At 36.0% G+C, this 109,693-nt stretch carries 85 protein-coding genes (2 of these 85 cut by a window edge); 29 read left to right on the top strand and 56 right to left on the bottom strand.

Annotation, left to right across the window (positions count from 1 at the left end; translation table 11 throughout):
• From P177_RS15415 to tamL, 13 genes are all read right to left on the bottom strand, one after another.
• On the bottom strand, nt 1–193 hold the start of the coding sequence (locus P177_RS15415) for a YpdA family putative bacillithiol disulfide reductase (protein ID WP_036156167.1). Its footprint begins 785 nt before the window's first position; only the first 193 of its 978 coding nucleotides appear in the window; its start codon is at nt 191–193; its stop codon lies beyond the left edge, outside the window.
• Nucleotides 190–840 (bottom strand): ribulose-phosphate 3-epimerase, encoded by a 651-nt coding sequence (rpe, locus tag P177_RS15410; protein WP_036156165.1) that lies wholly within the window; start codon nt 838–840, stop codon nt 190–192. The genes P177_RS15415 and rpe overlap by 4 nt, the downstream gene beginning before the upstream one ends.
• Nucleotides 841–923: 83 nt before the next feature.
• Complete coding sequence (locus P177_RS15405) at nt 924–4,034, bottom strand: VPS10 domain-containing protein (protein ID WP_036156163.1); 3,111 nt, start codon at nt 4,032–4,034, stop codon at nt 924–926.
• 271 nt (nt 4,035–4,305) lie between these two features.
• Nucleotides 4,306–4,758 (bottom strand): tRNA (cytidine(34)-2'-O)-methyltransferase, encoded by a 453-nt coding sequence (locus tag P177_RS15400; RefSeq protein ID WP_036156161.1) that lies wholly within the window; start codon nt 4,756–4,758, stop codon nt 4,306–4,308.
• Entirely contained in the window at nt 4,758–4,982 is a 225-nt protein-coding gene (locus P177_RS15395) for a VF530 family protein (protein ID WP_036156159.1), read from the bottom strand. The genes P177_RS15400 and P177_RS15395 overlap by 1 nt, the downstream gene beginning before the upstream one ends.
• Before the next feature lie 29 nt (nt 4,983–5,011).
• Nucleotides 5,012–6,994, bottom strand: a complete 1,983-nt coding sequence (gene pulA, locus P177_RS15390; protein ID WP_084684711.1) for a type I pullulanase — start codon at nt 6,992–6,994, stop codon at nt 5,012–5,014.
• A 253-nt stretch (nt 6,995–7,247) separates the two neighbouring features.
• Nucleotides 7,248–8,111: a sigma-70 family RNA polymerase sigma factor gene (locus tag P177_RS15385; protein WP_036156158.1), complete on the bottom strand. Its 864-nt coding sequence runs from the start codon at nt 8,109–8,111 to the stop codon at nt 7,248–7,250.
• A gap of 160 nt (nt 8,112–8,271) precedes the next feature.
• Nucleotides 8,272–10,488, bottom strand: a complete 2,217-nt coding sequence (locus P177_RS15380; RefSeq protein WP_036156157.1) for a polyribonucleotide nucleotidyltransferase — start codon at nt 10,486–10,488, stop codon at nt 8,272–8,274.
• Nucleotides 10,489–10,694: 206 nt separating this feature from the next.
• Complete coding sequence (rpsO, locus tag P177_RS15375) at nt 10,695–10,964, bottom strand: 30S ribosomal protein S15 (protein WP_036156156.1); 270 nt, start codon at nt 10,962–10,964, stop codon at nt 10,695–10,697.
• A 106-nt stretch (nt 10,965–11,070) separates the two neighbouring features.
• Entirely contained in the window at nt 11,071–11,556 is a 486-nt protein-coding gene (locus P177_RS15370; protein ID WP_051941867.1) for a hypothetical protein, read from the bottom strand.
• Entirely contained in the window at nt 11,553–12,428 is an 876-nt protein-coding gene (gene accD, locus P177_RS15365) for an acetyl-CoA carboxylase, carboxyltransferase subunit beta (RefSeq protein ID WP_036158588.1), read from the bottom strand. The genes P177_RS15370 and accD overlap by 4 nt, the downstream gene beginning before the upstream one ends.
• Nucleotides 12,429–12,457: 29 nt before the next feature.
• Nucleotides 12,458–13,525 carry a class II fructose-bisphosphate aldolase gene (fbaA, locus tag P177_RS15360; protein ID WP_036156155.1) on the bottom strand — a complete coding sequence of 356 codons (1,068 nt, stop codon included), beginning with the start codon at nt 13,523–13,525 and terminating at the stop codon, nt 12,458–12,460.
• Between the two features lie 60 nt (nt 13,526–13,585).
• A complete protein-coding gene (gene tamL, locus P177_RS15355) occupies nt 13,586–16,150 on the bottom strand; it encodes a translocation and assembly module lipoprotein TamL (RefSeq protein WP_245233052.1) in 2,565 nt (854 codons plus the stop codon).
• A gap of 54 nt (nt 16,151–16,204) precedes the next feature.
• Between tamL and P177_RS15350 the strand changes: the two genes are divergently transcribed.
• Complete coding sequence (locus tag P177_RS15350; RefSeq protein ID WP_036156153.1) at nt 16,205–16,924, top strand: TrmH family RNA methyltransferase; 720 nt, start codon at nt 16,205–16,207, stop codon at nt 16,922–16,924.
• A 208-nt stretch (nt 16,925–17,132) separates the two neighbouring features.
• On the opposite strand, the gene porT is transcribed toward P177_RS15350, so the two are convergent.
• Entirely contained in the window at nt 17,133–17,825 is a 693-nt protein-coding gene (porT, locus tag P177_RS15345) for a type IX secretion/gliding motility protein PorT/SprT (RefSeq protein ID WP_036156152.1), read from the bottom strand.
• A 61-nt stretch (nt 17,826–17,886) separates the two neighbouring features.
• Nucleotides 17,887–18,618 (bottom strand): bifunctional demethylmenaquinone methyltransferase/2-methoxy-6-polyprenyl-1,4-benzoquinol methylase UbiE, encoded by a 732-nt coding sequence (ubiE, locus tag P177_RS15340; protein ID WP_036156151.1) that lies wholly within the window; start codon nt 18,616–18,618, stop codon nt 17,887–17,889.
• Nucleotides 18,619–18,848: 230 nt separating this feature from the next.
• On the opposite strand from ubiE, the gene trkA reads away from it, so the two are divergent.
• Both trkA and P177_RS15330 read left to right on the top strand, forming a co-directional pair.
• Nucleotides 18,849–20,198, top strand: a complete 1,350-nt coding sequence (gene trkA, locus P177_RS15335) for a Trk system potassium transporter TrkA (RefSeq protein ID WP_036156150.1) — start codon at nt 18,849–18,851, stop codon at nt 20,196–20,198.
• A gap of 1 nt (nt 20,199) precedes the next feature.
• Nucleotides 20,200–21,693, top strand: coding sequence for a TrkH family potassium uptake protein (locus P177_RS15330; RefSeq protein ID WP_036156149.1), 1,494 nt, complete (start codon nt 20,200–20,202; stop codon nt 21,691–21,693).
• A gap of 80 nt (nt 21,694–21,773) precedes the next feature.
• Here the strand turns inward: P177_RS15330 and P177_RS15325 are convergent, their stop codons facing one another.
• On the bottom strand, nt 21,774–22,964 hold the full coding sequence (locus P177_RS15325; protein WP_036156148.1) for a pyridoxal phosphate-dependent aminotransferase: 1,191 nt from the start codon (nt 22,962–22,964) through the stop codon (nt 21,774–21,776).
• A gap of 15 nt (nt 22,965–22,979) precedes the next feature.
• Complete coding sequence (locus P177_RS15320; protein WP_036156147.1) at nt 22,980–24,080, bottom strand: fatty acid desaturase family protein; 1,101 nt, start codon at nt 24,078–24,080, stop codon at nt 22,980–22,982.
• A gap of 120 nt (nt 24,081–24,200) precedes the next feature.
• Here P177_RS15320 and rsmG point away from each other — a divergent pair, with 120 nt between their 5' ends.
• Nucleotides 24,201–24,836, top strand: coding sequence for a 16S rRNA (guanine(527)-N(7))-methyltransferase RsmG (rsmG, locus tag P177_RS15315; protein WP_036156145.1), 636 nt, complete (start codon nt 24,201–24,203; stop codon nt 24,834–24,836).
• Nucleotides 24,837–25,141: 305 nt separating this feature from the next.
• On the opposite strand, the gene P177_RS15310 is transcribed toward rsmG, so the two are convergent.
• From P177_RS15310 to P177_RS15290, 5 genes are all read right to left on the bottom strand, one after another.
• Nucleotides 25,142–25,654, bottom strand: coding sequence for a DinB family protein (locus P177_RS15310; protein WP_036156143.1), 513 nt, complete (start codon nt 25,652–25,654; stop codon nt 25,142–25,144).
• Nucleotides 25,655–25,768: 114 nt separating this feature from the next.
• Nucleotides 25,769–27,397, bottom strand: a complete 1,629-nt coding sequence (gene pruA / locus P177_RS15305) for an L-glutamate gamma-semialdehyde dehydrogenase (protein WP_036156141.1) — start codon at nt 27,395–27,397, stop codon at nt 25,769–25,771.
• 81 nt (nt 27,398–27,478) lie between these two features.
• Entirely contained in the window at nt 27,479–27,865 is a 387-nt protein-coding gene (apaG, locus tag P177_RS15300) for a Co2+/Mg2+ efflux protein ApaG (RefSeq protein ID WP_036158586.1), read from the bottom strand.
• A 5-nt stretch (nt 27,866–27,870) separates the two neighbouring features.
• Nucleotides 27,871–28,995, bottom strand: coding sequence for a DUF3667 domain-containing protein (locus P177_RS15295; protein ID WP_036156139.1), 1,125 nt, complete (start codon nt 28,993–28,995; stop codon nt 27,871–27,873).
• A 26-nt stretch (nt 28,996–29,021) separates the two neighbouring features.
• On the bottom strand, nt 29,022–30,263 hold the full coding sequence (locus tag P177_RS15290; RefSeq protein ID WP_036156137.1) for a type IX secretion system plug protein: 1,242 nt from the start codon (nt 30,261–30,263) through the stop codon (nt 29,022–29,024).
• A gap of 152 nt (nt 30,264–30,415) precedes the next feature.
• On the opposite strand from P177_RS15290, the gene P177_RS15285 reads away from it, so the two are divergent.
• The 8 genes from P177_RS15285 (at nt 30,416) to P177_RS15250 (ending at nt 37,996) form a co-directional block, all read left to right on the top strand.
• Nucleotides 30,416–31,765, top strand: a complete 1,350-nt coding sequence (locus P177_RS15285) for a Na(+)-translocating NADH-quinone reductase subunit A (RefSeq protein WP_036156135.1) — start codon at nt 30,416–30,418, stop codon at nt 31,763–31,765.
• Between the two features lie 3 nt (nt 31,766–31,768).
• Nucleotides 31,769–33,052, top strand: coding sequence for an NADH:ubiquinone reductase (Na(+)-transporting) subunit B (locus P177_RS15280; RefSeq protein WP_036156133.1), 1,284 nt, complete (start codon nt 31,769–31,771; stop codon nt 33,050–33,052).
• 2 nt (nt 33,053–33,054) lie between these two features.
• Nucleotides 33,055–33,807 (top strand): Na(+)-translocating NADH-quinone reductase subunit C, encoded by a 753-nt coding sequence (locus P177_RS15275; RefSeq protein WP_036156131.1) that lies wholly within the window; start codon nt 33,055–33,057, stop codon nt 33,805–33,807.
• Nucleotide 33,808: 1 nt separating this feature from the next.
• Nucleotides 33,809–34,456: an NADH:ubiquinone reductase (Na(+)-transporting) subunit D gene (locus P177_RS15270; protein WP_036156129.1), complete on the top strand. Its 648-nt coding sequence runs from the start codon at nt 33,809–33,811 to the stop codon at nt 34,454–34,456.
• Between the two features lie 20 nt (nt 34,457–34,476).
• On the top strand, nt 34,477–35,238 hold the full coding sequence (nqrE, locus tag P177_RS15265; protein ID WP_036156127.1) for an NADH:ubiquinone reductase (Na(+)-transporting) subunit E: 762 nt from the start codon (nt 34,477–34,479) through the stop codon (nt 35,236–35,238).
• A gap of 2 nt (nt 35,239–35,240) precedes the next feature.
• On the top strand, nt 35,241–36,548 hold the full coding sequence (nqrF, locus tag P177_RS15260; protein WP_036156124.1) for an NADH:ubiquinone reductase (Na(+)-transporting) subunit F: 1,308 nt from the start codon (nt 35,241–35,243) through the stop codon (nt 36,546–36,548).
• Between the two features lie 75 nt (nt 36,549–36,623).
• On the top strand, nt 36,624–36,986 hold the full coding sequence (locus P177_RS15255; protein WP_036156123.1) for a hypothetical protein: 363 nt from the start codon (nt 36,624–36,626) through the stop codon (nt 36,984–36,986).
• Nucleotides 36,983–37,996 carry an FAD:protein FMN transferase gene (locus P177_RS15250; RefSeq protein WP_036156121.1) on the top strand — a complete coding sequence of 338 codons (1,014 nt, stop codon included), beginning with the start codon at nt 36,983–36,985 and terminating at the stop codon, nt 37,994–37,996. The genes P177_RS15255 and P177_RS15250 overlap by 4 nt, the downstream gene beginning before the upstream one ends.
• Here P177_RS15250 and P177_RS15245 read toward each other — a convergent pair whose 3' ends face one another.
• Genes P177_RS15245 through gpmI form a run of 3 tightly spaced genes read right to left on the bottom strand, consistent with a single transcriptional unit; the run spans nt 37,997 to nt 41,137 of the window.
• Entirely contained in the window at nt 37,997–38,761 is a 765-nt protein-coding gene (locus P177_RS15245) for a class I SAM-dependent methyltransferase (protein ID WP_036156119.1), read from the bottom strand.
• A 9-nt stretch (nt 38,762–38,770) separates the two neighbouring features.
• Nucleotides 38,771–39,589: a type I methionyl aminopeptidase gene (gene map / locus P177_RS15240; protein ID WP_036156117.1), complete on the bottom strand. Its 819-nt coding sequence runs from the start codon at nt 39,587–39,589 to the stop codon at nt 38,771–38,773.
• Nucleotides 39,590–39,619: 30 nt separating this feature from the next.
• On the bottom strand, nt 39,620–41,137 hold the full coding sequence (gpmI, locus tag P177_RS15235; protein WP_036156115.1) for a 2,3-bisphosphoglycerate-independent phosphoglycerate mutase: 1,518 nt from the start codon (nt 41,135–41,137) through the stop codon (nt 39,620–39,622).
• A 223-nt stretch (nt 41,138–41,360) separates the two neighbouring features.
• Between gpmI and P177_RS15230 the strand changes: the two genes are divergently transcribed.
• Together P177_RS15230 and P177_RS15225 are read left to right on the top strand one after the other, a co-directional pair.
• A complete protein-coding gene (locus P177_RS15230; protein ID WP_036156112.1) occupies nt 41,361–41,756 on the top strand; it encodes an ankyrin repeat domain-containing protein in 396 nt (131 codons plus the stop codon).
• Between the two features lie 197 nt (nt 41,757–41,953).
• Complete coding sequence (locus P177_RS15225; RefSeq protein WP_036156110.1) at nt 41,954–42,340, top strand: ankyrin repeat domain-containing protein; 387 nt, start codon at nt 41,954–41,956, stop codon at nt 42,338–42,340.
• A 105-nt stretch (nt 42,341–42,445) separates the two neighbouring features.
• Here the strand turns inward: P177_RS15225 and P177_RS20525 are convergent, their stop codons facing one another.
• From P177_RS20525 to P177_RS15190, 8 genes are all read right to left on the bottom strand, one after another.
• Entirely contained in the window at nt 42,446–42,613 is a 168-nt protein-coding gene (locus P177_RS20525) for a DUF6747 family protein (protein WP_316930793.1), read from the bottom strand.
• 135 nt (nt 42,614–42,748) lie between these two features.
• Nucleotides 42,749–43,519 (bottom strand): M48 family metalloprotease, encoded by a 771-nt coding sequence (locus P177_RS15220; RefSeq protein WP_036156108.1) that lies wholly within the window; start codon nt 43,517–43,519, stop codon nt 42,749–42,751.
• A 39-nt stretch (nt 43,520–43,558) separates the two neighbouring features.
• The gene (locus P177_RS15215) at nt 43,559–44,293 is read right to left on the bottom strand and encodes a M15 family metallopeptidase (RefSeq protein ID WP_036156106.1); all 735 of its coding nucleotides are present in this window, start codon (nt 44,291–44,293) and stop codon (nt 43,559–43,561) included.
• Between the two features lie 129 nt (nt 44,294–44,422).
• Nucleotides 44,423–45,604: a gliding motility-associated C-terminal domain-containing protein gene (locus P177_RS15210; RefSeq protein WP_036156104.1), complete on the bottom strand. Its 1,182-nt coding sequence runs from the start codon at nt 45,602–45,604 to the stop codon at nt 44,423–44,425.
• A gap of 4 nt (nt 45,605–45,608) precedes the next feature.
• The gene (locus tag P177_RS15205) at nt 45,609–46,262 is read right to left on the bottom strand and encodes a hypothetical protein (RefSeq protein WP_036156103.1); all 654 of its coding nucleotides are present in this window, start codon (nt 46,260–46,262) and stop codon (nt 45,609–45,611) included.
• 4 nt (nt 46,263–46,266) lie between these two features.
• The gene (locus tag P177_RS15200; protein ID WP_036156101.1) at nt 46,267–51,342 is read right to left on the bottom strand and encodes a beta strand repeat-containing protein; all 5,076 of its coding nucleotides are present in this window, start codon (nt 51,340–51,342) and stop codon (nt 46,267–46,269) included.
• A gap of 239 nt (nt 51,343–51,581) precedes the next feature.
• On the bottom strand, nt 51,582–52,745 hold the full coding sequence (locus P177_RS15195; RefSeq protein ID WP_036156100.1) for a gliding motility-associated C-terminal domain-containing protein: 1,164 nt from the start codon (nt 52,743–52,745) through the stop codon (nt 51,582–51,584).
• A gap of 2 nt (nt 52,746–52,747) precedes the next feature.
• The gene (locus tag P177_RS15190; RefSeq protein ID WP_036156097.1) at nt 52,748–56,314 is read right to left on the bottom strand and encodes a beta strand repeat-containing protein; all 3,567 of its coding nucleotides are present in this window, start codon (nt 56,312–56,314) and stop codon (nt 52,748–52,750) included.
• Between the two features lie 293 nt (nt 56,315–56,607).
• On the opposite strand from P177_RS15190, the gene P177_RS15185 reads away from it, so the two are divergent.
• From P177_RS15185 to P177_RS19935, 6 genes are all read left to right on the top strand, one after another.
• Nucleotides 56,608–57,351, top strand: coding sequence for a peptidase associated/transthyretin-like domain-containing protein (locus P177_RS15185; protein WP_036156095.1), 744 nt, complete (start codon nt 56,608–56,610; stop codon nt 57,349–57,351).
• The gene (locus P177_RS15180) at nt 57,341–58,114 is read left to right on the top strand and encodes a peptidase associated/transthyretin-like domain-containing protein (protein WP_036156093.1); all 774 of its coding nucleotides are present in this window, start codon (nt 57,341–57,343) and stop codon (nt 58,112–58,114) included. The genes P177_RS15185 and P177_RS15180 overlap by 11 nt, the downstream gene beginning before the upstream one ends.
• Nucleotides 58,115–58,165: 51 nt before the next feature.
• Nucleotides 58,166–58,672, top strand: a complete 507-nt coding sequence (locus P177_RS15175) for a DUF6702 family protein (protein ID WP_036158583.1) — start codon at nt 58,166–58,168, stop codon at nt 58,670–58,672.
• Nucleotides 58,673–58,729: 57 nt separating this feature from the next.
• Nucleotides 58,730–61,042 carry a M1 family metallopeptidase gene (locus P177_RS15170; protein WP_036156091.1) on the top strand — a complete coding sequence of 771 codons (2,313 nt, stop codon included), beginning with the start codon at nt 58,730–58,732 and terminating at the stop codon, nt 61,040–61,042.
• Between the two features lie 92 nt (nt 61,043–61,134).
• A complete protein-coding gene (locus tag P177_RS15165; protein WP_209435196.1) occupies nt 61,135–61,464 on the top strand; it encodes a twin-arginine translocase TatA/TatE family subunit in 330 nt (109 codons plus the stop codon).
• Between the two features lie 6 nt (nt 61,465–61,470).
• Entirely contained in the window at nt 61,471–62,046 is a 576-nt protein-coding gene (locus P177_RS19935; RefSeq protein WP_084684710.1) for a phosphatase PAP2 family protein, read from the top strand.
• On the opposite strand, the gene P177_RS15155 is transcribed toward P177_RS19935, so the two are convergent.
• Nucleotides 62,009–62,650: an O-methyltransferase gene (locus tag P177_RS15155; RefSeq protein ID WP_036156084.1), complete on the bottom strand. Its 642-nt coding sequence runs from the start codon at nt 62,648–62,650 to the stop codon at nt 62,009–62,011. The two genes, P177_RS19935 and P177_RS15155, sit on opposite strands and share 38 nt — an antisense overlap.
• Before the next feature lie 64 nt (nt 62,651–62,714).
• Here P177_RS15155 and P177_RS15150 point away from each other — a divergent pair, with 64 nt between their 5' ends.
• From P177_RS15150 to P177_RS15140, 3 genes are all read left to right on the top strand, one after another.
• Complete coding sequence (locus tag P177_RS15150) at nt 62,715–63,185, top strand: GNAT family N-acetyltransferase (RefSeq protein WP_036156082.1); 471 nt, start codon at nt 62,715–62,717, stop codon at nt 63,183–63,185.
• A 65-nt stretch (nt 63,186–63,250) separates the two neighbouring features.
• Nucleotides 63,251–64,519, top strand: a complete 1,269-nt coding sequence (gene kynU / locus P177_RS15145; RefSeq protein ID WP_036156080.1) for a kynureninase — start codon at nt 63,251–63,253, stop codon at nt 64,517–64,519.
• A 113-nt stretch (nt 64,520–64,632) separates the two neighbouring features.
• A complete protein-coding gene (locus tag P177_RS15140; protein WP_036156078.1) occupies nt 64,633–65,781 on the top strand; it encodes an MFS transporter in 1,149 nt (382 codons plus the stop codon).
• 209 nt (nt 65,782–65,990) lie between these two features.
• Here P177_RS15140 and P177_RS15135 read toward each other — a convergent pair whose 3' ends face one another.
• Nucleotides 65,991–66,956 (bottom strand): peptidase associated/transthyretin-like domain-containing protein, encoded by a 966-nt coding sequence (locus tag P177_RS15135; RefSeq protein WP_036156076.1) that lies wholly within the window; start codon nt 66,954–66,956, stop codon nt 65,991–65,993.
• Nucleotides 66,957–66,999: 43 nt separating this feature from the next.
• On the bottom strand, nt 67,000–67,680 hold the full coding sequence (locus tag P177_RS15130) for a hypothetical protein (protein ID WP_036156073.1): 681 nt from the start codon (nt 67,678–67,680) through the stop codon (nt 67,000–67,002).
• A gap of 78 nt (nt 67,681–67,758) precedes the next feature.
• Here P177_RS15130 and P177_RS15125 point away from each other — a divergent pair, with 78 nt between their 5' ends.
• From P177_RS15125 to P177_RS15110, 4 genes are all read left to right on the top strand, one after another.
• Nucleotides 67,759–68,385 (top strand): RNA polymerase sigma factor, encoded by a 627-nt coding sequence (locus tag P177_RS15125; RefSeq protein WP_245233051.1) that lies wholly within the window; start codon nt 67,759–67,761, stop codon nt 68,383–68,385.
• The gene (locus tag P177_RS15120; protein ID WP_036156071.1) at nt 68,385–68,576 is read left to right on the top strand and encodes a hypothetical protein; all 192 of its coding nucleotides are present in this window, start codon (nt 68,385–68,387) and stop codon (nt 68,574–68,576) included. The genes P177_RS15125 and P177_RS15120 overlap by 1 nt, the downstream gene beginning before the upstream one ends.
• Nucleotides 68,577–68,596: 20 nt before the next feature.
• A complete protein-coding gene (locus P177_RS15115) occupies nt 68,597–69,430 on the top strand; it encodes a mechanosensitive ion channel family protein (protein ID WP_036156069.1) in 834 nt (277 codons plus the stop codon).
• A 118-nt stretch (nt 69,431–69,548) separates the two neighbouring features.
• Complete coding sequence (locus P177_RS15110; RefSeq protein WP_036156068.1) at nt 69,549–70,097, top strand: ClpP family protease; 549 nt, start codon at nt 69,549–69,551, stop codon at nt 70,095–70,097.
• Between the two features lie 75 nt (nt 70,098–70,172).
• On the opposite strand, the gene P177_RS15105 is transcribed toward P177_RS15110, so the two are convergent.
• The 9 genes from P177_RS15105 to P177_RS15075 all read right to left on the bottom strand — a co-directional run bounded on the left by P177_RS15105 (nt 70,173) and on the right by P177_RS15075 (nt 97,798).
• Nucleotides 70,173–72,119, bottom strand: coding sequence for an OmpA family protein (locus P177_RS15105; protein ID WP_036156066.1), 1,947 nt, complete (start codon nt 72,117–72,119; stop codon nt 70,173–70,175).
• Between the two features lie 18 nt (nt 72,120–72,137).
• The gene (locus tag P177_RS15100) at nt 72,138–73,040 is read right to left on the bottom strand and encodes a PorP/SprF family type IX secretion system membrane protein (protein WP_036156064.1); all 903 of its coding nucleotides are present in this window, start codon (nt 73,038–73,040) and stop codon (nt 72,138–72,140) included.
• A 288-nt stretch (nt 73,041–73,328) separates the two neighbouring features.
• Entirely contained in the window at nt 73,329–78,734 is a 5,406-nt protein-coding gene (locus P177_RS15095) for a Calx-beta domain-containing protein (RefSeq protein WP_167333118.1), read from the bottom strand.
• Nucleotides 78,735–79,321: 587 nt separating this feature from the next.
• A complete protein-coding gene (locus tag P177_RS20130; RefSeq protein ID WP_157486590.1) occupies nt 79,322–93,163 on the bottom strand; it encodes a Calx-beta domain-containing protein in 13,842 nt (4,613 codons plus the stop codon).
• Nucleotides 93,163–93,444: a hypothetical protein gene (locus tag P177_RS20125; RefSeq protein ID WP_157486582.1), complete on the bottom strand. Its 282-nt coding sequence runs from the start codon at nt 93,442–93,444 to the stop codon at nt 93,163–93,165. Before P177_RS20125 ends, P177_RS20130 begins: the two co-directional genes overlap by 1 nt.
• A 715-nt stretch (nt 93,445–94,159) precedes the next feature.
• A complete protein-coding gene (locus tag P177_RS15085) occupies nt 94,160–95,692 on the bottom strand; it encodes a cryptochrome/photolyase family protein (RefSeq protein ID WP_209435195.1) in 1,533 nt (510 codons plus the stop codon).
• Between the two features lie 27 nt (nt 95,693–95,719).
• Nucleotides 95,720–97,015, bottom strand: coding sequence for a DASH family cryptochrome (locus tag P177_RS15080; protein ID WP_036156055.1), 1,296 nt, complete (start codon nt 97,013–97,015; stop codon nt 95,720–95,722).
• Nucleotides 97,008–97,163: a DUF2256 domain-containing protein gene (locus tag P177_RS19860; protein WP_084684708.1), complete on the bottom strand. Its 156-nt coding sequence runs from the start codon at nt 97,161–97,163 to the stop codon at nt 97,008–97,010. The genes P177_RS15080 and P177_RS19860 overlap by 8 nt, the downstream gene beginning before the upstream one ends.
• A gap of 2 nt (nt 97,164–97,165) precedes the next feature.
• Nucleotides 97,166–97,798: a flavin reductase family protein gene (locus tag P177_RS15075; protein ID WP_036158577.1), complete on the bottom strand. Its 633-nt coding sequence runs from the start codon at nt 97,796–97,798 to the stop codon at nt 97,166–97,168.
• 153 nt (nt 97,799–97,951) lie between these two features.
• Here P177_RS15075 and P177_RS15070 point away from each other — a divergent pair, with 153 nt between their 5' ends.
• A complete protein-coding gene (locus tag P177_RS15070) occupies nt 97,952–99,295 on the top strand; it encodes an FAD-dependent oxidoreductase (RefSeq protein WP_036156053.1) in 1,344 nt (447 codons plus the stop codon).
• Here the strand turns inward: P177_RS15070 and P177_RS15065 are convergent, their stop codons facing one another.
• From P177_RS15065 to P177_RS15055, 3 genes are all read right to left on the bottom strand, one after another.
• The gene (locus P177_RS15065) at nt 99,296–99,709 is read right to left on the bottom strand and encodes a DUF4174 domain-containing protein (RefSeq protein WP_167333117.1); all 414 of its coding nucleotides are present in this window, start codon (nt 99,707–99,709) and stop codon (nt 99,296–99,298) included.
• Nucleotides 99,710–99,779: 70 nt separating this feature from the next.
• Complete coding sequence (locus tag P177_RS15060; protein WP_036156050.1) at nt 99,780–100,559, bottom strand: zinc ribbon domain-containing protein; 780 nt, start codon at nt 100,557–100,559, stop codon at nt 99,780–99,782.
• Nucleotide 100,560: 1 nt separating this feature from the next.
• Nucleotides 100,561–101,655: a Nif3-like dinuclear metal center hexameric protein gene (locus tag P177_RS15055; protein WP_036156048.1), complete on the bottom strand. Its 1,095-nt coding sequence runs from the start codon at nt 101,653–101,655 to the stop codon at nt 100,561–100,563.
• A 50-nt stretch (nt 101,656–101,705) separates the two neighbouring features.
• On the opposite strand from P177_RS15055, the gene lpxK reads away from it, so the two are divergent.
• Nucleotides 101,706–102,707: a tetraacyldisaccharide 4'-kinase gene (gene lpxK / locus P177_RS15050; protein WP_036156046.1), complete on the top strand. Its 1,002-nt coding sequence runs from the start codon at nt 101,706–101,708 to the stop codon at nt 102,705–102,707.
• Here the strand turns inward: lpxK and P177_RS15045 are convergent.
• The 8 genes from P177_RS15045 to murB all read right to left on the bottom strand — a co-directional run.
• On the bottom strand, nt 102,688–104,907 hold the full coding sequence (locus P177_RS15045; protein WP_036156043.1) for a hybrid sensor histidine kinase/response regulator: 2,220 nt from the start codon (nt 104,905–104,907) through the stop codon (nt 102,688–102,690). The genes lpxK and P177_RS15045 overlap by 20 nt on opposite strands.
• Nucleotides 104,904–105,914, bottom strand: coding sequence for a type I glyceraldehyde-3-phosphate dehydrogenase (gene gap / locus P177_RS15040; protein ID WP_036156042.1), 1,011 nt, complete (start codon nt 105,912–105,914; stop codon nt 104,904–104,906). Before gap ends, P177_RS15045 begins: the two co-directional genes overlap by 4 nt.
• 101 nt (nt 105,915–106,015) lie before the next feature.
• Nucleotides 106,016–106,891, bottom strand: a complete 876-nt coding sequence (gene lipA / locus P177_RS15035; protein WP_036156039.1) for a lipoyl synthase — start codon at nt 106,889–106,891, stop codon at nt 106,016–106,018.
• A gap of 109 nt (nt 106,892–107,000) precedes the next feature.
• Complete coding sequence (locus tag P177_RS15030; protein ID WP_036156037.1) at nt 107,001–107,558, bottom strand: RNA polymerase sigma factor; 558 nt, start codon at nt 107,556–107,558, stop codon at nt 107,001–107,003.
• Nucleotides 107,559–107,601: 43 nt separating this feature from the next.
• Entirely contained in the window at nt 107,602–107,805 is a 204-nt protein-coding gene (locus tag P177_RS15025; RefSeq protein ID WP_036156035.1) for a hypothetical protein, read from the bottom strand.
• Between the two features lie 74 nt (nt 107,806–107,879).
• Nucleotides 107,880–108,638 carry an anti-sigma factor domain-containing protein gene (locus tag P177_RS15020; protein WP_036156033.1) on the bottom strand — a complete coding sequence of 253 codons (759 nt, stop codon included), beginning with the start codon at nt 108,636–108,638 and terminating at the stop codon, nt 107,880–107,882.
• Nucleotides 108,635–109,198 (bottom strand): RNA polymerase sigma factor, encoded by a 564-nt coding sequence (locus tag P177_RS15015; protein WP_036156031.1) that lies wholly within the window; start codon nt 109,196–109,198, stop codon nt 108,635–108,637. Before P177_RS15015 ends, P177_RS15020 begins: the two co-directional genes overlap by 4 nt.
• A gap of 205 nt (nt 109,199–109,403) precedes the next feature.
• Nucleotides 109,404–109,693, bottom strand: partial view of a UDP-N-acetylmuramate dehydrogenase gene (gene murB / locus P177_RS15010; RefSeq protein ID WP_036156029.1) — the final stretch only. Its footprint extends 727 nt past the window's final position; 290 of the gene's 1,017 nt are visible here — the last part of the coding sequence; its start codon lies off the right edge, out of view; its stop codon occupies nt 109,404–109,406.

Raw genomic sequence — 109,693 nt, 5'->3', positions numbered from 1 at the left:
AAGGAATCTCGTCAATTTCCAATTTTTCAGATGAAGAGAAAAATTGCATATTACTAGGGTAGTGAAAAAGAGAATTCACGATAGGCCCTTTTTCGATGATAAGATAAGAGAGTCCGTTTTTCTTTGCTTTTAATCCACATGCAATACCAATAGGTCCTCCACCAACAATTACAATATCAAATTCCGTTTTCATCCCTTTAATTCTTTTATGGTGGCGGTTGGGTCTTCACTTTTGAATACAAAACTACCTGCAACTAATATATCTGCACCGGCATCCACTAATTGTTTTGAATTTGCAGAAGTTACCCCACCATCAATTTCAATTAATGCAGATGATTTTTTTCTGGTAATCAATTCCTTTGCCTTTTTTATTTTTTCATAAGTATTATCGATAAACGATTGTCCGCCAAAACCTGGGTTAACACTCATGATTAGTACTAAATCTATATCTTGAATAATATCTTCTAATAGCATTACATTGGTATGAGGGTTCAGGGCAACACCTGCTTTCATCCCTAAAGCTTTAATAGCTTGTATGGTTCTGTGTAAATGGGTGCAAGCTTCGTAATGTACGGTTAAGATATGAGCGCCTAAATTTGCAAACTCCTCTAGATATCTGTCTGGGTCTACAATCATTAAATGTACGTCTAAAGGCTTAGTGGCATATTTATGTATTGCTTTGACCACAGGCATACCGTAAGATATATTTGGCACGAAAACTCCGTCCATAACATCGATATGGTGATATGTTGCTTCACTGGCGTTCACCATTTCTACATCGTGTTGTAGATTTCCAAAGTCTGCTGCTAAAAGTGATGGCGCTATACTTGCCTTTTTCATGATATATAACCTTTGTAATTCAATACAAAAATACGGATTTGTATTTCGTTCAACAGTCGTTTTTAAATTAGCTTTAACTCTATTTAATCAATTTTACTTCCACCATATTTAGTGAGTATGGGATTAATTTTTGACTTGTATTGCTTAATAATAGTATTCAACTTGTTCAATTCAACATCTAGTTCTGCCGATAATTCTTTGTAAACTTTGTAAGCTCCGCTTGTAGGTTTTGCTTCACCTGATTCTACACTTCTTCTTAATGATGCTAATCTATTATTTAGTTTTATTGGAAAGTTTAATGGGTCCTGACCTGATTGATTTTTCACTTGATATAGACTTTCCTCGACTTCGGTTAACTCGTTTAAGAAAGGGGTGATGTTCTTATCGTAGTCATCAATAGCATCTTTTGCATCACCAAGGGTCTTTTTAATTTCTCTAATCTTAATAACTGCTTCATTGGCAGCCGAAGTTTTACCCATTATTTTGTTGGATAACTCAAATTGTTCATCTAAATCTTCTTTGGTAATCCCTTTAAGATTTGGATCCATTTTTATTTCAAACGCATATGTTTTTTCATAATCCCCTGATTTCATTTTTACTTTATAAGTCCCTAAAGGAGCTTTTGGTCCGCGTGCAGGTCTTGCACTCCAAATGATCATTCCTTCAAAAGTAGTAGCACCTTGATACCTCATGTCCCAAGTAAAATTGTTTATTCCTTTTGCTGTGGTAGGTTTTGTAGACCCTCCTTTGAACCAATAAGGTATGTTAGGGTCAACTTCATATTTAGGTTTACTACCGGTAAACGTATTTATGAGTTTATCATTAGTGTCAAAAATTTCAAAGGTGATGGTGTCTTTTTCTTCCTTTAAATAATATTGAATAGAAGCATTGGTCAATCCTCTTAAAGCATTGGTTGGTTTAAAAAGTACGGCTTCTTGATTTTCCATTTCAGAAGTATACTGTCTTAAGGGTTGAATATCATCAAGAATCCAAAACCCTCTACCGTGGGTTCCTAAAACGACATCATTATCTTTTATGACTAAATCCCTAACTGGAGTATCGGGTAATTCCAATTGAAGACTTTGCCATAATTCCCCGTCGTTCATTGAAAAATATACTCCGTGTTCAGTTGCTAAAAATAGAAGTCCTTCTCTAACAGGGTCTTCGCGAACCGCTCTTGCAAAGTGCCCATCTTCTATTCCGTTAATAATTTTTGTCCAAGTTTTTCCATAATCATGTGTCTTAAAAACATAAGGTTGTCTATCATCTACTTGGTATCTATTTGCTGCAACGTATAATGTTCCTGGATTGTGAATAGATTCATCAATAATACTAACTCTAGAGAATTTTGGTAATTCTTTAGGAGTAATGTCTGACCAATTTTTACCGCCATCTCTAGTAATGTGAATTTTACCATCGTCTGAACCTGCCCATATAGTATTAATGTCGTGATTGGATGGAGCAAGAGCAAAAACCGTAGCGTAAATTTCAGGTCCGTTCATATCCATGGTAATAATACCACCCGTTTTACCTAAGGTTGATGGGTCTGCATAGGTTAAATCTGGACTGATTTTCTCCCAAGATTGTCCATCATCCGTAGTTTTCCAAACATGCTGTGAACACGTGTACATTACATTTTCATCTTTTGGTGCAAACATGATAGGAAACGTCCACTGCCAACGTTCAGGTAATGCGCTAGCAGGCTCGCCCGAGAAAAATCGCGGATATACCTGTATGTCTCTAGATTGACCATTACTTCTGTCATATTGTGTCAATAATGCGCCTTGACTACCTGCATAAAATATGTCTAAATTGGTTGGGTGCTGGGTAATCCAACCACTTTCACCACCACCAACAGCGTATGCCCAACCATCACCTTGGCCTCTTGCTTGCATATGCTCCCAACCATCGCTTGGTACGGCAATGGTACTGTTGTCTTGTTGTGCACCTGCCACATGGTAAGGTACATCGTTAGTGGTCATTACATGGTACAACTGTGTTGTTGTGTAGTCTTCTTCTGTCCAAGATTTTCCGCCGTTTAAACTAACAACGCCACCGCCATCATTAGAAGAAATCATTCGGTTAGGATTATTAGGGTCTATCCAAAGATCATGATTGTCTCCGTGAGGTACCTTAATTTTTGTATCAAATGTTTCGCCACCGTCTGTAGATTTCCAAAAGTTTACATTGAGTCCGTAAACTATATCTTTATTCAACGGGTCGGCATAAATTCTAGAATAGTAAAAAGCACGTTGTCTAAGTTTACGCTCATCATTTGTTCTTTTCCAAGTTTTACCCGCATCGTCTGAACGAAAAACTCCACCTTCATTAGCTTCGACAATTGCCCAAACGCGATTAGAATCTGCCGGAGAAACGGTTACTCCAATTTTTCCTAATGGACCTTCTGGCATACCTGGATTTTTTGAAAGATCTGTCCATGTTTCACCAGCATCTGTAGACTTCCATAGTTTACAATCTGGACCGCCGCCCCACATTTTCCAAGCCTTACGCTGCACTTGCCAAGTACTGGCATATAATACATTTGGGTTATTGCGGTCAATGATCAAATCTACGGCACCAGCCTTATTACTCACATAAAGTGTTTTGTTCCATGTATTACCACCGTCAGTACTTTTAAAAACACCACGTTCTTCATTATCGCCATATGGGTGACCTAATGCGGCGACATATACAATATCAGGATTTGTGGGATGAATTCTAATTCTAGAAACCGCCTGAGTTTCTTCTAGTCCTAAATGCTTCCATGTTTCACCGGCATCAATAGATTTGTATACGCCATCACCTTGCGTTATACTACCACGTAATTGTACTTCGCCCATACCGATGTATACGATATCAGGATTTGTTTCAGCTACCGCTACAGCGCCAACAGAAGAGCTGGTTATTTGACCATCTGTAACTGGTTTCCACTCATTACCGCCATCAATAGTTTTCCATAATCCACCACCAGTTGCACCAAAATAATATTCATTGGGTCTACTAGGGCTGCCGGCAGAACCTAAAGAACGCCCACCACGTACAGGTCCAATATTACGCCATTCTAAATTGTCATAAAAAGCTTTGTTGATTGTTGTTTGCGAGCTGGTTTTTTTCTTTTTCTTTTTTTGTGCGTGTAAAGAGCTGCAAATAAAAATAAAAGATAAAATAAAAAGGAGAGATGATTTTGAGTTCATTGTAGTCGTTGTTTGTTTGGTAGATTGATTTATTACTAGCTTGAAAATAATAATTTAATCTGCCAATAATAAGCGATAGGAAAATTTTAACGAGGATAGTACTCATTTAATATGGTAAGCTTATTAAATGATGGTTGTCTTAAGAATACTCTTAGAATACACTAATTATTTTGCTATTTCCATAGTTATGAAATGTAGCTGTCAGCAAACAGCGAATAAATAATATGACTATAGAATTACTACGACAAAATAATTAAGAAGGTAATAGCTGCTATTCTATTTGTCTTAAACCTTCGTAAATTGAAATTGCAACTGCATTGGCTAAATTAAGACTGCGGATATGTTCACTGTATAAGGGAATTTTTACCGCTTTATCCTCATTGACATTTAAAATAGATTTTGGCAAGCCAACAGATTCTTTGCCAAAGACTAAAAACATATCTTCCTCAAAATCAATTTCCCAATGATTTTTAGTTGCGCTGGCAGAAAAGAAAATCATTTTCTTTTCTTTATTCTGCTCAAAGAATGCATCAACATTCTCGTACATAATTACATTTAAATGCTGCCAGTAATCAAGCCCTGCCCTTTTTAAGCGTTTGTCTGTAAGTTCAAACCCGAAAGGTTTTACCAAGTGTAGAGTAGAACCTGTGCCAAGTGCAAGTCTACCAATATTTCCTGTGTTGTTGGGAATTTCCGGTTCTATAAGTACAATATTAAATCCCATTATTTTTTAAAAGATTGAAGGTATAAATGTTCCACTTTTTCACGTGCCCATGGTGTTCTACGTAAAAACTTCAAACTAGATTTTATGGAAGGATTACTCTTAAAACAGTTTATATTGACCTGACCGGCTAAATCTTCCCATGAATACTTTTCTGTAAGTTCTTCTAGAATAGTTGCCAATTTTACACCGTGAAGGGGATTATTGGGTTGAGAATCTGAGCTCATGATAGTTTTTTATTTAGTAGGAATTACTTTTATTTTTGAAAAGCAATGTACATTGATAGTGCTGGAACCTTAATATGGTCTTTCAAAAAAGTTGAACCTTCAAAATCAAAGGTACTACCAGAAACCGCTTCTTGCCAAATTCCTTCTATTTTATAATCTATTATTTCGTTGGATGCATTGTATATGACTAAAATTTTCTCCCAGCTATCGGCATTTGCATTGTCTTTCAAAGTAAATGAAACCAGCGAATCATCAGTCTTTTGAAATATTAGGTGTTTACGAACATCTGAGCCTGTGGTCATATAAAAAGCCGGATGTTCTTTTCTAAGTTTAATTAGATTTTTATAGTATTCAAAAACCTCCTTATGTTCATATTTCCTGTTCCAATTTATTTGGTTAATACTATCAGGTAAATTGTATGAATTGTGTTCGCCATTTTTTGTACGAAGTATTTCTGAACCGGCATGTAAAAATGGAGTTCCCTGTGATGTAAGAACAATGGCATTTGCCAATTTATCCATAGCAATTAAGGTCTTAGGATCTGTATTGGGTCTTGAGATTTTTAGTTTGTCAAAAAGCGTATGATTGTCATGACAAGAAACGTAGTTTACAGATTGCCAAGGTTCGTTAGCCCAGGGAGCTTCAGAATAGTTTACACTGTTATAATTAATTTGAGGATGTTGAATAGCACCTACAATCCCAAATTTTATTGATTCTTCCGTTTTTACAGCTCCACTCACAAAACCTAAGCTTTCATCTTCAAAAACGGAACCTTTTAATCCGTCGCGTAAGTCATCACTAAAGGCAGCAAAGTTTGGAATTTGTTGCATGTGTTTTTTGAGCGTTCTTTTTTCTTCGGGTAATGGGGAATCTTTGGCAGTCCATCCTTCGCCATATAATAGTGCGTCTGGATTTATTTTTAAAATTTCCTCAGCAATGATGTTCATGGTTTCAATGTCATGTATGCCCATAAGATCAAAACGAAACCCATCAATATGATATTCTTTAGTCCAGTGTAAAACAGATTCAATCATGAATTTGCGCATCATTGGGCGCTCAGAGGCAGTTTCGTTACCACAAGCAGCAGCATCTGAATACGAGCCATCTTCCCAATGTCTGTAATAATAATTTGACACTTCTTGATTAAAGTTAGATTCATCCGTTTTGCCGGTATGGTTATAGGAAACGTCCATAATAACACCTATGCCATTAGCATGAAAAGTTTGAACCATTTGTTTAAATTCTTTAATACGAACTTCTGCATTAAAAGGATCAGTAGAAAAGGAACCTTCAGGAACATTATAGTTTTGAGGGTCGTAACCCCAATTAAATTGCGGGGTGTTTAAGTTGGCTTCGTCAATGGAATAATGGTCGAAAGAAGGTAAAAGATGTACATGAGTAATGCCCAATTCCTTTAAGTGGTCTATGCCCGTAGTAATTTGGTTAGGGCTTTTAGTTCCGGTTTCAACTAGGCCTAGATAGGTTCCTGGCATAGAAGACCCAGATTGGGGATGAATTGTCATATCTCTAATATGAAGCTCGTAGATAATAGCTTCGTTTTGGTAATTGACTGCTGGGGAGATATCACTTTGCCAATTCTTAGGGTTGGTTTTTTCCATATCAATAACCATAGCTCTATTTCCGTTTACTCCAACAGCTTGTGCGTAAATTCCTGGAGTTTCATTTAGCCATTTGTTATCTGATTTAACTTGAAAAGTATAGTAAATTCTGTTTAAATCGCCATCAACGTTAATTTTCCAAATACCCTCGTCTTCCTTGTTTAGGGAATATTTTGCATATGATTTAGAGTTGTTTCCGGTTCTATAGAGTCTTAAGATAACTTCTTCTGACTTAGGGGACCAAAGTTTAAATAAAGTTGATTTTTGACTGTATTGCGCCCATAAATTTTCTTTAACAGGAGTAGGGTAGCTGCCAAAATCAGTATTATTTTTATGGTGATTACAAGAATTAAAGCACATGAAAACTATTGAAATTAGTAGTGTGTATTTCATTGAAATGGTAATGATGCTCTAAGATAAGGAAAGAAATTTTGGGGGTAATTGTTGTTTAGGGTTAGCTAAGTAAATAATAATGAAACTATTATAAATGAAAAAACTCCGGTAATCAGCCGGAGTTTATTCATCAATCAAAAAACGAACAGTCATGATAAACTGTTGTTACCGTTAAAATTACAATTAATATGCCATATTACCAATTTAGGGAATATTTAACGTGTAATTTTTATAGCTTGAACGCTAAGAGTTTTTAACCCAAATACGTTTTTAATATTTTACTTCTAGAAGTATGCTTTAAACGTCTAATTGCTTTTTCTTTAATTTGACGAACTCTTTCTCTGGTAAGATCAAAAGTTTCACCAATTTCTTCTAAGGTCATAGAATGTTGGTTAGCAAGACCAAAGTATAAACGAATTACATCTGCCTCACGTGGCGTTAATGTTTCTAAAGCACGCTCAATTTCTGTACGTAAAGACTCATGTAACAATTCTCTATCTGGATTAGGAGATTCACCACTACGAAGTACATCATAAAGGTTAGAATCTTCACCGTCAATAAGAGGCGCATCCATAGATACGTGTCTACCTGAGTTTTTCAATGATTGTTTTACGTCATCAACAGTCATGTCCAATTCTTTTGCAATTTCTTCAGGAGAAGGCATTCTTTCATGCGCTTGCTCAAGGAAAGCAAAAGTTTTATTAATCTTGTTGATAGAACCAATTTTGTTCAAAGGCAAACGAACGATACGAGATTGTTCTGCCAATGCTTGTAATATAGATTGACGGATCCACCATACGGCGTAGGAGATAAATTTAAATCCCCGCGTTTCGTCAAAACGCTGTGCAGCTTTGATTAGTCCAAGGTTACCCTCGTTAATCAAATCTGGCAAAGTAAGGCCTTGGTTTTGGTACTGCTTCGCAACTGAAACCACGAATCTGAGGTTGGCTTTGGTGAGTTTTTCAAGAGCGATCTGGTCGCCTGCCTTGATACGTTGTGCCAACTCTACTTCTTCATCAGCGGTAATCAAGTCTACTTTTCCAATTTCTTGTAAGTACTTGTCCAAAGATGCGGTCTCTCTATTGGTGACCTGTTTTGTAATCTTAAGCTGTCTCATTAAAATAAATTAAGTTCAGTTTGCATAGACTGCATATACTTATACGTAAAAAACTTCCGAATGTTACAATTCAATCAAAAAAAGTTCATTTTTCCGTTGAACTACATAAAAAAAGCCTCGACTGATTAGTCGAGGCTTTAAGAATTACCTTACAAAAGAATTAATCTCTTCTTGGTTTTCTATCGCGATTACGATCGTTTCCACGACGGTCATCTCTTCTTTTATCATCACGTGGTGGTCTTTCAACAAAACCTTCTGGTTTTGGTAAAAGTGCTTTACGAGAAACTTTTTCTTTACGAGTACGCTTATCTATACCGAAATACTTAACGTCAAATACATCGCCCATGTTAACAACATCAGCTACATTTTCTGTACGTTCCCAAGCTAGTTCACTTACGTGTAATAATACTTCATTACCAGGAGCATCCATATATTCTACAACTGCACCGAAATCAAGCATCTTAATAACTTTTACTTCGTAAACGCTACCAACTTCTGGCTTGAACAAGATAGAATCTATTTTTGCCATTACAGCATCTATACCTTTTCTACCAACACCTAATATTTCAACAATACCTTCTTCAGTAACTGGATCTTCGTTTATAACGATAGTTGTCTCAGTTTCTTTCTGCATTTCTTGAATCACTTTTCCTCCAGGACCAATTAATGCACCAATGAATTCATTAGGAACACGTCTAGATACCATTGTAGGAGCGTGATCTTTAACATCTTCGTTAGGTGTAGAAATAGTTTCGGTAATTTTCCCTAAGATATGTAAACGACCTTCGCGAGCTTGTTTTAAAGCATTAACAAGAATCTCATAAGAAAGACCTTTTACTTTAATATCCATTTGGCAAGCCGTAATACCGTCTGCAGTACCTGTTACTTTAAAATCCATATCACCTAAGTGATCTTCATCACCTAAGATATCTGATAATACAGCATACTTTCCAGAATCTGCATCAGAAATTAATCCCATTGCAATACCTGATACTGGTTTTTTCAATTGAACCCCAGCATCCATCATTGCCATAGTACCAGCACAAACAGTAGCCATAGAAGAAGAACCGTTAGATTCTAAAATCTCAGAAACTACACGTACTGTGTAAGGACAATCTTCAGGAACCATTCCTTTCAATGCACGTTGAGCCAAGTTACCGTGACCAACTTCTCTACGAGATGTTCCACGAATAGGTCTTGCTTCACCAGTTGAAAAAGGAGGGAAGTTATAGTGTAAATAGAAACGCTCTTCACCTTCGTAAGATGGCATATCTATTTGGTTTGCTTCTCTACTAGTACCTAAAGTAACTGTAGCTAAAGCTTGAGTTTCTCCACGAGTAAAGATAGAAGAACCGTGTGTAGATGGTAAATAGTTTACCTCACACCAAATTGGTCTGATCTCATCAGTCTTACGACCATCTAATCTTAAACCCTCGTTCAATGTTAAGTCACGTACAGCGGCTTTTTCAGCTTTACTGTAGTATTTAGAAATTAATCCGCCAAAATCAGCTTGCTCTTCTTCAGAGAAAGAAGCTTTGATTTCTTCTTTGATTTCGCCAAAAGCAGCGCTACGCTCATGTTTTGCAGAACCTGCTTGAGCAACAGCGTATACTTTATCATAAGCCATGTCATGAATTTTCTTAGCTAAATCAGCATCTTCACGTTCTGGCTCGTACTCACGTACATCTTTTTTACCGAAAGCTTTCGCTAAAGCTTCTTGAGCAGCACATTGAACCTTAATAGCTTCATGAGCAAACTTAATAGCTTCGGTCATTTCTTCTTCAGAAATCTCATCCATCTCACCTTCAACCATCATTACAGAATCAGCAGAAGCACCGATCATCATATCAATGTCAGACTCTAATAATTGAGCACGAGTTGGGTTGATAACGAATTCACCGTTTACACGACCAACTCTAGCTTCAGAGATAGCACATTCAAAAGGGAAATCTGATAATTGAATAGCGGCAGAAGCAGCTAAACCTGCCATTGCATCTGGCATAACGTCTTCATCATGAGACATTAACTGAATCATCACTTGAGTTTCTGAGTGATAATCTTTAGGGAATAACGGACGTAAAACACGATCCACTAAACGCATGGTTAAAACTTCACCGTCACTAGGTCTTGCTTCTCTTTTGAAGAAACCACCTGGGTAACGACCTGCAGCAGCAAATTTTTCACGGTAATCTACCGTTAGTGGAAGAAAGTCCACATCACTTTGTTTGTAGTTGGAAACAACTGTACATAATAACATACATTTTCCTGATTGAACAACAACAGAGCCATGTGCCTGTTTTGCCAATTTTCCTGTTTCGATAGAAATTTCTCTACCGTCACCAAGGTCTATGACCTCTTTAAATACTTTTGGAATCATAAAATTCGATTAAAATTTGCATCATGCAAATTTGTTAAACAATGGTCTTTCCGACTGAAATTTCTCTGGTCGGAGTTGTTGTGTTGTTGTGTTGACCAATGAAAAACCGTGTGTAGCTTTTTGTTCTCCTTTGCCAAATATTTGGCTTAAACTCCTAAGGCGGGAGTATTAAAAAAGGGGATAGCTAGCTATCCCCTTTTGCAATATTATTTTCTAATACCAAGCTCTTTAATTAGCTCTCTGTATTTTACAATATCATTTTTAATCATGTAATCAAGAAGACTTCTTCTTTTACCCACGAGCTTTACTAATGAACGCTCTGTGTTGTAATCTTTATGGTTCTTTTTCAAGTGACCAGTTAAGTGATTAATTCTGTGTGTAAACAAAGCAATTTGTCCTTCTGTAGAACCAGTGTTTGTTTCACTACCGCCGTGTTTTTTGAAAATTTCGGCTTTTACTTCTTTTGATAAATACATTCCAATATTATTTTAAATGATTTTTATGTACGTGATTGATTTTCAATCAAGCCGCAAAGGTAAGATATTTTTTGAAATGTTTATTTTAAATTTTAATAATTTAAAATCAAAAAGCACAACCATTTGGTAATGGTTCTACGTTTTCTAGTTCTTTGGCAAATTCAATATCCAATTCATAAGAAGAAAAGCCGGTGTCAATAGAACCTTTAAGTGCTGCATTTGAATAACTTGTAGTATTCATGTGTACTCTAATATATACTTCTGTGGTACTTTCTAAGGGAATGTTGCTTCCTGATCTTGTAAACGGTTGTTCATCTACATGACTATGTGCCAAGACTCTTCTATATATAAGATTACCTTCTAAATCTATAATTTCCCACCAGTCGGCATACTGATCACATCCTGTATCGGGACTTGAAACTGTAGTATTGATAGTGTATGCATTTGGTTCTCCTGATATGCTTACTTGGGTAACTTGTGCATTAGAATTAAAAATGCTCGCCGAATCTGATTCTTCGACGAGCACTTTTTCTTTATCTGTAGAACAGCATAAAAACCAAAAAGATAGTATAGTGAATACTAATGATTTCACGCTGTTGCTTTTTCTGCTCTTACGGGGTTGTTCTGAATTAAGTCGATATATAGGTTCACTTTTTTCTTTAAATCTCTTCTATGTGAAATGAAATCTAAAAAGCCGTGTTCCAATAAAAACTCAGATGATTGAAAACCTTCGGGCAAATCTTTACCAGTAGTATCTTTTACGATTCTAGGACCGGCAAAACCTATCAATGCTCCTGGCTCTGCAATATTAATATCGCCAAGCATAGCATAAGAAGCCGTAGTACCACCCGTTGTTGGGTCGGTACATAAAGAGATGTATGGTAAACCAGCTTCAGATAACTGAGCTAATTTAGCTGATGTTTTTGCAAGTTGCATTAATGAAAGCGCTGCCTCCATCATACGAGCTCCACCAGATTTAGAAATCATCATAAATGGTGTTTTCTTTTTAATGGCGTAGTCTATACCACGTGCAATTTTTTCACCAACGACACTACCCATAGAGCCGCCAATGAATTTAAAATCCATACAGCAGATTACGATGTCTTTACCGTAAGACTTTCCGTATCCTGTTCTCACAGCATCTTTAAGTCCAGTTTTTTTCTGCGCCGCTTTTAAGCGTTCACTGTATTTCTTAGTATCCTCAAATTTTAAAGGATCTTTAGAACTAAGGTTTGCATCAAGTTCAGTAAACTTATTGTTATCGAACAAAATTTCAAAATACTCTTTACTGCCTATTCTTACGTGATAATCATCTTCAGGACTTACATAAAAGTTCTTTGCAAGATCGTCAGACTCTACTATTTTACCTGTTGGTGATTTATACCAAAGTCCTTTAGGTGTGTCTTTCTTTTCCTCTGTAGAGGTTTGAATACCTTTTTCTTTTCTTTTAAACCAAGCCGTCATATCATCCATTTTTTGGTTATCCAATAAGGTTATAGTGTATCAACATTGTTTAAGTCTTCAAAGGCTTTTTTCAAACGCTCTATGAAAGAGGTTTCACCTTTTCTCAACCAAACTCTTGGGTCGTAGAATTTCTTGTTAGGTTCGTCAGCACCTTTAGGGTTGCCAATTTGTGCTTGCAAGTAGTCTTTATTATCTTGAATATAGTCACGAACACCTGCTAAGAAAGCATATTGTAAATCGGTATCAATATTCATTTTTATAACTCCGTAGCTAATACCTTCTCTGATCTCTTCAACTGTAGATCCAGAACCACCATGGAATACGAAATCTATATGGTTGTGCTCAACACCATATTTCTTAGAAATATATTCTTGAGAGTTTAAAAGGATTTTTGGAGTCAATTTAACGTTACCTGGCTTGTAAACACCGTGTACGTTACCAAATGCAGCAGCGATAGTGAATTTAGGGCTAACTTTAGAAAGCTCTTCATAAGCGTATGCTACTTCTTCTGGTTGCGTGTATAATTTAGAATCATCTACATCAGAATTATCAACACCATCTTCTTCACCACCAGTAATACCTAGTTCAATTTCTAGCGTCATGTTCATTTTGCTCATGCGCTCTAAGTATCCTTTACATATTTCAATATTCTCTTCTAAAGGCTCTTCAGAAAGATCGATCATATGCGAGCTGAATAAAGATTTTCCTGTTTCAGCGAAATGTTTTTCACTAGCATCTAAAAGACCATCTATCCAAGGCAATAATTTTTTTGCACAGTGATCTGTATGAAGAATAACTGTTGCACCATAAGCTTCTGCTAGTTGGTGAACATGTTTGGCTCCGGCAACAGCACCTAGTATGGCTGCTTTTTGCCCATCGTTAGAAAGACCTTTACCAGCATTGAACTGTGCTCCACCGTTAGAAAATTGAATGATAACAGGAGCGTTTAAACTTGCAGCTGTCTCTAAAACACCATTAATGGTATCTGAACCTATAACGTTTACTGCAGGTAATGCGAACCCTTTTTCTTTTGCGTAGTTGAAGATTGCTTGAACTTCATCTCCGGTTGCAACTCCCGGTTTAATATTGTGAGCCATAATTATGTTGTTGTTTGTTTCTTAAAAAAATGAAAAACAAAAGTAATAAAACAATTATATTTAAAAGGGATAGTTGATACCTATTTGCAACACGGAGTTCGCAAAATTATAATCTCTAAACCATCTTTTAGACTGAATTTCAGCAGGGTTATAAGTTTTGAAGCCCAAATCTAGTCTAAATAGGAAGTAGGTAAAATCGTATCTTAAACCAATACCCGTTCCTAAGGCAATATCCTTTAAAGAACTAAATCCGTCAAAAGTAGCATCTGGATCTTCTACATTATCCAGCACGTTCCATATGTTTCCTGCATCTGCAAATATGGCTCCGTTAATATCACCCGCTACCGGAAATCTGTATTCTAGGTTTAAGGCCAATTTTAAATTCGCTTCGTTAAAATCGTTAATTGCAGAAGTGCTTCCTGGTCCTAATGAGTATGGGAACCAAGCTCTGTTGTCATTTGATCCACCACCAAAATAACTACGAACAAATGGAATGTTATCAGAATTACCGTAAGGAATGGCAATACCGAAGAATGCTCTTGCAGCTAATACATTAGAACGTTTTAGGTCCCAGTATTTTACGTATTCAAACTCATTTTTAATGTATTGTGAAAATGGTACTCCAAATACCAATAACTGATCATCGTCATTTTTGTTGAATGGTATAAAAGAAGAGAAAGCCGATAAAACATTACCTGCACCTTCAATTTTCCAACGGAATTGATAAAAAGAATTGTCTATAGGTCCGGTTCTATTTGTTTTGTTGAATGTGTAATTAGATGCGAATATTAAATTATTCTCGGTTAGTCTAATTCTTCTTTCTTCAATAGTGTTTACATCATCAAAATCGTCACTTGAAGAAGATACATCACCATCTAAGATTGCATTTGTAAATCCGGTTGTGCCTGAAGGAATTATTAAGTTAAGTTCATCATCATCGTCACCAGTTTCAAAGAATGATGCCAATTCTGGATACAATGTAGCATCTTCATAAGAGTCTGCGATGTCATCTAAAAGTTCATAGGTATTAGTATAAACATTATAGAATCTACTACTATTTACATTTCTTACAAACTGAATGTTCAATAACTCAACATCATGATTTACAAAATCACTAGGTACCCAGTTGTAGCCTAAAACGGTATTGAAAGTTTGTTTGTCCAGACCTATATTGTTTTGGAAATTAGTACCAATGGCAATTCTTGTTTTTGGTAAGGTATAGTTTGGTATTATTCTAGAGGTATTTATAAACGGAAACCAAATTCGGGGAAAATCTAAGGTAATGTCACCACCAAATTCAGAGAAGTAATTTGCTTCAAATGTATTACTGCTAAGAAGACCGTATGATCCATTTGCAGAGATACTTAAGTTTTCTGCACCTTTGAAAATATTTCTTATAAGTAGGGTAGTGCCCAAACCAACACCTAGTCTACGTAAGTTAGAACGACTAACTTCAAAGTTAGTACCAAGAGAATACTTTGTTTTGGGAGCGAGGTAAATGTTTGTGTTCACCTTATTGTCAACAGAATCAGCTTCAAATATGATATTTGGATATTTGAATACGTTCAGGGCATTTAACTGTCTAGATGTTCTAATTTTATCTACATCTCTATAGATACTGTCTTTTTTGAAAAAGATGGCATTAGCCAAGGTTTTTGGCTTAATATCAAAATTATTGGAGTAATGAATAGTGTAATCTTGGTAGTCTATAGTGTACAGTGAATCTTGTGAATTTGTAGAAAGGTAGTCTGTGTAAATATGTATTTTATTGATTTTTTCTACTTTATATGCAGAGGTGGTCACTTCATTTTCTCCTCTAGTTTTTAAATCGCCAATATTTAAAGTGATGTTCATTTGCTGATCATCAGCAGCTTTAATGGTATCTCTTAAAATATCGAAGGTAATAGAGCTTTCTTGAAAATTACGAATTCCACTATTTCTAAAAATACCTGTTAATCGTTCACGCTCACCATTAAAATTACTTAGGTCAAACTGTTGCCCTTCTTTTATTAATGATTCTGCAGAGTTTAAAAAGTATAAGGAGTCTATTGCTCTAGATGAAATATTATTACCAAGCGAATCGATTATATACGGGTCGCCAAGTTCAATATGATAATTTACCTTGGCTTTTTTACGTCTCGCGCTATCAATTTCGTACGAAGTGTTATTTGTAAAATATCCTTTACTTTGATAGTATGCACTGAGTTTTGCTAAGCTTAATCGGGTTTTTGTAGTGTCTAAGATGGTTGGTTCTTCGCCAATATCCTTTAACCAATTACTAAGTCCTTTTACTATAAATGATTCGCCCAAGCGTTCCACTTGTTTTTCTGAAAGTAGTTTGTCAAGTCTCTTTTTTCTATTCTCTTTTCTGTATAGCCATGCATTGTAAGAAGAATCTGGATTTTCTTTTGCAAGGTTGTATAAATTAAGTCTAAGAGGGTAGCCTAATACGGTAGAATTGGATTTTTGGTAGATGAGACTTTCCAATTCTTCATTGTTTACTTTAACAGAATCGGCATATACGGCGTTTTTAATTACCAAGTATTCATCATCCTCAACTTTCTTTAGCGAGTTACAGGATAACAAGACTATTGCCAGTAGGGATAATAAGCTTAATTTAGCCATGTTGTTTTTGGAGCAAAGTGCCATCCTCATAGAAATCAAAAATACATTATTTGAATGGTTGTCAAAAGTGAATTGAAACTTATCAAAAGTCTACAGCAAAAAAAGTGCCGAAATGAGCACGGACTATTTGTTGTAGAAGGAAAAAAGACTATTGAAGAAGTAGTGAATTCTGACATAAAAGTCTATAAGCTTTTTGCAGTTGATCCTAATGGGTTAGATGTGGATGATCTACACGTTGATAAAGTAACAGCTAGGGAGCTTAGTCAAATGAGTAGCCTAAAGAACCCGAATGGATATCTTGGAGTGTTCTACATTCCAAAACCAACCGAAAAAATAACTTCTGATTGGGTTTTGGTGTTAGATGGAGTACAGGACCCGGGTAATTTAGGAACTATAATAAGGCTTTGCGATTGGTTTGGTATCAGTGATATTGTATGTTCTACGGATACTGTAGATTGCTTTAATTCAAAAGTATTACAAGCTACTATGGGGTCAATCACTAGAATAAATATTCAATATTTATCTCTTGATGCATTCTTAACTTCAACCCAGTTACCTGTTTTTGGAACTTTTATGGATGGTGATAATGTAAATTCAACGAAGTTACCTACAAAGGGAATAATGATTATGGGTAATGAAGGAAAAGGAGTTTCTGAAGCTGTCGCAAAACATTGTACCGATAGATTGGCAATCCCTCAATTTGGAGATGTGACTACGGAAAGTTTAAACGTAGCATCTGCAACTGCTATTTTATTACATGAAATTAGAAAATAGTTGAGCGTTGTAACCGGAAAATTTTATTTTTTGCTAATTGCTAATTGCTAATTGCTAATTGCTAATTGCTAATTGCTAATTGCTAATTGCTAATTGCTAATTGCTAATTGCTAATTGCTAATTGCTAATTGCTAATTGCTAATTGCTAATTGCTAATTGCTAATTGCTAATTGCTAATTGCTAATTGCTAATTGCTAATTGCTAATTGCTATTCAAAAGTGAAGTTGATAAAAATTCCTCGGGTTTTTAACGATTCTATGTTTCCTGTCCAAGGGCTGTTAGGGTCGTTGTCTGGAACTAGCTCATCGGTAATGGCAAAAACACCACGAATAGAAGGGGTGAATTTGAAATACTCTAAATAGAAATCTATACCAAAGCCAAGTTCGTAATTGTATGACCACTTTTTCATTCTAAAAGTACCAGAACTATTGTCGTCAGGACTTTCTTCGTTGCTTCCTAAGTTAAGTCCGGTAGATACCCCACCTAAAAGAAAAGGCTTAAAATTGCCATATCTTCTAGTACTTGCTTTAAGTAATAAGGGGAAATTAATATAAGTAGATTTTACTTCTCGTATGGCGTCACGTTCATCATCAAAGCCCGGGAAACCCATTAATCTAGATCCGTAGTGTAAACCTGGTTCAAAACGAACATCTAAGAATTCATTAAGTCTAACCTCCCCAATTAATCCAACATTAAATCCAAAGCTTTTGCTAACCAAAATATCTTGGGCATTTTCTTTATATTCTATTTTAAAATCATATTGGTTTAAACCAAGGAAGTAACCCCAGTTTAAGAGTTTCTTATCTTCGTTTTGTTTATTCAATATGGGACTTTCGTTGAATTGAGCACTTACTAAATTCGTAATCAACAACGCTAGGGGTATAAAAAACCACTTCTTCATATATCCTGGTTTACGATTGTAAAACGTCAATAATATATTGTGAGTATGCTAATCTGAAAGATTAACCTTTTTTCGCAACATAAATTGATGCAACCCCAAATGTTTGAGGTTTATTCGTTACATCTATAAACCCAATTTCGCGTAAAATATTGTTGAAGTTTTCACCATGTGGAAAAACAGAAGCCGATTCGCTCAAATACCCGTATGCCGAATTATCTTTTGAAAATAATTTTCCAATTAAAGGAAGAATATTTTTAGTGTAAAAATTGTAACCTTGTTTGTATGGGGTTTTGGTAGGTACAGAAGTTTCTAATACGACTAGAGTTCCGTTTGGTTTTAAAACACGTAAAATTTCTGCCATACCGGTATTCAGCGTTTCAAAATTTCGTACTCCAAAAGATACCGTGACCGCATCAAATGAGTTGTCTTCAAAAGTAAGTTTCTCACTATCACCTACCACCATTTCTATAGTGCTGTCCAATTTCTTGTCCGTAACCTTTTCTTTACCAACAGCTAACATACCTGGAGAGATATCTAGACCTACAATTTTTTTGGCGCCTGTTTTAACAAGGGCAATAGCTAAATCTCCAGTACCGGTAGCAATGTCTAAAATGGATTGGGGTTGTTCTTTTTTTAAGATTTCAACCACTTTTTTGCGCCATTTAATGTCTATTCCAAAAGAAATTACACGGTTTAGTCCATCGTAATTTTTAGAAATAGTATCGAACATTTGAGTAACCTGTTCTTTCTTTCCTAATTCAGAATCTTTGTACGGAGTAACTTTTTGGGGCATTTTATAGCTATTTTTTTGGCAAATATACAATATAGCGAATGCTTAATTACTTTTTAGCCAGTTAGGTTGGTAATTGATAGGTTAAAGAATTGAAAACAAAGATTAAACTAATTTAATTATGTAATTTTGTGCCATAATAAATGCTATTGTTTTTCAAGACTACTTTTAAGTATATGTAATAGTTAAGAGAAGAATATTGGTGCTTGATGTTTAGCGGTCTAATAAAATAAATGAAGATTATAATTGCTGGTGCTGGGGAAGTAGGCTTTCATTTAGCCAAATTACTCTCTTATGAATCACAGGATATTACTTTGATTGATTCTAAAAAAGAAAGTCTTGCTTATGCAGATAATCATCTAGATATACGAGTATTAAAAGGTGATGCAACTTCTATTGCAATATTGAATGATGCTCAGGTAAAAGATTCAGATTTGGTTATCGCGGTAACTTCTTCTGAAACTACCAACTTAACGCTTTGCATGTTGGCTAAGCAGTTAGGTTGTAAGCGAACTATTGCCAGAATATCAAATACCGAGTTTATAAAAAATAAAGATCTTTTAAGATTTTCAGACTTAGGTATAGATGAATTGATATCTCCAGAAGCTTTAGCGGCAACTGAAATTCAGATGCTGTTAAATAAATCTGCTTTTAACGACACCTACGAATTTGAAGAAGGTGAGTTAATAATGGTAGGTGTTTCTTTGCTTAAATCTGCTCCGTTTGTTGGTAAACAAGTAAAGGAAGCTGCCAAAATTTTTCCTGAACTACACTTCATGCCAATTGCTTTACAGCGAACAGGAACTCAATATACCGTAATACCTAGGGGAGATACGCTTTTTAAAGAAGGCGATCAAGTGTATTTTATTACTGTGAAAGAAGGGGTAGATGAACTTTACAAATTAACAGGAAAGAAAAAGGCAGAAATTAAGAATGTAATGATTCTTGGTGGTAGTAAAGTAGGTTATAAAACCGCTAGGGATCTTTGTGCCAATAAATTCAATGTAAAGTTAATTGAGAAGAACAAAGAGAAAGCTTTTGACCTTGCGGACGAATTACCAAATGCACTTGTTATTAATGGTGATGGTAGAAATGTTGAGTTGCTAGATGAAGAGAGTTTAGAATCTATGGATGCCTTTATTGCGGTAACCGGAAATTCTGAAACCAACATTATGTCATGTTTAGTGGCAAAGTCAAAGTATATTAAAAAGACAATTGCCCTAGTAGAGAATATGGATTATTTTCAGCTATCACATTCCATAGGTATTGATACGTTGATCAATAAAAAGCTTCTTGCTGCCAATAATATATTCAGACATATACGTAAAGGTGAAGTAGTTGCCTTAATGCGTTTGAACAATTTGAATGCAGAAATATTAGAGTTTATCGTAAAAAGAAATTCTAAGGTAACAGGAGCAACTATACGAGAATTAGACTTCCCTAAAGCAGCTACAATTGGCGGAGTTGTAAGAGATGGGCAAGGTCATATTGCACTTGGTGGATTTAAAATACAAGAAGGTGATAGGGTAGTAGTTTGTTGTTTGCCTTCAGAGATACCTAAAATAGAACGAATGTTCCTTTAAGATGCGGCTTAATTTAAGAATCATAATTCATATAATGGGGCTTCTATTGCTATGCAACGGAGGCTTTATGCTTTTGGCGGCTGTTGTCAGTGGTATATACCAAGATGGAGCTACATTAAGCATTGCACTTGCATCTATAACCACTATGTTCGTAGGGGTTTTTATGATGTACTATACTAGAGGTCATAAAAAAGAAGTAAAACCGAAAGAAGGTTATATCATTGTAACTTTCGGGTGGATCGTAATGTCTATTTCTGGTATGTTGCCTTACTTGTTTTCTGGTGCATTGCCCACTGTTACTAACGCTTTTTTTGAAACCATATCCGGCTATACGACAACGGGTGCTTCTATTATGGATGATATAGAAGCAATGCCAGAAGGTATCTTGTTTTGGCGTAGCTTAACCCATTGGATTGGCGGTATGGGTATTATTGTTTTGGCGATTGCCATATTGCCCTTGTTGGGAATAGGAGGGATGCAGTTGTTTTCTGCGGAAGCACCAGGACCTACGGGAGATAAATTACATCCAAGAATTACCGATACGGCAAAACGACTATGGTTGATTTACTTTGGTTATACTGTTGCTGAAACTATTCTGCTTCAAGTTGCGGGAATGTCATTTTTTGATGCTATAAATCACGCAATGGCAACATTGTCCACGGGTGGTTTTTCAACTAAAAATGCGAGTGTGGCTTACTATAATGACCAGCCGATGATTCAATATATCATCATATTTTTTATGTTTTTGGCAGGTAGTAACTTTGTATTAAGTTATTTTGCTTTCAAAGGAAAAGTACAAAAAGTAATACAAGATGAGGAGTTTAAATATTATTCCGGTTTTGTAATTGTATTTACCATTATAGTAGCATTGGTAGTTTATTTTCAGGCAAATATCACTGAGCTTACTCCTGGTTACCCTATGGTCTTGGGTAAGGCGGAAAGTGCATTTAGGCATTCCCTATTTCAAATAATTTCGGTGATAACTACAACCGGATTTGTAAGTGCTGATTTTACGCAATGGACACCTTTCTTAACCGTGTTTTTCTTCGGATTGTTCTTCTTAGGAGGTTCGGCAGGATCAACGGCAGGTGGTATCAAAGTAATGCGTCACTTATTGATTATCAAAAATGGTGTATTGGAGTTTAAGCGAACATTGCATACGAATGCCATTATACCTGTACGATATAATAACAAGACCGTAAAGGAGAAAATAGTTTATAATATTATTGGGTTCTTTGTGCTATACATGCTGCTATTTATAATAGGGGCTTTGGTGTTGGGCTTTTTAGGGTTAGACTTTGAATCTGCCATAGGTGGTGCGGCATCATCTTTAGGTAATGTTGGTCCTGCGTTGGGGAGTTTGAACCCTGTGAGCAATTTTAATAGTCTACCGGCTCTGGCAAAATGGTGGTGTGGATTTTTAATGTTAGCAGGTAGGTTAGAGTTATTTACCGTACTTATATTGCTGACACCGTATTTCTGGAAAAGAACTTAAATGTGGTAAAAGTATCTAGCATAAAAAAAGTCCCATCATTTGATGGGACTTTTTTTTATGCTCTTAAAAGATGCTGAGGTTTATTTCAACGCTTCTTTTATTCTTGATATAGCTTCTTTAATTTCTTTTACTGATGCTGCGTAAGAAATACGAATACAGTTTCCGTTACCAAAGGCATCACCAGTTACGGTGGCTACATTGGCAGCTTCTAAGATATACATGGAAAAATCTGAAGCATTATTAATTGTAGTGCCATTGTATGTTTTATCAAAATAAGCGGTTACATCTGGGTATACATAAAAAGCACCTTCAGGCTCATTACATTTAAAACCTTCAATTTCGTTCAACAGACCTAAAATTAGTTTACGTCTTTCTTTAAATTCGTCTACCATGTATTGGATACGGTCTGGTGATTCCTCTAAAGCGGTAATAACGGCACGCTGAGCAATACAGTTTGCACCACTTGTCACTTGACCTTGTAGCTTGTTTGTTGCACGTGCAATATATGCAGGAGCACCAATGTAACCAATACGCCATCCGGTCATTGCAAATGCTTTTGCAACTCCGTTTACGGTAACGGTGCGATCGTACATATCTTCAAATTCCGCCATTGAAGCATGTGTGGTAACGCCATAATTAATATGCTCGTATATCTCATCACTTACTACAATAATTTGAGGATGGTTCTTAAGAACATCCGCAAGTGCACGTAATTCCTCTTTGCTGTAAATAGATCCACTTGGGTTGCAAGGAGAACTATACCATAACATCTTTGTTTTAGGTGTAATTGCTGCCTCTAACTGTTCAGGAGTCATTTTAAAATCGTTCTCCAAAGAAGTAGAAACTTCAACTGGCACACCATCTGCTAATTTTACAATATCGCTATAGCTTACCCAGTAAGGGCATGGCAATATAACTTCGTCACCTGGGTTCAAAATAACTTGGGCAACATTATATAGAGCCTGCTTAGCTCCTGTAGAAACAACTATTTGAGAAGGTTCATAACTAAGGTTGTTATCTCTCTTGAATTTAGTGATAATTGCCTTTTTGAGCTCTACATAGCCATCAACGGGAGTATAGGAATTATAATCATCATTTACTGCTTGTATTGCGGCATCCTTAATATAATCTGGAGTGTTGAAGTCCGGTTCCCCTAAACTCAAACCAATAATATCTTTTCCTTGTGCTCTTAATTCACGGGCCTTAGCGGCCATTTCCAAAGTAGCTGACGGTGTAACGCTGTTAATTCTGTCCGAAAGTTGATTGCTCATGGTTGCTTTAAATTTCTAGTATTGTAATGAAGGCTCCTTGCCTAATTCTTTTAAATGTTTAAAGTGCGAAATTATAGCTTTTCTAGTAGTTTTGTACTCGTGATATGGTAAATTAAATTCTTGTGCTGTTTGTTTCACAATTTTCGAAATATTTGTGTAATGTACGTGGCTTATGTTAGGAAATATGTGGTGTTCAACTTGGTGATTTAATCCACCGGTAAACCAATTAACAATCTTGTTCTTAGTCCCAAAATTAACCGTGGTAAATAGTTGGTGAATTGCCCAAGTATTTTTCATTGTACCGGATTCATCTGGTAAAGGAGTGTCTGCGTCATCTACAATATGTGCCAATTGAAAAACAACACTTAAGATTACCCCGGCAACATAATGCATTAGAAAGAATCCTATTAATATTTTCCACCATGCGATGTCTAAAATTAACATTGGCAATACGATCCAAATGGTAATGTAAAGTAATTTTGTAATTATTAAGGTGCTCCAGTTCATAGTGGCGCTAGGTAATTTACCATAAGATAATTTGCGTTTCATATAACGGTACATCTGTTGAAAATCTGTTGTAATTGCCCAGTTGAACGTTAGAAGACCGTAAAGGAAAACAGAATAAAAATGTTGAAATCTATGGTGTTTTTTCCATTCCGCATGTTTAGAAAAACGTAATATTCTGCCCGCTTCCATATCTTCATCATGTTCGTGAATATTCGTATATGTATGGTGAAGTACATTGTGCTGTACTTGCCAGTTATATACGTTACCAGCAAGGATGTAAATGCTGCTACCCATTAGTTTGTTAACCCACTTCTTGTTAGAATATGCGCCATGGTTACCGTCATGCATAACGTTCATGCCAACACCTGCCATACCAATACCCATAACAATGGTTAAAAGAATATTGGCCCAATTAGGTAGTCCTAAGGTCAGTATTAAAAAATAAGGAGCAAGAAAAAGCGCAAACATAACTACAGTTTTTAAGTGTAATTTCCAGTTGCCTGTTTTCTTTAATTTGTTTGTTTTAAAATAATCGTTAACTCTACTGTTCAAAGTTTTAAAAAACTTTGCAGAATCTGTTCTAGGGAAACGAATGATATTTTGTTCCATAATTCGGTAATCTTTTACTTAATAAAATGTAATTGAATCTATAATAGTTTGATAGCTTAATTAAAAGCTAAATCTTTGCACAAGTGAATATACTAATTAAATCTATTTACAAATATACGGATGACTGCTGAAATCATATTTGAAAATTTTCCCAATTTATCTGAGAAACAGAAAGAAAGCTTTGAAAGATTAGAGGAATTATATAAAGATTGGAACCAAAAAATTAATGTGGTTTCAAGAAAGGACATAGATGAACTTTACTTAAGACATGTATTGCATTCTTTGGGAATAGCAAAATTTATAGAATTCAAAGATGGTTCATCTATCCTTGATGTCGGTACTGGAGGAGGGTTTCCTGGTATTCCTTTAGCAATTTTATTTCCTGAAGTTCATTTTACGCTGGTAGACTCTATTGGTAAAAAGATAAAAGTAGTAAACGAGGTAGTTGAAGGTTTGCAACTAACAAATGTTACTACCATAAACGCTAGGGTTGAAGAGATACCGGGTAAATTCGATTTTATCGTCAGTAGAGCGGTGGCAGCTATGCCAACTTTTGTACACTGGATAAAAGGAAAAATTAAAAAGGAATCTCAACACCCTATTCGCAATGGAATCTTGTATTTAAAAGGAGGTGATTTAAACGAGGAATTAAAAGACTATAGAACGGCTGAAATATATAATTTGACCGATTATTTTAAAGAAGATTTCTTTGAGACAAAGAAAATGGTCTATTTACCGTTAAAGTTTAAAGGGTAAGCGTAAATCTTTTAAAGAAGAAAAGAACTGTAGTAAGCCTTCTTGTATTTGCGGGCAAACTCTTTTAAATAATTCCAAGAATAAATCTGAATACAGGTAATATGTAATTTAATACTGTCGATAGTCATAAGCAATTGATTTTAAATGAGGTACAAAGTTCGGTAAATCACACTGAGTTTACAATTAATTAACGTTAAATTTACATTGGTATTGTATTCAATAGGTGTTAATGTTTTCTAAAAAAATATAAAAAAAATGCCCGTCAACATGTAGTTGATGGGCATTTTTTACAGGTGTTAAACAGTTTATTCACTCCATGGTGGTACCACGTCATTGCTTCTTGCATAAGCAATTAACTGACCTTTGTGTTCCCCGTTATGCTCCATGATGGCAAGTAGTCCGCCTAATTTATTAGATTTCATAAAACCAAAATCAACTTCTTCGTCTAAAGTGCCATCTTCTACTTTAGTGATGTTTTCAAGAACAAATTCATTCGATTTTTTCAAGGCTGCGATAATATTTTCTTTACCGGTGATTTTATTTAATCCCATTACATCTACATCCTCAGGTGGGGCAAAGCCTAATTTAGAAGCTAAAAAATAATTACCACCCGCAACATGTAGCAAAGCTTCGCCCACGGAACTGATGCCTTCTGATGGTCTCCAATCATATTTATCTTCAGGGAAAGCTTCGGCCAGTTGTATTACTTGAGATTGGTTGCCGGTTAATACAGCTTTAATGCTGTTTTGTGTTAAACCATCTTGTGCATAAGAAAAGCAGCCTGTAAATAAGAATACTGCGAGTAATAACTTTTTCATAATTAGTGTGTTAAGGTTGTTAAAAGTAATTTGTAATACTTGTAATTTAAGCTAAAAGTAGCGCTATATCAAAAAAAAGGCTGAATTTACATTCAGCCTTTAAAGTTGCTTTTTTTATCCTAAAAACGGATACCTGTAATCTACAGGGGTAACAAAAGTCTCTTTGATCAATCTTGGAGAAACCCAACGTAAAAGGTTTTGAGCTGATCCAGCCTTATCGTTTGTTCCAGATGCTCTTGCTCCACCAAATGGTTGTTGGCCAACAACGGCACCTGTAGGTTTGTCGTTAATATAGAAGTTACCTGCACAGTTTTGTAATGCTTTTGTAGCTTCATCAATAGCATATCTATCCTGTGAAAGTACAGCGCCAGTAAGTGCGTACTCAGAAGTGCCATCAATTAATTGTAATGTTTCGCTCCAATCTTTATCATCGTAAACATAAATTGTAACTACAGGACCGAATAATTCAGTTTCCATAGTAGTGTATTTAGGATCTGTTGTTAAGATAACCGTTGGTTCAATGAAGTACCCTTTAGATTTGTCAAAAGAACCACCTGCATATATTTCGGCATTTTCATCTTCTTTAGCCTGCGTAATGTACTTCGCCAATTTGTCAAAAGAACCTTCGTGAATAACAGCGGTAATAAAGTTGCTCATATCTTCAGGTGAGCCTGGTTTGTTGAAAGATGCAATATCAGCTTTAACAAATTCTAGAATCTCTTTAGAAGTAGATTTTGGTAAATATACTCTTGAGGCAGCACTACATTTTTGACCTTGAAATTCAAATGCACCTCTAGAAATAGCCGTTGCTACTTGTTTAGGGTTAGCGGTAGGGTGTGCTAGAATAAAATCTTTGCCACCAGTTTCACCAACTATTTTCGGGTATGTTTTGTAGGTGTGTATGTTGTTTCCTATCTGTTTCCAAAGTTCTTTGAAAACATGTGTTGAACCCGTAAAGTGTAGTCCGGCAAAGTCAGGGCTGCTTAGTACAGTATCAGTAATCATAACTGGATCACCATAAACAACATTGATAACTCCGTCAGGTAAACCTGCTTCTTTGAAAATATCAACAATAACTTTTGCAGAGAAAATTTGAGAATCACTAGGTTTCCATACGACAACGTTACCCATCATAGCTGCACTTGCAGGAAGGTTACCGGCTATGGCTGTAAAGTTAAATGGGGTAATAGCGTATACAAATCCTTCTAGTGGACGATATTCCACTCTGTTCCAAATACCTTCGGCAGAATCTGGCTGCTCTTCATAAATTTGAGACATGTATTCTACGTTAAAACGTAAAAAATCAATGAGCTCACATGCGGCATCTATTTCCGCTTGGTGAATATTTTTAGATTGTGCGATCATAGTGGCCGCGTTAATCTTTGCACGGTAAGGTCCGGCAATTAACTCAGCTGCTTTCAAGAAAATTGCAGCACGCTGCTCCCAAGTTAAATTGGCCCATGCATCTCTTGATGCTAAGCTATTATCAATAGCAGACTGTACATTTTCTTTGTTTGCAGTGTGGTAAGTACCAACAATGTGCTTGTGGTCGTGTGGTGGGGACATTGGCTTGGTGTTGCCAGTGCGTACCTCTTCAGAGCCAATGTACATAGGTACATCTATCTTGTCGTTGAAATATGCTTTGTATTGTTCCAAAACCGCTTCTCTTTCTGGTGAACCAGGAGCATAGCTTTTAATTGGCTCATTAATAGCTGTAGGAACTTGAAAAAATCCTTTACCCATTGTCAAAATTTTTAAATTAAATTGTTGACCAAAGGTACTAAAAGGGTGTAGGACTAAAAACTAATAAAAGATTAAAAGGAATTAATTAAGTGCGAAGGGTGCGCTAAATTTAAAGGTTGGGATGTAAACCCTAAATTTTTGAGCATTGTTCATGATTACCATATTGTAATGACCTTTCATGGCACCAATAGGAGAAGTAAGTAAACAACCGGAATTATAGGTGTGTGATTCACCTGGTTGAATAACCGGTTTTTTGCCGATAACGCCTTCGCCATCTAAAGTTTCCATGTCATTTAGAGAGTCATATATTTTCCAATGACGAGAAGTTAGTTGAACGGCATCTTTGCTTTGGTTCTCAATGGTAATGGTATACCCAAATGCATAATGCATTTTGTAGTTTTTGAAGAATGTGCCTTCAAAAGTTGTTTGTACCGATATTTTTATGCCTTTAGTAACTTGTGTTATCATCATATTTAATAGGTAAATACGCTCTGTGCTATTAATATGGTTATAGCTATAATCCCTAAGATAAAAAATATTGCATTTAGGAAAAAATACTTTATAACCGTTTTAACTCTTCTTTGTTGATAGAAATTGCGCATTGCTTTGTAAAGATAAATTGCGAATATGAGAATAAACAATCCTTCGCTTCTAAAACCGAACACTGCGTTGAGCAAATTGCTAACAATGAGCAAGATAAAAAATAATGACTGATTGTGAAAGCTAAAGATTAAATGATCGGTATAAGTGTATTTTTTTCTGATATAGACCATCCAAATGAAGAAAGAAAAGAACGGGAGAAAGAAAAATGTGGTGAATGGTAGTTTCGAAATCAATGAGCTTAAAAATGAACCAGGCCGCTTATCTATTTCAATAATACTTGTAGCTAAATTAAATGCCATCTCATTTTCATTACCAGATGGTATGTTGAATTTGGTAGTTCCCTGTTCAAAGTAGTAGATGGTGTCGTTTCTTATAATGGTATTGAAAAAATCGACTTTTTCAATAAATCGCCCTGCTAGACCGCCAGTATCTATTTTTTTAAAATGCAATTCAGGGTCAGATAGTATGGTAGAATCTTTTTCGTTGATTCTATTTTTAATGAAGCTATTGATATTAAAAGAATCTAATTGTGCACGTGCGAGCTTTCTTTCTTCTTCATTTTCAAATTCTATTTTGTTGAATTCGTTATTCAGATCAAAAACAGGATTTTTATTAATTGATCCGAACTTATTAAATGATTCGAATTCATTATTGAAGCTTATAATTAAAAAATAGATTATTGCTAAGCTTAACAGAAAGCGAAAAGGGTTGGTGTAAGACAGTCGTCTACCAGAGATGTATTCTTTGGTTATTTTTCCTGGTTTTAATAAAAGAGCCGTTAATGTTCTCCATAATTTAGAGTCATAGGAGAAGTAATTTGCAAGAAATTCTTCAAAAAAATCTAAAAGAGTAAGTTTCTTTGTGCTGTTTGCTTGAGAGCAATTTGGGCAGTATTTATCACTCAACTCTAGCGGGTGTCCGCAGTTAAGGCAATCTGCTCCTCGGTATTTTAATTTAAATCTACCTGATGGTTGAGTGGTTGGTTTGTTTTCCATAACTGATGAAAAACGTAAAGATACAGCTAGTTGGTGATATTTCTAGAATTGGCAGATCCAATACCGATAATACTGTCGTACATGTCTCCAAAGTTTCGGTAATATACCAGTACCAAGTAGGTGTTTTCGGTAAAATGAAAGTTCCCTCCAACGCCGTTTAATTTAATATTATCACCGCTTTTAACAGCGTATTTGTAATTGTAAAATCCTTGTTTCATTTTTAGGGTAGCCTCTAACATCCCATTTTTTTCATTGTAGACCATCTTATTTTCATTGGTTAGTGCGTAGTTGTTGAATTTCCCAAAAATATAAACATCATCAAGGGCAATGAATTCAGTGTAGGGTAGGCTAAAATAAACATTGGTGTATTCAGCTTCTCTAGAGGCATTGTCACCTTGTAAGGTTCTAACGACATAATCACCATTTATGTCAGGGAAATAAGTGTAAGGCTTGTCGTTTCTGAAATCGTCAGAAAACAAGTAATGGTTATATAGGTCGGTCAAGTCAATACTTGAAATTTGTGAACTTGGGGCTCTAAGGTCGCTAGTGTCAAAAAGTAGATATTCGTTACCGCCGTAAAATGCTGTTTCTTGGTCATATTTATAAACCAGTTCATCGCCCATGGTGTATTGCGGTGGTACATTGGTTATTGCGGTTGGCCAATAATGATTTTGAAGAATGGCTACTTTTACTTCTTTCTTTGGGTTTATTAATCTTAACGAGCCAGAAGTAATACTGAATTGAACTACTTGTTTTTCATTGATAAAATTAAAATCTCTAGAACGTTTTACTTCCGTGGCTACAGAAACAATGTCTTTGTAAACTACAAACCTTCGTGAAAACTGCAGTTCGTTGTAGCTATTGTAAATTTCTAAAACATAATTACCGCTAACTTTTAGTCTAACATTGTCGTTGGGTATAGTCAGTTGATAATTAGAATATGACTGTAAAGTGCTATAACTGTTTTCGTAATCTGTGATGCGCTGGTTATCAACACCGTCTAAGTACTGGGATTTTAAAAGAGAAGAAGGTGTCCAATCATAATCGCAATGAACTACCTTATAATAGTAGTCTTGCTCATTGGCTAAAACGTCATCGAACTCAAGATAAATAGGTTCTCCTATTTTAATTACGGGAAATTGATCTTCTGTAGGTCCTTTGAAAACAATGGATTTTATGTTTTCTGGCGGATTTATCTCTGTCTGAACTTGTGCAACTAAATTTTGTAAAAATAATAGACAAATAAAATGTTTGAAGAAAATGCGCATTATACCCCGTTTTTTTAAGTAAAGGTAAACAAAAAGGGTGCCTAAAAAATATACCTCGTTCTATTGTCTAATTTATGGGACAATAATTATGAAAACGAACTTTTTGTACTTAAATTTGCTCAAATTTTGATAACCTAAAGGTCTAAACGCACATGTCAAAAGACATTCGAATTAAGAAAGGGCTCAACATTAATCTGGTGGGCGCCGCAGAACAGACTACTTCAAAAGCTGTTTTAAGTAATGTTTACGCAATACAGTTAAGTGATTTTCACGGAATTACCCCAAAAATGATGGTAAAGCAAGGCGCCGAAGTTAAAGCGGGCGAGCCTTTGTTCTATAACAAAAACATGGAAAGTATGGTTTTTGTTTCGCCAGTGAGCGGTGAGCTTATAGAAATTGAAAGAGGGGATAGAAGACGTATTTTGACCTTAAAGATATTGGCAGATAAAACACAAGAGGCATTTTCAGGTGCTGCTTTAGATGTAGAGAATGCATCAAAAGAAGAGCTGAAAGCTACGTTGTTGAAAAGTGGCTGTTGGCCATTTATTAAGCAAAGGCCTTATGATGTAATCGCAAACCCAGATACTACACCGAAATCAATTTTCATTTCAGGATATTCAAGTGGTCCTTTGCAGGCAGACTTGGATTATGTGTTGCAGGGAAAGGAAAAGGAGTTGCAGACAGCAATTACTGCATTGGGTAAGTTAACGCCTGGTAAGGTACATGTTTCTGTTGGTTCTGGTAGTTCGCCTTTGTCATCAATGAATGGTGTAGAGGTGCATAATGTGTCAGGTCCGCATCCTGCAGGTTTGGTAGGTACGCAAATCAATAAGTTGGATCCTATTAATAAAGGAGAGTTGGTTTGGACGGTAACGCCTCAAGATTTAATTATTATAGGTGAATATTTATTGACAGGTAAATTCAATGCAGAGCGTACTATAGCTCTTGCAGGTTCATCGGTAAAGGCGCCTAAATATTATACTACTAAAATTGGTTCCGAAATTTCTACTTTCTTATACGCAAGTGGCGTTAATGAAGAGAATTTTAGAGTAATCAATGGTGATGTGCTTACAGGTTCTAAAAGTAAGCCAGACGGTTATTTAGGATACTATAATAATACGGTAACAGTAATTCCAGAAGGAGACGATTATGAGTTGTTTGGATGGAATAAACCGGTTTTCAATAAGATTTCGGCAACCAGGGCATTGACTTTCTCTTGGATGCAACCAAATAAAAAATATGATTTAGATACCAATACCAATGGTGAGCATAGGGCTTTCGTGGTAACGGGACAATATGAAAAAGTTTTTCCGATGGATATTTTTCCAATGCAGCTTTTAAAGGCTTGTATGGTTAAGGATTTGGATGAAATGGAGCAATTAGGTTTGTATGAAGTGGCTCCAGAAGATTTTTCGTTAACTGAGTTTATATGTATTTCTAAACAGCCACACCAGAAGATTATTCGTGAGGGGTTAGATTTATTGCAAAAAGAAATAGGATAAGAAATGAGTTTAAAAAGCAAATTACACGAACTTAAACTGAAGTATCAGGGTAAGAAAATGGCTCCTGCCTTTAATGCCTTTCATACTTTTTTGTTTTCGCCAGATGAAACTACGCATGCAGGTGGTACACATGTAAAATCTGCAGATGATTTAAAGCGTACGATGAACACGGTAATAATGGCACTGGTACCGGTGTTGATATTTTCTATGTTCAATGCAGGTTATCAACACTATTCTGCAATAAACGGATTTCCGGCAGATTTTTCTTTAATGAACGATTTCCTTACTTGGGATAATTTCTGGATCGGTATTATTAAGGTATTGCCGTTGGTTGTTGTTTCTTATGCAGTGGGTCTTATCGTTGAATTTATTTTTGCGGTAATAAAAGGGCATGAAGTAGAAGAAGGTTACTTGGTAACTGGTATGTTGGTGCCGTTAATAGTTCCTGTTGATACGCCACTATGGATGTTATCGGTAGCAGTAGTTTTCGGAGTTGTTATCGGTAAAGAAGTTTTTGGAGGTACGGGAATGAATATTCTAAATCCTGCCTTAACAATTAGAGCATTCTTGTTTTTCGCTTATCCTACTTGGATGAGTGGTGATAAAGTATGGGTTTACGGAGCAAGAGAAAGATCAGAAGAAATTTTAGCAGGTGCAACTAACGTTGATGCATTTTCAGGAGAAACCATATTAGGATTCTTAGCGCAGAATAAAGGTGCTGAAATGTCGTACTCGGTTTCTGATATGTTCTTCGGTTTTATACCTGGTTCAGTTGGTGAAACATCGGCATTCTTAATTCTTTTAGGAGGATTATTCTTGATATTCACTAAAATCGCTAGTTGGAGAATTATGCTAAGTGCTGTTATTGGTTCTTTGGTGATGGGCTTAATCTTCAATCAAGTAGTGGAATTTGGATGGATTGCAGAATCTAGTAAGTTTTACGGTTTAATGAGTTTCGATTTCTGGAAACATTTAATAGTAGGTGGTTTAGCATTTGGTATTGTATATATGGCTACCGACCCTGTAACTGGTTCACAAACAAATAAGGGGAAATGGTATTATGGTTTCTTTATTGGGTTTATCTCGGTAATGATTCGTGTATTCAACCCTGCGTACCCAGAGGGTGTTTTCTTAGCAATATTGTTAATGAATGTATTCGCACCAACAATTGATCACTACGTGGTTAGGGGCAATATTAAGAATAGAATGAACAGATTAAAGAATGCTACTATCTATCCTAAAGATTCAGATGGTAAAGCAGAAGAACTTAAAGCTGAAACAGTTTAATTATGGCACTAAAGACAGATAGTAACGTTTATACAGTAGTTTTTGCTGCTGTTATGGTTGTGGTAGTTGGGTCAATACTTGCGTTTTTGGCTTCATTTTTAAGCCCTAACATCAAAGAGAATGAACGTTTTGAGAAGCAGCAAAACATTCTTTACGCAATGGGTGTTAATGAAAATGGAGATGATACGGGTAGTGTTAACTTTATTCCAACAGATGTTGTTGAAAATGAGTTTGCAAGTTATATCAAAGAGCAATTGGTTATACAGGGTGATAAAATCACTGAAGATAACGAGGCTTATTTAATTGATTTAAAAAAGCAATTAGCTGCTATGAAAAAGGGTGAGGATTATAAATTACCCGTATTCATTGGAGAAAAAGAAGGTGAGAAGTTTTACATCGTTCCTATGTACGGTAAAGGTCTTTGGGATGCTATTTGGGGTTTTATCGCCTTAGATGATACAATGACTGTTCAAGGTGTATATTTTGATCACAAAGGGGAAACCCCAGGTTTAGGTGCCAATATTAAAATGCGTTATTTCATGGACGATTTTAAAGGTGAGACCATTCTTGATGGTACCAAATATGCTGGTATCTCTGTTGCTAAGGGTAACAATGATCCATTGAACAAAACAAAAGATGATAATGAAGTAGATGCCTTAGCTGGTGCTACCATTACCGGTAACGGTGTTTCTGCTATGATCAGCGAAACTGTCAAATTATACAAACCTTATTTAGAAACAATTAGAGTAAAGTAATATGGCACTACTATCAAAAAAAGATACAAATCTTATTACGGATCCATTAGCGGACAATAACCCAATTACTATTCAGGTATTAGGTATTTGTTCTGCATTGGCAATTACAGCAGAGTTGAAAGCATCTTTGGTGATGGCAATTTCTGTAATGTTCGTTTTAGGAGCGGGTAACGTGGTAATCTCTTTAATGAGAAACATTATTCCTTCCAAAATTAGAATTATCGTTCAACTTATTGTTGTTGCTACCTTGGTAATTATTGTGGATCAGGTACTAAAAGCTTTTGCTTATGAATTAAGTAAAACCTTAGCGGTATTTGTTGGTCTTATTATTACGAACTGCATTATTATGGGTCGTTTTGAGGCATTTGCATTGGCAAATGGACCATGGCGTTCATTTTTAGACGGTATTGGTAACTCTTTAGGTTACGGTGTAATCTTAATAATAGTCGGTTTCTTTAGGGAATTATTAGGTTCTGGTACCTTATTCGGTATACCTGTATTGGGGGATCCAATCGAGAAAACAGGTCTATATGCTACCGGTTATGAGAATAACGGTTTTATGATTATACCGCCTGCGGCATTGATTGTAGTAGGTATTATCATTTGGGTACAACGTTCAAGAAATCCTGCACTTGTAGAAGAGAATTAAACGACATTTAAGAAGAAATTATGTTAGAACATGTAGAATTATTTTTTAAGTCCATCTTTATCGATAACATGGTATTTGCCGTGTTCTTGGGGATGTGTTCTTATTTAGCGGTATCCAAGAAAGTGGCTACTGCAGTTGGTTTAGGTGCTGCTGTAATATTCGTATTGGCGGTTACAGTACCTATGAACTGGTTGTTAGATAAATATTTGTTGCAAGATGGTGCATTAGTTTGGCTAGGTCCTGAATATGCAGATTACAACCTTAGCTTTCTATCCTTTATCCTATTCATTGCTACCATTGCAACAATGGTACAACTGGTAGAGATTGTGGTAGAGAAATTTTCACCTTCTTTATATAACTCATTGGGTATTTTCTTGCCTTTGATTGCGGTAAACTGTGCAATTCTTGGTGGATCATTATTCATGCAGGCAAGAGAAATTGAAACTTTTGGTTTGGCTTTTAACTACGGTGTAAGTTCTGGTATTGGTTGGTTCTTGGCAATTTTGGCGATTGCCGCCATTCGTGAGAAAATTAGATATAGTAATGTTCCTGCTCCTTTAAGAGGTTTGGGTATTACATTTATCATTACCGGTCTTATGGGAATTGGCTTTCAGAGTTTTGGTGGTATGTTAACCGGTGGCGGTGATGATGCTGAAGAAGCTAATGAGCAGGTTAATCAGGTTCAGCCAGAAATGATAACTCCTGTTAAAGAAGAGGTAGTAGTAGATAAGAACGAAGAAATAGACGAAAAAGTTATTTCTTATAACGACGTAAACAAATAATTATGATTTTAGCTGCAAGTACTGGCGGAACAATACTAATAACTGTTGTCGCATTTCTAATACTGTTGATGGTGTTAGTAGCATTGCTTCTGTTTACCAAGCAAAAATTATCTCCATCAGGTCCTGTGACCATTACGATAAATGGAGAAAAGAAAATTGAAGTTGCATCTGGTGGATCTTTGCTATCTACCTTAGGTAACCAAAAAGTGTTTTTACCATCTGCCTGTGGTGGTGGTGGAACATGTATTCAATGTGAGTGTCACGTACTTTCTGGTGGAGGTGAAGCACTACCAACTGAAACACCGCATTTCTCTAAAAAAGAATTAAACCATGGTGCTCGTTTAGCCTGTCAAGTTAAGGTGAAGCAAGACATGGAGATTACCATTCCAGAAGAGGTATTTGGTATTAAAAAATGGCCTGCAAAAGTGGTGCGTAACTATAACGTAGCATCTTTTATTAAAGAGTTTGTAGTTGAGATTCCTGAGGATATGGGCTACAAAGCTGGTGGTTATATTCAAATTGAAATTCCTGAGTGTGAGGTTAAATATGCTGATATTGATATTACAGCACACCCAGAGGAACATGAGACTCCGGATAAGTTCCAAGCTGAGTGGGATAAATTCAACCTGTGGCCTTTAACAATGAAGAATCCTGAAACGGTTGAAAGAGCGTATTCAATGGCTTCTTTCCCTGCTGAAGGTAGAGAGATTATGTTGAATGTACGTATAGCTACGCCGCCATGGGATCGTGCTAAGAATGGTTGGATGGATGTTAACCCTGGTGTTGCGTCATCTTACATTTTTAACCTAAAGCCTGGTGACGATTGTACTATTTCTGGACCTTACGGTGAATTCTTCATTAATGAGTCTGATTCAGAAATGCTTTACGTAGGTGGTGGTGCAGGTATGGCGCCAATGCGTTCGCACTTATATCACTTGTTCAAAACATTAAAGACCGATAGAAAAGTAACATACTGGTATGGTGGTCGTTCTAAAAGAGAATTATTCTATTTAGATCATTTCTATAAGTTAGAAGAAGAGTTTCCAAATTTCAAATTCTACTTGGCACTTTCAGAGCCACAAGAAGAGGATAATTGGAAAGTAAAAGAGAATATAGATGCTCCTGGAGATGGTTTCGTTGGGTTTATACACAATTGTGTAATTGATAACTATTTAAGCCTTCATGAGTCTCCAGAAGATATTGAACTTTATTTCTGTGGACCTCCATTAATGAACAAAGCTGTTCAGAAGATGGGTGAGGATTTCGGTATCCCAGATGAGCATATACGTTTTGATGACTTTGGAGGATAATCTTTTAAGTCTTTAAGTAAATAGTATAAAAACCGATATGTAATGTATCGGTTTTTTTATAAAAAAGATATTTAAATGCATGTACTAACAGAACAAGAACTTCATAATTTAGCCATGAATATTGTTGGAAAACAATTGGAAGAAGCGGGATTTGAATTTTTAGCCGTTAATAGTGAATTGCGTAAGAATCCACAATTTGTGTGCACTAAGGACAAAAAGATGCGCTTTGTTGTGGTAAAGGCTATTGAATACCCTGGTGACCCAAAGGATATGGACTTCTTTATGTCTGACCTTAAAAAAATGAAGGATCATGCCATTAAATTTGAAGCTACGACATTTTATGCAGGGGTAGGTTTAGTTAATGCTACAGACCATAATTTACCGGTTTATTTAGATGAAGAATATATTGTTGATTATGATGGTTTAGTTGAGATATGAAAAAATGTATTTTAGTAACAGCGCTTGTTATAGGATTGTTTCAATCTTGCAAGCAGAATAATGAGGTCGGTGTTCGCAATCAAAACACTGGAGGGGCATTAGGTACTTCTTATAGTATTATTTCTATTACACCTGAAGAGATGGATTTACAACAAGAGATTGACTCTGTATTTGCTGTAATTAATCAATCTTTATCTACATATATACCAGAGTCCGATATTTCCAGAATTAATAAAGGAGATAGTTCTATTGTTGTAGATGCTATGTTCAAAGAAGTTTTTGAGCTTTCAAAAACTATTCATCATGAGACTGATGGTTTTTTTGATCCTACGGTAGGTACCTTGGTAAATGCTTGGGGTTTTGGACCAGGACAAAAAATTTCAATGGATAGCTTGAAAATAGATAGTTTATTGAATTATGTAGGTTTAGATAAAATTAAGTTGGATGAGGAAAATCACATTATAAAGACCAATCCTAATATTTATATGGATTTTAATGCCATTGCAAAGGGGTATGCAATTGATAGGTTAGCGGCTATGTTAGATGCTAAAGATATTGAGAATTACCTTATAGAAGTAGGTGGTGAATTGGTTGCAAAAGGTAAAAATACCATTAAAGATAAGTTTTGGACAGTTGGTATTGATGATCCTGAAATGGAAGGGAGTAGAGCTACCAAAATACTAATTCATTTAGAGGATAGGGCTTTAGCTTCTTCAGGAAATTATAGAAAATTCAGAATAGATGAAGAAACGGGTAAAAAGTATGTACATACTGTAAATCCGAAAACTGGATATACCCAACAATCACATACGCTTGCGGTTACTATTTTGGCAGCTAATTGCGCTACGGCAGATGCCTATGCTACTTCATTTATGGCGATGGATTTAGATGAGGCATTTAAAATTGTTAATGGTAATGATAGTTTAGAGGCGTATATCATTTATTTAGATGAGAAAGGGGAAACACAAGAATTCTTAACCAAAGGATTTAAAACTGTTGTAATAGAATAACTATTTTTTTACTACCGGAATAATTTCTCCCGGAGCCAACCGATATCTATCTATTTTTTCTTGGCTCATAATTTTTGTAAAATCTATTTCTTCTACGGTAAAACCTATATCTCTTAATTTATCAAAGTAATCTCTTCCGTAAATACGAACGTGGTCATATTGACCAAATATTTTAGCGCGTTCCACTTTGTCGGTAATACTATCGTCTTCAAATGTTTCGGATCTATTTAAATCTTGTGGAATTTGAAAAATACCCCAACCACCAGGTTTTAGAATTCTATATAATTCAGACATTGCTTTTGTATCGTCTGGTATATGCTCTAAAACATGATTACATAGAATTACATCGAACATGTTATCTTCAAATGGCAGGTTGCAAATATCGGCCTTTACGTCTGCCAACGGTGAATTAAGGTCTGTGGTAACATAATTCAGGTTTTTTAGCTTCCTGAATCTTTTATAAAACGCTTGTTCAGGTGCAAAATGTAAAACATGCAAAGGGGCGGTAAAAAAGTCAGTCTCCTCTTTCAGGAATAACCACAGTAAACGATGACGTTCTAAAGATAGGGTAGAAGGAGAAAGTACATTTTCTCTCGGACTTTCATATCCATAAGGTAAAAAGCTACGAAAAGTATTGCCGTCAATAGGGTCTTCATATGTATTGCCTCGGTAATATGCTTTAAAAAAAGGCTTTACCAAATAGCTAAGGGAAATTAATACAGGCCTTGGAACAAGGTTAAGAAAAAATTTAAAAATTTTCTTCATCTGTATTTCCTAACTTTTCATGGTAGATGAAGTAAACTCGTCTTCCTCATCACTTACAATCCCTAAAGCGTCATAAATGTATTTAAAGGTAGAAAGTAATTCGGGTTTTCCGTTTACTATAGCAACATCATGTTCAAAATGAGCGCTAGGTTTACCATCTGCCGTAAGAATTGTCCAGCCATCTTTAAGTTGTTTAATGCTCTTTGTTCCCATGTTTGTCATAGGTTCAATAGCAACGGTCATTCCCTCAACAAATTTCTTTCCTCTGCCACGTCTGCCATAATTTGGCATTTCTGGACCTTCGTGCATTTTTCTGCCAAGACCATGACCTACTAATTCTCGTACCACACCATAACCGTGATCTTCAGTGAATTTTTGGATAGCATACCCAACATCGCCAACGCGGTTTCCTACTTTAAATTCTCGTATACCAACATACAACGATTTTTTAGTGACCTCAAGTAGTTTTTCAATTTCAGGACTAACTTCTCCTACCTTAAAAGTATAAGCGTGATCTCCGTAAAACTCATTTTTTAAAGCTCCACAGTCAATGGAAATTATATCGCCCTCAACTAAAGGTGTGTTATTTGGAATTCCATGTACCACTTGAGCGTTTGGGCTCATGCATAAAGAGTTTGGAAAATCGTACAAACCCAAAAATCCCGGTACGGCACCGTGATCACGAATAAAGGTTTCAGCCAAAGTATCTAGCTGAAGTGTAGTAACCCCTGGTTTTACCTCAGAGGCAATCATTCCTAAAGTTTTAGAAACGATTAATGCGCTTTCACGCATTAATTCAATTTCTTCGGCTGTTTTTATTTTTATCATAAAATCTTATCCTTTCTAATGAGTCTAAATTTACACCAGCGAGTTTTGGGTCATAAATTCGGACTTTTCTACACCTATTAATTTCAAAATTGTAGGTGCAATATCACCTAAAACACCATCTTTAATTTGGTGTATATCTTTATCTACTAAAATTAAGGGAACAGGGTTGGTAGTGTGTGCTGTGTTAGGCGTGCCGTCCTCATTTACCATTGTCTCACAGTTACCATGGTCAGCAATTACGATTACTGAGTAATCTTTCTCAATAGCTGCTGTAATGACGTCTTTTGCGCATTCATCTACCGTTTCACAGGCTTTAATGGCAGCTTCCATAACACCTGTATGACCAACCATATCAGGATTAGCAAAGTTCAAACATATAAAATCTACATCGCCTTGTTGTATTTCTGGAATAATTTTATCCCTAATTTCATAAGCGCTCATTTCTGGCTGTAAATCATAAGTAGCTACTTTTGGCGAAGGGCATAATATACGAGATTCACCTTCAAAGGGAACTTCTCTACCACCATTGAAAAAGAAAGTAACGTGAGGATACTTTTCTGTTTCGGCAATACGTATTTGTTTTTTGCCGGCATTTGCCAAAACTTCACCAAGGGTTTCTACTATGTTATCTTTATTATAAACAACATGAACATTGTTGTAAGACTCATCGTAATTGGTTAGAGTAACATAGTACAAGTTCAATTTGTGCATGTTTTGCTCATGCATGTCTACCTGACTTAATACTTGAGTTAATTCTCTACCACGATCCGTTCTGAAGTTAAAGAAGATGACAACATCATCTTCCTTTACAGAGGCTATAGGTGTGCCATCTGTATTGGTCATCACGATAGGTTTTATAAACTCATCAGTAATGTCCGCATCATAATTCTTTTGAATTGTCTTACCAATGTCGGTAGACTTCTCACCTTCCGCATTAACAATTACATCGTAGGCTTCTTTCACGCGTTCCCATCGTTTATCACGATCCATAGCGTAGTATCTACCTATAACCGTAGCTAACTTTGTATTCTTATCTGCGCTATAGTCTACAATATCCTCTAAAAATCCTTTTCCACTTTTAGGATCAACATCCCTACCATCTGTAAAAGCATGTAAGTACATGTTTTCAACTCCAGATTCTTTACCCGCAGCTATTAAGCCCTTAATATGGTTGGTATGGCTGTGAACTCCACCATCACTTAATAGACCTAGAAAATGAACATCTTTATTGTTCTTTTTTGCATACTCGAATGCGCTCCTTAAAACAGGTTCAGAACTTAACGTATTCTCTTTAACAGCCTTATTGATTTTAGCTAAATCTTGATAAACGATTCTACCGGCACCCAAATTCATATGACCAACTTCGCTATTTCCCATTTGACCTTCTGGCAAACCAACATTCATTCCATCTGTAAGAAGGTTAGAGTTAGCGTATTTAGTATATAAACTATCTATAAAAGGAGTATTGGCTTTATCTACTGCAGATACTTCAGGATTTGGAGATTTACCCCATCCGTCTAATATCATTAAGATTACTTTTTTGTTCATCTTCATAAGGTTTTAGGAGTACAAAAATACTATGTTCTGCCAAGTTAAGCTACTAGTTTACATACCTTTTTTGATTTGATGGTGTATCGCAACATTTTTGTAGTTTGGGTGAAGATTTATTTGTTAAAGTTTAGTTATAACATTGTTAAAGGATGAAACAATTTGTGCTGATCGGCGTCTTTTAATTGTACGCTATTGTACTCATCAATTAAAATCAATCATCATGAAAAAAGTAATTCTTACATTGGCTATGGTAGCACTTACCGTAGGCTCAACAGTTATGGCTGCAGAGACTGTAAATCGTTCAAAAACAACAACAGAAATTGACCTCGTATCAAGAGTTGATATCAGCTCATTTTGTAAAGCTGTAATAAAGGGCGATTTAGAAACCGTTAATCGTTTAATAGATTTGGGTGAAGATGTAAATCAAAAATCTTTGGGAATGACCCCTGCAATGTTTGCTGCACGTTACAATAAGGTTGAAATATTAGAGGTCTTAATTGAAAATGGAGCCGATCTAAAGATGCAGAGTAGTCATGGGCATACTGCAAAGCGTTATGCTGAATTATCTAATGCAACAGAGGCTCTAGAATTAATTGAAACAGCAGTAGGAAGCTAAGTCTGCTTTAGTCGATTTCATTTTGTGAATATTATATCCTATGTCTTAATTTATTTTAAAATCGGGGCATAGGTTTTTTTTAATTTTTTCAATTGTTAAATATTTACTATTTCTTTCTTAAAACGGTGTTATTAACATAATTGTATATGTAAATTTACGTTATTATTAAAATCATTAATCAAAACAACGTAAATATTATGAAAAAATCAATTTCAATTTTGTTATTCATTAGCGCATTTGCATTTAGCAGTGTTTATGCAAATAGTAATGATCTAATCAATTTAAACGAATCAATATCTGTTTCTGTTAATGATGAAATCAATTCGTTATGCAAGGCAGTTATGAAGGGTGATGTAGACCAAGTAAGAAGTTTGTTGGCTTTAGGAGAAAAGACAAATGAAAAATCTCTAGGTCTAACACCGGCAATGTATGCCGCTAGATATAATAAGGCAGAGATATTAAAGGTTTTATTGTTGAACGGTGCCAACCTCAATATTAAAAGCGACCAGGGTTATACAGCAAAAGACTATGCGAAAATGTCGAACGCAAAAGATGTGTTAGATGTTATTAAGCAAGATTCATAATTTTGTTTTATACAAATAGAAAAGGCTCATTGAAATTTCAATGGGCCTTTTTTAATACTAATAATTCTACTCCAAATAGTGTTCAGGTAAAAGAGTAAAAACGAATTAAAAATCAAATCCATTTGCTGCTCTAACAACAAATGCATACAGTGCCAAAAATATCATTAGGGCACAAAATACTGAGTAGACCTTTAAAAATGTAACCAATATTATTGGTCTACAGTTCTCAAACGCCTGCACGTATAAGTTTCTAAAATGTGTAATTGTTCCCATTATAGTGTTCTTCTATGATTAAATCATAGCTATAAAGGCAATCATAAATGGCAAAATAAGCTTGGGACTTCCCCAAATGTACACAAATATATGTACTGTATAGAGTCGTCTAGACCAACTGTACAAAAAAACCGATTAACCTTGGTTTTTGTATTTGTTTATAGCTTCCTTGATTTTTTCAATTCTATTTTCAGGGTCGGGATGGGTGCTTTGAAACTCAGGAGTACGATTTGGTCCGCCAGCAGCTTTTAAAATTTCCATGACCTTGATCATTTCATAAGGATCATAACCAGATTGAATCATAAATAGTACACCTAGTTCGTCACTTTCCAATTCATCTCCACGTCCATTTTTTAATAGTGTATTCTGGCCAATGCTACCTAAAATGCTACCCATGTCACCGGCACCGACTGTGGCGCCCATAGTAGCGGTTTGCCATGTTTGGCTGTCTGCAATTCTTTCTGCGGAATGCCTACCTATTACATGACCGATCTCATGACCAAGAACTCCGGCTAGTTGTGCTTCATTAAGTTGGGAAAATAAAGCATAGGTGATAAAACACTGCCCGCCTGGTAAGGCAAAGGCATTTATGGTCTGGTCATCGGCCAGTAAATGAAAATCGTACTGGTATGGAGTTTCTCTTGCAATACTATTTTCAACTAATTTATTGCCTACAGATTCAACAAAAGATTGTAAACGTTGGTCAGGGTAGAGTCCGCCATGTTGTTGTGCCATTTCTGGGGCACTTTGTAAACCAATAGCAATTTCTTGATCAGAAGTCATGGTGATATGTTGCGAGCGACCCGTGTATGGGTTCTCTTCGGTATTACTGCATTTTTGAATAAATGCAAAGGCAACTATCGCCAAACCGATAAATATTCTAATTTTCCAACTTCCTCTTCTCATGGTAATGTGTTATAGTACAGGTTCTAATGTACGAAATGCTTATAATAAGCTTCTATTGATGTCTAATATATTATTTTGAATGTATGATTTTAAAAAGTTCATCGTAAAATGCTCGGCACCATAATAATCTTCTCTAATTATAATTGAAGCAACATTTTTACTTCTAAATTGTTCTAACATTGGTATAGATAAAGGGGCGTAGCTATAATGCCAGGGTTCATACTTAAAACCTCTTCTTTTAGGCTCATTGGTATATACTAGGAAGAACCCGTACGTTTCGGAATTTTCATCCATCCACTTTTTAAAATCTACGTAAGGTCCATCACCTTCATACTTGTGCGGTACAAGCACGTCGCCATCTACCTTTCTGTAGCCATCTACAACATCAATATCAGTACCCCAATGGTGTCTGCTAGTACCAGGTATGGTAGAGTATTCTATAATTTTATTGATAGCATCTGTAGGGTTCATGCCATCATCATCTGTATATTTTAAATACTTACGCTCAAAAATAGCAGCTTGTCTATCATAACTTCTAAAACTTGAAACTATTTTTAGATCGATACCATCTTTATACGCAGCCTTCTTCATTTCTAGAAAAGCATCATGAGCTTCTTTTCGTAGGTTAATGTCTTTACCGTACAACTTAATGTCTTCTTTACCCATTAATTCTAAAATACCGTACTCGGTTTCTTCTTGAATAAAGAAATTAGGGGCTAAGGCAAGAGCTAAAGCTGCCGAACTACTTCTATTGATAAATGTTCTTCTCTGCATAATTGAATGTTGTGTTATTAATTGCAAAAGATTTGCCAAACTAAATCAGAAGAGAAAAACTTCTTGAAGTTGAAAATCATACAATCTTAAAGTAAATGTAATAAATATTGAGCTGAATAGAATTTAACATCAATTTTCTTCGTAAGTAGTAAGGTATAAATATCCTTGATGTTTAAAGTCTAAATCAGCTAAGTTTACAATATAGAAGTAAATTCCAGAAGGTAAACCTGTATTTCTGGCAACGACCCCGTTTACATTGGATATGCCTATAAATTCATCGTTATAATTATCCATGGAGAAAACCAATCTTCCATATCTATTATAAATTTGTAAAGAATTATTAGGTGAATTCTCAATGCCTTCAATCTCTAAAAAATCATTGATACCATCGCCGTTTGGTGTCATGTAATAATTATCTAAAGTGATATTATCCAGCGTTTCAATAATATCGGAATTTCCGCCAATAGTTATAATTTCATAATCGCTAGGTACAAATTCTTCAGATGTAACCGAGCCATAAGCAAAATTACCTTCAACATTAGTATTACCTAGATCCACCCAAATTTTATCGATTATACTCCACCCTACAACTTTTATTTCTGAAATGGTCTCACCAAATAGGTAAGCATTACTTTCCTCGTCCCAAGTTAAGGTCACTTTTGAGGGTACGGTACTTTCTAAATGCCAAAATTCATATTCACTAATTGATAATGCTTCATTTTCCTTTATGAATGTGTTGAAACTAGTATTGAATTGGCTTGGTGTATTAGGGTCTTCATAATAATAAGCAGATTTTGCATAATCGTTAGCACTGGTTGATTCAATAGTCAAAGGACGTATTTTATCAAATTGACCTATAGGAAACGTAAATTCGGACTTCTTGCCTATGGCAGCATAACCATCAATTTTTGTGTTGTTTGATTCTCCAGCATAAAATGAGTCGTTTAAAAAATTGATATTTACTTCGGATACCGCTCTCGTTGTATTGATGTCGCCGGCAATAAAGTTGGCGTTATTTTGAACTCCCACCGTATTGTCAATATATAGGTCATTATCTACAGCAACTTCAAAATCATAAAATACCGGGTTAGATCCACCTGATATAGTTAAAGCTTTGTCGAAAGAATAGAAACCGACTAAACCTTTATTCTGGTTAAAAGCTCCATTATTTATAACATCCATGTGAAAGCCAACAAGTCCGTCTTCATGGATCTGAATATTTCCATAATTATGAACGGCATCTTGACTATGGCTGTTTAAAGAGCATAGTAAAACGCATATACTAAAAAGTGCGGTCAATAATCTTTTCATATTTTTATCTATGTGCTTCAAATATTACGACAATTCCGTCTGCATAACTGTCGGTATTTAAACTGAATCCGTCAGCATTAAAACTAGTAACAGTAGCGGTGGTTAATCCTAGATTATCTCCATTTTGATTTGCATAGCGTAAACCGATACTATGAGTGCTAGAGGCATATCTAGATATATCATTAATTGAATTACCGCTACCACCATTAAAGATTACTTGTTCTGTAATGCTACCATTGTCATCTCTGGCAAATCCTTTCATACTGCCGTAGGCATTTGGTAATCCGGTTTCATTATTTCTAGTCCCGTTGTCCGCATTAATATCGAAATCTTCAATATTGGCATAAGCTACAAATGACACAGATGAAGGTTGAAAAGGAATTCCGGATACGGAAACCGCACCTGTTGCTGAAATTCTAAACGTACCGGTGTAGATAGTTTTCTGACCCATTTGGCTCCATGACGTACCATCAAAGACATAGACTTGATTTGTATCTGTATTAAAGACCAAAGCGCCTTGGGCAGCATCTGTTGTTGCGTTTATATTGGTAGTAGTACCTGTCGTTAACCCTACAAGTAATCCGCTATCAAGCTGAGCATTTACAATAAGCCCTATTAATAGAGTGATAGAAAGTAAAATGTATTTTGTTAATCTCATTTTTTTATAGGTCTAAAACAGTGAACATAAATTCAGAATCAAATCTTGATCGGTCAGTACCGCCGTTGTCATTATCACCGATGATAACCTCAAAACTTGTTGCGGTTTGGTTGGAGTAGGAGATGCCAGGGTCGTCATTACCGGCGCCACCTCTACCAGGTTGTGTTAGTTGAATGATATAATCTGCATCAGAAACAGAACCTGCGGGTAGTGTTACTCTATAGTAACCTACGCTGATTCTAGTAACGGTAACCCCAGCAGTTGCTTTTGTAACAGTACCGGCAGAGCTTATTTTTCCAATAGCTTTAATAGGGCTCATAGAATTTACCCACTCAGTACCAGTGGCTGTTGAAGTTAATACTTGACCAGCTGTTCCAGGTGAATCATTTTCATCTAATACGGCACCTTCTAACTCTAAAGTTTCGTTTATTATTACTGAAGTATTCCCCGAAGTTTCTTCAACTTTTAAAGCTTCAATTTCACCAACAACTAAGCCTATTTCATCGGCTGCAGGACTGTAAATACCGGTATCGGAATCATCGGAAAATCTATAAGAAGGTAGGGTTGTACTACCGTCAGAGTTGTTTAATCCACTAGTTCTCGTTGTTCCATTTACGGTAAGTTTATTTGTTCCTAGTAATGGATTTCCTATACTTAACCTATTGTTAGTTGCGTCCCAAAATAATTGACTGTTATTTTCAGTTGGTCTACCATCGGCTCCTGCAAAAAACACAGAACCTGTTGTACCTGTATGTGATAAATCAGATAATGGAACATCTAAGTCTCCATTAGAATCAGATATTCTTAAGTAGTCAACTCCTGCCACATCAACAGTTGCAAAACTTGTATTTGTTTCATTGGTAATACTACCATCAACTTCCGTAAAATCGTTAATGATATTGTATGGTAATGTACTCGACCCATCTCCGGTTATACTTATTCCGGTACCTGCTGTAATTTCTGTTTCAGTACCATCGGCGTATAAAGAAGATAAATTTGCTACCTGAGTTGTAGGATCATCTTCAATTTTTAGTAAAAGTTCAAATGTAGAACCGTTGAATGCAAACATTTCTACTGTTTGATCGTCCGTAGAAATAGAGCTTAAATCAACTTGATTAGATCCAGTTAATGGATTCGTTAATGTAAGAATATTGGTAGCGCTTAAACTTAAATCAGAAAGTTCGTTTGTTACCGAGTTATCCAAGTTATCCGGAACAGCTATAGTGTACGGACTAGCCGCAGTACCTGCACCGGCAATAGTAGTATTCGTACCATCGTTGATAATTGTTTCCGATCCATCGGCAACAGGAAGAGTGATAGGAGTGGAAGCCACGCCATTGATAGTAGAAGTGATTTCTCCACCTGAAATAGCCAGCTCGTTCGAGTTTACGATTGGGGCATCCAAAGCACCATTATTGTCCGTAATCGTCAATGTGTTGGTTGCGGAAGCAAAAGCCGTGTTCGTTTCGTTGGTTACCGAGTTGTCCAAGTTATCCGGAACAGCTATAGTGTACGGACTAGCCGCAGTACCTGCACCTGCAATAGTAGTATTCGTACCGTCATTGATAACCGTTTCAGATCCATCGGCAACAGGAAGCGAGATAGGAGTAGAAGTCACGCCATTGATGGTAGAAGTGATTTCTCCACCTGAAATAGCCAGTTCATTCGTATTTACAATAGGAGCATCCAAAGCGCCATTACTATCCGTGATCGTCAATGTATTGGTTGCAGAAGCAAAAGCCGTGTTTGTTTCGTTCGTTACGCTATCGTCTATTTCTGTAAAAGTATTTGCAACCACATAAGGGTCACCGGTTACACCTGTACCTGAAACACTGATGTCCGATCCTGCGGTAACCAAAGTTTCCGATCCATCGGCAACAGGAAGGGTGATAGGAGTGGAAGTCACACCATTGATGGTAGAAGTGATTTCTCCAGCGGTGATATCCAGTTCGTTCGAGTTTACGATCGGGGCATCCAAAGCACCATTACTGTCCGTAATCGTTAATGTATTGGTTGCGGAGGCAAAAGCCGTGTTCGTTTCGTTGGTTACCGAGTTGTCCAAGTTGTCCGGAACAGCAATAATGTACGGACTAGCCGCAGTACCTGCACCTGCAATAGTAGTATTCGTACCGTCATTGATAACCGTTTCAGATCCATCGGCAACAGGAAGTGTTATAGGAGTGGAAGCCACGCCATTGATAGTAGAAGTGATTTCTCCAGCTGTGATATCCAGTTCGTTCGTATTTACAATAGGAGCATCCAAAGCGCCATTGCTGTCCGTGATCGTTAATGTGTTGGTTGCGGAAGCAAAAGCCGTGTTCGTTTCGTTTGTTACCGAGTTGTCCAAGTTGTCCGGAACAGCAATAGTGTACGGACTAGCCGCAGTACCTGCACCTGCAATAGTAGTATTCGTACCGTCATTGATAACCGTTTCAGATCCATCGGCAACAGGAAGCGAGATAGGAGTAGAAGCCACGCCATTGATGGTAGAAGTGATTTCTCCAGTAGTGATATCCAGTTCGTTCGAGTTTACGATCGGAGCGGTCAAAGCGCCATTACTGTCCGTGATCGTCAATGTATTGGTTGCAGAAGCAAAAGCCGTGTTCGTTTCGTTATTAGCATCTTTATCTAAGTCCAACGCTTCAGAGTCAGAAATTGCGGTAGCTACTTCAGTATCAGTTGCAAAAGTATTTCCCAGGTCGATCGTTTTGTCAGCTTCCCCATCACCTTCATTAGAGACCGCTATAGTTGTACCAGTCAAAGAAAAAGTATCTATTTTCTGGTCGTCTGTAGAAACACCGCTAAGGTCAACAGTTTCACTTGCCGCACCATCTTGATCTAAGGTCAAGGTAGTACCGTCAAAGGTTAATCCTGTTACCGATTCGTTTCCGATTACTTTATCTAAGTCCAACGCTTCAGAGTCAGAAATTGCGGTAGCTACTTCAGTATCAGTTGCAAAAGTATTTCCCAGGTCGATGGTTTTATCTGCTTCTCCGTCACCTTCATTAGAGACCGCTATAGTTGTACCAGTCAAAGAAAAAGTATCTATTTTTTGGTCATCTGTAGAAACACCGCTAAGGTCAACTGTTTCACTTGCCGCACCATCTTGGTCCAAGGTCAAGGTAGTGCCGTCAAAGGTTAATGCCGTTACGGATTCGTTTCCGATCACTTTATCAAGATCCAATGCTTCGGAAGCGGTAATCGCATCCGCAAGTTCGGTATCTGTAGCGAAAGTGGTACCTAAGTCGATCGTTTTATCTGCTTCTCCGTCACCTTCATTAGAGACCGCTATAGTTGTACCAGTCAAAGAAAAAGTATCTATTTTTTGGTCATCTGTAGAAACACCGCTAAGGTCAACTGTTTCACTTGCCGCACCATCTTGGTCCAAGGTCAAGGTAGTGCCGTCAAAGGTTAATGCCGTTACGGATTCGTTTCCGATTAATTTATCAAGATCCAACGCTTCAGAGTCAGAAATTGCGGTAGCTACTTCAGCATCAGTTGCAAAAGTATTTCCCAGGTCGATCGTTTTATCTGCTTCTCCGTCACCTTCATTAGAGACCGCTATAGTTGTACCAGTCAAAGAAAAAGTATCTATTTTTTGGTCATCTGTAGAAACACTGCTAAGATCAACAGTTTCACTTGCCGCACCATCTTGGTCCAAGGTCAAGGTAGTACCGTCAAAGGTTAATGCCGTTACGGATTCGTTTCCGATTACTTTATCTAAGTCCAACGCTTCTGAAGCGGTAATCGCATCCGCAAGTTCGTTATCTGTAGCGAAAGTGGTACCTAAGTCGATTGTTTTATTTGCTTCTCCGTCACCTTCATTAGAGACCGCTATAGTTGTACCTGTCAAAGAAAAGGTATCTATTTTTTGGTCATCGGTAGAAACACCGCTAAGATCAACAGTTTCACTTGCCGCACCATCTTGGTCCAAGGTCAAGGTAGTGCCGTCAAAGGTTAATGCAGTTACGGATTCGTTTCCGATTACTTTATCTAAGTCCAATGCTTCAGAGTCAGAAATTGCGGTAGCTACTTCAGCATCAGTTGCAAAAGTATTTCCTAAATCAACACCGGTAGCACCGGCAGCAGCATTCGTCAAGGTTACTGTCGTACCTGTGATGGAAATATCTGAAAGTTCGTTTGTTGAAGAGGTATCCTCGTCTGCAAGAATGTGGTCATCAATTTTGGTGTCTACCGTTGCTATTGCATTATCGGCATCCAGTTCGTTTTGATCAATATCCGCTCTAATGGCAGTATCGTCATATGCAAGTCCGCTAATATCTGTACTTACATCACCACCTGCATCTGTTACGATTAAATTTGTTCCGTCAAAAGAAATTCCTGTATTAAAATCATCTGTTGCATCTGTATCCAAATTTAGGGGTAGGTCAGTTAAATCATTGAAACTACCTGAGAAATCATCGGCAGCATTTTGGTCAAATCCCGATAAATCAACCGTTGTTGCATTTGGGTCATTAGATAATGTTAATACTCCAGAAGTATAATCTAAAGTTTGAATTTCGTTCTGGGCATCTGCATCTGCATCGTCTACATTGATTGCAATTGCATTGCCATTATCAATACTGATGTTTCCCGGAGTACTGTCTGTTTGTAAATTTTGGTTGTCGGTTTCTGCAATTGCAATAATCGTTTCTAAACCGTTTTCATTGGTGTAGGTGTACGTACCATCACCATTATCTGCAAGTGTAGAAATGGTTTGTGGTGCTCCGTCAAAAGTTACATTGTTTCCTTCGCCATTAGAAAGTGTAATAGTGCCATCGCCGTTATCAGTAAATGAAAATGATGAAGAATTACCGTCACAAAGGTTTGTCCAGACCAATCCGTTGTAATAATGAACACATTGGGTGTCGGTATTATAAACTACGGCTCCGTTGAGCGGGGTAATGGCTTGCATCTGTGCAGTAGTGAGTCTGGTAAGTACAAAAGCTTTGTTGGTGCTTTCAAGTTCCACTATGGAAGCGGAATTTATGGTATTGGGATTCTCACCAATTTTAACCTGTGCATTTGCACAGAATGAAGTGATGATAAAAATTAGAAGAAATTTAAATTTTGTAGACATCGAATTATAGGGGAATAGTTAACTATTTCAAAAATAATTCGAGTTGTGTAGGAAAAATATAATATGTTGTGTAGCTAGGTGATTATGTTGGGAAAGTCTTTGTACGCTTACTTTTAACGCTAAAATATGCGTTTAATCGAGTGCTGAGGTAGTATGTTTATTTGTAAGAATTGAATGGAATAGAAGGTGTTTTTTTAAAAAAAATAGTTAGCTAACCAGTTATTTTAATTACTTATTGTTTACCTAGTCAAGTATAAAAAACCTTGATAATTTAAGTCGTCTTCAGGAATGTATATGGTGTAAAAATAAACGCCGGTAGGTAGTCCTTCCGCTTCTCCAAATGGTACATTGTCTTGGTTAGAAAAACCAACAAAATCATCAACGTAATCTGTTTTTTCAAATACTTTGAGTCCGTAACGATCATAAATCTGTAGAAAGTTACTGTCGTATTCTTCCAATTCTTCAATATAAAAGTTGTCATTAACCCCGTCACCGTTTACCGAAACATAGAAATTATCTATGAAAAGAACATCTCTAGCTAATGGTTCAAACGGACTTTTAGAGGATCCAAGCGTAATGGCTTCATAGTCATCTGGTATAAAAGATTCTGAAGTTACAAACCCTTCTGTTACGGTACCTACAGGTATACTACCTACTAAATTTACCCATTGTTGTGATGCTTTGCTAAAACCTACGGGAATGACTTCGTCTACGTTATCTGTTAAACTTGCTACAGTACTACGTTCGTTCCAACTTAGGGTTGCGGTAGTGGGTACCGAACCTTCTAAGCGCCAAAATTCGAAGGTATTTACCAGATTTACATCTAAATCGGTTGCATTGGTATTGAACGAACCTAATGGTGCTGGAGGGTTATTGGGATTTTCATAGTAATAGGCACATTTTGCAAATAAATTAACGCTTTCTGAATTGATGATCAGCGGTCTTAAAAACTGCACATCACCAACAGGAAAACCAAAATTCTGCTGATTGGTAATAGCCGCATACCCTTCAATTTTACTAAAATCATTCTCGCCGCTGTAAAATGAATTATCTACAAAATTGTAAAAAACATCTGGTTGCGCAGTTGGGGTAAGAATGCTACCAAAAATGAAATTGGTGTTATTGGTATTGTCCATGCCCAAATTCAGCTGCATATTGTTCTCCAAAGCAATTTCCATATCATAGAATTGCGGAGTAACATTGCCCGATACAGTTAGTTGTTCAGTACCATAAAAACCTGCCAAACCAAGGTTATTATCTGTAGGGGCATCATTGATGAGATTGGTGTGAAAACCAATTTGCCCACCTTGGTGAATACGTAAGTTGCCGTTATTGTATAATGCTGTTTGGGCAGTAATAGTTGCCGCAAACAGAAAGAAAAGTATGTATGTGAAGTTTTTCATATTTATTCGAAATCAGAAAGAGTAAAATACCAATTTGCTGTTACTAAATTGTCAGTTATTGCATCCCTGATTTCAACAGTAAAACCATTAATGGTTTGTGAAGTAACAAAAATTCTATTGTTTCCTACTACAGTTAGTTGAATTATATAATCAGAATCTATTCGCGGAGATGAAAAGTTAACAGTGCTTATACCGGAGCCTCCAGAAATAGATTGAATGCCATTAATATTTATTGAATTTGCGCCATTAGCTTTACCCATTGCAAATATTTGTGGTTCTTTCCATTCTGTACCTGTCGTAGTTGCTGTTAAAATTTGACCTTCGTTACCAGGACTGCCGTTCTGATCTAAAAGTTGTTCTGTGAGTTCTAAGCTTCCTTCAGCTATAATTTCTAGTCCATTACCTACGGATTCTTTTAATAATAATGTTTCTAGCCCACCAACGGAAAAACCTAATTGATCTTGTGCAGGAAAATACATACCAGAATTATTATCTGTATCATTGATAAATCTATATGCTGGAGTTGTCGGACTACCGTCTGAATTTAGAATGCCTTCCGCTCTAATTCTTCCACCAGAAACGTGTAATTTTATGCTATTGATACCAGTTCCGCTATCAGGAGTATTAGTTCCAATTCCTAATACATTTTGAGTATCATCCCAAAATAACTGAGTTTCGTCAATGTCTAAGGCATTGGAACCATCCGAAAAGAAAATTGTTCCTGCTACGGCGTCAGGTACATTACCATTATCAGCTCCCAGCTCCCAAGAAGTTGTTGCTTCATCCCACTTTAAAATTTGATTATCCGCAGTTCCTGGAATAATATCTAAGGCTCCTGAAGTTCCATTTTGTACAAGTCCATTGCCAGCGACATCTGCCGCTATCATTGTATTGTCAATGGCATCCTCCTCAATGGTAATAACGCCCGAATTGTCAATTGTAGCATCGCCGCTAAGAGTTTGTGGTGTTGCATTATTGGTTGCGTTTCCTATTAAGACTTGCCCAGCGGGTAGTTCGCCGCCAACATCAGTCGCTAGTTCCCAAGAAGTCGTAGCTTCATCCCACTTTAAAATTTGATTATCCGCAGTTCCTGGAATAATATCCAAGGCTCCTGAAGTTCCATTTTGTACAAGTCCATTGCCAGCGACATCTGCCGCTATCATTGTATTGTCAATGGCATCCTCCTCAATGGTAATAACGCCTGTGTTGTCAATTGTAGCATCGCCGCTAAGAGTTTGTGGTGTTGCATTATTGGTTGCGTTTCCTATTAAGACTTGCCCAGCGGGTAGTTCGCCGCCAACATCAGTCGCTAGTTCCCAAGAAGTCGTAGCTTCATCCCACTTTAAAATTTGATTATCCGCAGTTCCTGGAATAATATCCAAGGCTCCTGAAGTTCCATTTTGTACAAGTCCGTTACCTGCTACATCTGCCGCTATCATTGTATTGTCAATGGCATCCTCCTCAATGGTAATAACGCCCGTATTGTCTATTGTGGCGTCGCCTGTAATAGTTTGAGGTGCTGCTTCGTCAGCTGCATTACCAATTAAAACTTGTCCTTCGGGCAGTGTGCCTCCAAGATCCGTACCCAATTCCCATTCTGTATTGTCTTGGTTCCATTTAAGGATTTGACCGTTCGTTGTGGCGCCCATCGGGTTCAGCTGGTCTAAACCTATTGCATCCTCTTTGACTTGAAGGGCATCACCTTGAATTTCGATTGTGGTATCATCAACATTTATGCTATATCCGGTGGTTGCATTAAAATCTGTTAGTGCATCATCAATTTCTGCGTCAACAACAGAATTTATTTGAGTCAATAAAATACTAAAGGTTGTGCCTGCCGAATCAGTTATAGTGAGCGAATCGTCTATACCGTCTAAATTTTCATCAGTCAAAGCTAGCGTGCTAATAGTCGTATCTGTTCCAGAATTCAATTCTGAAAGCAAAATACTAACTTTAGCTCCTTCAGAATCTGTAATGGTAAGTGATTCAATAGTGCTGTCTAAATCTTCATCGGTTAAAGTCAATGTTGCATTAGTTGTGTTTGTATCAACCAGCCCACTATCGGCAAGCTCATCAATAGCCGCTTGAGTAGTAATAGCCTCTAAACCAGAGGTGGTATTGTCGTAGTCTACTTCGCTTGCATCTTGATCATCGGTATCAACCAACCCACTATCGACAAGTTCATCAATAGCCGCTTGAGTAGTAATAGCCTCTAAACCAGAGGTTGTATTGTCATATGCTACTTCGCTGGCATCTTGATTATCGTCACCACCACCAGGTGTATAATCCGCCCATCCGACAACTCCGGCAGTAGTGGTAATTAATACTTGATCTTCCGTCAGTACGCCAAGTGCAGGCTCAATTTTAGCAGGTGTTACTGCAGCTTCTTCTATAGTTAGCAAACCTTGGTTGTTCATAGTAGCATCACCATTTATAAAAGCTTGTACTGCGGTGTCTTCGTCTCCTCCAATAAGAATATTGCCATTATCTAATGCTATCACTTCAGAAGCATTTATAATATAAGGATTGTCATTAGATCCTTCACCGGTTATAGTTATAGTTGGTCCACCTTGTAAAACGGTTTCGGTACCATCTACAACTGCAGCATCGGCAGCATTTATTACATACGGCGCATCTGCTGTTCCATCACCTGTAATGGTAATATTATTTCCTTCGCTTAGTTGTGTCTCTGAACCGTCTGTTTGAGGTAAGGGAACCGATCCTCCGTTACCACTTAAAACAATTTCGTTTGTGTCAGGGTCAAGACTTATGGTTTGAAAATAAGTAGATAAGTCAATTGTATTCGGGTCATTCTCAATACTAAGAATATTTTCATCCAAACTCAATTGCTGATCGTCAGAACCAATTAAGGCACCTAAACTAATAGTAGAAACTCCCGCTATTGTAGATCTCGAAATGGTTAACGTAGTATCTAGTTTACTAAAAGTAAGGTCGTATAAGTCGTCTGAATCTTGCCACTGTACAATACCGTTCTCGTCTGTAGTCAATACTTGACCGGCTTGGTCATTGGCCATATCGGCTACAGAAATACTGTTGTCTCTAATTTCTTCGGCACCAACAGAATTTTGTCTAAGCTCACTAGAACCTACAGATGCATCGGCTAATTTTTCTTGTGTAATAGAATTATCTTGAATATCATCTGGGCCAATACCGCCGTCAATAATATTATCGCCTAGAATACTGTTTTTTGCCACCTCTAAATTTATGGCTCCGGCAGATTCTGTAATTTCAATAGTACTTCGGGTATTGATAATTGGATCGTTAGTGATATTGAAGTCTACGGCATCGCAAAGATTTACCCATTTTGTGCCGTCATAATAATTGATGCATTCGGTGTCTGTATTATAAACCATACCACCACGTTGTGGGGTAATAGCTTCCATTTCTAATGTAGTAACACGGGTAATGACCAGTACTTTAGAGGAGCTTTCAAGCTCCAAGACAGATGAAGCATCAATATTTTGGGGATTATCTCCTATTTTAATTTGTCCGAATACGGTAGGTACCGCTAGTACTGTAAAAAAAATAAAGAAAATTATTGCTTTCATACTTAGTGTCTTATGACGAGAAAATAGTGATGAACAAAAATAGAATTATCTTGGTAATCCCCTTTATTTATAAGTTGAAATAATAGGGTAATGGGTTAAAGAACATCTAACCTCGTTAAACGGCTTATTTTCTTGTGTCTAAATTAAACAAAGCGCAATGATCAAATTTGTTGCAAAGGAGAAGAAATTAACAAAAGTTTATTGGCGGCTTTTTTTTTATGAAGATTACAAATCTTTTCTTTATCTTTTGAATGCACTTTACTTAGGGTGTTATCCCTTTTAATATACACTAAATGACCAAAAAATTACTTTTTTTACTCGTATTACTTAGCACAATATCAGGCTTTTCGCAAGATGATACCAGACGGCCTTTAAGTGGTTCCGTAATTTATATGAACATTGGGGTACCCAATGAAAATGTGATCAATGTCACTGCTGAACATGCCACCATAACCAATGATCAAGGTTTATTCAGAATAAATGTAAAGGTGGGTGACCAAATTGCTTTTTCTGCCATTAATTACAAAATAAAAGTAGTGACCATTACCGAAGAAATTTTAGCCAACAATCGTTTGGTGGTAGAGGTAAACGAAAAAGTGACGGAATTGGACGAGGTGGTAATTACCCCAGAACAGCAAGAACGTTTTTTAGAAGTAAAGAACCAAGAGTTTAAAGAGTACGAATACGAAATTGATCGTAGTACCGGGGTAGATAATGTTGCCATGTCAGATGCTGACAAGGGGATGCAAGACGGTTTAAATTTTGTGAATATTTTTAGGGCTATATTTAAATCTCAAAACGAAAATGTAGAGGAAGCACCTAAATTAAAGGTGAGTGAAGTACTACGTCAAGTTTATGATGATTCTTTCTTTGTAATGGATTTACAGATACCACAAGATAAAATAGATGAGTTTCTATACTATTGTGATGATCAAATGCCTGCAACATCGCTTCTTAAGAAGGAGAATGAATTTCAGCTGATAGATGCAATGGTTAATCACAGTAAGACTTTTCTTAAAGATTTAAATGAGGAGTAGACTCCTTTTATTATTACTTTTTTCTAGTGTCTTCTCATGGGCGCAAATTGGCGAGTTTAAAAAATTAGAGGGTAGGGTGTATAGTGATGACGGTGATGTTGCCGCTACACATGTACTTAACCTTACTTCTAAAAGAGCCAGTATTACAGATGAATACGGGTATTTTGCTATTCCAGTAAAATTATACGATACTTTGGAGTTCTCTGCAGTTCAATACAAAAAGAAAATTATAGTAATCAGTTCCGCAATTTTTGAAAGTAAGTTGATTTCTGTTGGGCTAGAAGATGCTTTAACAGAATTAGATGAAGTGACGGTAACACCATATAGTCTTAGTGGTAATTTATTAACGGATCTATCTACGTTAGATATAGATCCAGTGGTTACGTCATCTACATTGGGTTTGCCCAATGCATATGTAAAAATACCTACCAAGGCAGAACGAGAATTACAAGCCGCAACCAAAAACCCCATTATGAGTATGGATGCTTTGCTGAATGGTATTTCTGGTCGTACCAAAATGTTGAAGAAAAGGGTGGAGCGTAATAAGCTTTATGATCGTACCGAACGTGTAAGAACGTTTTATGCCGATAGCGTGTATGTAAAACAGCTATCCATCCCTGAAGATAAAATTGATGATTTCTTATATTACTGCGAGGTAGACCCTAGATTTCAACAAATAGTAGATACCCATAGCAAAATAGAGATTTGGGAATATTTACGAAGGAAAAGTTTATTATATAGAGAAAATAATTCTTTAGATTAGTCGCCAAATCTTTGGCATATGCTTTGTAATAAGGTGATGAAACAAAACAATATGAAAATTTTTAAACCGGTACTACTATTATTTATTCTTCCAATTTTTGCATTTGCCGGAGCACATAAATTTTACATTAGTGTTACCAATGTTGATTATTCTGAGAAGGATGAGGCAGTACAAATAATTACCCGGGTTTTTATAGATGATATGAATACGGTGCTGAAAGAACGCTATGGATACCCAGCGGTGTTAGGAACAGATAAAGAAACGGCTATAGATAAAGAATTTTTGGAGAAATACCTACGTACCAAATTCTTGGTAGAAATCAATGGTAAAACAGCAAAGTATGACTTTATTGGGCATAAGTACGATTCTGATATGGTCATTTGTTATTTAGAAGTGCCCAATGTTTCTCTAAATACTTTAAAGCAAATAGGTATAACCAATGAAGTTCTGACGGATATTTATGATGACCAACAAAATGTGGTACATATGAAAATCGATGGTCAGAAAAAGAGCTACGTACTCATAAAATCAAGTCCTAAAGGAATGTTAAATTTGTAACATATATTAAGATATCCCTATAAAAACTTTAATTTTCCAGTACTAAATAACTATGAAATGATAAGAGTAAAGTACGCAGTTGCGTCTATTTTATTCCTTTTCGCGGCGGTATCTTTTGCACAAGAAACGGTCACTAAAGAAAAGGAGCCTGGGCATTACAACCAGAGCAAGTTTAAACAATTGTATGAAGAGTTCGCTACGCCGAATACTTACAGATCTGCATCTGGTGCACCTGGTCCTGATTACTACCAACAGCAGGCAGATTATGTAATGGATATTCGTTTAGACGATAAAAATGCCAAATTATTTGGTGAAGAAACCATTACATACACCAACAATTCTCCAGATGATCTAGAGTATTTATGGGTGCAGTTAGATCAAAATGTTAGAGAAAAAGATTCTAAAGCTGCATTAAAGAACGGTAGTGGAATTTCATTAGGTGATTCTCCTGAAAAATTTGTTGGGAATTACATGACAGAGTCTTTTGATGGTGGTTTTAATATAGACTACGTAAAAGATGCTTCTGGTAAAGCATTGCCATTTACGATCAACTTTACTATGATGCGTGTAGATTTACCTACACCTTTAAAGAGTGGCGATGACTTTTCTTTTGATATAAAATGGAACTATAACATACCTGACCATACGGTAAACAGAGCAAGATCTGGTTATGAATTTTTTGAGGAAGATGGCAACAGAGCATATGTAATTGCTCAATTCTTTCCAAGAATGGCAGTATACAATGATGTAGAAGGATGGCAGAACCACCAATTTTGGGGTAATGGCGAATTCGCACTTCCATTTGGTGACTATGAAGTAAATATTACGGTACCTGCAGATCATATTTTAGATGGTACAGGTGTACTTCAAAATAGAAAAGAAGTTTACAGTAAGGAAATGATGAGCCGTTATGAAAAGGCTAAAAAATCTTATGACAAGCCTGTTATTATCGTTACTCAAGCAGAAGCGGAAGCAGCAGAAAAAGGATTTTCAGAGAAAACAAAAACATGGAAGCTAAAGGCTGAAAATGTTCGTGATTTTGGCTTTGCAACTTCAAGAAAGTTTATTTGGGACATGCAAGCAGTTAAATTAGGAAACAGAGATGTAATGGCTGTTTCTATGTATCCTAAAGAAGGTAATCCTTTATGGGAAGAGTATTCAACTAAGGCAGTTGCGCACACATTGAAATCATATTCATCTCACACTTTTGATTATCCTTATCCTAAGGCAATATCTGTACACGCTAAGCGTCAAGGTATGGAATACCCTATGATTTGCTGGAACTACGGTAGACCAAACAAAGATGGTAGCTATTCAGATAGAACTAAATATGGTATGATCAGTGTAATTATTCATGAAGTAGGTCATAACTTCTTCCCAATGATCGTAAACTCAGACGAACGTCAATGGGGATGGATGGATGAAGGTCTAGATACCTTTATGCAATACATGGCAGAGCAGGAATTTGGTGAAGCCTACCCTACGGCAATAGCGCCAAATGATAAATACCCATCTAGAAGAGGTGATCCAGCAAAGATCGTACCTTACATGAGCGGTGATCAAAGTACTATTTCTCCAATTATGTCAAATCCTGAGAACGTATTTCAATTAGGTCCAAACGCGTATGGTAAGCCAGCAACAGCTTTGAATATATTAAGAGAAACTGTAATGGGGCGTGAGTTATTTGATCATGCTTTTAAAACATATTCTCACCGTTGGAAATTTAAGCACCCTACCCCAGAAGATTTCTTTAGAACAATGGAAGATGCGTCTGCCGTTGATTTAGATTGGTATTGGAGAGGATGGTTCTATACTACGGATTATGTAGATATGGCCGTAAAGGATATTAAGAAATACTATGTTAGCGATCAGCCAAACAAAAAAATGAAAGCGTATTTGGCAGAGCGTGGTATTCCAGAATCTAATTTACCACCAATGGTTTACTTAGAGGAATATGACGATGCAGCTATGGTATCACCTGAATTGAAAGATAACTTGCCATCAGAAACATCTAAAACTTTAAAAGAGTTTATGATGGATAACATGACAGCGGCAGAGAGAGCGGCAATAAAAGAGCCTAAGTTTTTCTACGAAGTAACATATAACAGCCCAGGTGGCTTACCAATGCCATTGATCGTAGAATATACGTATGCAGACGGTTCTGTTAAGAATGTTACCTACCCTCCAGAAATTTGGAGAAAGAACAGCAAAGAGGTAAGTATGGTAATTTCATCTACTTCTGAGTTAAAAGGAATAAACATTGATCCTAAAATGGAAACGGCGGATATTGATACAACGAACAATAGCTGGCCTAAGAAAGAGCAAGAGAGCGATTTCGATAAAATGAAGAATGGAGTAAAAGGAAAATAATTAAGAAAATAATTATTGTTAAAAGCCTCGTATAACTACGGGGCTTTTTTAATTTCGATACTAAACTTGTTTATATTTGTAGTATGATTGCTATGTATTCATTATTTATTAGTGGCGCGGAAATTTTCTTCATTATGTTTATTGTAGTGATGGTTTTTGGTGCCGATAAAATTCCTGGTATTGCCAAGGGTTTAGGTAAAGGTATGCGTCAACTTAAAGATGCTACTGAAGATATTAAACAAGAAATTCAGAAGAGTGCTGACAAGCAGGGTATAGATACTAGTTTTGTGACCGATATTAAAAAAGATATCGACGATATGAAACAAGACATTAGCTCTGGTTTAGGTAATGACGTCAAAAAACAAATTAATGACGTTAGTAAAAATATCAATGAAGTAACGGGTAGCATCAAGCGAAAGTAAACTTCTATGTTAGATGACATTTTACAATGGGACCGAGATACCTTTGTCTATCTAAACAGTCTTGGTATTGAGCAGTATGATGCTTTTTGGTCTACGGTTACCAAATTTCCACCTTGGATTCCCTTATTTGCACTTATCGTTTTTCTTTTCTTTTTTAAGTTTCCAAAACGTGAGGCCATAACAATGATTTTGACCATTTTGGTCATGGCGGCTTTTGTAGCTACCATAACCGATTTAACAAAGCACGTTGTTGCACGACTACGCCCCAATAATGATGAGGAACTAAATACCTTAATTCGCATATTGCGTAGTCCGTCTGGCTTCAGTTTTTTCTCAGGTCACGCATCATCATCTTTTTCGATTATCACTTTAACGGTACTTTTTCTAAGACATAAATTTAAGTGGGTTTACCTATTTTATATTTGGCCCCTATTATTTGCTATGAGCAGGGTGTATGTAGGTGTACATTTCCCCATTGATTTAATGGTGGGTGCTTTGGTAGGTATCGTATCAGCTTGGCTGTTCTATAGGTTATACGGTCTACTTATTTTACCCTACTTAAGGTCAGGCCGTCACGTATAGGTAGCAGAACGGTTTCTAAAAGCGGGTGTTCACTTAGTTTCTTATTGTAATCCAGCAATACTTTTGTAGTAACATCCTTAGGGTCTAACGGTTCAACTACTTTTCCGGACCACAATACATTATCAGAAAGAATAACAGATCCAGATTTGGTTTTAGGTAAAACGGCCTCTAAGTATTTATCATACTGTTTTTTTTCGGCATCAATAAAAATAAGGTCGAAAGTAATATCCATTTTTGGGATGATATCTAACGCATTGCCCACATGCTGAATAATCTGAGAACCGTAATCGCTTCGGTCAAAAAAGGAACGCTGAATCTCTTCTAGTTCTGCATTGACATCTATGGTATGTAATTGTCCGTTTTTCTGTAAGCCTTCTGCAAGGCATAAAGCAGAATACCCGGTATAAGTGCCAATTTCAAGAATATTGGTGGGATTCATCAATTTAGAAAGTAAGCTAAGCACACGACCTTGAAAATGCCCTGTAAGCATACGTGGTTGTATGACTTTTAAATGCGTTTCGCGTGTAAGCTCCTGTAATAATTTAGGTTCAGCTTGTGAATTATCGGCTAAATAGTTTTCTAAAAGGGGTGATAGAAAATGCATGCGTTTCTTTTTGCAAAAATAGGGTTTTAAGCCTTAATTTAAAGGACTGAAAAAGAGTAGAGCGATGAATACTGAAATTACGATTAGAGAAGCGGTAAAAAGTGATATACCTGTTTTGTTACAACATGAGCAGGAAGTTGTGAAAGCAGAACGCCCGATGGACCCAACCATTAGAAGTACCGACGTTACTTATTATAATTTAGACATGTTAATGGAAAACCCTAGAGCAACAGTTATGGTTGCTTGTGAAGGAGATAAAATTGTAGCAACTGGCTATGCCTTGGAAAAACCGGCTAGACATTACCTAGATCATGAAACATATGCTTACTTTGGATTCATGTATACAGAACCGGATTATAGAGGTAAGGGTATAAATGGTAAAATAGTAAGCGCCCTGCAAGATTGGTCTACAAAAGCAGGTTTAACTGAGATACGGTTGCATGTGTATAATGATAATGATCCTGCTATTAGAGCTTATGAGAAAAAAGGATTTAAAAGGCATATGATAGAAATGCGCTTAAGAACAGAATCGTAGTACCCAATTATTGAATAGCGTCTATAGAATTATAGGCTTATGATTACTTTTATACAAAATTAGTTATGGAATTTAAAAATACGTTGGCGTTTGCACAGTCTTTAGATGCGCAAGACAACTTAAAAGCATATAGAGATGAGTTCATTTTTCCTAAAATTAAAGGGGAAGAAGTTATCTATTTTACAGGGAACTCTTTAGGTCTGCAACCAAAACGAACAAAGGCTTTTGTGGATGAAGTGATGAAAGATTGGGCAGAACTAGCCGTAGAAGGTCACTTTTATGCTGAAAAACCTTGGTGGGATTATCATGAGCGCTTAGCGGCACCTTTGGCAAAAGTGGTTGGTGCATTGCCGGAAGAGGTATCGGTAATGAATACCTTGACAGTAAATCTTCATTTGTTGATGGTTTCATTTTACAATCCCACAAAAAAAAGATTTAAAATTCTATGTGAGGAAAAAGCTTTCCCCAGTGATCAATATATGTTTCAAAGTCAGGTTCGCTTTCATGGTTTAGAGCCGGAAGAAACTATCGTAGAGATTAAAAAGCGTGAAGGAGAGGATCATTGGAGAACCGAAGATATACTAGCGAAAATTGAAGAATTGGGTGATGAGCTGGCTCTTGTGTTAATGGGTGGGGTCAATTATTACAACGGGCAAGTGATGGATATGGAAACCATAACAAAAGCCGGAAAAGCTGTTGGTGCCAACGTTGGTTGGGATTTGGCGCATGCCGTTGGTAATGTGGAATTGAAATTACATGACTGGGATGCCGATTTTGCATCTTGGTGTAGTTACAAGTACATGAACAGTGGTCCGGGGAATGCATCGGGGATTTTTGTAAATAAAAAGCACCTAAATAAAAAGGATATGCAACGGTTTGAAGGTTGGTGGGGAACGAAGAAGGAAACCCGTTTTCTTATGAAGCCAGAATTTGAGCCTATGGAAAACGCTGATGCCTGGCAAATAAGTAATGTACCTATTTTATCTGTTGCACCATATCTAGCATCACTGACTATGTTTGAAGAAGTGGGCATGCAAAAGCTGATAGAAAAGAGAACGTTAATTGTTTCTTATCTAGAGTTCATTTTACACGAAATAGATAAAGAAGTAGATAGTTCTTTTGAAATTATCACTCCTAAAGATAGAGGCTGTCAATTGTCTGTATTCTTACACGGACAAGGAAAATCTTTGTTCAATTATCTAATGGATAACGGCGTGGTGACCGATTGGCGGGAGCCTAACGTAATCCGTTTAGCACCGGCACCTTTTTATTCTACCTATGAAGATATGTATCGTTTTGGTCAGATATTAAAAGCAGGGGTACTTGCAAATTAGATTTTTAGAATATAGAATTTAGAGAATAGAGGATAGAATATAGAGAATAGAAATGTATTCTTTTATTTCCAACAACCAACAACCAACAACCAACAACCAACAACCAACTAAAAGTGAAATCATTACGATTAATTTTAGGGAATGCTAGATACTTCGGTCCTTCATGGGTTTTCGCTAGTATAAATATTCTATTTGGTACATGGGCAATCTATATACCTACGGTAAAAGATGCTTTGGAAATTAGTAAATCTGAATTAGGTATAGCTATATTCTTTTTGGCATTAGGGGTATTTACCGTATTTCCATTTGCTTCTGGTATTGTCAATAAAGTTGGAGTAGGTAAGGTTACTTTTTATGGTGTAATGATGAGCTGTACCGCGGCTATGCTGCCCTTATTAGCACCTAATTATTATGTGTTGATGGTGGCATTATTTCTTTTTGGAGCGGCAAACGGTATTACCGATATCGCTATGAATACTTTGGTAACCGAGATCGAAAAAAAAGACAAGGTAAAATTTATGGCAGCTTCCCATGGTTTTTTTAGTCTAGGTGGAGTATTGGCAGGGTTGGGTAGTTTTTTAATTGGTCCGTTATCAAATCCGGTATTACACATGTCATTTGCCGTTTTGTTGGTAGTATTGGTCAATTTGAAATTTAGGAGTCAGTATTTTTCGGAAATAGCGGAGCAAATTGAAAATGAACCATTTAGCTTAGGGCTTTTAAAGCCATTATTGTTACTAGGTCTAATTTCATTTATAGCAATGGGTAGCGAAGGAGCTATAGTGGATTGGAGCGGATTGTATCTTAAGGAAGTAGCATTAGCTCCGAAAGCTTTATGGGGAATTGGGTTTTTGGGTTTTCAAATTACCATGACCTTAGGTAGGTTTTTAGGTGATGGTATTAGTGATAAAATTGGGTCGGTGAAAATTGTGGCTTTGGGAGCTGTTTTCGCGATACTAGGTTATTTTTTAGTGCTTTCGGCAGACATTACTTTAAGTATTATAGGTTTCACCTTGAATGGATTAGGTTTTTCTGTAATGGTACCCGAAGTTTTTAGAATAGGAGGAAATGTAAAAGGAATTGAATCTTCTAAAGGCATTGCATTTATTGCAGGTACGGGTTATGCGGGGTTTTTATGTGCACCACCAATTTTGGGTTTTCTAGCAGAGAATTACAGTTTAACTAGAAGCTTTGTGGTATTGCTTGTTTGTGCATTTCTCATACTATTATTTACACTTTTGTTGAAGCGAAAAACTGCTTAGCTTTTCTTAATTTTTAATATTACTCTTGATTTTAAATTCACTGGCGGGATCTTGTACTTTCTCGATAAATTCTAGCATCTCATCAGTTAAAAGCAATTGGTTTTGTGCATTCCAGTAACTTTGGTCGTACGGGTAGTTTATCTTGAATAAGTCTTTTGATGTGCTCACGTTTTTCTTGACGTCAAAATCACCTTCATTGTCAGATGTCGTTAGAATAAATGAAACATCGTAAAAGAGGTAAAAGAGTTCTCTTCATCTGTCAGTTCTACTTTTACATCGTACTTAGCGGAAGCTATGTAATATTTACTCGTATTGGAAGATTTAGAAAGAGATATTTCCTTTTCATAGGACACTGTTCTATATCTAATATGCTTACCACTATTTTTAAAAGGCTTATCATATAGTTCTACTGTCATTTTAAACCTTTCCATTGCGTAGTCTTCTGTATTTATAATATAATATCCATAAAAATCTTCATCTTTTATAGCGGATTTTGATTGAAAATTAATGCTGATTTTATTACCATTATCGAAACTAGATTCAGTCAAATCAAAATCATCTCCTGTTGCGTTCATAGGAATTAGATTCATGAATAGACTATTGAACGATTCGAAAATAAAGTAAACATCATTTTCATCTTTAACTAAACCAACTTTACGCATATTGGTTAACTCTACTTTAAAGTCCTTTTTATCGGGATCTATCTCTTTAGTGTATAGAAGTGTTCTCCTTTCCAACTTTCCTTGTAAATCTTGTATACGGGTAATTTCACCATTATACCGTAGTACGCCTCTTAACAAAAATTTCTCTTTATAAGGATAAATAGGGTAGTTTGATCTCACAGAATCCCCAACCTTTTGCCAGAGCGTTTTTTCGTTGGTAACGGTAACTTCGTTTAGTTCTAGTACACTTTTGTTGAGGTGAATAGTATCTCCCAATTTTTGAAAAGTGGTGTTTAATTTATCATAACCAACTCTGTAAATTGTAATAGAATCTAATGATGATGAGAACTGAAAACGTCCATCTGCATTTGTCATCGTGTGGTCTTTACTATTGTAAACGCCAACAAATTCTAATGGTGTATTATCTGCACTATCCAAGACAATAGCGCTAGTACTGTATTGGGCATAGCCGAAAAAGGAAAAAAGAAGTAATGTGAAAAGCGATAATTTCATAATTGGTTAGTTAAATCTGAACAATATCAAACTCCGTACCTAATTATTTCACCTCAACACCTGTAAAGAAAAGAGAGAAATCAGCATCTGGTCTTTTGTGCATCATACTAATGTGCAATCCATTTAGTGTTCTATAGTCTTCCCAAGTGGTCGTCATATTAGGTTCAGATTGATTTTCTTTTCTATACACCCATTCTTTAATAATATAATCATCACCAAAATAATAATCATAAGCATCACCAGGTGTATAACCGCCTTCATTATTGTAGACAGTAGTCAATTTATGCATAGTTGTTTTGCTTATAGGCGCTTCTACATTTTCTGTAAGCTTGTGGGTAAAACTATTTTGGTCCCATACCAATTGATATGGTGCCAATAACCAAAACTTATCATTTACAAATCCGCCATCGGTCGCGGTCATAGTACTGTCCACAGATTTTCTGTTGTATGTAATGGTATCTTGTCTGGTCATCATGGTTACGTTGTTAGGTGCCGTTTCCCATAACCAGGTACGTTCAAAGTGCTCATCTTCACGATCTACATTGAAAGTAAACTTGATACTTTCAACATTTTTCCAGTTTTCAAATCCGTTCGCATTTGCGATTTTTTCAAGAACTGTCAATTGCGTATCTTCGGCAACAGCAATTTTAGGCTTTTTTTGGTCGGTTTTACATGCTGTAAAAACACTTGATATTAGCACGGAGAGAATAATTAATTTTTTCATTTTAAGCAGATTTTCAAGTAAATATATCAATTACGGTATCTTTAACCTACTTTTATTTTTTGTAAACCATCTATCAAAGTGACATTTCTTAAAAAGCTATGTTTTATAATTATCGGAAACCAATTTAACGAAAAATCGGTTTCGGGTGATGTGAACAAAGACTATACTGATTTAGAGTTAGTGGAGCGCATTGTTGCGAACAATGACTCTATGCTCTTTGGAGTGCTTTATGATAGGTACTCGAAATTAGTTTACAATAAGTGTTTGGGTTTTGCTAAGTCTAATAAAGAGGCAGAAGACTTAACTCAAGATATTTTTCTAATGCTTTATGTAAAATTGGGTTCGTTCAAAGGAAATTCAAAGTTTTCTACCTGGTTATATTCTTTTACCTATAATTTCTGTGTTAATTACGTGAATAGAAATAAGGAGCGGAAAATAAATGATAATTCGGTTAAGTTTGAAACACATGAAGATGTTCCGGTAGAGGTGACGGATAATTTGTTGCTTGAAATGCAAGTGGATAAACTTAAGAAAGCCTTAGAACTTATAGCCCCTGAAGATAAATCGATATTGCTATTAAAATATCAAGATGGAGCTTCTATTAAAGAATTAGAAGATATATTAGAATTAAAATCAAGTGCCATTAAAATGAGGCTCAAAAGAGCAAAAGCGAAAGTTACCGAAATGTATAAAACCCTACCTTAATGTTAGAACAGGACAAAAATCCATTTAAAAACTTACAGGGAGATCTAAAGGATGTTCCGCCAGAACTACGTAAAAAAGTTATGGAAGACGTTGCTACGGCTAAGTTGATAATGGAATTGTCTCATTTGTTCACAGGTAGTTTTGCTTCTATTATTGAAGGTATGCTAAATACAAAATCTAAAAGCGAATAAAAATAAAGTAGAAAAGTTATATGGAAACAGTTGATAAGTGGAAAGACCTCACCTTCGATTCTTTAAGCAATATATTCAAGGATATTGCTTCTGCATTGCCAGGTATATTTGGGGCATTTATCGTAATTATTTTTGGGTGGATAATCATTAAGGTGGTCACCTTCATATTAAGACGAATATTTAAAGCGATCAAATTAGATAAAGCTTCTGAAAAAATTAATGAAGCAAAATTATTTGGAGATGCCGATATCAAAATAGACTTACCTAAAATAATCGTCACTTTTATAAAGGTTCTTTTATGGTTGGTATTTATAATTGTTGCTTCAGATATTATGGGCTTAACCATTATATCTACCGAAATTGCTAACCTTTTAAGGTACTTACCTATATTGTTATCAGCAATGATCATTTTTATGATCGGTCTGTTTTTAGCCAAAACTATAAAAGAAACCATAGTTAAGGTATTTGACTCCATTGGTTTAGGTGGTGGTAAGCTTTTAGGTAACGTGTTATTTTACCTAATTATCATATTTGTAAGTATCACGGCATTAAACCAAGCGGGTATAGATACACAAATAATCACCAATAACTTTACGATCGTACTAGGTGCATTTTTATTGGCTATAGCATTGGCATTAGGTTTAGGATCAAGAGAAATTGTAGGTGATTTGCTAAGAACCTTTTACTCAAGAAAGATTTATGAGGTAGGGGACAAGGTGAAAATTGGAGATTTACAAGGTACGGTAATAGGTATCGACAATATTTCAATGATATTAAAAACGAAAACCGGTAAAGTAGTTATCCCAATTAAAAAGGTGGTAGAGAAAACAGTTACCGTAGAAGAACAATCCTAAACGAATATTAACGTTTTTTAATTCATGGAAACAGGTTAGGTTATAATCTAAAGGATTATTGCTATTCATGTTTATGATTTAATTCATTAATTTTGTTAGAGATAAATAAACTTAAAATATGAGTGCTAAAAAAGGAAAAATTCAGGAAGCCATAGATGAAAAAATGCTGGAGGAAAGAAAAGTCTTTCTATGGGGTATGGTTGATGACGATTCTGCAAAACATGTAATTGACAGGTTGTTATATCTAGATATGCAGAACAATAAAGAAATACAACTATATATTAATAGTCCGGGTGGTTATGTTACTTCTGGTTTTGCAATGTATGATACTATAAAAGCTTTAAAGAGTCCGGTTTCTACAATCTGTACAGGTTTGGCGGCATCAATGGGTTCTATTTTATTATCAGTTGGTAAAAAAGGTAGAAGATTTATTCAGCCACATGCACAGGTAATGATTCACCAACCAAGTGGTGGCGCAAGAGGTCAGGCTTCTAATATTGAAATACAGGCTAGAGAAATTATTAAGACCAAAGAGTTAAGTGCACAAATCTTAGCAGATAATTGTGGTCAAGATTTTGACAAAGTTTTAAAAGATTTCGATAGAGATTATTGGATGAATGCAGAAGAGTCTATTAAATATGGTATCGTAGACGGTATTATGGAATAGTTTGTATTAAGCTATTAAAATTAAAAAGTCCTTTACCATTTTGGTAAAGGACTTTTTTTATGGTTGGTATTTATTTTATTTAGCTGCCAAGACACCTTTTTTAATCTGTAGTATTGGGAATTCCGTTCTTCTGTTTAGCTCCAATTCTTCTGGTGAACAATCTTGTTTACTGGTACAATGATTTATTGGCATACGTTTACCAAAGCCTTTGTAAGAAACAATTCTGTCTTCAGAGACTCCGTTTGCAATCAGGTACTCATAAGTAGATTTTGCCCTTTTTTCAGATAAGTTGTCATTGTAGTTATGACTACCTACAGGGTCGGTGTGTGCCTCAAGTTTAATAATCATATCTGGGTAGGTGTTGTTCATAACACGTACCACCTTATCCAACTCTCTTGCAGCATCTGGTCTAATATCACTTTTATTAAAATCGAAGTATATTTTATTTAGATCGGCTAATAGTTTAAGGTCTAGAACAGGTTCAAGCACAATGTCTTGTCTCATTATTTTTTGAGCTATTGGAGTTTTTGATGTGTTAAAGAAAACGTTTTTATGCGGGTGGGTTTTTCTAACCGCCTCTATCATATAATTTGTTTTTCTGTTAACTGGAAATCTATAATATCCATTTTCATCTGTAGTAGTTTGTGCAACCAAGGTATTGGTTACCTGATCAAATAATTTTATTTGAACACTATCTAACATTTGATTGTTTACACCATCTACAACATAACCTTCAACATCTAAGGACGGTGTAAATTTAAACTTGTAAATGTCATCACTGCCAACACCACCTTCTCGATTAGAACTTACGTAGCCATCTAATCCGTTAGGTAAACCGTAATAAGCAAAATCATCACTAGAACTATTTATTGGCGTACCTAAGTTGATAATGTCTATAACCTCGTCATCTTCGTTAGATATAGTAGAGAAAACATCTAATTGACCAAAACCTACATGACCATCAGAGCTAAAGAATAATTTTCCTTCTTCGTTAATAAACGGAAACATTTCGTTGCCTTCCGTATTAACAATAGGTCCTGCATTAACAGGTTCTTGCACACCACCACGCTCATGAATTTCAGCATAGTAAATATCGGTACCACCATAACCACCAGGTCTGTCAGAAGCAAAATAAATACGTGTTCTAGCAAGATTTACAGACGGGTGTCCCGTAGAAAAATAATCACTATTTATTCTAAGGTTACTGTTCTCAACCCATTCATCGTCAATAAATTTTGCGGTATATATTTTTAGATTTATTTCATTGGATGCACCGTAACCCTCTTTTTTATCGTAGAAATTATTTCGGGTAAAGTACATGATCGTATCATTCTTGTAATCGGTAGAAAATGCTACGGAGCTTTCATGAAATTTTGTGTTGATATCTCCTTTTACACGTATAGGTTCAGACATGTGGTTATCTTCTTGAACGGCAAAAAGATCTAACCAAGGTTCATCGTTCCAACCGTAACTTTCACCAGTAACGACATCTCTTCTTGAAGAACTGAAGTACAGGTTTCCCATAAATCTATATACTCCAAAATCACTTTCAGTAGAATTGAAGGCAACAGGTTCCACTTCGTAACGTTGTCTACTATTAAATACAACAGAAGCTAAATTACCATCTTTTAAAAAACGTTTAACACGAGAATCGTTCTTATTGTATTTCTTATATTTTTTTAACCAAGCTTCAGACTCTTCTAAATCTCCGTTGGCATATAACGCCATGGCATATTTAAAGTAGTAATCTGTTGGTAAAGTTGCATTATTTATAACAGCACTAAAATGCGGAATAGACTTTTTGTAATTACGTATTAGTAAATAACACTCTGCTAATTGTTGGTGTGCGTATTCTGCATTAAAATCTGTTTCAACCATTCTTTCATATTCTGGAATAGCTAATGAATATGAGAATTTACTGAAATAGTAATCTGCTTTTTTTTGTGACGCAATTTGTGCTATCGAGAAATGACCTACTAGCAAGAGTAGTATCAATAGCACGAAGTTTTTATTGTTTTTCATCGTATCGATATTAAATTGTTAGAAGTACCTAGGAGACTTAACAGGACCTAAAACCTTTTTGAAAAGTTCATAGATCAATATAATTTCATGCGTACCGCCAGTGTAAGGTCTTACAGCTGAGGTAGGCAGATCGTAAGCGTAACCAACTCTAAAATCCCTAGACACTTGGTAGTCCATCATAGCACCAAAATTAGATGCATCGTTTACACGGTAAGAAGTACCGATCCAAAACTTTTCATTGAATAAAAAGTTTATGGTAAAGTCATATGTTGCCGGTGCACCATTAGTGAATTTTGTAATAACGGTGGGTTTAAACTTTGTTGTTTCAGAAAGGTCGAATACCATACCACCAATAGCGTAGTAGCTATTACGCTCTATAGCTTCAAATTCACCATCGTTTAAATCTGTATTCAGTATTCTTGGTGAGGATATACCAGCGTACCATCTGTTAGAGCCAATGTAAAAACCAGCTCCAAAATTGGGATTGATACTATTAAAGTTAGCATTGAAGAACTGATCGTTAGGATCAGGGTTTTCTAGGTTATAACTTGTAAAACCACCTTTAAGTCCGAAACGCATTTTTACTTGCGGACTAACAGGAACGGTGTAAGAGAAGTCTCCATAAAAATAGTTGGTACTTTCAAAACCTAATTTATCATTGATATAAGATACACCAATACCTACTCGTTCGTTTTTCATTGGGGAATGAATAGATAGCGTACTGGTTCTTGGGTTACCTTCTAAACCTGCCCATTGGTTTCTATGTAAAATTGTTGCATTCAATGTTTCTCTACTACCCGCATAAGCTGGGTTTACAGAAATTGTGTTGTACATATACTGTGTAAACTGTGGTAACTGCTGTGCGCTTACAAAAGCACCTGATAAAAGTAGAATGGCTAAAAGTAGATTAGCTTTTTTCATGGTTATATTTAGGGTTTAGCTTTTTAGGGCTATATGTTAGTGAATAAGTAGGTTATCTTATTATATACAAATTTAATGACTGTTCTTAAGTATTTAAAAATTAACGGCTGACACCCCATATTATTCGTTCTGAAACAGCATTTTCGTTCAATAGTTGTATTTGTCGGATGAATTAAATTGAATTAATTATGGGGTTTTGGAAGTAGTTAAATAGAACAAATATTTACGGAAAACAAAAAATGCCTATTCGTATAAGAAAAGGCATTTTTATAAGGTGTGTAGATTTTATTACGTAGCTAAATAGATGTATCCGCTAAATGGTTCTAGTTTTGTATCTGTACTTTTATCTGTAGCGTTTATAATATAGTAATAAGTTCCTGTAGGTAGTATTTCAGATTTGCCAAAAGAACCATTGGGAGATTCACCGCCCCAGTCGTTTTGGTAATCTTTAACTTCAAAAATCTTTACGCCCCATCGGTTGAAAATCATAACATCAAAACTCAAGGCACAATTCTCGACTACTTTTATTTCAAAGAAGTCATTTATACTGTCACCATTTGCGGTAACCGCTCTAGAAATTTCAATATCGCCTCTATTACATGGTACACATTCGGTATCGACAATGATGGTGAAATCTACATAATATTTACATATGCCTTCAGTTGAACTGTAGGCTATTTTATATTCACCAAGCTCGTGATCCATTGGGTCAAAATAGTTTCCTTCTAAAACTACATCACCTTCTAAGATCATGAATGTACCGTTGCTGTCAAAACCTTCTGGCAGATAGTTCAATAGATCTATAGGCTCTTCTTCAATACAGATGTTAATTGTAATCTCTTGTAGTTGAGGTTGTAGCACAAATATGATTTGTTCAAAAGAAGCGGTATTTCCACAAGAATCGGTTACGTTCCAAGTTCTAATGATCAAATAATCATCAGAATCTTCTGTGGTCTGTGTTTCTTCATTGTAAACAACCTCAAAATTACCACAGCCACCAATAAAGATCATTTCTGGAGCTTCAGGAATATCATCACCACAAATAATGGTAATTTCTTCTTCATACGGCAGACTGGTAATCGGTTCTCTAGGTGCTACAGTTATTATTTGCGTATGTTCTGTTTCATTGCCGGCACAATCGGTAGCTGTCCAAGTTCTGGTAACGGTATATCCGGTAACACAGTTTTCTTCATTGGTAATCGTTTCTTCAAATGTTACCTCGATGTTTGGCTCACAAGAATCTGTCGCGGTCAATGTTTCAGTTTCTGGCACCATATTACATTCTACGGTCATATCCTGAGGTAATGTCTCATTGAAAGTCGGTGCAATGGTATCTTCAATGGTAATTACCTGAGTGTGCGTGCGACTATTGCCTACACAATCAGTGATCGTCCATGTTCTGGTAATCGTATATTCCGTAGCACACTCATCATCTTGCCCTTCCACTAATTCATCATAATCAACTGTTATGGCACAAGTGCTATCAGAAGTGATTACGAATGCATCTGGAATAGTATTACAGGCTTCAATGGTTTCATCAGTAGGCCAACCTTCATCACCGTCATTATCAATAATGGTTACCGTAGCAGTATTATCCGATAGAATACCTACGATCGGACTAGATATATTCTCAAGAATCACATTGTAAGTCTCCGGGTCTTCAATAATTATATCATCTATAATAGGGATAACTATTGGTTGCGTATTTGGGTTTGTACCACCAAATGTCAATGTCTGTGTATTACGAGGTACACCTGTATAATCCATACTATCATTGGCAGAACCATCAACAGTGTAGTATTCAACCGTAAACTCATCTTGTACATCCGTATTTAGAACTACATTTAAAGTAACCGTACCGGCATCTTCATTTACCTCAACAGAAGTAGTATCAAACTGAACGCCATATAATGATGGGTCTGCATCGTTATCTATAATGTTTACCGTAGCCTGGTTATCATTAATGGAAATTAATGATGTAGACAGATTAGAAAGATCAACCGTTAGATTTTCCAAAGCCTCAATAAGGTTATCGTCTATAATTGAAATAGTGATGGGTTGCGTTTCGCTATTGGTACCTGTAAATGTCAACTGCCCTGTACTTGTAGTATAATCTTCTGGGGCAATAGCAGAATTATTGGTTGTCGTGAAATCTAAAGTAAACCCGCCCGGGACGTTACCTGTAAGTAACACGTTTACGGTTGCTGTACCTGCAGACTCGTCTACGGTAATATTGTCGTTCTCAAATGAAATACCTGTACCTGCGGTGTCATCGTTATCTAAAATCTCACCCAAACCGGTGTCGTCGGTAATGTTAATGTCGCTACTTGAGGCATTGGATATTTGTACTTCAAATGTTTCGTTAGGCTCAATTAGATTGTCATCTACTGCAGTAACATTGAAAGAGACTGAAGTGGTATTGGCTAAAAGTGTAATCATACTTGGACCACTATAATCAGTACCCGTAGTAGAAATATTGGTATACGCTAAATTAAAAGTGATGTCTTGACTTATGCTACTAGTTGTGGTAATTGTAAAGACATTATTTGTTCCTTCAACCGTAGATGAATCGTTTATTGTAAAACTTGGGTTTCTAGGTAACTCTGTTAAGGTACAATTTTCACACAAGGGGTCTGGGGTACATGAAGAGCAAGGTGTTGGATCTGTAGATGTTTCTGTAATGGAGTTGGAATCGGGGTCTTCACCAGTAACCGACGCCAAATTATTTACTTGATTATCATCTATGTTAGTTTGGGATATGCTGTAGGTAGCACTATACGTCCAAGTTTCTGTAGTGTCTAATTGTCCGTCAGAATCGGTATCTCCAGAAGGTGGTCCAGAAATAACACCACCAATTAATGTGTCCGTTACAATAATATTTGAAACAGCAACATTACCAGTGTTGGTTACAATAAAAGTATAGTCAACTTCATCACCGATATTGGTAAGACCGTTCGCGTCCGTATCAACATATACTCCGTCTTTCGTAATTTCCAGATTTCCAAAATCAACAGTTACACAAGCTGTGTTATTGGTGGTATCGGTATCACCTGTTACGGTAATTTGATTTCCAAGACCACCACCATTAGTACAATTTTGGGTAGGGTCATATAAATCTTTATCTAAAGTAAATATTGCCGTTACTAACCAGCTTTCCGTTCGAAGTCCAGTTAATGATTCAGAAGTTATAATTTGATCTCCACTAATAAAAGGAGTTAAAATGCTACCATCTACGCCATCACTTTCTCCGCCATAAGCCAAAGTAGCCGAATTTAATGAGAATCCTGTTCCTAAAACGAAGGTGTCAGTAACATCATAAGAACCGGTTAATCCACCAGTATTCTCTGCAGTAATCCTATAGGTTACGGTATACGTATCATTACCAACATTATAGATTGGACCGGTTTCAACAGTTTTACTTACATCAATGCTAGAGCTGCAAGGTATATCCGGTACGGTAATGTTACCATCGAAAATAGTACAATTTAAGCCCGGGGCTTCAACTTGCAAGATGTACTCTCCGCCTTGGGAAGCATCAAAAGGGTCAAAAACAAGCTCGTTACTAGTACCTTGTTGAACCATATTGCCAGAATCATCGATCCAGGTGAAGATAGCATTGGTAACCGGGTTGGCTGTTAATGTAACACGTGTACCTAAAGCTTCGCAGTTGGCAACTAGATTAGGTAAATAAGGAACCACTTCGAAAGCGCCATCAGCTGAGTTGCCACAACTATCGCTTATTCTCACGGTGTAAGTGCCTTCATCTGTTGCAGTAAAAATACCATCAGTTGAAGTACGTCCTATATTTGATGGAACCGATGAATCTATTATTTCATATTGATAAGGTGCAATACCGTTAGACCCTTCTGCAAAAATAACGCCCGACCCTTCTGTACATAGGTAACCGACAATATTGTCAAACGAAGTAGATACGTATGTAGGTATAGTTATATTTCTTGTTTGGGGCTCGCAAGCACATGTAAAAGCACGACCAGAAGTACATTCACCGCCGCTCTGAAATTCAAGATTCAATTGATAGTTACCTGCTGGTAGATTAGGTACCGTAACCGGAGTTCCTTCTGTAAAAAAGAATATACTCTCCCGAAACACCGAGTTGCCCGTATCTAAATTAGTTATAGTAACATTGGTATAGAACGTATTGTTGATGTTACTGATAACGTTAGGATTGATAATTAGAGCGTTTGAATTACCGCAACCTTGTAAAAAATCTAAGCTAAAATCATGTTGAACTGTCTGTGAAGGTAAAATTTCAAAAGTTTCAATACCAGACTCACAACCATCTGTAATTTCAGCTTCATATATTCCCGGAGGAAAAGCTTCTGGATAAACAGAACTTCCAGTAGGATTCACAAATACTCTCGGATAGCTGTAGTTGGTAACAACACCACCTTCAGATGTAAAGCTTGCGGGACCCGATAATATCGTAACCCTTCCATAATTGGTTCCACCGTTTCTTACATGAAAACCCATACCTGTAGTACCGTCCATGCACCCGCGTTCTGGTCGTACATTCGCTTCAAATGTAGTTACTGGAACTGGTGTAAATGTTAGAGCGGTATTCATGGTATATGAACAACTATCCTGTAAAATAGCATCATATGTACTACCAAGTTGAATATCGGCTTCACGAATTTCTGCTTCAAGGTCGTTAGGGTCTGTAAAGGTATATACAAGCACATCGCCTGCATCTGTTTGGTTGGTTAGCGTAAGAGTCGCCGGCACTAATATACTTTTTTCCTGAGAACTCGAATTCGTCAATGAGGCGAATACAAAGAACGCAGTTTCGCCAGAGCAATCATATGCTTTCTGACTCCACATATCAATATCGGGTGTATAGGTAAAGTTCTTAGTTTCAGTTTGACCGCAAGCATCGACTATGTTTGCTGTATAACCGTTTCCAAAATTATAGTTAGTACCAAGACTATAAGAAAGCCCATTGCTAGTATCTATTGAACTTGAAAAAAATACAGTACCTGTTGCATCTTCGGTAACCGTAATTTGATGAGGTGATACTCCCCGACCAAATGGTGCATATTCCACTTCATAAGTATCACAAGCTGCTTTTTCAATAAAATTAATTGCACTGTTTAATGTAGTGATAGAAGGAGCTGTTAGAGTTATTGTTTCGCTAACCGTATTTTGGCAGTCATCTTCAATTTGAAAAGTATAAGTGCCTTCAGAGAGTCCTGTAAAAGTATCTGAATTTTGCTCTTGAAGTACGGTTTGCGGGCTGGTACTTAAATCTACAATACGGTATTTATAGGTTGGAAAAGCCGAAGTAGTGATATGATTGCCATTACTTCCTGTAAGTATGACCTGACCATTTGAACTACCGGAACAAGAGGGGTTGGTAATATTGACATTTAAAGTAGGAAGAACATAATTGCCGGTAACCGTAATATTCGCAGAAACGTTAGCGAAAGTCGCATCCCTAACTTCTACAGAATAATCACCTGGTTGCAAAGCAAGAAAAGTTTCAGAGCTTTGAAACCCTCTAGTCTCAGGTCCACTTACAATACTGTATAGATAAGGTTCGGTTCCACCACTAGCCGTTGCGGTTATACTACCATCAGAAGAGCAAATAGATGCAGACTGGGTTAGTGTTAAATCTATTTGGGCAGATAGACTAACACAACAAAGAAAAAATAAGATTCTAAGTAGGCTTTTAAACATAATACCTGGCATCAAGATCATTCAAAAAACATATTGAATGTACTTTATCAAACTCAAAGTTAATTTTGACAGCTTTAAAAAAACTATTTATGTTGTGAAAGCGTTTCGTTTTGATGTGTAAGAGGCATGGCGATAATTACATATTCTTTAATTCACCTTTTATCGCTACTTTAAGTAGGGTATATGCATATTGAAGAAAAAAATACTTTAAAAATAATGTTGATCAATTTACCGTCTTTTTCTTCGATATTGTAATAGTTAACTACAATCTATATTGATATTTTAAAGCTTAATAATTAGTTGATGTTGATCATCAATTTATTGGTTTTTATTTCAAAAACACAATTGGGCAAGAACACATAAATAGTTTTAATTTCTGTCGATTTTGAAGTTGGTTACTCTGTACTATAACCTGTTCCAAGTTATCGTTTCCAAAAAATAATTACACTCATTTCATTATTTGAAAGGTTTAAATATCTTTATTGTTATAATTTAAAATCAAATGAATAAGGGCTAGTATTCATATGAAATATAAAAAATGCCTCATCATATTCATGATGAGGCATTATCATTTAGTTATGTCAATATTAATTAGTACCTAGGTAAATATACCCGTTGAAAGGTTCTAGGATTGTACCTGTATTCTTATCTGTGGCTGTTATTATATAGTAGTAAGTACCGGTAGGTAACATTCCAGATTTACCGAAAGAACCGTTTGGAGATTCACCACCCCAATCATTTTGATAATCTTTAACCTCGGCAATTTTAGTACCCCATCGGTTAAATATTATAACATCAAAACTAAAGGCACAGTACTCAACCCCGGTTATTTCAAAGAAATCGTTTACACCATCTCCATTTGCGGTAACCGCTTTAGAAATTTCAATATCGCCTCTGCCACATGGTACACATTCCGTGTCAACTATAACGGTAAAGTCAACATAGTATTTACAAGTGCCTTCAGTAGAACTATAAGCAATTTTGTATTCTCCTGGCTCGTGATCCATTGGGTCAAAATAGTTTCCTTCTAAAACTACATCACCTTCTAAGATCATGAATGTACCGTTGCTGTCAAAACCTTCTGGCAGATAGTTCAATAGATCTATAGGCTCTTCTTCAATACAGATGTTAATTGTAATCTCTTGTAGTTGAGGTTGTAGCACAAATATGATCTGTTCAAAAGAAGCGGTGTTTCCACAAGAATCGGTTACGTTCCAAGTTCTAATGATCAAATAATCATCAGAATCTTCTGTGGTCTGTGTCTCTTCATTGTAAACAACCTCAAAGTTATCACAACCACCGGTAAATACCATTTCTGGAGCTTCAGGAATGTCATCACCACAAATAATGGTAATTTCTTCTTCATAAGGCAAACTCATAATTGGTCCGGTAGGTTCTACGGTAATAACTTGTGTATGTTCTGTTTCATTACCGGCACAATCGGTAGCTGTCCAAGTTCTTGTAACGGTATAACCTACGGCACAGTTCTCATCATTTGTGATTGTTTCTTCAAAGACCACATCAATGTTAGGGTCACAAGAATCTGTAGCGGTCAATATAGATGCTTCTGGCACCATGTTACATTCTACCGTCATATCTTGTGGTAGCGTTTCATTAAATGTAGGTGCAACGGTATCTTCAATAGTAATTACCTGCGTATGAGTACGCACATTACCCACACAATCAGTGATCGTCCATGTTCTGGTAATCGTATATTCCGTTGCACACTCATCATCTTGCCCTTCCACTAATTCATCATAATCAACTGTTATGGCACAAGTGCTATCAGAAGTGATTACGAATGCATCTGGAATAGTATCACAAGCCTCAATGGTTTCATCAGTAGGCCAACCTTCATCACCGTCATTATCAATAATGGTTACCGTAGCAATATTATCCGATAGAATACCTACGATCGGACTTGATATATTCTCAAGAATTACATTGAAAGTCTCCGGGTCTTCAATAATTATATCATCTATAATAGGGATAACTATTGGTTGCGTATTTGGGTTTGTACCACCAAATGTCAATGTCTGTGTATTACGAGGTACACCTGTATAATCCATACTATCATTGGCAGAACCATCAACAGTGTAGTATTCAACCGTAAACTCATCTTGTACATCCGCATTTAGAACTACATTTAAAGTAACCGTACCGGCATCTTCATTTACCTCAACAGAAGTAGTATCAAACTGAACGCCATATAATGATGGGTCTGCATCGTTATCTATAATGTTTACCGTAGCCGTATCATTGGCAAGAATACCCACTATAGGCGAAGATATATCTTCAAGGATTACATTGAAGTTTTCGGTAAATTCAATCAATGTATCATCAATGATCGGGATCACTATGGTTTGTGTATTGGCATTTGTACCGCCAAACGTCAGTGTCTGTGTATCTTGAGGTACACCTGTATAATCACTACCATCAATAGTAGTAACGTCTACCGTAAAGTACTCAACCGTAAACTCATCTTGTACATTGGCATTAAGCACCACGTCAAGAGATACCGTACCTGCATCTTCGTTCACATCTATTGATGTTATATCAAATTGAACTCCGTATATAGAAGGGTCAGCGTCATTATCAATGATATTCACCGTAGCCGTATCATTGGCAAGAATACCCACTATAGGCGAAGATATATCTTCAAGGATTACATTGAAGTTTTCGGTAAATTCGATCAATGTATCATCAATGATCGGGATCACTATGGTCTGTGTATTGGCATTTGTACCGCCAAACGTCAGTGTCTGTGTATCTTGAGGTACACCAGTATAATCATTACCATCAATAGTAGTAACGTCTACCGTATAATACTCAACCGTAAACTCATCTTGTACATCGGCGTTAAGCACTACATCAAGCGAAACTGTACCCGCATCTTCGTTCACGTCAACCGAAGTAACATCGAACTGTACACCGTAAAGTGACGGGTCTGCATCGTTATCGATAATATTTACCGTAGCCGTATCATTGGTAAGAATACCAACAATAGGAGAGGAGATGTTTTCAAGGATAACCTGGAAGTTCTCCGTAAACTCGATCAATGTATCATCAATGATCGGGATCACTATGGTCTGCGTATTGGCGTTTGTACCACCAAAGGTCAATGTCTCTGTATTACGCGGTACACCCGTATAGTCACTACCATCAATAGTAGTACCGTCTACTGTATAATACTCAACCGTAAACTCATCTTGAACATCTGCGTTAAGTACCACATCAAGAGAGACCGTACCAGCATCTTCGTTCACATCTACCGAAGTAACATCGAATTGAACCCCGTATAAAGAAGGATCAGCATCATTATCAGTGATATTGATAACACCTTGGTCATCATTTATAGCTATCAATGTGGTTGATAGGTTAGAAAGATCAACAAATAGGCTTTCTGTAAATTCAATTAGCGTGTCGTCTATAATGCTAACCGTTATAGGGTGAACTTCACCATCTGTACCTGTAAAGGTCAATTGACCACTGTTAGTGGTGTAATCACCAGGTTCAATCGCAGAATCATTATTAGTGGTGTAATCTAAGGTAAATCCACCTTGAACATTACCTGTTAACAGCACATTTATAGTTGCAGTACCTGCAGCTTCATCAACTGTAATATTATCATTTTCAAATGAGATACCGGTAACACCAGGTATGTTGTCATTATCAGTGATATTGATATTACCTTGGTTATCATTAATAGCGATTAAGGTTGTAGACAGGTTAGACAGATCAACAAATAATCTTTCTGTTGCCTCAATAATATTATCATCTATAATGGTAACCGTTACTGGGTGAATTTCACCATCTGTACCAGCGAAGGTAAGTTGTCCTGCATCAGTCGTGTAATCCCCAGGTTCTACAGCAGTATCATTATTGGTTGTGTAATCTAATGTGAATCCGCCTTGTACATTACCGGTCAATAATACATTGATCGTTGCTGTACCTGCATCTTCATCTACAGTGATATCATCATTCTCAAATGAAATACCTGTTACACCGGGTATGTTATCATTATCCGTGATATTGATATTACCTTGATTATCGTTTATACCAATTAAATTAGTTGATAGGTTAGATAAATTAACTAGAAGCGTTTCTGTGGCTTCAATGAAATTGTCGTCAATAATGGTTACAACAATAGGTTGTAATTCTCCATCTGTACCAGTAAAGGTCAGTTGGCCAGAGATGCTGGTGTAATCACCAGGTTCAATAGCGGAACCATCTGCAGTTGCATAGTCAATGGTGAATCCACCAGGAACATTACCTGTTAATTGTACATTTATAGTTGCCGTACCGGCCGCTTCATCAACTGTAATGTTATCGTTTTCAAAATCAATACCTGTAGTACCCGGAATATTGTCGTTATCGGTAATACTGATATTGCCTTGAGCGTCATTTATTGGGATTAAGGTAGTTGACAAGTTAGAAAGGTCAACAAACAGTCTTTCTGTTGCCTCAATTAAATTATCATCAATAATGGTAACCTTAATGGGTTGTGTTTCACCGTCTGTACCGGCAAAAGTCAACTGCCCACTATTGGCTGTATAATCACCAGGTTCAACTGCAGAATCATTATTTGTTGAGTAATCTAAGGTAAATCCACCTTGAACATTTCCAGTCAACAATACGTTGATTGTTGCGGTACCAGCAGCTTCGTCTACAATGATATTGTCATTGTCAAAAGAAATACCAGAACCAGAAATATTATCATTATCAGTGATATTGATATTCCCTTGGTTGTCATTAATAGCGATTAATGTTGTAGACAAGTTAGATAGATCAACAAATAATCTTTCTGTGGCCTCAATAATATTGTCATCAATAATGGATACGGTCACAGGATGAGTTTCACCATCTGTACCGGCAAAAGTCAACTGACCACTAGTTGCGGTATAGTCATCAGGTTCTCCTGCAGAATCATTATTTGTTGTATAATCCAAAGTAAATCCTCCTTGTACATTACCTGTCAATAAGACATTAATTGTAGCGGTGCCTGCAGCTTCATCTACGGTAATATCATCATTTTGAAAAGAGATACCTGAAGTTCCAGGAATGTTATCATTATCAGTGATATTGATATTACCTTGGTTATCGTTAATCGCAATCAATGATGTAGACAAGTTAGACAGGTCAACAAACAATCTTTCAGTGGTCTCTATAATATTATCATCAATTATGGTAACGGTTATTGGTTGAGTTTCACCGTCTGTACCTGTAAAAGTCAATTGACCGTTAATAGGGGTGTAATCTCCCGGTTGTATAGCCGTATCATTGTTGGTGGTATAGTCTACTGTGAATCCACCAGGAACGTTTCCTGTTAATTGAACATTGATCGTAGCGGTACCTGCAGCTTCATCAACAGTGATATCATCGTTTTCAAAAGCAATACCTGTAGTACCCGGTATATTATCGTTATCGGTAATATTAATGTTAGCTTGAGTGTCATTGATAGTTATCAAGTTAGTTGATAAGTTAGAAAGATTTACGAACAATCTTTCTATTGTCTCAATAGCACTATCATCAATAATGGCAACCGTAATAGGTTGTAATTCCCCATCGGTACCAACGAAAATCAATTGACCTGAACTGGTTGTATAATCACTAGGTTCTGTTGCGGAATCATCTGCCGTAGTATAATCTAAAGTGAACCCGCCTTGAACATTACCTGTCAATAATACATTTACCGTAACAGTGCCAACAGCCTCGTCCACCGTAATATCATCATTTTGGAACGAGATACCTGTAGTGCCAGGATTGTTGTCATTATCGGTAATATTGATATTTCCTTGGCTGTCATTGATAGCGATCAATGTTGTAGAAAGGTTAGACAAGTCTACGAACAATCTTTCTGTAGCTTCAATAACGTTATCATCTATTATTGTAATGGTAACAGGGTGGGTTTCTCCGTTATTGCCGGTAAAGGTCAGTTGACCAGAAGCAGGCGTATAATCACCAGGTTCTACTGCAGAATCATTGTTTGTGGTATAATCCACTGTAAATCCGCCTTGAACATTACCCGTTAACAGCACATTTATGGTTGCCGTACCTGCATCTTCATTTACAGTAATATCATCATTTTCAAATGAGATACCAGTAGTTCCAGGTATGTTGTCATTATCTGTGATATTGATATTCCCTTGGTTGTCATTTATAGTAATCAACGTGGTAGATAAATTAGAAAGGTCTACGAACAATCTTTCTGTTGCCTCAATAATATTATCATCTATGATGTTAACCGTTATAGGTTGCGTTTCTCCATCTGTACCGGCGAAAGTTAATTGATTAGAAATTGCCGTATAATCACCAGGAGCTATGGCGGAATCATTGTTTGTGGAATAATCTACAGTGAACCCTCCTTGAACGTTACCTGTTAAGAGTACATTGATAGTTGCGGTACCATCAGCTTCATTAACGGTTATGTCATCGTTTTGGAATGAAATACCCGTACCGGCTCCACCATCATTATCTGTAATATTGATAACTCCCTGGTTGTCATTTATTGCTATTAACGATGTTGAAAGGTTTGAAAGGTCAACAAATAAATTTTCAGTTACTTCTATAAGTGAATCATCATTAATTGCTACGGTAATTGCTTGTAGCTCTCCGTCTGTACCAACAAAAGTCAACTGACCTGTATTAGTGGTATAATCTCCAGGTTCTACGGCAGAACCGTTATTTGTGGTATAATCTAAAGTAAATCCGCCTTGAACGTTTCCGGTTAGCAATACATTGATTGTTGCAGTACCTGCAGCTTCATCTACTGTAATATTATCATTTTCAAATGATATACCGGTTGTTCCAGGTATATTATCATTATCGTTGATAGTACCAGTGGCAGTATTTGTTGGTTGCGTATTAAGGAAACCAACATTTATGTTAGATTGTATGTTAGACAATGTAATAGTGAAATCTTCAGCTGGCTCAATGATATTGTCATCAAAAATAGGCACATCTATATTCACCGAATTAGTAGAGCTATTGAATGTGATTGTTCCCGTAGAATATGTATAATCTTCAGGTTCAATAGCAGTATCGTTATAAGTCTCATAATCAACAGTTACATTTTCTCCAGGAGCAATGTTACCAGTGAAAGTGACAACAAATCTTGCAAAAGTGTCTGTACCTTCTGTTACTATAACGCTATTGTTTGCGAAAGAAACACCAGTACTTCCTGGAATATTATCATTATCTGTTATTGATATAATTCCTTCATCATCATTGATAGTAGGAGTATTGGTTCCGTTAGTAAGGCGAACGAATAACTGTTCAGTAGTTTCTATAATAGTATCATCATTAATTGAAATGACAACTGATCTTTTTTCGTTATTAGTACCGGCAAAAGAAACAGTGGTGCTTGTTGTAGAAACGTAGTCGCCTGGTTCAATAGCAGAGTCGTCAGCAGTAGCATAATTTACAGTAAAACCACCAGAAACAGTACCTGTATGAGTTATCTCTAAAACAGCCGTGCCTGCATCTTCATTAACGGTAACATTGTTAATACTAAGACCAATAGGGTCACCATTTTCACTTACATAGATGTATTGCGTATGACTTGTAATGTTTCCTGCGCAATCATTGGTTGTCCAAGTTCTAATAATCGTATATGAAGTACTTGTGTTATCACCATCATATGTTTCGTTGAATGTAACTGTAGAGTTAGAATCACAATTGTCATTGGCAGAAAGTACTGGGGCTACCGGTATGTTATCATGGGCAGCATAAGAATCTTGAGGTAAAGACTCGTTAAAGGTTGGGGCTTCATTATCTTCTATGGTGATGATCTGAGTGAACGTATCGCTAACTCTACCACAAGCATCGGTAAAGGTCCAAGTGTTGGTGTAAGTACCTTCGGTAGGGCATGCACCAGATTGAACGAAATTACCTGCCGTTTTATGTAATGTAAAATTACAAGAAGCAGTTGCAGGTACCAAGGTATTGGCATTGTTAAGTGCAGCAATATTATCACAGGCAATAGTTCTGTCCAATGCATTTGGAGCAGTAGACCAGTTTACTTGTGGAGGCTGTTGAACATCTATAATAGTGGGTGTGTGCGTACCTATACCGCAAGAATCCGTAGACGAAGAGCTACTTGTTGTAATAGGGTCTCCATTGGTTACTCCACTATAAGTAGCGTTAGCCTGTAGTTCAAAACTAGCGGTACATGCAGTTTCTAAGAAATAGCAAGCCTCAATAATTTCAATATCAAAATCAAGATCATAATTGTCACCCATGTTAGTGACACCATTTTGAGCCGTAAATGTCAAAGTTTTCGTTGCTATATCATAAGAGTGACTAATACCAGTAGGTAAGGTTCCTACGCTAGAAAAATTAGCCTCAGCCGGTAAAACAGTGGTTATTACAAGGTCTTGAATATCATCATTACCAATATTGGTAACATTTAAGGTCAATGGTACAATATCTCCAGCGTTGAAAGGACCGGTAGTATTTGCACTTAAATTTAAGGCACCTAAGCTAGGTTTGTACACATCTACACTTAATCCCATTAAATACAAACCGTAAGATTCCTGATCTGTAGTAATTTTAAATCGGGCAAATGTCTGATCGTTTTCTATATATCTATTAGCAGTGTTGGCTAATGGGAATACGGTAGCGTCAAAACCTAAGGTATTGGTACTTGCAGCATTTCTATCCACATAATTTAATCCGTCAATAGTAATGCGGCTATTAAAGAAGTTATCTTCATCTCTTAGCGTAGTCGATAGTTTAGACCAGTCATTGTTAGTATCAAAAATCAATAATTGGTCACCTGAAAGATCACGGTCACCCTCTAACGCACCTAACATTACATTGGCGTTGATATTACCGTTAGGTATGGTTTCAAACCCACTAAAGTTAAATTCAGTTTCACCAGCACCATCAGATGCAAAGGTATGAACGTAACCATCATAAAGAGTAATGTTTTTAGGGTCTAAAGAAACATTTTCATAAACAAATACAATTTGCCATCCACCAGAAGTACCAGTGTTGTTAGCAATACCATGCGAGCGTAAAGCCATTTCAGTGGCCTTTACATTACCAACTTGGTAAGAACCAAAAGGAGTAGAAAGTGCATTTATATCGTCTGTTATATCTTTAATACATACATATGGGTCATTTTGAAAATGATCATCACGACCTCTATAAATTACCTCATCGGCAGAAACAGTTGTATATGAAGATTGACCAGGAAGCATCAGTTTTACCTGATTGTAGTTCCATGACGGTTCAGTAGCACTGCCACCTGTAGTACCATCATATTCTTTATCTGCCGCGGCCCAATATAAGTATGCTTTCTTAATGTTTAAACAACTTAAAGAAGGCTCTGGGTTGGCTAAGTTAGCGTTAGTTGAGTTGAATGTAGAGGGGTCAGAATCGATATCTACAAATACGTTATTATTAAAATCGTGGTTACCGTCTTCACCATTGTAATTACCAGTTGAATTTCTTGAAAGAACATTGTTGGCAATCATAGTAAAATCTCCATTAATACTTCCAGAGTAACGAATTTCAAAATCCTTTTTAAGGTTGGTGTCGTTTACGAATATGTTGACTACAGCTTCATCTTCAGATCCATTGGAATCTACTATTTTATACCTAAAAGAATCATTACCGTTAAATGACGCACTGGGTTGGTATTCAAAATAGTCATCTGTAGCATCACCAGGTGTACCGTTATTCATAAGTGTTACCGTACCGTTTATTGGGCTGTTCACTATTTGTAACGCATTGGTAGATGCTGGACCGTCAAATCCATAATCATCATTGTCAAGTACCGTAATGTTAGCGGCTGCTTGATTTTGGAAAACAACAAAAGAATCATCTACTGCGGTAGGTAAATGGTCAATATCCCTAATGGTACCAATACCTGTAGGGTTGGTTGCCGTAATTATACTAGGTGAAATTGAAGTTATGGTAAGTCTTAAAGACTCATCACCTTCTATAATTGCATCTTGAATGATAGTTACGGGCACTTGAATAGTTTGTGTTGCCGCACCTGTAAAGTTAAGTGTGCCGGTTAAGGATGCCGAATAATCATTACCTGCCGTGGTGGTATTATCTGTAATTTCATATGTAGCCGTAAAACCACCGTTTATTGGGTCACCTGTGTAGGTAACATCAAAATTAGTTGTTACATCCAATTCATCCTCGTCAAAACCTGTAACGGCAATTGTACCGGAATCATCATTGGTAATAGTACCGGTAGCATCTGCATTTGAAATACTAATTTTAGGTGAAGATGGATTAGAAATAGTAATTCTTAAATCTTCATCACTTTCAATGAAATCATCACCTATTACGTTAATTTGAACCGAACGCACTTCATTGTTTACACCAGAAAAAGTTAGTGAACCTGTAGCTAGTGGTGCAGTATTTAATGTATAATCATCACCATTGGTAGTGCTTATATCCGTAATTTCATAATCAAGATCAAAACCACCATTTAATCTATCTCCCGTGTAAGTAACATCAAAATTTATACCGTTGGTTTGCTCTATAATACTAAAACCAGTTACAGAAACTGCACCACCATCATCGTCGGTAATGACTCCTCTAGCTTGGTTGTTTAAAAAATTGATTCCAACACTAGAACGGATAGCTACCAAGTTAACGAAGAAGTCTTCTTCATTCTCAATAACCAGGTCACTAATGATTGGAACAACAATATTTTGAGAGTTAACAGTATTGGTAAAAGTTAAAGTTTGGATGGTTGCATTAGGATTGAAATCCGTAGCGTTATTTGCAGAACCATTGTTTACAAAGTAGTCTACTTCAATAGTCTCACCTGTATCTATAGCACCAATGAATTCAACAACGAATGTTGCATTTACTGTACCGTTATTATCGCCTTCTACAACGGTTACGGTTAAATTTTGGAAATCTATACCACTTGTGGCTGTATTGTCATTATCGGTAATTGATCCAGTCCCTGTTGGGTCAACAATGTTTATTAAAGCTGTAGATAAGTTTGAAAGCTGAATATTCAAATCTTCAGTAGCTTCTATAAAAGAATCTTCTATAATATCGACGTATACGGTTTGCGTATCACCAGTTGAAGTACCTGCAGGGAAAGTTAGTTGACCTGACGGCAATGTTGGTAAAGTTGTATCGTAATCTTTGCCAGATACTGCTGTACCATCTGTAATATCATAATCTACCGTGAAAGCATCTTGAACATCATTACCGTTGTAAGTAATAATGAAACTTGTACTTCCTGCAGATTCATCAATTGAGAAATCTAAAGCACTAAGTCCTGTTGTGGAAGTTTTTATATCATTGTCCGTAATGGTACCAATAGCATTGGCATCAACTAGGTTAATTAGTGTAGTAGATAAATTAGTTAATTGAAAATTGATGGTTTCATCAGATTCAATTATGGTGTCGTCGTTAATATTGATACTTACATTTTGAAAGTCTCCATCTTCTGTCCCCGTTGGAAATATCAATTGAGCGGTTAAGGAAAGATTTCCACTATAATCTGAACCTGCTATGGCCGATCCATCTGTTATTGCATAATCTACAGTAAATGAATTTTGAAGTTCACTACCATTATAGGTAACCACAAAATTGGCAGTGCCAGCATCCTCATCTATGTTGATATCAGCTACCGTTAAACCTGTAGTTGGTGTTTTTATGTCGTTATCTACAATTGTACCTATCGCATTTGGTTCAACCAAATTGATAAGGGTCGTTGAAAGATTAGATAATTCTATATTTAAAGTTTCGTCCCCTTCTATAATGTCATCGTTGATTATGGTAACACTTACAATTTGTGTTGCACCGTCTGTAGTGTTGTTTGGAAAAGAAACCTGTCCTGATAATATAGCCGTAAAGTCATCTCCTTCAAATGCAGAACCATTGGTAATGGTGTAATCTGCGGTAAATCCGTTTTTGACATTTCCACCTTTATAGGTTACTACAAAATTTGCCGACGCAGTTTCCTCATTGAAATTTACATCAGCAATATATAAACCTGTGGATGGGTCAGTATCGTTATCTACAATAGTACCTGTAGCATCTGCATTTATAATAGTCAAAAGACTATTTGAGATATTTGATATTTGAATACTAAGATTTTCATCACCTTCTATTACGGTGTCATCTGTAATTGCTACTAAAAGTGTTTGCGTATTCCCATCAGAAGTACCGGCAGGGAAAGTAACCTGACCAGTTAGATTTACATTATAATCTGATCCAACAGTGGTACTATTATCTGTAATAATGTAGTCTACTGTAAAAGAGTCCTGAACGGTAGGTCCGGTATAAGTTAATACGAAATCTACGGTTCCAACGTCTTCATTTATTGAAAAATCGGCAATAGAAACACCTTCGCCAGAAGTAGGGGTATTTATATTGGTAATGGTCCCTAGAGCAGTATCTGTAATATCACCTACATTGGTAGAACCATTGGTCATACCTAATATGAATGTTTCATCACCTTCAATTAGCGAATCGTCTAGGGCTGGTATAAGAATATTCGTATTTAACGTGTTGCTAGGAATAGAAAAATTTGATAATGCAGTGTAGTCTGTACTAGTAGTAGTAACATCTGCATAAGATAAATCGAAAGTAACAGTCTCGTCAACAGCATGTGAAAGGGTTACTGCAAAATCTAAATCGTTTCCTTCTGCAACTGCTGCATCGGCAATAGCTACATTTGGTCTAATGAAAAGGTCTACAACATTTGTATAAGTATATGGTGTACATAGGTTTTCACTATCAAAAGCAGAAAAACGAAATTGGTTTCCACTTTCTGTACTAGTAACATTGGTTAAAGTTAACGTAGTAGTTGTAGCACCAGAATAAACGCCACTATCTGAAATTGTAGACCAGGTACTACCGTTATCTGTACTAACATCCCATTGGTAGGTAAGTCCCGTACCATTTACAGAAGTAGTATATGCAACGGTATCACCCAAGTTAGCCACTTTATCGGTAGGCTGTGTAGCAATGGTAACTGTCTGGAATGCGCTGGTAACTTTACTATCTGTACCTGTATAGCCACCTTGACCAATTACTAAACCTGTTGCATTATTTACACTAACAGGAGAAGTACCTAAATAACCATCATTGTCTGGGTCGGTATGGCCAGCTTCTACAGCATCTGGACAACCATCATTATCCGAATCAGAATCTAGGCTGTCAATAATACCATCTCCATCGGTGTCAACCGTACCTTCGTTACTATCTGCAATACCATCGTTATCATCATCTTCATCGACTAAATCATTTACACCATCATTATCGGTATCTAAGTCGTCGTCAGTTATTGTTATTTCTCCTTCATTAGCTACAAAAACAATATTTTGAGGTGCATAATTAGTGATTAGATCCGTAGTTGGGTTGTAAGAAGGAACAACACTAAAGAATTCCGAACCTTCTATAGTAGTGTCATCTATTATGCTAAAGTTTTCTTGAAGAACATCGGTTACTTGACCGCTGAAATTAAACGTACCAGAGTTACTAGAGTAATCAGATGGTTCTGTAGCAGAATTATCTGATGTAGCGTAGTCGATATCAAATGCATTTTGAACTTCTTGGCTAAGTGTAAACTCGATGATTGCATTACCAGCAGCTTCTAATACTGTAGTATTGCTTAAGTTAATGGTAGCAACGTCATTATCGTGAATACGTAATGCCGAACGTTCTGTATTTATACTCACCCTAGAAGGTGATGAACCGTATTTTGTAGCTTCTGCTACATTTCTAGACTTAACACCGTTAAACTCTTCAGAAGGTTCAACAATAGTATTGTCAATAGTGGGTATTGGTATAATTATTTCTGAACCGGCTACTGAACCTGCAGGAAAAGTAACGGTAGTGATAAAAGAATTAAAATCTGTGCCATCACTTGCAGGGCTAATTGAGGTTGGATTGGTTTCTACAGAAAAGTCAACACTATATTCATCTTCTATACCAACATATTGTTGACCTCCAGAATTGGTTCCATTAGATAGAGATAAACTATATTGTATTTCTCCACCCTCTGTAATATCATAATTGCTGCCAGTTACATAAGCAACATCGGTATCTATAACAGTACCTGTGCCTTCAGGGTCAGAAAATGAATATGTACCAGAAGGGTCGCTTAAGGTTAATGTAAATTGTTGTTGTGTGGCTTCTACCCAGTCATCGTTTAATGCGTTTACGGAAAATGTCGAGGTAGTTCCGAAAAAGAAAATAGTAACAGAATTAGCTCCAGAATAATCTGCCGCAATTGCCGATCCCGGAATATAGGCTAAATCGAAAGTAACACTTCTAAATAAAAAGCTATCAGAAGTTACGGTAAATTCCATAGCATCACCTTCGTTTGCACTAGCATCAGAAACTGAGAATGTTTGTGCCATTACATCTGCAGAACCAATAAAGAACCACATGACAAATAACAACAATGTCGATTTTATGAAAGTTAAGTTGTTCATTATAGATTCTTTTGGTTATTTGAAATGGTATGGTTTGAGCAAATAGTATTATTATTTGTCAAATGATTATTTTTAGAATTATTGTTGAAGTAAAGTATATGTTCAATACATCTATTAGAGCGGTCATTGAAACGAACAAATTCATCTCCGTTTGTGGAACAGTGCAAGTTGTTGAAACTAGATGCAACATCTGCTGTTTCATGCATTCCAAAAATGGAGCGCACAATTGTTGATTTTCTGTTACGGGGGATGATGTCGTTAGAAGTGTAATTTGACTTCATAATAATGGTTAAGTTTAATTCTTAATATTAATCCTTAACCCTATCAAAAATGATTGCAAGTTGTGTGCAAAACATTATTGGCTAGCAGGTTAAGAAAAGTTTTGGAACAGATTTGGGATCTAATTCTGTCACAAAATTAAGGTCTGTCTGTTCAATAACTCAATTTAATAGTCCACACGGTTATATTCGTCGATGAACATACGTTGCCAAAATAACGTTGATACGTTCTGAATATTTAATTGTTGTTGTGAAGTGCTGTTATTGTGTGGTGTTAGAATTGTAATCCTTTTCTTTCAGATAGATCTGGGGTTTTAAATAACTAAAAAATAATAAGTTTTTAAACATCTAAAAATCAGTAAGTTATATTTTTGTATATATAAAGAAATATCATGTTTTATATTTAAGAGTGTATTTGACACTTTATTATTAATTGTTGTAGACTGTTAAAATTGTTGTAAAAGGTAAGGAGAATTGAGTGTTTGCATTTCGTCGATAAAATCAATGTATACAACCGATTAGAGGTAATTACAAGCTTGAGGATAAAGATTAAAAAGTGTATTTTTTTTTATGATTTAAGACGTAACAAAAACACCTTTTCATTTCAATGAAAAGGTGTTTTCTTTATATAGGCGCTCTCGCGGAATGTTCAATTTATTTACGCTTCAAAACTATAGATTAGAACGATTTATAGTGTAAATTTTAGTTTAAATAATTATTAAAATGCATCGGGATTTTTAATTATTTCGGTAGCTCTTTCTTGAATTTCAGCTAGTTTGTTTCCGTCCATTTTATTTAAAAGTGCCAGCATCATATTCATACGTTGATTGTCTATAAAATGTTCCTTTTTATCAGAAAGAAAATTCCAATATAAAGAGTTAAAAGGACATGCTTTTTTACCAATTTTTTTGGTTTGGCTATAATGGCAACCACTGCAGTAATTACTCATTTTGTTAATGTAGTTAGCGCTACTAACATATGGTTTAGTAGCAACAATACCACCATCTGCAAACTGGCTCATACCTCTAGTATTGGTAATTTCAACCCATTCAATAGCATCTATGTAAACACCTAAATACCACTTATCAACTTCATCTGGGTCTATTTGGGTCAATAAAGAAAAATTACCGATAACCATAAGGCGCTGTATATGATGAGCATAAGAAGCATCTAAACTTTGACCAATAGCTTTTTTTAAACAATTCATTTTCGTGTCACCTGTCCAAAAAAACTCAGGTAATTTATTGGTATTGTTTAATGTGTTCAGTTCTTTGTATTTGGGCATTTCTTTCCAATAAATACCCCTCATATATTCTCTCCAACCTAAAATTTGTCGTACAAAACCTTCAACTTGAGATATGTTTATATCGTTGGATTTATCGTAAAAATGGTCTAAGACAGTATTGATAACTTCATTTGGTGCCAATATCTTAGCATTCATTGCAAATGATAGGCGTGAGTGAAAAAGAAACTTCTCATCAGTATGCATGGCATCTTGGTAGTCACCAAAATGTGGTAGTAGTTCATTGCAGAAATAATCTAATGTATTCAAGCATTCTTCTCTTGTCACCGGCCATGGAAATTCTGTGGAATCTATATTGCCAAATGTTTGAACATTTTTATCGTTCAACATTTGAACTATTTCATTTACATTTTTAGAAAACTCTTTTTCTTTAGGAATAGGTGTTTTGCCCTTCCATTTATTTCTGTTGCTCTGGTCATAGTTCCATGTACCACCTTCCGGTTGGTCATTAGTCACCATAATACTATGCTTTTTACGCATCATTCTATAAAAACTTTCCATAACCATTTGCTTCTTGCCGGTATAGAAATCTTTTAACTCATATCTAGTAGTGTAAAAATGTTCGGTATCAAAACTATCGGTAGCTATGGCTAGCGAACTGCAAATTTTTTGCAATTGTTTATCCAGTCTATATTCGTCTGGTAACTGATATTCAAATTTTTCAGCATTTGTTTCTTTGATAGTGTTGGATATTATCTGTGCTAAATCTTGAGGGTTGTTTTTATCGTTTAGTTTGTAATAGATAAATCGATGCCCTTTTTCAGAAAGGTCATCTCTGAAACTTCGCATAGCCAAAAAGAAAGCGACCACTTTTTGAATATGGTGTTTAACATAATCGGTTTCTTGTCTCATTTCAGCTATTACATAGGTGATATCGTCATTTACGTTTGAGAACCAAGAGTGATTTTGATTTAATTGATCACCTAATATTAAGCGTACTATTTTCATTATTTCGTGTCTTTTTGAAAGTTGTGATTAGAACAATGTTTCTTGTAACCACAACAGTTGATATTTACCGGAAGCATCATATCGTTCAGCTTGGCTTTTGATATTGAATTTTCGGTTTCTAGGGTCATTTCCTACTCCGCTGTTGTACATCCAATTTCCCCAATTACTATGCACATCATAATCAATTAACATACTTTCAAAATAGGCTGCACCAATTCGCCAATCTTGTTCTAATTCTTTAGACCAAAAACTAGCTACGTTTTGTCGCCCTCTATTACTCATCCATCCGGTTTCTAATAGTTCTTTCATATTGGCATTTACAAAAGGTTCTTTAGTTAAACCATTGATCCAAGTATGTTTGGCTTTTTCGTTGGTTTTAGGATCGTAAGTATTATTTAATATACCACCCAACTTAAATATAGCATCGTGATGTTTAAGAGAAATATATTTAAAAAAATCTCTCCAAATCAATTCGAAAATTAACCAATAGGTATCTTGGTTTTTTACAATCTCTTTCTCGTAATTCTTTATTTCCCAGTAAATGGTTCTTGGAGATATACTACCGTTAGCCAGCCAAGCAGAAAGTTTTGAACTGTAATCCGTACCAATTAATCCGTTTCTGGTTTTCTTATAAAAACTTAGTTTTCTCGTTTCCCAAAAGTAGTTCTGTATTCGTTTTAACGCCTCTAATTCTCCGCCTTTGAAGGGGAATGCGGTATTTATATGGTTAGTATAATTGTCTAAACCTAAATAATTTAAAGTAGGGATTTTGGTCTTAGTGTCAATTAAATTTTCACTAGGCATTTTATTAGGTAATGTGGTAATTGGTCTTACTTTGGAGTTTGCTTCACACTTTTTTCTGAAGGTGGTAAAGACATTCGGAATTAAACTAAAATCATCATAAGGAATATCATCTGGGTGAAATAAAAATTGATCATATACTTCGTGAATATTTATATTGGGATCTAAGTTGTTCTTTACATTGTTTAGTATAACCTGTTCATCTCTAGTCCATTCTTTTTGTAAGAAAACAGAATTGATGTTATGATTTTGAATTAAATCTGGTAAGTAATCTGCTGAATTACCGTGATAAATAAATAGCGGTATATTGATTTTTTCAAGTTCCTGTTTTAATTGCTGAACAGTCTCAATTAAAAAATTTGCCCTATACTTTTCAGTTCTTTTAAATCCGAATTCATCGGTTTCAAAAAATTTAGATTCAAAACAGTAAAAGCCAATAACATTAGACCCTTTCATTGCTTCGGTTAATGAAGAGTTGTCTTGCACCCTTAAGTCGTTTCTAAACCAAATTAGATTATTCATGAATTGCTGTTTTCAATTTATTTCGTCTACATTTTTCTCCGCAGTACTTTACATCGTCCCAATTGCGTTCCCACTTTTTACGCCATGAAAATGGTTTATTACACGTTACGCAAATTTTTGTTTGCAGATTTACTTTTTTATGAGCCACTATTATATAAGTTTACTGGGTTCGTCTGGTTTTGCATATGCGAATCTTGCTAAAAGTTGTGGTAGGGCATAAGCATCCAATCCATTAATGGCGACAGTCTGCGCTTTGTCTAATTGCAACCAACCGTCATTTTGTAAAATATCGTCTGATAAATAGACATGCTCAATAGCACCGATTATCAGTAGGCAACCATTCTCTTTAATATCATATTCGTTCACATAGCTGCAACCCAATTTTATAGCACTCTCTTTTACGTATGGAGCCTGAAAATTATCTAAATAAGTTTCGGTTAATTTGGTTTTTGAAAACTCTGAAATCTCTTCATCATAGCTGGCTGCAGTATGATGCGCATCTTTTATGATAGATTCGTTTACCTGGTTGACGGTGAAAAATCCACTTTCTTTGAAGTTGGCATAGGTATTTCTTTTAACGGTTAAAGGTCTAAGAATAAACCCTAGCATAGGTGGTGTACTACCAATATGAACCACCGAATTGAAAATAGCCAAATTACTTATACCCGCTTCAGATTTAGAACCTAATAAGTTGGCAGATTTATAACCGGTACAACTATTAATTAAATGAGCTCTGTATCTACTAGGCATTTTGCCTAGTTCTTCTTTACTAAAATGTTTCAAATTGTAAATTTTGTTTAACAAAAATAATTAAAAATTAAACAGATATGGACTCAATAAGGTAAATGATTTGCTTAGTTTATCTGTTTATACAAGAAATGAGGGTATAATTTCCTATTTTTAACATTGAATTAATGTTGGCTTAAAGCCATATACATGACGCAAGAAAAAAAGAATATTGCCATTATTGGCTCAGGCTTAGTAGGATCCTTGCTAGCCATTTACCTTAAGAGGTACGGACATCAAATTACCGTTTTTGATCGCAGACCAGATATTAGAAATGTTGAATTTTCTGGACGATCCATCAACCTTGCAATGAGTAATAGAGGTTGGAACGCCTTGAAGGCGGTTGGCATAGAAGAAGAGATTAAGGAAATAGCCATACCCTTAGATAAAAGGGCGATGCACGTCATTGGAAAAGAGCAGTATTTTCAAAAATATGGCAAAGACGGTGAGGCTATTTGGTCTATATCGCGTGGTGTGCTTAATAGACGCATGATTGATCTTGCTGAAAAGAACGGAGTAGAATTTCGTTTTGAGGAAAAGGTCTGGGATATTAATTTGCCCGAAGCAAAAGTTTATACGGGAGAAAGCGAAAAAGGGGAGTGGATAGAATACCCTTTCGATTTGGTATTTGGATGCGACGGTGCTTTTTCAAGAGTACGTCATAAAATGCAAAGGCGAAGTAGATTTGACTATTCGCAAGATTTTATTGATGTAGGATATAAAGAATTGACCATACCTGCAAATGCGGATGGTTCACATAAATTAGATAAGCACTCATTTCATATTTGGCCACGCGGTAAGTTTATGTTTATAGCAATGCCAAACTTAGATGGCAGTTTTACCTGTACTTTATTTATGCCATTTGAGGGTGATGTTTCTTTTGATAGTCTGAAGACAAAAAAGGATGCGGTACATTTTTTCAATACGTACTTCCCTAACGTAATGGATGATATAGAAAATTTAACCGGAGACTTTTTTAAGAACCCTACCAGTGCCATGGTTACCATGAAGTGCTACCCGTGGACCTATTGGGATAAAGTTGCCCTTGTGGGTGATTCTGCGCATGCTGTAGTGCCTTTTTATGGTCAAGGCATGAATGCTGGGTTTGAGGATATTTATGTCTTAAATCAGATTATACAGGAGTTAGGTGATGACTGGCAGCGTATTTTTGAGATATATCAAGAAAGGCGCAAGCCAAACGCTGATGCTATTGCAGAGCTAAGCTATCGCAACTTTGTAGAAATGAGCAGTAAAACTGCAGATAGCAATTTCTTGTTACAAAAGAAAATTGAAAAACACTTTGCGGCAAAACATCCAGAAAAATGGGTGCCAGCCTATAGTAGGGTGACATTTTCAAATAGACCCTATGCAGAAGCACTGGCAGAAGGAGATGCTCAGGAAGAGATTATGAAAAAAGTCATGAGCACACCAGGAATAGATGAAAAATGGGATAGTAAGGAGGTAGAAGAGCTAATGCTCAAATTACTGGGGTAATTATTTATTGGACTTCATTTCACTTCTGCGCATGGGCATACTGTCAATTAAGTCAATAAGCTGTTGTATTTTAAAAGGGTAGGGGCTTTTGGCTTTAATGCCACCATCTTTTCCAATTAATATATAGCCATTATAGGATTTTGGTAACGTGCTGGATTTTTTAATTTCTGTAGCTTTACCTTCCGTAGTATATAATACACTGTCTTTATAGTTGAAAACAATAATATCCCTTTCATTAATTTTTGAAGCATTACTTTCAATAGTTTCTAAGGCAGATTTTACTTCGGCAATATTATTTTCAGTTTCGTAAAGAATAACTATTCTATTTTTCCATTTGTAGTCCGATAAATCTTGAGCTTCTATATTAAGACTATACATCATTATAAAAATTAAAAGGATTTTTAAAGATTTCATAGTCATGAATTTAAACAAAAAAAGCCATCTTTTAAAGATGGCTTTTTTAATATATGTTAGATGTTTGCTATTATAATTTAGCGAACATTTTTTGCATTTTTTCACTTTCCTCTTCAGCAAGGGTAGGATCAACTAAAATACGACCACTATGCTCATCAGTAATAATCTTCTTTCTTGAAGCAATCTCAACTTGTACCTGAGGTGGAATAGTAAAGAAAGAACCACCAGAAGCACCTCTTTCAATTGGCACAACAGCTAAACCATTCTTAACATTGTTACGAATACGTGCATATGCCTTTACCAAACGCTCTTCAATTTTATCTTGAAATTTAATAGACTCTTCTAACAGCGCTTTTTCTTCTTTCTCAGTTTCAGCAAGAATAGCGTTTAATTCGCTTTTCTTGTGCTTAAGGTGAGCCTCACGTTCAGATAAACGTTCTTTAGTTTCAGAAATAACAGATTTCTTCTGATCTATTTGAGCTTTGAATTCTTTAATGTTCTTTTCAGCTAATTGAATTTCCAATTCTTGAAATTCCAATTCTTTACTGATAGAATTAAATTCTCTACTGTTACGAACATTCTTTTGTTGCTCGCCGTATTTTTTAATTAAAGTCTTTGCTTCTTCAATAAGGTTCTTCTTAGCACCGATTTCGAAATTGATATTCTCTAAATCAGTTTTAAGTTTATCCATTCTCGTTTTTAGGCCAAGGACTTCATCTTCCAAGTCTTCTACTTCTAAAGGAAGTTCACCACGAACGTTCCTTATTTCATCAACCCTAGAATCAATTAATTGCAAATCATATAATGCTCTTAACTTTGCTTCTACAGACGAATCTTCTTTTTTTGCCATATTAAAAATAATTGATGGGATTTGTTATACTTTCCGATAAATGGATTGCAAAATTAGGAATTTTTTTCGTAAGATAATCAACTAAAAGGTTTTTTGTAAACTGCTCAGTTTCAAAGTGTCCTATATCTGCCAAAACTATTTGGTTTTCAGCCTCGTAAAATTGGTGATATTTAAGGTCTGCAGTAACAAATACGTCTGCTCCGGCCGCTTTGGCAGCACTAATGGCAAAAGAACCACTTCCTCCCAGTACTGCTACTTTTTTAATCGGTTTATTTAAAAAATTGGAATGACGTACCAATTTGGCGTTCATTTTAAGTTTTAAATGTTCAAGAAATTCGGTTTCCGTAACCTCTTTCTTCAATTCACCTATCATGCCCATACCAATATGTTGGTTGGTGTTTTCTATAGTTTGTATGTCATAAGCCACCTCTTCGTACGGGTGAGATGATAATAATGCTTTGATGACAGCAGATTCTTCATTCTTGCCAAAAACACACGTAAACATTATTTCACTTTCAGTATGCGTGGTACCAATACTTCCTTTTGTTGGGTTGGCACCTTCATTTGCTTTATAAGTACCATTACCTTCAATAGTGAAACTACAGTCAGAATAGTTTCCTATGTTACCTGCACCAGCTTTGAACAGGGCATTTTTTACCTCTTCTAAATTATCTTTAGGGATATAGGTGGTCAATTTTTTAATCGTATTGTTTTGAGGAAGTAGTATTTTGGTATTAGAAAGTCCAAGTACTTCGCAAATTTTTGCGTTTACGCCTTCTTTTGCATTGTCAAGTGCCGTGTGGTTAGAATAGATGGCAATATCGTTTTTGATTGCTTTGATAACTACACGCTCCACGTAATTTTTCCCCGTTATTTTCTTCAACCCACCAAAAATAATTGGGTGAAAGCTAACGATCATGTTACACTTTTTAGCAATGGCTTCTTCTACCACATTTTCTAAAGTGTCTAATGTAACTAATACTCCGCTTACTTCATTGGAAGCGTTGCCAACTAGTAAACCTACGTTGTCAAAATCTTCGGCATAAGTTAGTGGGGCAAATTCTTCTAATATTAGGGTGATGTCTTTTACGGTCATTTTATAAGAAAATAAGATATTCAAAGATAAATTATTATAATTTCGTTCTAATGCAGGTGTTACGAAAACTTCTTTTTCCTATTTCATTAATTTACGGACTGATTGTCTTTCTTAGAAATCGCTTGTATGATATGGGTATTTTCTCTTCTCGATCATTTGCCGTAAAAACTATTTGTGTAGGTAACCTAAGTGTTGGTGGTACGGGTAAGACACCAATGATCGAGCTATTGATACGGGAGCTTTCTGAGAATTATAATGTAGCTATTTTAAGTAGAGGCTATAAAAGGAAGTCAGAAGGTTTTTTGCTATCAAATGAACAAACCACTGTTGAAGAAATGGGTGATGAACCATTTCAGATAAAAAGCAAATTCCCTAAAATTACTGTTGCCGTTGATGAGGATAGAAGAAACGGAATCAGTCAGTTGGAAAAATTGATTAGTCCAGATGTTATTCTGCTAGATGATGCTTTTCAACATAGAAAAGTAAAAGCTGGGTATTCAATTTTGTTGACTTCCTATGATAATATATATACTAAAGATTGGTATCTGCCTACGGGAGATTTAAGAGATTCTAAAAGAGAGGCGGGTAGGGCAGATTTAATTGTAGTGACTAAATGCCCTGCTAACTTGTCGCCATCAGAAAAAAACAAGATTAAGGAAAGTATACATCCTAAACCCCATCAAAAAGTATTGTTCAGTTATTTGTCTTATAATAAAGAACTAAAGGGTGATATCTTGACTTTAGATACGCTGAAAGGAAAAAATGTGACTTTGGTAACCGGTATTGCCAATCCTGCTCCGTTAGTAAAATTTTTAAATTCGGAAGGAATTACGTTTGAGCATTTAAAATACAAGGATCACCATTTCTTTACTGATCAAGAAATTGATGTTTTAAAAGAAAAAGAATGTATTCTTACTACAGAAAAGGATTTTGTACGTCTAGAAACTAAGCTAGCGAACTTAAGTTATATAGAAGTAAAACATGAGTTTTTTGATAATACCCGCGAACTCATGAAGAAGGAATTATTAAAATTTATGACAACGATTTCTTAGCTCTTTTATCAAAAATATTCTCACCTATCTTTTGGTAAAAAACATCTGGTTTAAAAGGTTTAGTAACCACATCATCACAACCTGCGGCATAAAAACTTTCTAAGCTATCATCTAAAGAAATAGCCGTTAATGCAATTATAGGTGTGTCTTGATTGAACTTTCTAATTTGTATTGTAGCTTCTTCACCACTAATACCTGGCATATGAATATCCATCAGTATGGCATCGTATACATTTTCTTGAGCGGCTGTTACTGCCTCATGACCGTTATTGGCTATGTCGCTGGTCATATCTCGCTTAGAGAGCATTTTTTTGGTGATGACTTGGTTAATTTTATTGTCTTCAACAATTAACAAGTGTAGTCCTTTAAAGTCGTAATCTTTAGGCGTAATTTCAAATGATACATCTTCTGATTCACTTTCAAGACTCTTCATTTTAACTTCAAAGAAGAAAGAGCTTCCCTCGCCCAATTCACTCTCAAGCTCAATTTTACTTTCAAATAAGCTCAATAAACTTTTAACAATAGTAAGACCTAAACCGGTACCACCATACTCTCTGTTTATTTGAATGGAACCTTGTTCAAAACCTTCAAAAATACTTTTTTGCTTCTCTTTTGAGATACCGATACCATTATCCTTAACTTCAAAATAGATGGTGATATCATCTTCAACTTTGTTCAATAATTTTGCAATCACCTTTACCTGGCCGCCTTTGGTAAATTTGATAGAATTACCAATTAAGTTCATGAAAATTTGAGAGAGCTTTAATGGATCGCTCAATAAGCTATTTGGTATATCTGAATCGTATTCTAGAATCAGGTTTGTTTTATTGGACTTAGCACTTTGACCAAGAGAATTGATAACTTCATTAATGACCTTATTAAGGTTGAACTCCATATTAAGGGGTTCTAATTTATTCGCATCAATTTTGTTGATGTGTAGAATGTCATTAATAAAATTAAGAAGATAGTCACCAGAGAATTTTAATGCCTTTAAATGTTCTTTTTGGTGCTCTTCTGGGTTTTCCTCTAGCAGTAGATGGGTAAGTCCGGTTACCGCATATAGCGGAGTTCTAAGTTCATGACTTACCGTAGATAGAAAGTTTGTTTTTGCTTCCATTGCCTGTACGGCACCATCACGAGCAATTTGTAGCTCTTTGTTCTTGGTCTGTAAAAGATCGTTGGTTTTTAATTTTATCTGATTATTTCTATATAATGTAACCGCTAGTAATGAAATGATAATTAAAAATGCAGAGGTTAAAATTGCCGTAAGTTCAGACCTGTTTTGAGATTCTGTAAGTTCTTCTATTTTCTTTTCTTGGCGTGCAATCTCTTCCGTTTTATAATCATCTCTTATCTTATCAGCTGTTTTGGCTTCAATAATATTTTTATCAATATTAAATATAGAATCTTTTAATTGTACCAGGTTTTGGGTATTTACAAGAGACTTTTGGTATAAACCCAGTCTTTCATAAACAGAAGATAACAAGGTGTTTGAGTTTTTGATGTCTTCTAAAAATCCATTATCAAGAGCTAGGGTCAATGCATTTTCCCCATTTTTAGCAGCTTCGGATAAATTATCGATTTTTAAATTTAATTCAGCAAGTGTTAAGTAGGCTTGTGTTGTCAGGTATTCCTTTTCGTAAAGATCAGTATTTACAATAAGTGAATTCAAATTTTTTGTAGCACTGTCATATTTCTCTAAACTGAGATATACTTTAGCTTCTGTCAATAATAAGTTATTGTAAAAATTACGGTCGTTATTCAGTTGTTTAGCTTCGTTAAGCATAAACAGAGCTTGAAAGTTTCTGTTACTTCTATGTAAAAGAATAGCCTCTATATATTTATGCATACCATCACCGTAAGGATATTCAATGTCTTTTAACAGAACACTTGCGCGATCCCAATAAAATTCAGTGTCACCTTCCTTATCTATTTTTAAATAAAGTAATGCTAGTTCATGAAGGCTATCTATGAGACCTTTTACATCTTCGCTTTTTTCGGCTTCATTTGCTGCTGTATTCAGTGTTTCTAAGGCAAGGTCAATTTTATCTTGATTTCTGAATTTTCTTGCTTGATCAAAATATGGCTGTATATCTTTCTGTGGAACCGGGTTTTGTGAGTATAGGGCAGTGGTAGCCGCCAAAATTAGAATGGGGACTAGTAAAAATTTAAGCGTTTTATTTAAAAATAAAATCTTCAAATATAATTTTTAGTACTTATAAAATTAATCAAATCAATGATCCTACTGCTATAACCGGTTTCGTTATCATACCAGCCAATAATTTTAACCATTTTTCCTATTACGGAGGTCATCAAAGAATCAAACGTACAAGAATAACAACTATTGTTTATATCAATGGAAACTATTGGGTCGTTAGTATAATGTACTATCTTTTTAAACTGGTTTTTAGACGCTTTTTCAAAAGTAGAGTTTATTTCCTCAATACTTGTTTCCCTTTTTACATTGAGCGTAATGTCTGTTAATGAGCCGTTTGGTACAGGGACTCTAATGCCACAACCACCAATGGTATCTGCTAATTCAGGAAATATTTTGGTCAATGCTTTTGCTGCCCCAGTTGTAGTAGGTACTATAGATTGTGATGCTGCCCGTGCCCTTCTTAAATCTCTATGCGGTTGGTCATGCAAACTTTGATCTGTAGTATACGAGTGTATCGTTGTAATATACGCCTGCTCAATACCACATAGGTCATTGACTATTTTTATCATTGGTGCAGCATTGTTCGTAGTACATGATGCGTTGGATATAATATCGTCAGATGTGGTCAAGGTATTTTCATTAATGCCAAAGACAATAATTTTAATATCATCTTCTGTAGGCGGTACGGACAAAATGACTTTTTTGGCCCCATTTTTAAGATGAAAGGATAATGTTTCTCGGTCCTTAAATTTACCGGTACATTCTACAACTAGGTCAACTGCCGTAGATGACCAATTTATTTTAGACGGATGCGATTCGTTATAAAGTGCTATGGCTCTATCATTAACGATAATGTGCTTATCGTCATGAGAGATGTTGAGCGGAGAAGTACCGTGAATACTATCATATTTTAACAGATGCGAAAGAGTATGGGTGTCTGCCAAATCATTAATGGCAACCACATTTAAATTTTCATGTGCTTGCATTAGGCGAAATAGGGTTCTGCCTATTCTTCCAAAACCATTAATGCCTATGTTTAGTTTTTGCATTGGTTACCGATGAATGTGTTCAGTTAATACAGATAATTCCAATTAAATTAGAACTATCAAATTATATTAGCGTTGTAGCTAAGAAGTATGTTCTTGAGATTTTATAGAATATGCTTGTGTGCTTTATAAGAAGATCTTACCAAGGCACCACTTTCAACATGTCTAAAGCCCATTTCAAGACCTATATCTTCATATTTCTTAAACTGCTCAGGAGTAATAAACTCTTTAACAGGAAGATGTTTTTTTGACGGTTGTAAGTACTGTCCTATAGTAACAACATCAACATCTGCATTACGCAAATCTGCTAATGTGGTAATTACTTCATCTTCATGTTCACCAAGACCTAACATAATACCAGATTTGGTTCTGTTGATACCTTGTTTTTTCAAATAGTTCAAGGCTTCAAGGCTACGTTCGTATTTTGCTTGTATACGCACTTCTCTAGTTAGTCTCTTAACAGTTTCCATGTTGTGAGAAACAACTTCAGGAGAAACAGCAACAATTCTATCTAAATGCTTTTCTATACCTTGAAAATCGGGAATTAAAGTCTCTAAAGTAGTAGTTGGGTTCATTCTGCGTATGGCCTTTACGGTTTCTGCCCAAATGATAGACCCCATATCTTTAAGGTCATCTCTATCTACAGAAGTAATAACAGCATGTTTAATACCCATAATTTTTATGGATCTAGCTACTTTTTCAGGTTCTGCCCAGTCAACGTTCTCTGGTCTTCCGGTTTTAACGCCGCAAAAACCACATGATCTGGTGCATACATTACCTAATATCATAAAAGTTGCTGTACCTTCTCCCCAGCATTCTCCCATATTAGGGCAACTTCCGCTGGTACAAATAGTATGTAAGTCATACTTATCTACCAAACCCCTAAGCTGAGTGTATTTTTTACCCGTAGGTAATTTTACCCTTAGCCATTTCGGTTTACCTTTTGGTGGAGCAACATTTTCTTTTAAAACTGTAGACATGCTTTCAATTTTATTACAAATATACGAACTAATAAAGTGTGGGTAAAGTAGAATTACATCCTACACAAATGAGTTCTAAATTATGAGAAATTTACTATTGGTTTGTTGATTACTTTCGTTCCTTGATAATTTCTGAAAGTAATTTTTTAGCCCTTAGAAGTTTTACTTTTACACTGTTTATGGGCTCGTTTAATTGTGTGGCAATATCAGCATAACTTAACTCATTAAAATACCTTAGGTTGATGACTGCTTGGTAGTGGGGCTTTAGTTTTTTAATATCCCTGAGTAAATCTGCTAAATTCTGTTCTTGAATCAATTGATCTTCCATAGAAGGCGTAGCGTCTAAAGCGCTGGTAATAGCATCAGAATTACTTCTAGAATCTAACAAATTCTTTTTTCGCTTTCTAACCAGATCAATATGTATATTCTTTGAAATGGCTATTAGCCAAGTTTTAAATACATAAGAATCGTTATAGGTATTTATCTTATCGAACGCCTTTGAAAATGTCTGAATGGTTATATCTTCAGAATCGTTTTCATTTTCCGTACGCTTTAATTGAAATCCATAAACATCGTTCCAAAACATATCTAACAAACGACTAAAGGCAATCTGTTTGCCTTGCTTCGCTTTAATGATTGTTTCTTCTAAAGTGTCTATGTTGTTCAAATATTAATTTTGGTAAGCGTATGTTTTTGATTAAGTACTAAACTTATTCGGAGATTAAATCTTTTTTGCAATCTTGTTCGTTTGGCATTTTACCGCACATACCACAAGCTTGTCCGTCTTGATTTAAAAAAGGACTTTGGCTTGCGCAAGTTCCTGCAAATTCCCCATCTTTTTTAGACCATATTTTAATTGCAATACCTGCAAAAGCCAATGCTAACAACCCAATGGTCAATAATACTAGTTTCATATGCTAAATTTTAAACAAAGATAAAAAATAAAGCCCCAAAAATGGGGCTTTAAGAATACTTTATGTGTGAAAGCTTAGTATGCTATATTCGCAACTATATTTTCTACGTTAGGGGCGTGGTTACCTCCCTTTTGTTCAATTGTAATATAACCAACGGCATTTTCAGCGTATGGTAATGCTAGCAGCTTTTGCTGGTCGCCAGCTTCTTCAATAATACCTAGGTTTATCATTTTACCGTTAACCTCTGCCCACATTTGAAAACATTGGCTTTCTGGAATATGCGGTAATTTGCTTACATTGATATATGATAATTTCTTAACTGGATTTATATAGGCCACAGCTTTTAAATCTTTTGCTTTCTGGTTCCCCTTAACATTATACTTTTTAGTTTGTGGGTTGTTTAGAACAATGAACTGATTACGTACATCTTCTAACTGCTCTTTCATGTTTTCCTCAAGCAATTTTATTTTATTGCTAACAACGCTGTTCTCTTCTTGTAAACTCTGGTTTTGGTTCCAGAAAAAAGTAGAGATACCTATGAACATGATAGCGGTAATACTTGCTGCAATAGCATAACTATAGAATCTTTTTCTGCCCTTACGTTCAGCTTTTATTCTAGAGTTGATTTTATCCTTTAAACCTTGTGGTGCTTCAATAGCATGAAGTTTAGCGAAGATTTCAAGATTATCCTGTAATTCGCTGTATGTTTCCCTTACCTCTGGGTACATGGCAATATAGCGCTCTACCTGAAGGCTTTCCAACTCGGTAGTTGTTCCCAAAAGATACTTTTCTAATAAATCAGAATCAAGGAAAATTCTTATTTTGTCTTTCATAATACGAAATTTAATAACATGGCAACTACGGCTGGGCCATAGATTTTGCCTAATTCGCGTAATCCAATTTTAAGTCTAGACTTAATAGTTCCTAAAGGTATATCCAACTCATCACTTGCTTCTTGTTGGGTCATGCCTTGAAAGAAAAGAGCTTCTAGAACAATTTGATATTTATCTTCAATTTTGTCTAGATGTTCTCTTACATCCATTAACTCTGGCCTTGTACTTTCCACGCCTAAAGTATATACGTCAGAAACGTCTATTTGGATTTCTTTATCGGATTTTGTGTTGACACTTCTTAATTTGTCAATGGCAGTGTTACGTGTAATTCTAAAAAGCCAAGTAAACAGTTTCGCTTTTTTAGGGTCATAAGAGTCTGCTTTTTTCCAAATCTTCACAAAAGATTCTTGAACAACATCTTGTGCTAGATCAGGATCACGCACTACCTTATTTGCCACACCTAATAGGGTGTCGGCATAATTATCATACAAGAGAGAAATCGCTTTTTCGTTTCTTTCCTGTAGTAATTCAACAATATGGTTTTCTAATAGAGTGCTCATAATTTAAAAGATGTACATATTTTTTTTTATGATGGACATCCAAATGCTAACATTGAACCGTATATGATTAAACGCTAAATTATAAAATTGATTGTTAAGGAAGCGTTTTCTAAAAATATATATTGAATAAGTGGTCAGCTGGTAACTGCCCACTTTGTTTTTGGTTGGTTTGGTTTGGTAATAACCCCTGTAATTTTTACAGGGGTTATTTTATTAAATTAACCTCAGGACTTATTTCAATATGGAACTTTGTTTTTACGGTATCAATAATTTTTGTCGCTAAGTTTAAAATATCTTTACCTGTTGCTTTATCGTAGTTTACAAGAACCAAGGCTTGATTTTTATGAACACCTGCATCACCAAAACGTTTTCCTTTAAATCCGCATTGCTCAATTAGCCAACCTGCCGGAATTTTATAAAATTCATCTGATACTTTATAAAAAGGAGCTTCAGGGTTTTTACGCGTAAATTCTTCAAATATTTCTTTATCAACTA

Source organism: Maribacter forsetii DSM 18668 (genome assembly GCF_000744105.1).
Classification (GTDB): Bacteria; Bacteroidota; Bacteroidia; order Flavobacteriales; family Flavobacteriaceae; genus Maribacter; species Maribacter forsetii.
The sequence above is the reverse complement of the archived record's forward strand: the minus strand, read 5'-3'. Positions and strand labels throughout refer to the sequence as shown.

What these genes read in the sequence shown, in the direction of transcription:
- rpe (WP_036156165.1), bottom strand. Translation starts at nt 840, where the DNA reads ATGAAAAAGGCAAGTATAGCGCCATCACTTTTAGCAGCAGACTTTGGA.
- P177_RS15405 (WP_036156163.1), bottom strand. Translation starts at nt 4,034, where the DNA reads ATGAACTCAAAATCATCTCTCCTTTTTATTTTATCTTTTATTTTTATT.
- P177_RS15400 (WP_036156161.1), bottom strand. Translation starts at nt 4,758, where the DNA reads ATGGGATTTAATATTGTACTTATAGAACCGGAAATTCCCAACAACACA.
- P177_RS15395 (WP_036156159.1), bottom strand. Translation starts at nt 4,982, where the DNA reads ATGAGCTCAGATTCTCAACCCAATAATCCCCTTCACGGTGTAAAATTG.
- pulA (WP_084684711.1), bottom strand. Translation starts at nt 6,994, where the DNA reads ATGAAATACACACTACTAATTTCAATAGTTTTCATGTGCTTTAATTCT.
- P177_RS15385 (WP_036156158.1), bottom strand. Translation starts at nt 8,111, where the DNA reads ATGAGACAGCTTAAGATTACAAAACAGGTCACCAATAGAGAGACCGCA.
- P177_RS15380 (WP_036156157.1), bottom strand. Translation starts at nt 10,488, where the DNA reads ATGATTCCAAAAGTATTTAAAGAGGTCATAGACCTTGGTGACGGTAGA.
- rpsO (WP_036156156.1), bottom strand. Translation starts at nt 10,964, where the DNA reads ATGTATTTATCAAAAGAAGTAAAAGCCGAAATTTTCAAAAAACACGGC.
- accD (WP_036158588.1), bottom strand. Translation starts at nt 12,428, where the DNA reads ATGACGGCTTGGTTTAAAAGAAAAGAAAAAGGTATTCAAACCTCTACA.
- fbaA (WP_036156155.1), bottom strand. Translation starts at nt 13,525, where the DNA reads ATGGCTCACAATATTAAACCGGGAGTTGCAACCGGAGATGAAGTTCAA.
- tamL (WP_245233052.1), bottom strand. Translation starts at nt 16,150, where the DNA reads ATGGCTAAATTAAGCTTATTATCCCTACTGGCAATAGTCTTGTTATCC.
- P177_RS15350 (WP_036156153.1), top strand. Translation starts at nt 16,205, where the DNA reads ATGGTTGTCAAAAGTGAATTGAAACTTATCAAAAGTCTACAGCAAAAA.
- porT (WP_036156152.1), bottom strand. Translation starts at nt 17,825, where the DNA reads ATGAAGAAGTGGTTTTTTATACCCCTAGCGTTGTTGATTACGAATTTA.
- ubiE (WP_036156151.1), bottom strand. Translation starts at nt 18,618, where the DNA reads ATGCCCCAAAAAGTTACTCCGTACAAAGATTCTGAATTAGGAAAGAAA.
- trkA (WP_036156150.1), top strand. Translation starts at nt 18,849, where the DNA reads ATGAAGATTATAATTGCTGGTGCTGGGGAAGTAGGCTTTCATTTAGCC.
- P177_RS15330 (WP_036156149.1), top strand. Translation starts at nt 20,200, where the DNA reads ATGCGGCTTAATTTAAGAATCATAATTCATATAATGGGGCTTCTATTG.
- P177_RS15325 (WP_036156148.1), bottom strand. Translation starts at nt 22,964, where the DNA reads ATGAGCAATCAACTTTCGGACAGAATTAACAGCGTTACACCGTCAGCT.
- P177_RS15320 (WP_036156147.1), bottom strand. Translation starts at nt 24,080, where the DNA reads ATGGAACAAAATATCATTCGTTTCCCTAGAACAGATTCTGCAAAGTTT.
- rsmG (WP_036156145.1), top strand. Translation starts at nt 24,201, where the DNA reads ATGACTGCTGAAATCATATTTGAAAATTTTCCCAATTTATCTGAGAAA.
- P177_RS15310 (WP_036156143.1), bottom strand. Translation starts at nt 25,654, where the DNA reads ATGAAAAAGTTATTACTCGCAGTATTCTTATTTACAGGCTGCTTTTCT.
- pruA (WP_036156141.1), bottom strand. Translation starts at nt 27,397, where the DNA reads ATGGGTAAAGGATTTTTTCAAGTTCCTACAGCTATTAATGAGCCAATT.
- apaG (WP_036158586.1), bottom strand. Translation starts at nt 27,865, where the DNA reads ATGATAACACAAGTTACTAAAGGCATAAAAATATCGGTACAAACAACT.
- P177_RS15295 (WP_036156139.1), bottom strand. Translation starts at nt 28,995, where the DNA reads ATGGAAAACAAACCAACCACTCAACCATCAGGTAGATTTAAATTAAAA.
- P177_RS15290 (WP_036156137.1), bottom strand. Translation starts at nt 30,263, where the DNA reads ATGCGCATTTTCTTCAAACATTTTATTTGTCTATTATTTTTACAAAAT.
- P177_RS15285 (WP_036156135.1), top strand. Translation starts at nt 30,416, where the DNA reads ATGTCAAAAGACATTCGAATTAAGAAAGGGCTCAACATTAATCTGGTG.
- P177_RS15280 (WP_036156133.1), top strand. Translation starts at nt 31,769, where the DNA reads ATGAGTTTAAAAAGCAAATTACACGAACTTAAACTGAAGTATCAGGGT.
- P177_RS15275 (WP_036156131.1), top strand. Translation starts at nt 33,055, where the DNA reads ATGGCACTAAAGACAGATAGTAACGTTTATACAGTAGTTTTTGCTGCT.
- P177_RS15270 (WP_036156129.1), top strand. Translation starts at nt 33,809, where the DNA reads ATGGCACTACTATCAAAAAAAGATACAAATCTTATTACGGATCCATTA.
- nqrE (WP_036156127.1), top strand. Translation starts at nt 34,477, where the DNA reads ATGTTAGAACATGTAGAATTATTTTTTAAGTCCATCTTTATCGATAAC.
- nqrF (WP_036156124.1), top strand. Translation starts at nt 35,241, where the DNA reads ATGATTTTAGCTGCAAGTACTGGCGGAACAATACTAATAACTGTTGTC.
- P177_RS15255 (WP_036156123.1), top strand. Translation starts at nt 36,624, where the DNA reads ATGCATGTACTAACAGAACAAGAACTTCATAATTTAGCCATGAATATT.
- P177_RS15250 (WP_036156121.1), top strand. Translation starts at nt 36,983, where the DNA reads ATGAAAAAATGTATTTTAGTAACAGCGCTTGTTATAGGATTGTTTCAA.
- P177_RS15245 (WP_036156119.1), bottom strand. Translation starts at nt 38,761, where the DNA reads ATGAAGAAAATTTTTAAATTTTTTCTTAACCTTGTTCCAAGGCCTGTA.
- map (WP_036156117.1), bottom strand. Translation starts at nt 39,589, where the DNA reads ATGATAAAAATAAAAACAGCCGAAGAAATTGAATTAATGCGTGAAAGC.
- gpmI (WP_036156115.1), bottom strand. Translation starts at nt 41,137, where the DNA reads ATGAACAAAAAAGTAATCTTAATGATATTAGACGGATGGGGTAAATCT.
- P177_RS15230 (WP_036156112.1), top strand. Translation starts at nt 41,361, where the DNA reads ATGAAAAAAGTAATTCTTACATTGGCTATGGTAGCACTTACCGTAGGC.
- P177_RS15225 (WP_036156110.1), top strand. Translation starts at nt 41,954, where the DNA reads ATGAAAAAATCAATTTCAATTTTGTTATTCATTAGCGCATTTGCATTT.
- P177_RS20525 (WP_316930793.1), bottom strand. Translation starts at nt 42,613, where the DNA reads ATGGGAACAATTACACATTTTAGAAACTTATACGTGCAGGCGTTTGAG.
- P177_RS15220 (WP_036156108.1), bottom strand. Translation starts at nt 43,519, where the DNA reads ATGAGAAGAGGAAGTTGGAAAATTAGAATATTTATCGGTTTGGCGATA.
- P177_RS15215 (WP_036156106.1), bottom strand. Translation starts at nt 44,293, where the DNA reads ATGCAGAGAAGAACATTTATCAATAGAAGTAGTTCGGCAGCTTTAGCT.
- P177_RS15210 (WP_036156104.1), bottom strand. Translation starts at nt 45,604, where the DNA reads ATGAAAAGATTATTGACCGCACTTTTTAGTATATGCGTTTTACTATGC.
- P177_RS15205 (WP_036156103.1), bottom strand. Translation starts at nt 46,262, where the DNA reads ATGAGATTAACAAAATACATTTTACTTTCTATCACTCTATTAATAGGG.
- P177_RS15200 (WP_036156101.1), bottom strand. Translation starts at nt 51,342, where the DNA reads ATGTCTACAAAATTTAAATTTCTTCTAATTTTTATCATCACTTCATTC.
- P177_RS15195 (WP_036156100.1), bottom strand. Translation starts at nt 52,745, where the DNA reads ATGAAAAACTTCACATACATACTTTTCTTTCTGTTTGCGGCAACTATT.
- P177_RS15190 (WP_036156097.1), bottom strand. Translation starts at nt 56,314, where the DNA reads ATGAAAGCAATAATTTTCTTTATTTTTTTTACAGTACTAGCGGTACCT.
- P177_RS15185 (WP_036156095.1), top strand. Translation starts at nt 56,608, where the DNA reads ATGACCAAAAAATTACTTTTTTTACTCGTATTACTTAGCACAATATCA.
- P177_RS15180 (WP_036156093.1), top strand. Translation starts at nt 57,341, where the DNA reads ATGAGGAGTAGACTCCTTTTATTATTACTTTTTTCTAGTGTCTTCTCA.
- P177_RS15175 (WP_036158583.1), top strand. Translation starts at nt 58,166, where the DNA reads ATGAAAATTTTTAAACCGGTACTACTATTATTTATTCTTCCAATTTTT.
- P177_RS15170 (WP_036156091.1), top strand. Translation starts at nt 58,730, where the DNA reads ATGATAAGAGTAAAGTACGCAGTTGCGTCTATTTTATTCCTTTTCGCG.
- P177_RS15165 (WP_209435196.1), top strand. Translation starts at nt 61,135, where the DNA reads ATGTATTCATTATTTATTAGTGGCGCGGAAATTTTCTTCATTATGTTT.
- P177_RS19935 (WP_084684710.1), top strand. Translation starts at nt 61,471, where the DNA reads ATGTTAGATGACATTTTACAATGGGACCGAGATACCTTTGTCTATCTA.
- P177_RS15155 (WP_036156084.1), bottom strand. Translation starts at nt 62,650, where the DNA reads ATGCATTTTCTATCACCCCTTTTAGAAAACTATTTAGCCGATAATTCA.
- P177_RS15150 (WP_036156082.1), top strand. Translation starts at nt 62,715, where the DNA reads ATGAATACTGAAATTACGATTAGAGAAGCGGTAAAAAGTGATATACCT.
- kynU (WP_036156080.1), top strand. Translation starts at nt 63,251, where the DNA reads ATGGAATTTAAAAATACGTTGGCGTTTGCACAGTCTTTAGATGCGCAA.
- P177_RS15135 (WP_036156076.1), bottom strand. Translation starts at nt 66,956, where the DNA reads ATGAAATTATCGCTTTTCACATTACTTCTTTTTTCCTTTTTCGGCTAT.
- P177_RS15130 (WP_036156073.1), bottom strand. Translation starts at nt 67,680, where the DNA reads ATGAAAAAATTAATTATTCTCTCCGTGCTAATATCAAGTGTTTTTACA.
- P177_RS15120 (WP_036156071.1), top strand. Translation starts at nt 68,385, where the DNA reads ATGTTAGAACAGGACAAAAATCCATTTAAAAACTTACAGGGAGATCTA.
- P177_RS15115 (WP_036156069.1), top strand. Translation starts at nt 68,597, where the DNA reads ATGGAAACAGTTGATAAGTGGAAAGACCTCACCTTCGATTCTTTAAGC.
- P177_RS15110 (WP_036156068.1), top strand. Translation starts at nt 69,549, where the DNA reads ATGAGTGCTAAAAAAGGAAAAATTCAGGAAGCCATAGATGAAAAAATG.
- P177_RS15105 (WP_036156066.1), bottom strand. Translation starts at nt 72,119, where the DNA reads ATGAAAAACAATAAAAACTTCGTGCTATTGATACTACTCTTGCTAGTA.
- P177_RS15100 (WP_036156064.1), bottom strand. Translation starts at nt 73,040, where the DNA reads ATGAAAAAAGCTAATCTACTTTTAGCCATTCTACTTTTATCAGGTGCT.
- P177_RS15095 (WP_167333118.1), bottom strand. Translation starts at nt 78,734, where the DNA reads ATGTTTAAAAGCCTACTTAGAATCTTATTTTTTCTTTGTTGTGTTAGT.
- P177_RS20130 (WP_157486590.1), bottom strand. Translation starts at nt 93,163, where the DNA reads ATGAACAACTTAACTTTCATAAAATCGACATTGTTGTTATTTGTCATG.
- P177_RS20125 (WP_157486582.1), bottom strand. Translation starts at nt 93,444, where the DNA reads ATGAAGTCAAATTACACTTCTAACGACATCATCCCCCGTAACAGAAAA.
- P177_RS15085 (WP_209435195.1), bottom strand. Translation starts at nt 95,692, where the DNA reads ATGAAAATAGTACGCTTAATATTAGGTGATCAATTAAATCAAAATCAC.
- P177_RS15080 (WP_036156055.1), bottom strand. Translation starts at nt 97,015, where the DNA reads ATGAATAATCTAATTTGGTTTAGAAACGACTTAAGGGTGCAAGACAAC.
- P177_RS15070 (WP_036156053.1), top strand. Translation starts at nt 97,952, where the DNA reads ATGACGCAAGAAAAAAAGAATATTGCCATTATTGGCTCAGGCTTAGTA.
- P177_RS15065 (WP_167333117.1), bottom strand. Translation starts at nt 99,709, where the DNA reads ATGAAATCTTTAAAAATCCTTTTAATTTTTATAATGATGTATAGTCTT.
- P177_RS15060 (WP_036156050.1), bottom strand. Translation starts at nt 100,559, where the DNA reads ATGGCAAAAAAAGAAGATTCGTCTGTAGAAGCAAAGTTAAGAGCATTA.
- P177_RS15055 (WP_036156048.1), bottom strand. Translation starts at nt 101,655, where the DNA reads ATGACCGTAAAAGACATCACCCTAATATTAGAAGAATTTGCCCCACTA.
- lpxK (WP_036156046.1), top strand. Translation starts at nt 101,706, where the DNA reads ATGCAGGTGTTACGAAAACTTCTTTTTCCTATTTCATTAATTTACGGA.
- gap (WP_036156042.1), bottom strand. Translation starts at nt 105,914, where the DNA reads ATGCAAAAACTAAACATAGGCATTAATGGTTTTGGAAGAATAGGCAGA.
- lipA (WP_036156039.1), bottom strand. Translation starts at nt 106,891, where the DNA reads ATGTCTACAGTTTTAAAAGAAAATGTTGCTCCACCAAAAGGTAAACCG.
- P177_RS15025 (WP_036156035.1), bottom strand. Translation starts at nt 107,805, where the DNA reads ATGAAACTAGTATTATTGACCATTGGGTTGTTAGCATTGGCTTTTGCA.
- P177_RS15020 (WP_036156033.1), bottom strand. Translation starts at nt 108,638, where the DNA reads ATGAAAGACAAAATAAGAATTTTCCTTGATTCTGATTTATTAGAAAAG.
- P177_RS15015 (WP_036156031.1), bottom strand. Translation starts at nt 109,198, where the DNA reads ATGAGCACTCTATTAGAAAACCATATTGTTGAATTACTACAGGAAAGA.